Genomic DNA, 93,603 nt, shown 5'->3' on the forward strand with positions numbered 1-93,603 from the left:
TTCCCCGCAACCACGTCCCACCCAACCGGCACCCCAGCACCCAACGGGACACCACCACACCAGCACTCACACTTCCCCGCAGCAATGTCCCACCAGACAACCAGCCCAATATCCAACCGGACACCACCAAGCCAGCACTCACTTCCCCGCAACCACGTCCCACCCAACCGGCACCCCAGCACCCAACGGGACACCACCACACCAGCACTCACACTTCCCCGCAGCAATGTCCCACCAGGCGACCAGGCCAGCACCCAACGGGACACCACCACGCCAGCTTTCACACTTCGCCGCAGCGATGTCCCACCAGACAACCAGCCCAATATCCAACCGGACACCACCAAGCCAGCACTCACTTCGCCGCAACCACGTCCCACCCGACGGGCAGCGCAGCACCCAACGGGACACCACCACGCCAGCACTCACACTTCCCCGCAACCAAGTCCCACCCGACAGACAGCACAGCGCTGAACGGGGCACCACCGAGCCGGTACTCGCGCTTTGACGCAGCAGTGTCCCGCCCGTGCTGAACGCGATGCACCCCGAATCGCTGAGCGGTTCGGGGTGCGTCGCGTGGAAGGGGGTGGGGTGGTGGGTTATTCGACGGTGACGGACTTTGCCAGGTTGCGGGGCTTGTCCACGTCGTAGCCGCGGGCCTGCGCTACCTCGGCGGCGAAGATCTGCAACGGGACGGTCGACAGCAGCGGCTGGAGCAGCGTCGGCGCCGACGGGATCTCGATGAGATCGTCGGCGAACGGACGCACCGTGTCGTCGCCCTCCTCGGCGATCACGATGGTGCGCGCGCCACGCGCCTGGATCTCGCGAATGTTGCTGAGCAGCTTGGAGTGCAGCACCGCGCGGCCCTTCGGGGACGGCATCACCACGATCACCGGCAGGCCCTGTTCGATCAGCGCGATCGGGCCGTGCTTGAGCTCGCCCGCCGCGAAACCCTCGGCGTGCATGTACGCCAGCTCCTTGAGCTTGAGCGCGCCCTCCAGCGCCACCGGGTAGCCGACGTGGCGCCCGAGGAACAGCACCGTCGACACGTGCGCCAGCTCGCGCGCGATCGCCCGCACCTGCGGTGCCGTCTCCAGCACCCGCTCCACCAGCTTCGGCATCGCCTCCAGCTCGGCGAACTCGCGGGCCACCTCGTCCGGGTACTTGGTGCCGCGCGCCTGCGCCAAGGCCAGCCCGACCAGGTAATTCGCGGTCACCTGGGCCAGGAACGCCTTGGTCGAGGCGACGCCGATCTCCGGCCCGGCCCTGGTGTAGAGCACCGCGTCGGACTCGCGCGGAATCTGCGCGCCGTTGGTATTGCAGATCGCCAGCACGCGAGCCTTCTGCTCCTTGGCGTGCCGCACCGCCTCGAGCGTGTCGGCCGTCTCGCCGGACTGCGAGATCGCCACGACCAGCGTCGACCGATCCAGAACCGGGTCGCGGTAACGGAATTCGCTGGCCAGCTCCACCTCGACGGGCAGCCGGGTCCAGTGCTCGATCGCGTACTTGGCCAGCAGGCCGGAGTGGTAGGCGCTGCCGCAGGCGACGACGAAGACCTTGTCGAAGTCGCGCAGCTCCTGATCGGCGAGGCGCTGCTCGTCCAGCACGATCCGGCCGGCACCGTCCTGGTCCACGCTGAAGTGCCCGATGAGGGTGTCCGCCACCGCGGCGGGCTGCTCCTCGATCTCCTTGAGCATGAAGTAGTCGTGGCCGCCCTTCTCGGCGGCGGCCAGATCCCAGTCGATGGTGAACGGGCGGGTGCGCGCGGTCGCGTCGTCGCCCGCGAAATCGGTGACGGTGTAGCTGTCCGCCGTGATCACCACGGCCTGGTCCTGACCGAGCTCGACCGCCTCGCGGGTGTGCTCGATGAACGCCGTGACATCCGAGGCGATGAACATCTCGCCCTTGCCGACCCCGATCACCAGCGGCGTCGACCGGCGCGCCGCGAAGATCAGGTCCGGGTGATCGGCGTGGGTGAAGACCAGCGTGAACGCGCCTTCGAGCCGGCGAACCACCGCGAGCGCGCTGGCCGCGAAGTCGCCCGCCGTCGGTCCCTCGGCGTAGGCCCTGGCCACCAGGTGCACCGCGACCTCGGTGTCGGTGTCGCTGCGTAGCTCGACGCCCGCGTCCTCCAGCTCCCGGCGCAGCGGGGCGAAGTTCTCGATGATCCCGTTGTGCACCACCGCGACCTTGCCGCTGTCGTCGCGATGCGGGTGCGCGTTGCGGTCGGTCGGCGCGCCGTGCGTCGCCCACCGGGTGTGTCCCATGCCGGTGCTGCCCGCGAAGCGCGCGACCCCGATTTCGGCGAGCTCGGCCTCCAGATTCGCCAGCTTGCCTGCCTTGCGTTCCACTGCCAGCGCACCGGCGCCGTCGACGATCGCCACACCCGCGGAGTCGTAGCCGCGATATTCCATGCGGCGCAACGCGTCAACGACAACGCCGAGCGCGTCCCGGTATCCGACGTACCCCACGATTCCGCACATGGCTCACCAGAGTACTTATCGGATAACGTTCTCGTCGTGTCGGCGTCTGTGAAATCACTCCTGAGCACCCTGACCAGCCGCGGCCCCCATCGGGTGCTCCGCGGCAATCTGGCCATCGCCGGGCAGCCGGGGGTGGTATTCACGCCCGAATCGGGGCTCAACCTGCCCGCCGTCGCGTTCGGGCACGGCTGGTTGACCGGCGCCGCCAACTATCGGCAGCTACTCGAGCACCTCGCGTCCTGGGGTTTCGTGGTCGCCGCCCCCGATACCGAGCGCGGGCCGATCCCCTCACACCTCGGCCTCGGCACCGACCTGCTCACCACCCTGGACATCTGCACAGGTGTGCGGCTCGGCGACGGCACCATCAGCGTGCACCCCGACCGGCTCGCCCTGGTCGGCCACGGCATGGGCGCGGGCGCCGCCGTCATCGCCGCGACCCAGCGCCAGGTCGCCGCGGTCGCCGCCCTGTTCCCGGCCCCCACCGCACCGTCCGCGGAAAACCTCGCCCCCGACCTCGACACGCCCGCGCTGATCCTGGCCGGCGCCACCGATCTCGCCTCGGTCAGCTCCAACGCCATCCCCCTCGCCACCGCGTGGGGCGGCCGGTCGGTCTTCCGGGCGATCGACGGCGCCTCGCACAACGGCATCATCGAGGGCCGCCGCGTGCTGGCCGCCGTCGGCGCGGGCAAACACGAATCCAAGACCGCCCGCACCACCCGCGCCCTGCTGGCCGGCTACCTGCTCGCCACCGTCGTCGGCGACAAGACCTACAAACTGTTCGCCGACCCGGACGCGGAAATCCCGCACACCGCGGTCATCGACCCGGAAGCCAAGGAAGAGCCGAAGGCGCCCAAACTCAAGGTCGGCCAACTCGCCAGCCTGCTCCGCCGCTGACCCCCGCGCCCAGACAGCAGAATCCGCACCCGCTCTCGGGACCTGCGCTGGCTTAGGGCCCTATTTTCGGTGCGGATCCCAACAAGAGTGCTGATCTTCGGGGCATTGGCGGGCTGGCGCCGATGGGGATGGCGACACCGGATGGTGGGCTCAGATCAGCCAGGTTTCGCGTTGGTAGAAGGCGGCTTCCTCGTCCTCCTGGTCGACCGGCAGGACGTCGCGGTTGGCTTTGCGGGCGGCGATCGAGCGGGCGATGGCTTCCCGTTGTTCGCGGGCCTCTGTTTCGAGGCGTTCTCGCTCTTCGAGCTCGGCACGCGCTTGGGCCAGCTGGTCGGCGTGTGCGGCGAGGAATTCCCGCATGTCGGTGGCGGCGGCCTCGGCGAGTTCGCGGCTGGTGTCCGCGGTCCGCCGGTTGATCTGCTCGAGTTCGTCCAGCAGCAGGGCCGAGCGACGGCGGCATTCCTCGGCGGCGCGCTCGATCTCCTCGGCGTAACTCACGATCTCGGTTCTCCCCGATCCGCAGGTGGACATCAGCTCGCTGCTCCGCGCAGGCCCTCGACTTCGCGCCGCGAGCGCAGCACCCCGACGGCGCGCTCCCACGCTCCCCGCCGCGTCCGCATCAGGCTACCGGGTTCCCGGTCCGCTGTGGCGTGCTCACAGTGGACCGGCCTCGGCCAGATCGCCCATCGGACCGGCCTCGGCCAGTTCCGCGCCGGTGTCGAACGGGGCCTCCGGATTCTGTTCGCCCGGCATGCGTTTGGGCCTGTGCTCGCCGTCTTCTTCGCGCCGCATGGGTGGTGGGGTGCCCGTGCGGGCACTCGGCTGACCAGCGTTCTCGTCCTCCGCGGTGTGCGGCTTCTCGACCGGTTTCTGCTGCTCCGGAGCGGGTTCCGCAGGCGACTTCACACCCGGCTTCTCATTGTCCGGCGCGGACGGAGCCTGATCCGCGGGCGACTTCGCTTTCTCCGGCGCGCCCGGGGCGTGGTCGGCGGGCGGCTTGTCACCGGGTGCCGCAGGCGTCGCCTCATCCTTCGGCTCGTTCATCGAGATGACCGGCATCCCGTGCTCGTCCAGCTTCACGCTGAATTCCTGCGGCTTCCCGTCCCCGTCGGACATCATCAGTTTCAGCTGACCATCCGCCATCTCGAACTTCAGATGCTTTCCGGCAACATCGAATTCGGCGGCCGGCTTGCTGTCCGGCTTGCCGTCACCGTCCTTGTCGACCGGTGTCGGCTCGATGAGCCCCTCGACCATCTTCACCGCGTCCTCGGCGCCGTCCTTGATGATCCCGGTCAGCGAACTGACCCCGGCATCGACGAGGCTGCTGATCCCAGATGCCAAGGGCGACAACTGAGTCGCCACCTGACTGAGCGCGGGCAAGCCTTCCAGCGATGAGGTATTCGGGACCGTCTGCGTCGACGGCGTGGCAGGCGTTGACGGTGTGTTCGGTGTCGCGGGCGTTGACGGTGTGCTCGGTGACGACGGCGTGTTCGGCGTCGCGGGCACCTGCGTTGTGCTCGCCGGAACAGTGGGCGACGAGGGCGTCACGGGCGTCGACGGAGAGCTGGGCGTCGACGGCGCGGGCGTAGTACTCGCCGGAACTGTCGGCGCGACAGGACTATCCGCCTTCGGCACCCCCGACTCTTTCGGCGTCCCCTCGCTCTTCGGCTGCTCCTGCACCGGCTGCTGCACCGGCACCCCCACCGGACGTGGATACGAAGCAACCGAAACCTGGCCCAGCGCACTGACTATCGGCGCGTAGACCTGTTTGACCGCCGCATCGGTCACATCGCAGGCCGCGGTGAACTTCTGCACCTTGGCCAGATAGTCCGGCTTGAACACGTTGTCCAGCCAGTGCCGGCAACGCGCCTGAATATGCTGCTGATAGTCCGATCCCGGCAGAATGCCGAGGATATTGCGGGCGGCCCAGGCATCGGAGCCACCGGTCAGGTCCGGAAAGATGCGGCCGAGCTTGCTGAGCAAACTGTCGTCTTGCCAGCCATTGCTGACCGCGATGCTGGTGCCGGAAATGATGTCGTCGATGTCTTCCGGCGACTTCTCCGCGATTCTGACGCTCTCGCCGTTCTCCAGGATGTAGCGCACCACGTCCGCTTTGAGCTTCACCGCGGAGCGCAGCCCATCCCCGGCCGCCGCGATCGCCTTCCAAGCCTCCCCCGCGGCCTTCCAGTCGGTCCCCGCCTGCTCCACCTGCTGGTTCAGCATGGCCCCTGCCGCTTCGGCGGCCGCGCCCTCCCAGCAAGCCCAGAGGGCCTTGGCCTGGCCGCGCTGCACGTCCAGCTGGGCGCCCGCGTCTTGCAGCACGACCTGGAGCTTCGCCGCGACGTTGCGCAGCTTGTCCTCGTTCAACCCGTTCTGTTCGTAGAACCGCTTGTGCAGCTGCTGATAGGCGGGCACATCCGCGGTTTCGCCGAATGCGCGCTTGAACCGTGGTTCGAACTTCTCGAAGTACAACAGGCTCCGCGACCCGATATTCAGATACTCGGCAACGGGCGCGTAGGCCGGAACGTCGAATGCCATGGCCGCCCGCTACGCCTTGCCGCCATGGTCGAGCTTCGCGATGTCGAACGAAGCCTCTCGATCGGTATTCGAGTACTTCACCACCGCGGCGCCCACCACATCGCCGGTGGCGAGCGTCGCCTCCGACCAGTTACCGAGCCACTGGTAGATCGCGTCGAGCCCGGCCTGGATCTGGCTTCCCTGGTCGGCGTAGTTAGCGCCCGCGTCGGCCGGGCCGAACGTGGCGTCGGCCACGTCCTTCGCCCGATTACGCACGGTCTGCCCGGACGTACTCAGGTCGTTGCCGAGGCGGCCCAACTCCCCGGTCTTGACGCCGACCAACTCGGATCCGGCCACGCGATCCCCTCCGTCCCTGCGTCGTACACGATCTCCCCGGACTTACGTCGGCGCCGGGCGTCCCCATTACTTCCTTCGACGCGCCTCGCCGACGTTCGGTTCCATCGAATTCGCAGAGCCGTGCCGAACCGGCCGGACGGAGCTAGCCGCCGATCTTCCCGTGATCGGTACGCACCCACTCCGACGAACCGTCCGGATGCCGATGGAACTCCCACGCGGCGTAATCGCCGTCGTTTTCCACCACGGTGACGTGGTCGGCCAGACCGTCGTGGTCGTAATCGGTCCAGACCTGCACGGCGTCGCCACCGTTGGTGGTGATGGTGTCGAGCGTGCCGTCCCCATCGATGTCCTGCGTGGGATGGTGCAATTCGATCGCGCCGAGGCCGTCGAGCGACGAGGACGCGTCGATGCCGGGCAGTTCCAGGCCCGGCAATTCACCCGAGGTGATCATTACTCCTCCTCAGCAGGACTCGTGATGCTGTCATCCAATGACCCGACAACAACGCTATCGCTCCATCCTGACATCCATGGGTGCCCGACGCAGCCCCCTGGCCTCACTTCTTCGGCATCAGCAGCCACAGCACCAGGTAGACGATGAACTGCGGGCCGGGCAGCAGGCAGGACAGCACGAACAGCAGGCGCACGACATTGGCATTCCAGCCCAGGTACTCGGCGATGCCGCCGCAGACTCCGGCGATCCATTTGTCGTGGGTGGAGCGGGTGAAACGGCGGGTGGGTGCGGTCATGGTCTTCGTTCCCTCTCTGGTGGTGATCTCTTCGAACTCCACTCTGCCGAGCCGCGCATCGTGCCGCATCGCTCCGTGGACCGATCCCGACCCTGATTTCCAGTACCCAGGGGTCAGGGTGCGACCCCGAGTGCCGACCGGGTGCGGGGCGACCGCGTGAACACGGCAGACTTGGGAAAGTGAGCACCACTCTGCACGCGCGCGGACTGTCCGCGGGCCACGGCGAACGCGTCCTGTTCGACGACCTCGATCTCACCCTGGCCCCGGGCGACGTGATCGGCCTGGTCGGCGCGAACGGCGCGGGCAAGTCGACGCTGCTGCGCATGCTCGCGGACCGGCGCACACCGACCGGCAACATCACGTTGAGCCCGCCCGACGCCACCGTCGGCTACCTCGCGCAGGAACCCGAGCGGGTGGCCGGCGAGACGGTCCTCGAATTCCTGGGTCGCCGAACGGGAGTCACGGCGGCCCAGCGGGCGATGGACGCCGCGGCGGAAGGCATCGCCGACGGCGGCGAAGACACCTATTCCCCCGCACTCGAACGCTGGCTCGCCCTCGGCGGCGCGGACCTCGACCAGCGCGCCGCCGAGGTCGCCGCCGATCTCGGCCTGATCGCCAGCCTGCCCAACGGCCTGGGCACCCCGATGACCGGACTGTCCGGCGGCCAAGCCGCGCGCGCAGGCCTGGCCTCGGTGCTGTTGTCCCGCTTCGACATTCTGCTGCTCGACGAGCCGACCAACGACCTCGATCTGGACGGCCTGGCCCGCCTGGAGCAGTTCGTCACCGGCGTCCGGGTGCCGCTCGTGGTGATCAGCCACGACCGAGAGTTCCTGGCTCGGACCGTGAATCGCATCGTCGAACTGGATCTGGCCCAGCAGCAGGTGGGCCTCTACGACGGTGGTTACGAGGCGTATCTCACCGAGCGCGAGACCGCCCGCCGGCACGCCCGCGAGGCCTACGAGGAGTTCGCCGACACCAAGGCGGGCCTGGAGGCCCGTGCGCAGATGCAGCGCAACTGGCTCGAACACGGTGTGCGCAATGCCCGTCGCAAGGCCCGCGACCCGAAGAAGGTCGACTCGGACAAGGCCGGGCGCAAGATGCGCGCCGAGTCCACCGAGAAGCAGGCCGCCAAAGCCCGCCAGACGCAACGCCGCATCGAACGCCTGGACGTGGTCGAGGAGCCGCGCAAGGAGTGGGAGCTGCGGATGACCATCGGCAGCGCGCCGCGCAGCGGATCGGTGGTGGCCACGCTGTCCGACGCGACGGTCACCCAGGGCGATTTCACCCTCGGCCCGATCACCCTCCAGGTCGACTGGGCGGACCGGATCGTGCTGACCGGGGCCAATGGCTCCGGCAAGTCCACGCTGCTCGCGTTGCTGCTGGGAAAGATCAAGCCGCACACCGGATCCGCCACGCTCGGCTCCGGTGTGGAGATCGGTGAGGTGGACCAGACGCGCGGGCTGTTCCGCGGAACTACCTCGCTGGCCGACACTTTCGGCGCGCAGATGCCGGACTGGCCGGACGCCGAGGTCCGAACGCTGCTGGCCAAGTTCGGCCTGCGCGGCGCACAGGCGTTGCGCCCCTGCGAAACCCTGTCCCCCGGCGAACGCACCCGCGCCGCGCTGGCGCTGCTGCAGGCGCGCGGGGTGAACCTGCTCGTCCTCGACGAACCGACCAACCACCTGGACCTGCCCGCCATCGAACAGCTAGAGCAGGCGGTCGAATCCTTCACCGGCACACTGCTGCTGGTCACGCACGACCGCCGGATGCTGGACACCGTCCAGGCGACCCGCCGCTGGCACATGGACTTCGGCAGGCTCACCGAAGCCACCTGACCGGCGCTGCCGATCAGACGGAAGCGACCCGCTTGGCCAGGTCGTCGGCGAGCTGCCTGGCCTGGGCCGGATCGGTCGCCTCGACCATGACCCGGACCAGCTGCTCGGTGCCGCTGGGGCGCAACAGAACCCGGCCGGTGTCGCCGAGCATGCGTTCGGCCTCCAGCACCGCGTCGCGGACCTCGGGCGCCGCCGCGACCAGCGACTTGTCGCTGACCGGCACGTTCACCAAAACCTGTGGCACCGTTTGCAATACGCCGGACAGGTCGGCCAGGCTACGCCGGGTCCGCGCCATCCTGGCCATCAGTTTCAGGCCGGTGAGGATGCCGTCGCCGGTGGTGCCGAACTTCGGGAAGATGACGTGCCCGGACTGTTCACCGCCGAGCGTGTACCCGCCGCGGCGCAGCTCCTCGAGCACGTAGCGGTCACCAACGGCGGTGGTGAGCAGGGTGATTCCGGCTTCCCGCATGGCGATGTGCAGGCCGAGATTGCTCATCACGGTGCCGACCAGCGTGTCCTCGGCCAGCTCACCGGCCTCGTGCAGGTCGAGCGCGAGGATCGCCAGGATCACGTCACCGTCGACCACCTTGCCGTCGGCATCGACCGCGAGGCAGCGGTCCGCGTCACCGTCGAGGGCCAGCCCCAGGTCGGCGCCGTGCTCGCGCACCGCCCGCTGCACCATGTCCAAATGCGTTGAGCCGCAACCGTCGTTGATATTGAGGCCGTCCGGCTCGGCGTTGATCGCGATCACCGTCGCGCCCGCCGCGCGGAACGCCGCGGGCCCGACCTCGGCGGCCGCGCCGTGCGCGCAGTCGACCACCACGGTCAGCCCGGAAAGATCCTGCGCGGTCGCCTCCACGAGGTGCTCGACGTAGCGCTCGTGCGTGCCCGCGATGCTGTACTGATCGGGAATGGTCTGCCCGTGGTCGCGCGCGCCGGAGGCGTTGACCACCCGGCCGATGCCGCGCCCGGTCGGTCGCACCGTGACCTCCTCGGCGAGCAGCGCCTCGATCCGGTCCTCGATGGCGTCGTCGAGCTTGTGCCCGCCGGCCGCGAAGATCTTGATGCCGTTGTCCGGCATGGGATTGTGCGAGGCGGAGATCATCACGCCGAAGCACGCGTCGTAGAGCCCGGTGAGGTAGGCGACGGCCGGCGTCGGCAGCACGCCGACCTGAAGTACGTTCACCCCGGTGGCGGTCAGGCCCGCGGTCACCGCGGCCTCCAGCATCTCACCGCTGGCGCGCGAGTCGCGGCCGACCACCGCGAGCGGGCGGTCCTTGCCACTGCTCAAAATCTGGGCGGCCGCACCCGAAACGCGCAGCGCCAGTTCCGGACTCAACGACTCGTTGGCCAGCCCACGGATTCCGTCGGTGCCGAACAAACGTCCCATACCTCAGCCCCTCATCGGTGGATCCGCGGCGCGCCCGAAGGCGACAGGCGGTGTTGCCTCGTAGGGCAGACGAAACGCCGCGGCTGATACAGCACGAGAGCAGGCGACCAGTCGATGCTGGACGCCTGCTCTCGTACAGGTTGCCCGCCGACCGTACCGCCCCCGGTACCTCCAGGGTGCCGGATGACGGTGGTCGGCGAAGCCAAAATCAGCGCTTCGAGTACTGCGGCGCCTTACGGGCCTTCTTCAGACCGTACTTCTTCCGCTCGACGGCACGCGGGTCACGCGTCAGGAAGCCGGCCCGCTTCAGGGCGGGGCGGTCGTCCGGGGTGACCTCGATGAGCGCGCGGGCGATGGCCAGACGCAGGGCGCCGGCCTGTCCCGACGGGCCGCCACCGTGCAGCAGGGCGATGATGTCGAAGTTCTCGGCCCGCTCGACGGTCACCAGCGGCGACTTGACCAGCTGCTGGTGCACCTTGTTCGGGAAGTAATCCTCGATGGTGCGGCCGTTGAGCACGAAGTTGCCGGAGCCCGGCACCATGCGCACGCGAACGACGGCTTCCTTGCGGCGGCCGACGGTCTGCACCGGGCGGTCGATCACGATCGGGGCGAAGGTCTCCGCGGCGACCTCGGCCTCTTCGTAGCCTTCGCCGTCCTCGACGACCTCGACGGCGTCGAATTCCTCGACGACGGCCTCTTCGTTGAATTCCTCAGGAGCGGTCACTGGGCCACCTGCTTGATCTCGAACGGAATGGGCTGCTGAGCGGCGTGCGGGTGGTTCGGGCCTGCGTAGACCTTCAGCTTGCCCGCGATCGCGTTGCCGAGCTTGTTCTTCGGGATCATGCCCTTGACGGCCTTCTCCACGAGCCGGTCCGGACGGGTCTCCAACACCTGACCGACAGTGCGCGACTTGAGGCCGCCCGGGTGCCCGCTGTGGTGGTGGATCAGCTTGTCCGCCTTCTTGTTGCCGGAGATGGCAACCTTGTCGGCGTTGATGATGACGACGAAATCGCCACCGTCGAAGTTCGGCGCGTAGGTCGGCTTCGTCTTGCCACGCAGCAGATTCGCTGCTTGAACGGCGAGACGGCCGAGCACTACGTCAGTGGCATCGATGACGTACCACTGCCGGGTGACGTCACCAGCCTTGGGGCTGTACGTAGGCACAGTGCTTCCCTGTCTGTAGTCGGTGTTGCCGGCCAGGCATGTGGTCGAAGCTCCCGGCGGCCGGTGGAGACCCGGGGTTCGATTGCACGACCGGTTTCCCGGCCGCCCATACGCCAACGAGCCACAATACCAGCCCGGATCTACCAGCCGAAATCGCGTCAGATCTGGATCGGTGGCCCTGGATCTATGGCCCGGCGCGGGCCGGGTAGCAGGAAGCGCAGGGTGTCGACGCCCGGCTGCCCACAGTCGGGGTCCGCGGCCTCCCGGTCGTGCGGGGCGTCCGCCGGACCGCGGGTGGACGAGATGCCGGGCCGGACCTCGTTGGTCACGTACGGCATCAGCGGGCACACCGTCGGACCGGTGGGCGCCGGCGCCGCCAGGCTCACCTCGGCCGCGGTCAGCTCGACCCGGTCGGCGCCGGTCGGCAGCGCGACCACGGCCAGCGCCAGCGCGCCGACCACCGTGTGCGCCCCGAACAGGTTGTCCTTCATCTTGTTCCACAGCTTCCCCTTGCGGGGGCGGCCTTCGTCATCGTCGTCGTCCGGCTCGGGTTCGCGCCATTGCCCCTGCCGTCCGGGGTCGGCGGGATCGGACTGCGGCGCCTGATACGACCGAGCGCCGGACGGCCCGCTCTGCGGCGCACCGCTGCCGGGCGGGCGGCTCTGGTCCTCGGGGTACTGCCCCGGCGGCCGGGTGAAACGGCTGCCCAACTCGGCCAGATTCGGCGGCAGCCCACGCTGGACCTCGTCGCGGGTGATCCTGGTCGTCGGTTCCTCACCCTGCGTCGGATAGCCGGGCCCGTACTGCACGGGCGGCACCGTTCGCGGCGGCGACGGATCCATGTGGGGCTGTGGCACGTCCGTTCGGCGCTGTGAGGACTCCGCTTGGCGCTGCGCCGATTCGGCCTGCCGATGCGCGGCACCGGCCTGACGCTGACCGGGCGCGGCCTGCTGCGGCGCGGACTCGGCCCGGTAGTGCCCGGCCGGATCGCGAAACTGCGGGCCCGGGTCCTGGAATTGGGTGGGATCGACGCGCGGTTGCGCGGGCTCGGCATGCCGCCCCGGCGGTCCCGCCGGTTCCGGCTCCGCCGCCTCGGTGTCGGTGACCAGCAGGTGGGCCGCGCCGAGCACGAGCGCGTGCATCGGATGATCGGCGACCTGGAGCCGGTGGCCGAGATGGTTCTGGAAGGCCAGCCGCAACGCGTCGTTGAAGCACACGTTGCCCGAGAGCAGCACCGTCGAGGTGTCCGCGCCGATCGAGCGGGCCGCGGCCATCACCTCGATCACCACATTGTCCGCTGACCTGGCGTCGCGCATGGACTCCATGGTCACCGGCACGTCGACCGATTCGGTCGGCTGTTCGTCGTCGCCATGCACCGCCACCACCAGCACGGTCCGGCCGTCGGAGTACACGCCGGTCGCGCCGATGCCGTGCGGGCGCGCCTGGTCCGGCGGATGCACCAGCCCGAGCGCGCGCACGTAACCGGACAGCGCGACGCTCTCCGGCAGCGGCTCGACGGTCACGTCGAGCTGTTCCACCAGCCCGGCGTACACCTCGACCTTCTCGTCCGGCCAGCCGTCCGGGAACGGCAGCGCCACCAGATCCGGCTTGCCGCGCAGATGCTTGCCGATCGAGGCGAGCGGGTTGTACATCCTGGCCCGGAACACCAATTCGGCAGGCCAGGTCGCCCCGGCCACCACGATCTGCGGGTGGCCGAGGATGTCGCGCACGTCGGCGATCGCCATGCCCAGGTCCGGGCGCTGCCGGTCCACGCCGGCGGTGTGCAACCGCCCCGACGAATCAGCCAGCAAATACGCCGGCGGTGTCCACATACCCTCCACCTGGACCGGGCGGATCGGTGTGCCACCACCACCCGCGGCCACGGACACCACATCCCAGCCGAGATGTACTGCCCCTACTCGCACCGTCACAGGCATAAGTGTGCCTGGTGTGCGGCCGAGATGCTTGCTCTTGTCCGGAGCCCCCGGTAGCGGCCGCAAAATCGCTCGCGCATCACGTGGCCGAGGACTTCAGTCGCAACCGCCGCCAGGTGATCACGGCGAGCACCAGGGTGATCAGTAGCAGCACGCCGACGTCCAGTGCCCAGATGCCCGGTGTGTGCTGCCACAACGTGTCGGGTTGCGCGTTGAGGAACACCTCACGAATGTTCACCGTCGAGGCGCCGGCCGCGTAACCCCAGCGCGCCGGGAACAACCAGGACACCTGCTCGAGCACCACCCGGCCGGTGACCGGGATCAGCCCGCCCGCCATCACCAGCTGCACCATGATGGCGACCACCAGCAGCGGCATCACCTGCTCGTTCGACTTGGCCAGCGACGAAAGCAGCAGTCCGACAACGACACAGCACACCGCGGTCAACGCGATATCGATGTACAACTCCGCGCTGCCCGAGGACAGCACCGCGCCCTCGCCGGGCCGCTTCTTCCCGGCGAGCACGATGCCCACCAGCACCGCCGATTGCAACAGCGCGGTGATACTGAACACCGCGATCTTCGCCGACAGATACGCCGACGGCAGCAACCCGACCGCGCGTTCGCGCTGGAAGATGGTGCGCTCGCCGACCAGATCACGCACGGTGAGCGTGGATCCCATGAAGCAGGCGCCGAGGATCAGCACCACGAGCAGCTGCTGGGTCTCGCCGCCGCCGGTGGGCACGAAGGTGCCGTCCGGCAACGCCTTCAGCGCGCCCCGCTGGAAACCGTCCTTGCCCGGCACCACCAGGGACAGCGCGCCGAGGATGAACGGCAGGATCACCAGGAACGACAGGTAGCCGCGGTCGGCCAGGATCAGCCGCAGCTGCCTGCGCGACAGCGTCGAGAACTGTTTGCCGCCACTGGATTGCGGTGGCGAGCCCGCCGGTCCGTATTGCTGAGGCGGCGGTGGCGGCGGTGGCGCGAACGCCTGCCGGGAGCGATAGGCGGCGAACGCCTGATCCGGGTTGGCCGCCACGTTGGCGAAGATCTCCGCCCAGTCGCTGGTGCCGAGCGCGTTGCCGACGCCGGCCGGGTTGCCGCAGTAGGCGGTCTTGCCGCCCGGCGCGAGCAGCAGCACCTGATCGCACATGTCCAGGTGGGCGATGGAGTGGGTCACCACGATCACCACGCGGCCCGCGTCGGCCAGCTCGCGCAGCATCACCATCACCTGCCGGTCCAGCGCCGGGTCCAGGCCCGAGGTCGGCTCGTCCAGGATCAGCAGCGAGGGGCCGGTGAGCAGCTCCAGCGCGACCGAGGCGCGCTTGCGCTGGCCGCCGGAGAGCCGGTCCACCCTGGTGTCCGCGTGCTCGGTCAGGGAAAGCTCTTTCAGCACACCGTCGATCACCTGCTGCCGGTCGGCCCGGCTGTTGTCCGGCGGCAGCCGCAGTTCGGCCGCGTAGCCGAGCGCCTGCCGCACGGTGAGCTGGCGGTGCAGTACATCGTCCTGCGGCACCATGCCGATCCGGGAGCGCAGCGCCTCGTACTCGGCGTGCAGATTGCGGCCCTCGAAGGTGACCACACCGCCGGACGGGCGGGTGGTGCCCGCGATCAACCGCGACAGCGTCGACTTGCCCGCGCCGGACGGACCGATCAGCGCGGTCAGCGTGCCCCGGCTGGCCTGCATGTTCACGTCGACCAGCAGTTGTTTGTTGCCCTCGACGGTGAAGCCGACCCCGTGCACCGCGAGGCCCTGCTCGGCGACCGGCTTCTGCCGGAGCACCAGGGTGCCCTGCTGGACCACGAAGTCGATGTTGCCGATGGTGATGATGTCGCGCTCGCGCAGCACCGAGCGCTGCTGGCGGTGGCCGTTGACGAAGGTGCCGTTGGCCGATCCCAGGTCCTCGATGGTCAGCCCGTCGGAGGCGGCGACCAGGCGCGCGTGCTTGCGTGAGGCCAGCGGATCGTTGACCACGATCTGGTTGTCGGAGGTGCGGCCGATGGTCAGGCCGCCGGCGGGCAGGCGGTCGCCCCGTGCGATCGCCGCGGTGGCGGCCCTGGCGCGCACCGGCGGCATGTTCGAGGTGTCCGCGCGCGTGGTCAGGTTGATGTTGACCTGCGGCGGCGCGTCCTGCGGCGGCTGGTACGCCGGGCGCTGGAACTGCTGGGCGGGCCGCTGCCCCGACATCGGCTGGTGCATCGGCTGACCGGACATGGGCTGCTGGCCCGACTGCGGCGGCCGTGCCGAAGGGCGCTGCGGGGGTTGCGGATTGGCGGGCAACAGATGGAGCAGCGGACCGCTGATCGCGTCACCGAGACGCACCTGCGTCGGCCGGTCGATCGACACCGGCTGGCTGAGCCTGCGCGCGTCCACGAACACACCGTTGGTGCTTCCGTTATCGCTCAGCACCCAGGCACTACCCTGCCAAGTGAGCGTCGCGTGCACCCGTGAGACCAGCGGGCTGTCGACGAAAAGCGTCACCTCCGGCGCACGGCCCATGGTGACCTGCTGGCTCGAATCGAATACTCGTTCGTTTCCATCATGGCGCACGGTGATGGTCTGCGCCCCCGGTGAAGACATGCAGCGGATACTATTCCATCACCCGGACATCGGCGGTGCCCCCGACGCGCCTTTTGCCCCGATCCGGCGACCGATGTGAACGTGATACCGGCCGAATAGGGGGAGCCTTGCCGAAAGTCCGTGCGACGGCGATCATTACCGCCGCGTTGCTCGTCGTGGTGCTGGTCGCGGGCTGCACCAGATTGATCGACGGCCGTGCCGTCTCCATCTACGATGACCCGTTCAAGGTGGCCGGGCTGCCGACCACCAGCGGCCCGAGCGGACCGCGACCTGGCGTCGAGAACAGCACGCTCACCGCGACCAACGGCGACGGCGGCCCCGAGGACACCTTGGCGCTCAACGCCGTCGAAGACATCCAGACCTACTGGCACGGAGAATTCGGCAAGGAATTCCAGAGCGGCGATTTCAAGCCGGTCGACACGCTGCTGTCCTGGAGCGCGAAGGCGCCCCGCAGCGACGCCCGCGAATTCTGCAAGGAAACCACTTTCCACCTGGTGAATGCCGCCTATTGCCGCCTGGACAACTCCATCGGCTGGGACCGCTCCGTGCTGCTGCCCGCCATGACCGAGACCTTCGGCAAGATGGCCGTGGTCATGGTGCTCGCGCACGAATACGGGCACGCGGTGCAGACCATGGCCCGGCTGGTCGGCGCCAAGGACCCGGTGATCGTCAAGGAACAGCAGGCCGACTGCTTCGCCGGTGCGTTCATGCGCTCGGTCGCCGAGGGCAAGTCCAAGCACTTCACCATCAACACCTCCGACGGCCTCAACTCCGTCCTGGCCGCCACCGTGGCCATCCGCGACTCCGACCCCGACGACCCGGAAAGCGTGCACGGCTCGGCCTTCGAGCGCGTCACCGCGGTGCAGGTCGGTTTCACCGACGGCCCCAAGGGCTGCAAGCGGATCGACATCGACGAGATCAACCAGCGGCGCGGCAATCTGCCGAAGGACTTCAGCGGCGACACCGGCCGTGGCGAATACGAGATCAACAAGGGCACCCTGGTCGAGCTCAGCAAGGCCCTCGCCGCGCTGCTGCCGACCAAGCCGGCGCCCACCTACGACTACTCCGGCGCCAAGATCGCCTGCCGCGACGGCGTCGCCACCGAGCCGGTCAGTTACTGCCCCGACACCAACACCATCGGCACCGACATTCCCGCCCTTGCCCAGCGCGGCGCGTCCAACTGGGACGTGGACGATCCGTTGCCGCTCAAGGTGACCGGCGACTACAACGGCTACATCGTCTTCATCTCCCGCTACACCCTCGCGGTCCAGCAGCACAACGGCCAGGAGCTGGTCGGCGCCAAGACCGGCCTGCGCGCGGCCTGCCTGTCCGGCGTCGTCACCGGCAAGCTCGCCGCACCGAACCGCCCGGCCGCGCAGGGCGACATCGGCCTCGCCGCAGGCGATCTCGACGAAGCGGTCTCCGGCCTGCTCACCGACGGCCTGGCCGCCAGCGACGTCCAGGGCAACACCGTGCGCAGCGGCTTCGCCCGCGTCGACGCCTTCCGCGCCGGCGTGATCAACGGCGAAAAGACCTGCACGTCAAGGTATTCGTAGTCGGCCTAGCCGCCGAACGGCGGAGGCGCGGAGTGTTCGAAGCGCAGGACGCGGTTGCCGAGCATGACCTCGGCGCCGGGGACCAGGACCATGGATTGGTTGGGGGCCAGTCGAATCCAGTCCCGGTAGCCGGGCAGGCGGGTCCGCGTTCCGTTGGTGGAGCCGCGATCCACCACGGTCACGTCCCAGTTCAACAGATGGACCTCGGCGTGGGCGCGGGACATGCCGCCGGAGGAATCCTCCACCCGTAGCGGGACCAGGCCGCGTTGCGCGGCGTCGGAATGCTCTGGGTCGCGGCCGATCACCGCGTCCGCGGCGAGCACGTAGGTCATGCCGTCGTCGAGGATCAGGATGCCGAGCGGCGGGCGGATCACCTCGATCAGCGCCTGGGTCTGGTCCACCGGCATGCCGCACACCGTGCAGAACGCCGCCCGCGGATCGCTGGGATGCGCTCTGGCGCACTTGAATCCCATCACCTTGACGGTGAGCGCGGTGGCCTTCGCCGTCGCCTCCAGCCGCCGCTGCAACTCCGGATCGGGCGGTGCGGCCGGGGTGGTGCCGCCCACCTCGGTATGCGCCTGATGCGGGTCCTCGTCGAGGTCGTGCGCGGCGGTCGAGCGCTGACTTCCGGTGGGCGGCTGCGGTTCCCGCTGCGGCGCGTCGTGGTCGAGGCGCGCGGTCGGCAGCGGTTCCTCGTCGTCGCGCCGATGCGCGCCCGCGCGCGGCGATCCGGTCAACGCCCTGGTGCGCACCTCCTCGGACCAGATGATCGCCCCGCCCGCCTGCGCGATGCCCTCGACCAGCCAGCCGATGCCGCGCTGCGCGGGCAGCTCGGGGATGCGGCCCTTGGCGTCGTCGACGAACAACGCGACCGCCCGCGCGGGCAGGCCGGCCACCCGGTCCACGGTGAACGCCGCGTCACTGCCCCGAAACCGCTCGACCGTGCCGTCCCCGGCCAGCACCGCGGTCACCGCGCCGTGCAGGAAGATCGCCACCCCACCGTTTTCCGCGGTGGACAGGATGCCGAAGTCGATCGGCTCCCCCGGGCTGATCTGCTCGGCCTGCTTCATCAGCCACCGGGTGGCCTGGCGCGCGATCACCGCGCCGGGTCCGTTCGGTACCTGTCCGGACGCCTCGCGCACCAGCTCGGCCAGCGATTCCACGGCGAGCGCGGCGGTCGAATCCTGGGTCAATCTGCCCGGACCGCGATGCCCGACCACGACGAGCGCCCCGGCGACCCGCACCACCGCGTGACCACCGACGACGACCTCGACCTGCCGATCCATCAGCGGGATCGGCCTCTACCGAGGGCGCTGTTCGGGGGCGTCGTCACACGAACCAGGGTATTGCAATCCGACAACTATCGATCCCCCTCCCAGGCGTCCGTCCGGTAACTTCAGTGGCAGCACGTGAAGAAACGAGGACCCGTCATGGTTCGCACATCGCGAATCGCGCTTGCCGCGTCGTGTATCACATTGGCTGGTCTTCTGACCGGGTGCGGCGGGGTACGCGGCACCGCCACGGCGGGCGAGGTCGACGTACGCCAGCTAGAGGTCGGCACCTACGCGGTGGACCGGCACCAGTACAACCAGGACCCCGGCGACAAGGCCGCGCTACTCGAGGGCATGCGGATGTCGGACGCGGTGGCGCCGACCGTGCTGATCGATCCGTCGCTGAAGGTCGGCCGGGGCAGCACCGTGGTGGCCGACGCCGAGCAGGCCCTCGATTTCGTGGCCAAATCGTCCAAGCCGGTGTTCGACGAGCGCAAGCTGCTCACCGGTTACGCGGCCAGCGGCGCCGATCGGCCCGACCCGGCGGGGCAGACCAACCCGGCCCCGGAAGCGACCGCGGTGACCACCGCGCTGTTCCGCTTCCCGGATCCGGCGATCGCCAAGCTCGCCGCCCGCGAGCTGGAAGACGTGGACATCACCATCTCGCCGGACAACCGCAAACTGCCCTCGACCAAGTACCCGGACGCCTACATCCATTGGCGCCCAGGCGTTCCCACCGTCGGCACCTTCATGGCCTACAAGGAATTCGTCATCTCCCTGTTCATCCAGCGTCCGCGCGCCGACGGCGCCGACCTGACCGGCTGGGTCGACAAGACGCTGGCCGCGCAGGTCAACCAGCTGGATAGATTCCAGGCGACGCCGCAGGAGAAGATCAAGGACCTGAAGGTCGATCCGGACGGGCTGCTCGCCAGGGTCGCGGTCAGCGATCGCAAGAACCGCGTCCCCGACGCCGCCGTCTTCGCCACCTTCGGCCCGCGCCACATGGTGCACCGCGCCGAGGACGAGTCCGCGCACCTGCGCCTGGTCGAGGAGGCGGGCGTCGACCGGCAGGCCGTCGCCGACGACAGCTACGTCGCCCGCACCAGGGACACCGCCGCCGCCCAGAAACTGGCCGACGGGCTGATGGAAAGCGAAGGCGCGCACTACGACACGCTCGGCGCACCGAGGGACGTGCCCGGCGCCAAATGCCTGCAGCTCAACAGCAAGGGCAACCCGGACCGCGAATACAAGTTCCGGTGCTATGTCCCGTACAAGCGATATGTGGGTGTCGTCACGAGCGACAAAGAACCGGATGTCCGGCAGAAAGTGGCCGCGGAGTACGCGCTGCTCGCGAACAGTTTGTGAGCCGAATCCCGAACGTTGTGGCCGGGTGTCGCGTCACGCGGTGACGTAGGATTTCGCCGGAACCACAGTCGGCAGGGGAGGGATGTTGCAGCTCCGCGCGAAAACGATGCCGCGCCGGACGGCGTATGCCCTGTGCATGGCGGCGATACTGGCGATGGCCGCCGGAGGTTGCGGATCGGATGAACCGCGTGCGGAAACTCCCGTCGTCGCCGTCGACCTGAGCAAGCTGGACGTCGGAAATTACGACGCGGCACCGCGTCAATTGGGCGCGGTGAAAAGCCTCGAGCAGGCCCGGATAATCGAAGCGGAACGGCTCGGCAATTTCGTGCCGGTGCCGCTCGACATCGACTCCCGTTTCACGTACAGCAATCCGTTCGCCGCCACGGTGTTCACCGACCCGAAGTTCGCCCTCGGCAAGATCATGGCCGTCGACCGGTTCGCCGAGGCCGCGCCGGATTTCGTCGCGGGCTTCCAGAGCTACGGTCGCACCGAGGAGGACAACCGGGGCATCGACCTGCTGAACGCGGTGCTGATCTTCCCGGACGAGCAGAAGGCCACGGACGCCGCCGCGGCGCTCGAGCGGGTCGACCACGAGGCGAACGACCGCAACACCGCCGTGGCGATACCGAAATACCCGGCCGCGCACGCACACTGGCAACCGAATCAGCAATCGATCGGATCCTGGTTTGCCACCGGCAAATTCGTCGTCTTCACCTGGATCTACGACTACCTGAAGGTTTACCTGGAGAAGGTCGATCTGCCCGCGATGCTGACGCTGGTGGAAAAGAGCCTCGACACGGTGGTCCCGGCCATCACCAAGTTCACTCCGACCCCGCCCGACAAACTGATGGACCTGCACATCGACCTGGACGGCATGCTCAACCGCACCATCGCACGGCCGAAGGAAGACTCCTGGCTCAACCCGCCCGGCGCCTTCCACGCCCGCACCGCGCTGCATTTCGTCAATGATCCGCCCAGTACGCTCCGCCATCTCGAGACGGCGGGCGCCGACCGGTACGCGTCGAATGGAGTCGAGCTCTACCGGGCACGCGACGCCGCAGCGGCCGCGACCCTGCAGAAAGACATGGGCGGCCTGAACAAACGATTCCGGAGCGCCGCCGCGCCGGCGAATCTGCCCGCCGCCACCTGCCACGAGTACATCGGACGAACGACCATGGCCATCCGCTTCTACTGCTCGGTGTCCTACGACCGCTACACGGCGTTCTCGGCCTCGCACCAATTGCTGGACGCCCAGCAGCGGATCTCGGCCGAGTACACGCTGCTGGTGAACACCAAATGAGGCGCGCGGTGTTGTTGTCGTTCGCCGCCCTGGCGACGGCGGGCCTTACCGCGTGCGGATCGACCGTAGCCGGGAGCTTCCAGCCCGCCGAGGTCGATATCCGCAACCTCGATACCGGGTCCTACCCCACCGAGCCGCCCAATGCGCACGACGACGACTACCGTCCCGATTTCACCTCCATGCCGCACATCGCCGCAATGCGATTGTCGGACTACGTATTACCGGCTTACGAAATAGATCCGCACCTGAAATACGGCCAACTGCCGTTCGAGATAACCCGCGGACTGCTGCCCGGCGAACTCGGCAGCGAAGGCGACCTGAAGCCCGTCGCCGAGCGGAACAAATTGCTGTTCGGTTTCAAGACCACCGGTTTCGATCAGAAGACCACGATCGTCCCGTCCGCCTGGCCGATCAAGACGACGCAGCACGCGACGGCGATCTCGACGATGGTCATGCAGTTTCCCGATCCGGAGCGGGCGACGGCGGCCGCGGCGCAGTTCTATGACGCGGATCTGAATGCCAACCGGGAGCAGAACCAGCCTGTGACGCTGCCGAATTACCCTTCCGCCCACGCGCATTGGCGGCCGGGCACGCCGTTTCTGCGCGCGTTCCTTGCACACGGGTCCTATGTCGTCGCCTATCTGGTGTCCACCAATGAACCGGACCTGAACGCATTACTCGGACTCGCCGAAAAGTCCTATGCCGCACAGCTTCCCGCGCTGGATCAACTGAAGCCGCTCACCGAGGAAGAACTGTACCAATTGCCCTGGGACACCGATCATCTGCTGAGCCGCACCTTGAATCCGAACAAGTCCGAACGACCGGCAATCGGCAGTCAGGCAATCTACGGACTGCGCGGCATCGTGCAATACGCCGACGATCTGAGTGTCGCGAAACAACGGTTCAGCGCGATGAACGCGGACCGATTCGCCGTGTCCAACGGCACCATTGTGGCCCGCACGCCGGATTCGGCGACGGCGAAGCGGATCGTCGCCGAACGGCGCACCCCCGCCCCGGCGGCGCACGATGCCGACGCCCCGCCGAATGTGCCGGATTCCGCGTGCGTCGAGAACAAACATTCGGCCATGGATTTCGAGATAAAGCGATTCACCTGCATTGTCGCCTATCGCCAATACGCGGGCTTCGTCACCGGCGATCAGTTGCTGGACGTGCAGCAACGGGCCGCCGCACAGTACGCGATTTTCGCGAACAGCCGCTGATGCGACGCACCCGGCTCATTCCGCGCGTTCCAGTATGCTGCCGCGTGGGGACCGACTCAGGAGATTGTGGATCATGGCGATAAGCCCCGGCACCATCGTGGGCGGGTACCGCGTCCAGGGCGTGCTCGGCGCGGGCGGCATGGGCACCGTCTACCTGGCCAAACATCCCAGCCTGCCGCGCATGGACGCGCTGAAGGTGCTCAGCGGCGAACTCAGCAGCGACCACGAGTTCCGCACCCGCTTCGAACGCGAGGCCAACCTCGCCGCCGGCCTCGACCATCCGAACATCGTCTCGGTCTACAACCGCGGCGAAGAAGACGGTCAGCTGTGGATCGCGATGCAGTACGTCGACGGCACCGACGCCTCGGCCGAGCTGGCCAGGGACCGGCGGGCTATGAATCCGCTTCGCGCACTGCGCATCACCACCGAGGTCGGCAAGGGCCTCGACTACGCGCACCGAAAAGGCCTGCTGCACCGCGACGTCAAGCCGGCCAACTTCCTGCTCTCCTCCACCGAGGGCGACGAAGAACGCGTGCTGCTCACCGATTTCGGCGTCGCCAAGTCCAACGACGACACCACCGAACTCACCCAGACCGGCAGCTTCGTCGCGACCATCGCCTACGCCCCGCCGGAGCAACTGGTCGGCGGCCACCTCGACCACCGGGCCGACATCTACAGCCTGGCCTGCGCCTTCTTCAAGCTGCTCACCGGCCGAAACCCGTACCCCGCAACCCAACCCGCGCTGGTCATGATGGGCCACCTGCACGAGCCGCCACCACTGGCCACCGCCGTCGACCCCAGCCTGCCCGCCGCCATCGATCACGTCTTCGCCAAGGCGATGGCGAAGGACCCCACCGACCGGTACAACACCTGCCGCGAATTCACCGACGCGGCCGCCGCCGCCTTCTCCCCCGGGTTTGTCCCGGCCCCGGCGAGCACCTCGGGCTCCTATCCGATCCAGTCCTACGATCCCCGGCCGAATACCGATCCACGCGTTGCGTTTTCGGGCCCGCAGACGGTGGCGCCGCCGGTCTCTTCGCGCAGGCGGTGGATTCTCGGAGTGGGTGCCGGTGCCGTTGTTGTGGCGCTGGCCGCAGGTGTGGGCATCTGGGGACTCGGTGATAACGACAAGTCCGGCTCCACCATCGCGGCCACGACCACGGCGGCCAGCTCCACGGTCGCCGTCAGCGCGTTACCGTCGAAGGCACAGGCCCGTGCCGCCAATCCCGCCTTCCGCGGCAAGACCATCACGCTGGTGGATGTGCAGCGCATGGTCGGTTCGAGTAAACCGGTTTCGATCTTCCTCGGCGGCACCGCCCAGGCGAAGTTCCTGGAGGACCTCGGCTTCGTCTACAACCTGAGCTACGCGGCGCAGGGCGACGAGCCGTCACCTCGCCCGATGAAACCGGGAGACTCGCTCGAGGTGGCCTCCGACAGCTACGTCCTCGCGGTTCGCACCGACGAAGACGCCGGCGGTGGCGGGCTGCGCGGGCTCCCCTACCAGGTCGCGGGCACCCGGGCCACCGTCATCCCGCTCGACGATCCCGAAGCGGTAGCCGCATTTCGTAATTGGAATCCGGATTCGGAGCAGATACTGCTGGACAAGCTGGTCCCGCTGCTCCAGAAGCGGGTGAAGTAGCCCGAACAGTGTCGCGGGTCGGCAGTCCCAGGTGTTATGTTGCCGACTGCGTGGCGTCGCTGGTGCACGTGCGTGCACCCGGGGGGATCATCGTTCGTTGGCTTGTCCTCCTGCTTGCCGGTCGATGGAGGGAACGATGCGGACAGCACTGGGAACACTCGCGGCCGGGTTGGTCGTCTTGACGGTGGGCACCGCAGGATGCGGGTCGGACTCGCCACCACCACCGCCTGCCGTCGATGTCAGCCAGCTCGATGTCGGCAGTTACGCAACGGCGCCGCGCGAGATCGGTAAACCTGGATTCGACCGGGCGCGCCTCAGCGAAGGCCAGCGAATGGGCAACTTCGTCCCGTTGCCGACGGATGTCGACCCACGCTTCACCGTTCAGATCATCTCTGACATCTCGACGACCCGGGGATTCATCGAGACCTTATCTTCACTCGGGCTGTCCGACGATAGTTTCCGTGCGACCACACCGGGCTTCATCGCTGGTTTCTCCAGTACCGCGTACACCGAGAGGGATCTACTGATCGCCACCTCCCTGGAGAACACCGTGCTGTTGTTCGCCGACCAACAAGCCGCCACGCGGGCGGCCGACGCTCTCACACAGGCCTTCGCCACTGAGAAGGGTTTCAGCGAACCGGTGAATATCGGCAAATATCCAGACGCACACGCGATATGGAAGCCCGGGACACAGGAGCTCTACTCATTCCAAGCGAGCGGGCAGTACGTCATCCACACCGCGATCCGGGATGAAGCCAAGAAAGTGCTCGACACCGTCGACCTACCGGCCATGGTCGCGCTCGTGGAGAAGAGCATCGATACGGTCGGCGCTCGGCTGCGGGAGTTCCGTCCGACGCCACCGGACAAGCTGACGGATACCCCATTGGACCATGACGGCATGCTCGGTCGGGCTCTCCCACGACCGAACGAAGACGGTTGGCGCAACCCTCCTGGCCTCTACGACCGGGCCGGCGCACCCCACCTGAGCCGCGATCCCGCGCAGGATAAGAAGTTGTTCGACGAGGCCGGGGTCGACTGGATGGCGTACAACGCCGGATATCTCTATCGCGCCCGGGATCGCAAAGGCGCGCAGCTCATTCGAGACAGTCACGGCGCGCTGAGCAAGCTCTATCGGCCGATCGATCCGCCGAGGAATCTCCCCGATGCCCGCTGCCGTGAGTTCCGCCCGAAAGATGCGCTGGTCCCCAGATTTCACTGCGCTGTGTCCTTCGACCGCTACACGGCTGAGGTGACATCGGATCAGCTGATCGATGTATACCAACGGATCTCGGCGCAGTACGCAATTCTCACGAGGGCGAAGTGAGCCTCATGATCAACCGGAGCGTTCGACTCGTCGCAGCCGCCGTCGTGCTGCTCACCACCGCCGGATGCGGTTCATCGATAACCGGCGCACCGATGCAGGGCGAGATAGACGTGCGCCCGCTCGACGTCGGCAAGTACCCCACGGAGCCACTCGACACCTACTCGCAGTACTCGCACTCGCTCCGCAAAGGAACCGCACTGGCGGTGTCGCGGCTGGCGAACCATGTGGTTACCGGCATCGACATCGACCCCAAACTGCGATACGGCACCGGTGTCCAGGAAATCACCAAACCCGACGACGTCAAGAACGCCTTGGCGGAACAGAGCGTATCGATCGCGGCGCGGAACAAGGTATTGTTCGGGTTCGCTTCCGGCAGTAGCGATTTCCGACCGGAGACCGCGGTTGCCGTACCACTGGAATCGACGCTCACGACGGTGACCGTCATGCAGTTTCCCGATCCTGCGGCTGCTGAGCAAGCAGCCCGCGAATTCGAAGATGCCGATTTCGCCGTGGCACCCGACCAGAACGAACGCGTCTCGCTCGCAAAATATCCACTGGCGCACTCTCATTGGCGCCCGGGGACGCCCACGATCGGATCGGTCATCGCACACGGCAACTATGTGATCAATACTTTCGTCTCCACATCCCAGTCCGATCTCACCGCCCTGACCGGAATAGTCGAGAAGATATATTCCGCACAGCTACCGATGCTGGATACCCTCACGCCGCTATCAGCCGAGCAGGTCCTGCGTTTGGATATCGACCCCGAGGGCATGATCCGCCGGGTGCTCAACCCGATGAAGCTGCCCGTTCCCGATGTCGGCGGACTCGCGACATACGAACTGCAAGGATTCCTGCACTGGCAGACCGACCGGATGGCGGCGCGGATCCTGTACGCCAAGAGTGAGCATTTCGCATTCTCGGATGCCTACTCCGCGACGACGAACAGCTACACCAGGGGGATCGCCCAAAGTTTCGGCAAAGGGATCGGCAGGTTCCTCGAGGGTGCCATCCTGATCCGAGCGCGAGACACCGACTCGGCCAGAGAGTTATGGTCGGCGATTCTCGACGCGCCAGATGCTGGGCAAGCGCCACCGAACGTACCGGACAGTAAATGCGCCGAACTTCCGACGGACAGATATGTCAAGGACTGGATTTGCGTCGTTCGGTACCGCGTCTACGTCGGCTACGTCTGGAGCACCCAGCTCCAGGACACGCAACAGCGTGCGGCGGCACAATACGCGCTGCTCGCCAACAGTCAATAGCATCGTCGACCCGGCCCAACACTGACGGCTTCCTGCCGATATACCCACGATCTGCTGTAGCGAGAGCCATAGTGGTTGGGTAAGGTATACGCAGCCAGCCCACTCGCCAATCAAGACATCAGCGAGCAGGGGGAAGGAGGGGAGCCGAGCGCTGGCGTTGCAAGCATGCCAAGATCATTACGTCCGTGACCTGACGAGCGGCCCGTCCGCGGCCCCGACAGCACGGATGCGCAAGGGCAAAGGACGCTGGGGTCTGATCTCCGTAGGGGGAGATCCAAATTTTCTCGAGTCGGATGGAACCGATCAGACCTATCGAGCGTCCAATCAGATGTACAGGCCAACTGGGGGCTTCTGCCGTTGGCCGAGACGGGAAACCGAGGAGGAGCCGAAATGGCAGGACAGCTCGAAGCGAACAACGACACGATCAAGGCGTTCGCAAACAACTGCAGGGATCGTCACGCCGCCCTGCAGAACGCGATCACCGCGTTGAACACGAAGTCGGATGACACCACCGCGACCTGGTCGGGCCAAGCGCGGGCGGCGTTCGATTCGCTCATGGACAACTACTTCGCCCAGGCGAAGAAGCTGAACGACACGCTCGACCAGACCGCCGACAAGCTCACCAAGGCCGGTCACGCCTTCGCCGCGCAGGACGAGCAGTTCGCCCAGCAGGTGGCGCAGCAGGCTTCCAGCCTCACGCTTCCCTGACCGATCAGCTGAACCACCAGATACCAAAGGAGAAGCTCCAGATGGCAGCCAACAACCCAGACACCATTTCCTCTAACTTCGGAGCGGTCGAGGCTGGTGCCCAGTCCATCGTGGCCGAAGCGAAGAACATCTCGAGCATGCTCGAGGACTTCCACAAGCAGGTCACCGACTTCGTGACCAACTACTGGAAGGGTGACGCGAACGATGCGTTCGCCCAGCTCCAGTCGCAGTGGAACACCAGCGTCACCCAGCTGAACGCCACGCTGGAGACCGCCGGTCGCGCCGTCAGCTCCGGCAACACGGATCTGCAGAGCACCGACACCAGCCTCGCTGGTCTTTTCTGAGATCCTGTCTCGGCCAATTCGGGCCCCCGGCAAGCTACTTGCCGGGGGCCCGAATTATGTCCGCTCGATGATTTCCTGCACGTAACCACCGAGGGGTTCTCGAGGGCGCAACTCTTTCCGCTGGATGCCACCTGATTCTCCCGCGAGAGTTGCACGTTGAACCGGCTAAGGCCATTCGCGCTCAAACGAATCGCAGGCTGAATCGAGCGCACTGGCGTTACTGAATCACGCGGACCGAACTACCGAAGTTCTCGCAGGTGGTCGACAAGGACTGCCAGTCGTTGTCGGCATATTGGCAGCCGATGCTGACCTGAATTCCGTACTCCAGCAGCACATGCCAGCGGACGGTGGAACCGTCGCCGGGGCGTTCGGTGTAGGCGAGGGTGGACCGGCCGCCGTAGACGACGTCGCGCTGCAAGTCGGACATCACGCCCGCCGGGCGCTGCTTCATCTGGGTCTCTAGTTTCGTCGCGACCTGGTCGTAGGTGGCACCCGGTGCGACCGGGGTTTGCGTCACTGTGACGCGGAGGCGGGCACCGTCGTCCGGGGACAGATCCACCCGAGACCTGCCGGAGGCGTCCGGCGTCGAGGCGATATGCCAGCCGTCGGGGACCTGGAAGCGGATGCGGCCGTAGGTTTCCGGACCTGCCGCAGGGGTGGTCGTCGGTGCGGCGGCGGTACTGCTCGGTGCCGATTCACCGCTGGGTACGGCGGTGGCAGGCGCGGCCACCGGTGCATCGTCGGATCGGTTCAGGAACACAACCCCGCCGACGACCGCCGCAGCGACCACGACTACCGCGGCGACGGCCGCGCCCACATATCCGAGACCGCCACGACGCGGCTGTTGAGCAGCGGCGCGTTCGCGCAACGGCTGCATCCATTCGTCCTGCGGCAGGACGGACGGCAGCTCCGACTGATGGATCGGTTCGGTCTGCCGGCCTCGGATCAGATCGGATCCGATGAGCGCCCGCAACCCGATGCCCTGTCCACAGCGCTGCTGAACGGCCGCACGGAGAACGTCCAGCTTTCCGGCCTCGGTGACGCCCACGGATTGCGCGAGGTCGGCCGGCTGACCGTCGAGCACCCGGTCGATCAACGCGCACAAGGCCGTGAAGCCACGCGATTCCGGTAGCACCTCGGCGAGCGCGAGAGTCGGCTGGTGCTCGCAGGATTCGATGTGCACGCCCTGATGGCTCCGGATGACCGCGGTGGCCGTGGTGGTGAGCGCGCCGAACTCCAGCACCAGCGTGCGACGACTGTGGCTGGTGCCCTCGTCCGCCGCCACCGCCCGCACCGCAAGCTCCTCGAACACGACGTCCGCTGTGAAGCGACGAGCCGCCTGGTCGAGGACGGACCGCCGCGACGCACCCCATTCGGTCGGGCAGATCAGCGTGATCCGCTCGCACGGCGCGGCGACCCGCAGGTTTTCCAGCACCGCGGCGAACACGGCGGTCAGACCGTCCACGACGCTGGGAACGCGCGGCAGCAACGCGATCGCCTCGGCGGGCACGTACTGCACCGCGGAACTCACCTGCGTCGGCGGGGCCAGCGGCTCCCCGACCACCAGATCGAACCCGTTGCTACCCAACACGATCGAGGGCGGCACGTCCCAGTGCGTCGTCGCGCCACGCGCCCAGACACGCGTGTCGGTGACCACGAGCTCGACGGTGGACATCAGGCCGGCGGCGGCATCCAGGCCGTCTGGATCAGGCCTTCGCCGCTTCGGGAGACATAGGTGCCACGCCCCGGAGGCATCGGACCCGGCCGCGTCGTACCCATCAGCACGCCCTCGTCACGGCTGCAACTCATGGTCAGACCGGCCGCACTGAGGTCCTTCATCCTGGCCAGCGTCGCCTCGAACATGGCGCGGCCGGCACCGCCGGAACGCCGGGCGATGATCAGGTGGAAACCCAGGTCTCGGGCATGCGGCAGATGTTCCAGCAACGCCTGCACCGGATTACCGCTCGACGTGGACACCAGGTCGTAGTCGTCGATGATCACGTACAGCTCGGGTCCGCTCCACCAGGAGCGTTCCTTCAGCTGCTGCGGAGTGACGTCCGTGCCCGGCGACCGATTGCTGACGTATGCGGCCAGGTCGATCATGTTCTGCGTGAACTGCGGTGCGGTCGAGCCGTATCCGGCGAGGTAACCCTCCGGCACCAGGCCGAGCATCGAACGCCGGTAGTCGCCCATGATGATGCGCGCCTGGTCCGGCGTGTTCGACGCGCAGATGCCCTCGACGATCGAGCGCAGCAGCGTGGTCTTTCCCGACTCGGTGTCGCCGATGATGATGAAGTGCGGGCTCACGGCGAAGTCGATATAGACCGGCGCCAGCTCGGCTTCGTTGATACCGATCGGGATTCGCATGCACTTGGCCGACCGGTCGACCTGCGACGGCCAGTTTCCGGCCAGCTGGAGCATCTGCTCGCGCGGCAGTTCCTCGGGCAGCATGCGCACCGACGGCGCCGGGCGACCGGGGGTCAGGCGGGCGATGGTCGCGACGGCGTCGGCGACGGCCTGGCCGATATCGGTCGGGTCCGAGCTGCCGTCGATGCGCGGCAGACCGGTCAGCATGTGCAGGCAGTCCGGCGTCATGCCGCGACCGGGGCGGGCCTGCGGAACCATCGATGCGAACTTGCGCCCGAGGTCGGAGTCCATCGGATCACCGAGCCGCAGTTCGATTCTGGTGGCGATCTGGTCCTTCAGCGCGGGCCGCGCCTCGCGCCAGCCGGCCAGCGCGATGACGATGTGCACGCCGTACGACAGACCCTGCACGGCCAGGTTCATGATCGTCTGTTCGAGCAGCTCGAAGTCCTGGCGGATGGAGCCGAAGCCGTCGATCACCAGGAACACATCGCCGAACGGATCCTCGTGCGCACCGGTCGCGGCCGGGCTGCTGGACGGATCCATGGCGCGCAGGCGGCGGAACTCGGTCATCGACTCGATGCCGAGCTGCCGGAACCGCGCCTCGCGCGTGCGCACGATGGTGGTCATCTCGGCGACGGTGCGCCGGACCTGGTCTCCGTCCAATCGGCTTGCGACCGAACCGACGTGGGGCAGGCCCTGCAGGCTCATCAGCGTGCCGCCACCGAAGTCGAGGCAGTAGAACTGCACCTGCTCGGCGGTGTGGGTGAGCGACATGGCCATGATCAGGGTGCGCAGCGCGGTCGACTTGCCGGACTGCGGGCCGCCGACGACGGCGACGTTGCCGCGCGCGCCGGACAGGTCGACGACCATCGGGTCACGCCGCTGGTCGTACGGCCGGTCGACGATGCCGATCGGCGCGCGCAGCGTGGCCACCGCGGAGTACTCGCCGGTGAGGATCGAGCGCGGGATGAGCTGGTCGAGCGTGGGCGCCTCGTCCAGCGGCGGCAACCAGATCTCGTGTGCGGGACGGCCGTGGCCGTTGATCCGCGAGACCAGCATGTGCACGTTGGACACCTGCTCGCCGTCCTCGCCCTGATGCTCGGTCTCGCTGGGCTCGGCGGGCAGCGGAACCCGGTCCACCGCACGGAAATCCACGTGGGTGGCGGTGAACGGGCGGGCCTTGATATCGATGTCGCCGGATTGGGTGGCGACGGTGATGTCGCGCTGCGAACCGCCGCCGACATACGGGCCGGAGACGTAGGAGGCCTGGAACCGGACGATCTCGCCGGAGTCCGACTTCAGGTAGCCGCCACCGGGATTGTTCGGCAGGTTGTAGGCGTCGGGCACGCCGAGCACCTGGCGAGATTCGTTGGCGGAGAAGGTCTTCAGGCCGATGCGGTAGGAGAGGTGGCTCTCCAGGCCCTTCAGCTTGCCCTCTTCCAGGCGCTGCGAGGCGAGCAGCAGGTGCACGTGCAGCGAGCGGCCGAGCCGGCCGATCATGACGAACAGTTCGGCGAAATCCGGGTGCTGGGTGAGCAATTCGGAGAACTCGTCGAGCACCACGAACAGCGCGGGCAGCGGATCGAGGTCGGCGCCGGCGGCGCGGGCCTTCTCGTATTCGGAGACGTTGGCGAAGTTGCCCGCGGCACGCAGCACCTCCTGGCGGCGGTTCATCTCACCGGCCAGCGCGTCCTTCATCCGGTCGACGAGGTCGGCCTCTTCTTCCAGGTTGGTGATGACGGCCGCGACGTGCGGCACACTGTCCAAGCCGAGGAAGGTCGCACCGCCCTTGAAGTCGACGAGCACCAGGTTGAGCTGGTCCGGGGAGTGCGTGGCGAGCAGGCTGAGCACCAGGGTGCGCAGGAACTCCGACTTACCCGAACCGGTCGCGCCGATGCACAGGCCGTGCGGGCCCATGCCGTTCTCGGCGGCTTCCTTGATGTCGAGTTCGACGGGCAGGCCGTCGGCGCCGACGCCGAAGGGGACGCGCAGCCGCTCCCGGCCGTAGCGCGGACGCCACGCGTGCTCGGGGTTGAACGTGCCGATGTCGCCGAGGCCCATCAGCTGACTCCAGGTCGAGATCACCTCGGAGTCGTCGGTTTCCACGTCGCTGCTGCGCTGGGTCGCCGCGCGATACGGGGCGAGCCTGCGGGCCACCTGCTGCGCCTGCTGCGGGCTGATCCGGTCGATCAGCGCGAAGCGCTCCTGGTTGCCGGTCGCGCCGCGGCCGACGCATTCGCCGTTCTCCACGATCATCTTGATGCCGCGCGAGACCGCCAGCCGCGGGGCGTAACCGCACAGGTCGATGATGGTGACGCCCTCGTAGCCGGATTCGCGCAGCTGATCGTCCTCGGCCTCGAGCAGGCCGCCGTCGACCACGATCACGATGTGCACCATGTTCGCGTTGGCCGGCTGGTTACGCGAGTAGCGGACCCGGTTGCCGAGCAGCGGCTGCAATCCGGCCATGGCCTCGCGGATCGAGCCGTAGAACATGCGCTGGGTGCCGATGCCGTCCTGGGCGTCGGGGTGCTGGGTGTGCGGGAGCCACTTGGTCCACTCCCACTCGCGCGCGGTGTCCGGACCGCAGACGAAGGCGAACAGCACCTGGTCCGGCGCCTGGAACATGCTGAGCTGCAACAGCATCGCGCGGGTCATGTCCCTGGCCTCGACCCGGTCGCCGTCCAGCGCGATGGTCGCGAAGCCCTTGACCGCGATGGCGGTCGGCAGATCGGGCACGGTGGAGTGCGCGCGCACGAAGCGGCGCAGCGAGACCGCCGCGATCGGCTCCAGCTCCTCGACCGGTCCGGTCTCCGGCGCGACCAGGCGGGTCGCCAGGCGCTGGCCGCCGACGCCGATGCGGGCGTGGCAGAAGTCCTTGTCGCCGGCCCGGCGCTCCCACATGCGGCTGGTGCCCGCGAGCATCCAGATCAGGGTGGGCTCGGGATGACTCCACTCGACCGAGGCGCGCTGCTGGGTCGCCGTGGTGTCGACGTCGCGGCGCACCTGGTCCAGATAACGCAGATAGTCCTTGCGGTCCTCATTCGCCTCGGCGGCCTTGGCCCCCTTGCCGCCGCCCTGGCCCGCGAACATGCCGACCATGGAGAACATCATCATGAGCGGGAACATCATGCTCATCGGATTCGACCCGATGCCACCACCCTGGGTGAACATCAGCGCCATCATGCCGACCATGCCGATGATCATCACGACCGGCATCAGCTTCATCAGCAGGTTGCCCGGCGTCACCCTGGGGATCTCGGGCGGCGGCTGCAAGGTGACCTCGCCGCCGGGCGAGCGCGGCATCTCCCGGCGCGCGCGTCGCTGAAACCGGACGGTACTCATCTGCGAGAATCCCCCTCCTCGACTGCTGTGATTCCGGCTCAGTGTAGAGGCCCCAGCCGACATGTCGTACAGTTCGACCAGCATTCTGCTGCCCGAACCGTGGGTTCGCAAACTCGACGTAGGGTCTCGGGTTTGCGAAAATACGAGGTAGAAGACGAGTTGGGGGAAGCTTGACGCACGCGCGACTTGACCACATCGATGAAAACTCCTCGCACGGCATCGTCCGCGCACCGGACCTCGCCCGGGTGACGATCCTCGCCAAGCACACCCAGGTGGACATGGCGATCCCGGTGGACGTGCCGGTCGCGCTGGTGATTCCGAGCGTCGTCGACATGGTCGCACAGCACAGCCGCTCCAACGACTTCGACAACGAGGGCGAGCGCTTCGAGCCCGCCGAGTGGGTGCTGGCCCGGATCGGTCACCCCCCGTTCTCCAACTCGCTCAGCCTCGGCGAACACGGTGTGCGCGACGGCGAGCTGCTCATGCTGGAGAGCGCCTCGCACACCGCGCCCACGCCGCTGTTCGACGACATCATGTACAACGTCGCGATCGCCGATACCGATCATTACCGCAGCTGGACCCCCAAGGTCGCGCGGATCACCGGCTCGGTGCTCGCCGCCCTCACCATGCTCGTCGGCTGTCTCGGGCTGCTGCTCGCGCCCGGCTCGCTGCCCTACTGGGTCAGCGGTTCGGTCGCGCTGGCGGTGACGATCCTGCTGGTGGTCGCGGCCATGGTGCTCAGCCGGATGTACGGGGACACCTCGACCGCGCTGGTGCTCGGTGGCTGCGCACTACCGACCGCCTTCACCGCAGGCATGCTCTATGTGCCCGATCATTACGGCTGGCCGCATATTCTGCTCGGCTCTGTATTACTAGGCGCCACCGCGGTTTTGGCGTGGCGGGTCAGCGGTGTCGGTCTCGCGCTGTTCATCGGTGCCACCACGCTTGCCGTGTATGCCGTGCCCGCCGCCCTGGTCGGGCTGCTCACCGCACAGCCGGAGCGCGCGATCGGCGCCGGCGCCGCGGCCCTCGGCCTCGCCGGTCTGGCCCTCGCGCCGCGAATCTCCATGCTGCTGGCCAAATTGCCGCTGCCGCCGGTCCCCTCCCCCGGCACCCCGATCGACCCGACCGAGGACGACCCCGACGATCACCGCGCCCTGCCGACCATGGAGGCGCTGCGGGTGAAGTCGGAGCGGGCCCGCATGTACCTGGCCGGCCTGGTCGCCGCCACCACGCTGGTCACCGTCGTAGGCGCGCTCGCCGCCACCGACCCGATGGCCGACGACCCGTACTGGCAGGGCATCGCCCTGGCCATCGTGTGCGCCGTCGTCCTGATGTTCCGCAGCCGCACCTACGCGGGCGCCGAACAAGCCGTCGTCCTCATCGCGGGCGGCGCGGGCATCGTGCTGATCATGTTGATCGGCGCCAGTTTCGAGATGGACCAGCCGCTCGCCGTCTTCGGCGCCGCCATGGTCATCCTCATCGCCGCCCTCATCCTCGGCATCATCATCCCCAACCAATCGGCCACCCCACCCATGCGCCGCGGCGTAGAACTGCTCGAATACGCCTTCGTAGCCGCCGTCCTCCCCCTGGTCTTCTGGGTGGCCGGCCTCTACTCCCTCGTCCGCGGGCTGTGAACCGCTACCTGCGCACCGGCGCGGCAGCCGCGGTCATCGGGCTGAGCATGTCGTTCGGGTTGGGCGCGAGTCAGGGTGTGGCATACGCGGATCGGCCACCGCCGGTCGACCCGGGAAGGCTCTTACCCGGAGACCCGGCGCGACCACCAGACAAGACTGAGCATCCCGCCAACACGCCCTGCGCGTCTACTCAACAGGGCGGAGAGGGTCCCGCCGCTCCGCTACCACAGCTTGCGCTCAACATCAACCGTGCTTGGGACTTTTCTCGCGGCGAAGGCCAACTCATAGCGGTCATCGATACGGGTGTCACCCGTAACCCTCGTCTGCCGAATTTGGAAGCGGGCGGCGATTATGTGGCGGATCCAGGCGACGGCATCAGCGAGGACTGCGACGGACACGGGACGGTTGTCGCCGGCATAATCGGCGCGAAACCAGTTGATGGGCAAGGCTTTCATGGTGTGGCACCCGACGCGCGGATCGTGTCGATTCGTCAAACCAGCAAGTTTTACGAAGCCCAGGGCCGACCGGACAAGAAACCGGAAGATCCCCCGAAGGGCTACGGCAACATCAATGCACTCGCCTCTGCGATCCGTCGAGCCGCCGATATGAACGCGTCGGTCATCAACATCTCATTGGTCTTGTGTGTGCCAGGCAGCCAACAACCCGCAGACGAGGCGGTCGGCGCTGCGGTGCGCTACGCCACGCTGGAGCGGAATTCTGTGGTGGTGACGGCAGCCGGCAACACCGACAACTACTGCAAGCCGAGTAACCCGAACGTCATCAACCCACTCCATCCGAATAGCGACCCGTGGAAGAACGTGACTACCAACGTCACACCCGCGCGTTTCGACGACTATGTCCTTTCGGTCGGATCCATCGATCAGAACGGCGCACCGTCGACGTTCACCGTGCCGGGTCCGTGGATGGGCGTAGCAGCGCCGGGCGAAAACATTGTTTCCCTCGATGCGCGCAGCAACGGCACCATTACCGGGATTTACGACAATGACCAAATGATCCCTCTGGCAGGCACCAGCTTTGCCGCTCCGTATGTGTCCGGCGTTGTCGCACTGGTTCGTGCCCGGTTCCCCGAACTGAGTCCACTCGAAGTGATCAAACGCATCGAGGCCACCGCACACGCACCAGCCGAGGGGTGGAACCCCTATGTCGGCTACGGCGCAGTCGATCCGATCGCAGCGCTCACTGCCGAAACCACGAAACCTCTGCCCCCGAAAAAGCCCTCCGCGCCCAAGCAGGTTCAGTTGGCGGTCCCCGCACCAACCCCGCCACCGGACAACCGAGCCCGCAACATCGCCCTGATCGGCAGCAGCACCGTCGCCATCCTGCTGATCCTCGGCATGCTCGCATCGTTCCCGATTCGCCGCAGATTCGGCGTTTCCGGCGACGATATGTAAGTCGCCCGAACTCACCAAAACCAACGAAGGGCCTCAGCCGAAGCGGCTGACGCAGCAAGATCACGGCCGGTTCCATCGGTTCGGGAACTTCTTCGATCCGCTCGGCTCGACAGCTCGTGCGGGCTGCCGGAAAATCCTTTGAGCTGCAGGTAGCGTCTGCACGGCAAACTGCGGTACACAGGGTGCCGGATCCGAATCGACGCAGGTAGTTCCCCATGAAGCAGCAAGAACAAGCAGGTGGCGGCCCGGCCGCGACACCGGGACTCAGCCGCCGCGCGGCGTGGGAGAAGGCGACCGGAGTGCCGATGGTGGTGCTCGCCGTCCTTTTTCTCGGCGTCTATGCGTGGTTCGTGCTCGACACCGGCGCCTCGCCGCAGTTGGATGCCTGGCTCGAACGGGTCGACGTGGTGATCTGGGCTCTGTTCGCAGGCGACTTTCTGATGCGGTTCGGCTTGTCCACGCGCCGCTGGCAATTTCTGCGCACGCATCCGGTGGAACTGCTGATCGTGCTCGTTCCGCCGTTCCGGCCGCTGCGGCTGGTGCGGGCGGCGGTGCTGGTGCTCGGCACGCTGAACCGGCACACGCTGACCCACCGCACCCGCCTCTCGGTGTTCGTCGGCAGCAGTTCGGTGTTGATCCTTTTCCTGTGCAGCCTGGCCTTTTTCGACGCCGAGTACGGCGTGGAAGGCAGCAAAGTGCTGAACTTCGGTGACGCGCTGTGGTGGTCGGCGGTCTCGGTCACCACGGTCGGCTACGGCGACGTCTATCCGGTCACCGTCGAGGGCAGGCTGATCTCCCTGGTGCTGATGACCTTCGGCATCGGCATCATCTCGTTCGCCATCGGCACCACGACCAGTTGGGTGATCGATCAGCTGAAGACGGTCGAGGAATCGGCCGACCGCACCGACCGGGAGATCACCGTGCTGGTCGAGGAGATCCGGGCGTTGCGCGCCGAGGTGGCGGCGCTACACCGGACCGACAATGCCGAAAGCTCGAATTCCGTTGGCGCGGAAGGCCGGTAGCCGACTACTTGGCGGCGATCGGCTGCTTCGCCGGGCTCGGATCAGGGGCGATGCCGTCGTGCGCGACCATCGCTTCCTCGCGGCCCATGGTCGGCCCGCCGGCCAGCAGACCAACGATTGGCCACGGCGCGGGTTCCGGTGTTACGCCGCCTTCGAGGTCCATACCGAGCGCCTTCGCCGCATCCTTGTTCTTGATGCCGTACCGAACGCCGGTGTCGGAGACGTAGAACAGGCTGTCCTTGCGCCGGCTGTCGACCTCGATGCCGGTGGTCTGGACGAAGGCGCCCGAACCCGGCTTGAAGTACACCGAGTCGACGTTGTCCCCGTTGCCGTCGGCCTGCGCGAGCGGAACCAGCTTGGCGCTCTTCGGCATCGGCAGGTCGGTGGCGTCGATGACGGCCAATTCGGCACGCACGGCGACGTCGGCGTTGCCCGCGGCTCCGGCGATCGGCTTCCAGGACAGGCAACTCACCGGACGAGAGCTGGTTTGGATGATCGCCGGCGCGACGTCCGGATAGGTATCCACCTTCAACGCCCGCGAGGGCTGCGCCCGGGCCGCCTCGAAGTCACCGATCGCGGTGCCGTGATCCGAACTCGGCTGCGAGCTGCGGATGATGGCGGCGGTCAGCGGGCTGATCGGCTGCAAACCGTCGCGCAGGATCACGGCGTTCTGATCGGCTTTACCGGCGATCTGAACTACGGTGCCGATCTTCAAGTTATTGATGGGGTAGCTCGGCGTCCCGCCCGGATCATCGATCTTCGGCGGCACGATCTGATTCACCTCGGGAATCGAGTTCAGCAGGCCCTCGCTGATCGGCCGGGGGATCGCGCCGCGAATCTTCAGCGGAACGGTGACCGACGGGTCGTTCATGTCGACCCGAGCGCGCGTGTTGTTCCACACCAGATAGGTCGCGTTCTTGCCCTTCACCAGCAGGCCTTGGTCCCGGCCCATGGCCGACGCCTTGTCGCCGAGGTCGAGATCACCGATCAGCACCGAGGTGGTGCGGTCGTCACTGCCATCCGTCTTCAACGAATCGCAAACGGCCCAGCTTCGCCCCTTGCCCGACTTGTCGAAGTTCAGCGCGCCCGGAGCACCAGGAATACCGATCAGGGGACCGCGCGCCTTCTTGCCGAGTTCTGATTCCTTGACTATCGCAGGCTTGGACGCATCATCCACAGCAAGGCGGGCCGAGGCGAGATTCAGAGTGGGGTACACGACGTCGTCGATCACCACGTAGACCGCGCCGGATTCCTTACCGATCAGGATCTTGCTGTTGTCGATTTTCGCCTGTGGGCGCAGCAGCGCCAGGACACCACAACCGGCCAACACGACGATCGCCAAAACCAGCCCGGCCACGTACGCCCGCGACTGCGAGCGCATCGGGTCGTGCAGCATTCGCACGTCCCGGCGGACCAGGGCGTGCTCCATTCGGCGGACCAGAAAGCGGTAACCGCTGACCTGCCACCGAGTGGTGGGTTTTGAAGGCATTATTCCTCCCCCGAACAGTGCTCACGTTCGCGCAACACAGTACAGTTCCCGAGGACTCTTGTTCAGCTCGGCCACTCCTAATCGGCCGACACCGGGTACTTGGGGGACGACGATGGCGGAACCTGCCGGGGCGGGACCACGGCCGCTCTTTGGCCGAATCTCGCTGCAGAATCTGTTGATTGCGCAGGTCATCGGCTTTATCGCGGGCATGGTGGCGTTGCTCGCCGGATTGCAGCCGCTGATCGCGCTCGGGGTGGGCATCGTCGTCGCGCTGATTCCGCTGATCCCGATCGCCAAGCGCACGGTGCTGGACTGGATCGCGACCTGGTGGCGCTACCTCACCAAACGCGAGTACACGATCGGTCAGACGGTCGATTTCCGCGGCACCGACGGGCGCTCGCTCGGGCTGTACTGGGAGGGCAGCCGCGTGGTCACGGTCGTCGAGGTGCTCGCGCCCCCCGGCGGCCTGACCCGGATCGCCCGCAATACCGTGCACGCCTCGCATCTGCTTCCGCTGCCGGAACTGGCGAAATGCCTCAACCAGCACGACATCCTGCTCAGCGGCATCGACATCGTCAGCCACGGGCACCGCAGCCGCTCGGGCACGCCTGCGGGCAAGATCTACGAATCGCTGCTCGGCCCGCTGCCCGCCACCGCGCATCGCACGGTCTGGTTGGCGATCAGCTTCGACGCGGTCGCCTGCCCGGAAGCGGCGGCCCGGCGCGGCGGCGGCGCGGAAGGCGCGTCGCGCGCGGTCACCATCGCCACCCAGCGCATCATGCGCGCGCTGGAAGACGCCGACTGCAACGCCCGCATCCTCACCGCGCCGGAAATCCGCAAGGCGGTCCTGCAGATCACCAGCGGTTTCGACCCGCGCACGCTCGAACATCGTTGGCGCTACGCCGAAATCGGCAACAGCGTGAACATCGGCATGGCCGTCGACCCGAAACGGCTCGGCTCCGACCTGCTCGCGCAGCTGTGGGTCGCGCCGTCGCGCGGCACCACGGTGGCGGTGCGGCTGCGGCCGGGTAGCTCGGCGGAGTCGGTGAGCATCGGCGCCGCGTGGCGGCTGACCGCGCGTGAACTGCCGGAGCGCAGCAAACTGACCGGCATGGTGTCGATGAACGGACGGCACCGCAGCGGGCTGCTCGCGCACCTGCCGCTCGCCGTGCCCGGCGTGGACGACACCGTTCCGATGAGCGAATACCCGATCGACGTGATCGACGCCCTGCACCTGCCGTCCTCGGGCTGCGGTCAGCTGATCGGCTCCGACGACGAGGGCAACGGCGTCGCGGTCCGCATCGTCGGCGCGGGCATCTCGACCGTCTATGTGGCCGGAGAGCTTTATCTCGCACAGCAATTGGTGTTCCGCGCGCTCGCGGTCGGCGAACGCATCCTGATCCGCACGGACCGCGCGCACGCCTGGGAAAACCTCGTCACCACCATCGGCAACCCGGAACGACTCACCCTCGCGGTCGAAACCCACCAGTCCGACGCGGGTTTCACCGCCACCGTCGTCGACGGTGTCCTCGCCCCCGCCCCGCACGCCGGTGTCACCACGATCTACGTCACCGGCGACCCGATGGGCTGGCCTGCCACCCGCCCCGACCTGTCCATCCACCAGCCCGGAGCGATCGGCAACCACGTCATCCTGCGCACCGGCACCGCCCAGGTCGACCTCACCCTGGTCTCCATCCCCCGCGAGGCCACCTACATCGGCCACCCCCGCGGCCGCCGCGGGGCCCCGGTCAGTGCCAACGGATGACGCCGCGCACCTCTCGACCCGCCGCGCACCGATTCACCGGCAATCCGGCGCGCGGCCGCACAATCGGTGTGACACAAGCGCATTGATGTGCACTACGCGGTAGCATCGGGCTCGGTTGCACCTGTGGGAGGCTGAGTGGGTGCACCGCCGGGGGAGTTCGGCGGCGAGTTGGTCAGTTCGTCGATCAGTGTGTTGTTACGGCCCCTCGGGCACAACGTGTCAGCTGATGAAGGGGACTATCTGATGAAACGTGCGCTTTTCGGGCTTGCGGTAGCCGCACTGACCGTGGGTGGAATGATCTCGGTGGGCATGCCAGCGGCATCGGCGGCGGTCTGGGGAGATGACTGCAGCGTCGCGGGTGAACAGGTGGAGGGCACCGACAAGGAGGGAAGGCCGGCCCTCCTGTTATGCGAGACCACGTTCTATCAAGGGCAGCCGACCGGCAATCTGCTGTGGAAACTCGTTCGCTATATCTGACCCGACCACGCAGGGCATGAATGCTACTGCTGACGCCTGACGTCGACGCAGGTGCGGGCGGGCAATGCCCGCCCGCATCGCATTTCGTGCATGGGGCTAACCCGGGTATGGGTCGGTAGTCCGAGCGGCACGCAGAGTTCTTGCCCACCAAGCCAATTGGCGGAGCATGCGGGCGGAGGCGTCGATGGCGGCGCCGTCGTGGGTTTCACCCGCGTCGTCGAATTGTTTCTTCGCCTGGTGGAAGCTGACGGTTTCGCGGATCGAGACCATGTGGATCTCCGCGACCACTTGACGCAATTGTTCGACCGCGCGTAACCCGCCGGAGAGTCCGCCGTAGGAGACGAAGCCGATGGGCTTGGCCCGCCATTCCTGTTTGGCGGTGTCGAAGGCGGTTTTCAGGGAGGCCGGGTAGCCGTGGTTGTACTCGGAGGTGATGGCGACGAAGGCGTCGGCGGCGGCCAGGCGGGTGCGGTAGGCGGCGGCCTCGGGGGTGTCGGTGAGGTCGGCAGGCAATCGGGTTTCTGCCAGATCTATGACGCCCGTATCGAACTCGGCGTGCGTGCCCACCGTGCGCAGGAACCAGTCGGCGACCACCGGAGCGAACCGCTCCGGACGTACGCTGGCCACGATTACCTCGAGTCGCAACGGAGTGTCCACCGCGTGAGCCTAACCGGCGCGGCCGGACGGAGCCGGTCAATAGACTGCCCGTGGCCGGAGCGAACGCGATCGCCCCGCGTGGCCGAAAGGAAACGAAATGATCTTGGTAACCGGCGCGACCGGGAACATCGGCGGCGAACTGGTGACGACGCTGAGCGAGTCCGGCACTGCGGTCCGGGCCCTGGTGCGCGATCCGGCAACGGCCACGCTGCCCGCCGGCGTCGAGACGGTGACCGGCGACCTGAACCGCCCGGAAACCATGGCCGAGGCCCTCGACGGCGTGCACGCGCTGTTCCTGCTGCCGGGCTACGACAACCAGGCCGACCTGCTCGACCGCGCGAAAAAGGCCGGGGTGCAACGAATCGCGCTGCTCTCCAGCGCCTCGGCGGCGTTGCAGGACCTGGACAACGCGGTATCGCGCTACATGACCCTGTCCGAGCGGGCGGTCCGCGAATCCGAACTGGCGTGGACCTTCCTGCGCCCGCGCTCGTTCATGTCGAACGCGCTGCGCTGGTTGCCGCAACTCGCGGCAGGCGATGTGGTGCGGGTGCAGTTCCCCGACGTCCGGGTCGGCGCGATCGATCCCGCCGACATCGCCGCGGTCGCCGCCCTGGCACTCACCGGCGACCACCTCGACGGCCGGATCCTGGAATTGACCGGCCCGCAGGCGCTGCTGCCCGCCGACCAGATCGCCATCCTCGCAGCGGTTCTGGACCGGCAACTGGTCGCGCACGGGCTCACCACCGAGGAGACCAGGGCCGAGCTGGAAGCCGGCCTGCCGCAGCCTTACGCCGACGCCTTCCTGAGCTTCTTCGCCGACGGAACACTGGACGAGGAGACGCTGTACCCGACCGTGCACGAGGTCACCGGACGCGCGCCGCGCACCTTCGAGCAGTGGGCGCGCGCGCACGCCGCCGACTTCGCCCGCTGACCGCGCACGCGGACCCCTCGCGCGGTCCGCGCGGCCGAATCAGGCACGATATGGCCTGACTATCAGCCTGACCGTGGCATAGTGTTCGACTCGGGAGGGGGATTCGTGATACTCGGGCGCTGGCTGCTCATCGAGACGCTCGGCCACGTCGACACGTGGTCGCTGCTGGCCGTCGGCACGGCGCCGCGCGAGTGGAAGTCGTTCCAGCGCGCGGTATCCACGCGACTGCAGCCCCTCGTCGCCACCGCCTACACCACCGGTTCGAGCATCGACCAGCAGCTGCCGCAGTCCCGGCACAACTGGTCGGGACTGCGCATCCTGGTGGTCCCGCTGCACGGGCCGGACAACCGCGTCCACGCCGTGCGCCTGTGGGTCGGCACCGGCGAGCCACCGCCGCCGGTCGGCGTGGCCGCGTTCGGTGTGGACGCGCGCACCCGGCGGATCGAGGCCCGCCCGCACGATCTCGGACCGCATTTCGAGCCGGACCACGTCGTGTGGATCGGCGCGGAATCCTTCGAGCTGATCGAGCGATTCGACGGCGCACTGGATCTCGTCGCCACGCTGGCCAGGTCGGAGCCCGGCGACCGGTGGTTCGACACGGCGACGGTGCGCGCCAGGACCGGACCGCGCACGCTGTTGCTCGCCGCCCGCAACCCCGACGAGAACCGGTACCGCTGGCTCGGCGTGGCCGTCGACGTCACCGACAGCGTTGCACCGCAACGGAAATCATTCGAAGCGGCCACCCTGGACCTGCTGCGCGGCGCACAACCGAACCTCTACCTGGCCATCGTCGACCTCGCCCAGGTGCGGCTGGTCCGCTGGGTCACCGAACCCGTGCCCGGATTGCGCTGGGGTCGCGGCACCGACGAGCGCACGGTGCCGCACCCGGCCGATCGGCATCGAATAGTCCGCGCCCGCAACGACATCCGCTCCGGCGCCGAACGGGTGACGATCCCCGGAGTACGCATGGCCACCGACACCGGCGAGTGGCTGGTCGCCGATCTGGCCGCGTCCCCGCTCCCCGGCGGCACCACGGGCACACCCACACCCGAATTCGCCCTGGTTCAGCTGGATGTCGTCGACTGGCCGCACCGCTGACCGGGCGCGCCGGTCAACCGGCGGTCGCCGCCCGCACCGGCGCCGCCGCGAACTCGGCGAGCCCGATCCTCGGCGCCACCATCGCGGTGAAACCCAGTGTCCGCCTGGCCCGTTCGGGATCGGCGACGAAATGCCGCACGTCGCCGAGCCGGTACTGCCCGGTGACGATCGGCGCCGGACCACCACGCGCCGTGGCCATGATCGAGGCGAGCTCCCACAGCGTGATCGGCCGCCCCGACGCGATATTCAGCGGCACGAACCCGGGCAGCGCCTGCTCGACCGCCGCGCGCACCGCCACGGCGGCATCGCGCACATGCACGAAGTCCCGTACCTGCCCGCCGTCTTCGAACACGTGCGGCGCCCGGCCCTCGTCCAGCGCGGCCCGCACCCGGCCCACCATTCCGGCCCGCGCGCCCTCGCCGTAGACCTGATGCAGGCGCAGTGCCGTCACCGCGCCGCCGACGTTCAATCCCCAAGCGAAGGCGTAGTTTTCCTGCGCCACCTTGCTCGCGCCGTAGCTGTCGCGCGGACGCAGCGGCGCGTCCTCGCTCACCGGCTCCCAGGTCAGCAGGTCGCCGGTGCGAGGCGCGCGATGATCGAACCTGCCCCGATCCAGATCCGCGCGCCTGCGCAGTCCGGGGAAGAACGGCCCGCCGCGTGCGCTGCGGTAGCGGCCCTCGCCGTACACGGCGATCGAGGACGCGAGCACCAGGCGGCGCACCTTCGCCCGCTCCATGGCGTCGAGCAGCGCCGCGGTGCCGAGATCGTTGTGCGCCGCGAAGTCGGCCGGGCCGCCGGCGGTGACCGCGGCCAGATGGCAGACCACGTCGATGCCCGCGAGCAGCGGCACCAGCGCGTCGGCGTCGCGCACGTCCACCCGCGCGACGCCGTCCGGTGGTTCCGCGTCCGGCCCGTGCACCGCGGGCAGCATCAGGTCGATTCCGACCACCTCATGCCCGGCGGACGACACGGCTTTGCCCACGTGTGTTCCGAGGAAACCGGCCGCGCCGGTGATCAGCACTCTCATTCACCGCACCCTTGTTCGGCACCCCCGCATGGGTCAGGGTAGCTCGAACGGCAGCGACACCCCGGTATGAACGCGGCACCGATCGCAGGTGTCGGTCTCGGTGACCGCGGCCACCGAGCGCCGGATCAGGTCCTTGAACGGCACCAGATTGCGCTTGAACTCGGCGAACACGTCGACCGCGTGCACGCCGCTGCCCTCCTCCAGTCCGGCGTCCAGGTCGGTTACCAAAGCGACTGCGGCATAGCACATCTCGAGTTCGCGGGCGAGCACCGCCTCCGGGTAGCCGGTCATGTTCACCAGATCCCAGCCCTGCCCGGCGAACCAGCGGCTCTCGGCCCTGGTGGAGAACCGAGGGCCCTGTACGACGACCATCGTGCCCGCGCCCTTCATCGGCAGCACGTCGTCGGCGGACTTGATCGTCGCGGTGCGCAGGTCGTCGCAGTACGGATCGGCGAACGAGACGTGCACGCCGCCCCCGTCGAAGTAGGTCTGCGGGCGACCGGACGTGCGGTCCACCAGCTGATCCGGCACGGCGACCGTGCCGGGACCCCAGTCCGCGCGCAGGCTGCCCACCGCGCACGGCGCGAAGATCCGGCGCACGCCGAGCGACCGCAGCGCCCACATGTTGGCCTGGTAGGGCAGGGTGTGCGGGGCGAATTCGTGATTCTTGCCGTGCCGCGGCAGGAACGCGACCGGGCGCCCCTGCACCTCGCCGACCGCGATCGGCGCGCTCGGCGCGCCGTAGGGGGTTTCTACTTCGACATGGGTCGCCTCGTTGTCGAAGAAATCGTAGAAGCCGCTGCCGCCGATGACGGCGAGCGCGGGCTTGGCATGCGAACTCATGCACCGATTCTCTCGTCTCTACGCGACGGCCGCTCGAGGGGGACCGAACTCCGCGCGACGGGCAGCTCGGGCCCGGTGGGCGCCCGCCTGACAAGCGGGACGGAAAACTGTACCCTAGGGGGGTATTAATCCGGTTCGCCCGCAGACCGGCAGCCAGCGAGGAGACACGGTGACCACGACCCCCCAGGACCACACCGCGCACGATCATGCCGCGCACGGCTACATCACCGCGAAGGACGACTACCTCAAGCGGCTGCGTCGCATCGAGGGGCAGGCGCGCGGGCTGCAGCGGATGGTCGAGGAGGAGAAGTACTGCATCGACATCCTCACCCAGGTCTCCGCGATGACCAAGGCGCTGCAGGCGGTGGCGATGGGGCTGCTCGAAGACCACATCAGTCACTGCGTGGTCGACGCCGCGGTGGCGGGTGGACCCGAGGCCGAGGCGAAGATCAAAGAGGCCACCGACGCGATCGCCCGGCTGGTTCGCTCCTGACCCCCGGCGGTCAGCCGTGCCAGCGGCGGTAGACCTCGGCGGCGCCGGGGTGCAGCGGGACGGGCGCGGTGCCGATGAGCGAGCGGCCGTCCAGGAACTGCGTGCCCGCGGCCTCGGTGGGCACCAGCGAATCGGCCTGATAGACCAGTAGCTCGACGATCGACGCGGCGACGTCGTCGGGCAGGGACGCGGCGGCGAGCAGGAAGTTCGCCACCCCGATGGTGTGCACGGCGGCACTGCCGGGATAGGCGTCGGCGGGAATCTCCACCCGGTCGTACACCGGACCGAACCGCTCGCGCATCGGCACGGCCAGGTCGCCCATGTCCACCAGCCGCATGCGCTTCGGGATCTCCAGCACGCTCGTCGGGACGCCGCCGGCCCACAGCAGCGCGTCCGCCTCCCCGGCGGCCAACTCCGCCACCGCCTCCCGCAGCGGACGATGCGAAACCCGCACGTCCACTTCGGGATCCAGCCCGGCGACGCGCAGGATCCGGTCACCGGTCGAGGCGGCTCCCGATCCTTCCGCGCCCAGACTCACCCGCGCGCCACGCAACTCCGCGACGCTCCCGATCGAGCTGTCCGACCGCACCACCAACTGCAGGTAGTTCTCGTACACCCGGCCGAGCGCCACCTGATCCGTCGTGTCCCGCACCGAATCCGACAGGGCCAGAGCCGCATCCACCTGCCCGTGCCCCAGCAGCGTCAGGTTCTCCTGCGAACCCGAGGTGATCACCCGTTCGATCCGCACGTCACCGGAACGGGCCGCGGCGGCGGCCAGCAATCCGGCGAACGCGTAGTAGAACCCGCCGATCTCGCCCGAAGCCAGCCGCACGACCGGTCCGCCGCCGCTCGGCCCGCACCCGACAACGCTCGCCGCGGCGGTTACACCGCTCAGCACGAGAAAACCTCGCCGCCCCATCCTCACGCCGACGCCTCGCATTCGACCGAGACACCGAATATCGCTCGCGACAACAGATTCCGTTCCAGCGACCAGGACCGGGTCCGCGCTCCTACCGGCTGCCGCACGGATCGATCGACACCGCACCGAGAATTCCGGACCGACCGGCACGCTGTCCTGCTGGCTCCGCAGTTGGTCTCCGTCATGCGTGCTCCGCCGCCGGTAATCGGACGTGCACGGCAAGACCATGAGGGGAAAGCGCTGCCACGGTGAGGGTACCGCCGCGGGCCTGGGTGAGGGCCGCGGCGATGGGCAGGCCGAGGCCGGAGCCGCCGCTGGTCGCCGTGGAGCCACGGAAGAAGCGGGTGGTGAGCCGGCCGATTTCGCCGGGCGGAACGCCGGTTCCGTTGTCCTGGACGGTGAGCGTGACCCAGCCGGGCGCAGCTTCGACGGTCAGCACCGTGCGGGCGCCCTGACCTGCGTAGCGGGACGAATTGCTCAGCGGCACATCGAGAATCTGCGCCAGCACGTCGGCGGAGACGGCGGCGTCGGCGTGGTCGACGGAGGGGCTGACCTGCAATTCCTGCCCGGCCGCCTCGAACGCCGAGTGCCACGCGTCGAATCGGTCGGCCACCACTTGAATCGCGTCGCAATGGTCGTCGGTCTCCCCCAGCTCCGCGGCATCGAAGGCGGCGGGGGTTTCGGCGGAGGCGAGTGCGAGCAGGCCGTCGAGCAGCGCGGTCAGTCGTTCGACCTCCGCGCTGGCGCTGCGAAACGTAGCGGCCGCGGTGCCGGGTATCGCGTGCTCCAGCGAATCGAGCCGAATCATCAGCGCCGCCAATGGGTTCCGCATGGCATGCGCGGTGTCGGCGACGAGCTGGCGTTGCGCGTCCACCGAGTCGGCCACGGCCACCGCCATGGCGTCGAAAGATTCGGCGACGGCACGCATTTCGGGCGGACCGCCGTGATGCCTGGCGATCGATACCGGATGTTCCGCGGCAACCGTCTCCGCCCGCGGCTTGGGCAGGGTCGCGGTGAGCTCGGCGACCGAGTGCGACAGCGCCGCCAACGGACGCAGCACCCAGCGACTCAAAGTCAGTGCCAGCAGGGTGAACAGCGCCATCGCGACCGCGCCGCCGAGCACGATCAACGCCCAGGTCCGCGCGATGTCGGCGCGCGCACGCGCGGTCGACGCCTCGATCACCACCGCGCCGCCGACCTGCACTCCGGTACCGACCGGGCGTGCGACGAGCATGGTCCGCGCGCCCCACGGCGTCAGCTGATCCACCGCGTGCGGGCGTTGATTGCGCCGGGCCGCCGCCACCGCGGCACCGATGCCGGGGTCATCGAGGTTCGCGCCGCCGTTGGCGGTCGTCGCGCCCTTGGCATCGACCACCAGCACGTTTTCGCCATATAGCTCGTGATAGCGCCCCACCTCGTCCGACAACGCCCGGCTGTCGCCCCCGGTCGACGCGGCCGCGGCCAGGGTGGCGAATCGGTCGGCGTCGCCGGAACGGGCGAGCACCAGCTGCTGGGTCCGGCTCGTCGCCACCGTCAGCGAGAGCGGGACGGCGAACGCCAGCACCGCGATCGCGGCGAACACGGTCAGCGCGATGAGTAGCCGGCGCCGCATGCCCTGCCCCTGATCACTGCCCCCACCGATACCCGTATCCGCGAATCGTGGTGATCAGCCCCGGCCGATTCAGCTTGGCGCGCAGGCCGGTCATGTGCACGTCCAGCGACCGGGAGACCGCGACGAACGCGTCGCCCCAGATCCGGTCCATCAGCTGCTGCCTGCTCACCGCGGCGCCCGGCCGTTCGACCAGCGCCTGCACCAGTTCGAATTCCTTCTGCGTCAACGTGATCGGCGCGCCGCCCACCTCGACCGCACGCGCCTGGAGATCCACCCGCACGTCCCCGGTGACCACCACCTCGTGCGCCGGTTGCGCCGCGGCGGCCGCGCGCCGGGTGACGGTCTCCAGCCTGGCCACCAACTCCGCGATCCGCGGCGGCTTCACGATGTAGTCGTCCGCGCCGCCGCGCAGCCCGCGCACGATCGACCGTTCGTCGCTGCGCGCGGTCAGGATGAGCACCGGCACCTGACTCACTTCGCGCAGTTGCCGCAGGATCTGCAGGCCGTCCGCGTCGGGCAGGCCGAGATCGAGAATGACCGCGTCATAGCCGCGATGCGCCGTCAGCAGATCCGCGCCCCGGCGCTTGCGCTCGGCCCGGTAGCCCCGGGCGTTCAGCGCTTCGACCAGCGCGTCCCCGACGCCGTCGTCATCTTCGACCACCGCAAGCCGCACGCGCCGATCGTCCCACAGCGGGGCGATCGGCGCGGGCGCCGGGCGGTCAGTCACGCACAGTGGCCAACGGACGATCCGGTTCGGCGACCCCGGCACCGCCCACGACGTCGGATCCCTCGGCATCGATGGTCGACGAAACCGAGGTCTCCCGCATGAAGAAATAGGTGACCAGCGAGACCAGGATGCACCCAGCCACGTACCAGAAGTACACCGACTCGTGGTTCGCCTTCTTCAGCGCCAAGGCAATGGTCTCCGCGGTACCACCGAAGATGGCGACGGTCAGCGCATACGGCAGGCCGACGCCGAGCGCGCGGATCTTGGTCGGGAACAGTTCCGCCTTCACGATGGCGTTGATCGAGGTGTAGCCGGTGATGATCACCAGGGCCAGCATCATCAGCGCGAACGCGGCCAGCACGTTCGTCGTGTGCGCGAGCACGGTCATGATCGGCACGGTCAGCAGCGTGCCCGCGACACCGAAGAAGATGAGCAACTTGCGCCGCCCGATCCGGTCCGACAGCGCACCCGCCAGCGGCTGCAGCACGACGAACACGAGCAGGGCGATGAAGTTGATCCACGCGACCGTGCCCTTGGAGATGCCCGAGGTATTGATCATGAACTTCTGCATGTACGTCGTGTACGTGTAGAACGCGACCGTTCCGCCGAGCGTCAGGCCCATCACCAGCAGGCATTCGCGCGGGTACTGCAGCAGCATCCGCAGCGAACCGCGCGCGGGCGGCGGCTTCGGCGCACCCCGCTGCGCGGCGGCCGCTTCGGCGGCCTTGTCCCTGCCGTACTGGTAGGCGTGCTCCGCGATGCCGTCGGTGATGAAGACCCGGTTCTCCGGGTCCGACGCGGCGGCCTGGAACTGCTCGGACTCGTCCATGCTGCGCCGCAGCCACATGACGATGAGCGCGCCCGCCGCACCGATGAAGAACGGAATCCGCCAGCCCCAGTTGTTCATTTCCGCGCTGGTCAGGAACTGCTGCAGGATGATCTGCACGCCGAGGGCGACCAGCTGGCCCGCCACCAGGGTGACGTACTGGAAGCTCGAGTAGAACCCGCGCTTACCCGACGAGGCAACCTCGGACAGGTACGTCGCGCTGGTCGCGTATTCGCCACCGACCGAAAGGCCTTGCAGCAGCCGCGCGATCAGCAGAATGGCCGGCGCGGCGAGGCCGATGGTCTGATAGCCCGGCGTCACCGCGATCAGCAGCGATCCCGCCGCCATCACCGTGACCGACAGCGTCAGCGCGGAGCGGCGGCCGAACTTGTCGGCATAGCGGCCGAGCAGCCAACCGCCGATCGGACGCATCAGGAAGCCGACGGCGAAAACGGCGGCTGTGGAGAGCAACTGCGCGGTCGGATCGTCCTTGGGGAAGAACGTTTTCGCGAAGTAGACGCTGAACGCCGCGTAGACATACCAGTCGTACCATTCGACCAGGTTGCCGATCGATCCGCGAAGCACATTCGCGACGACCCGCCGCTCGCTCACGGGCTGTGTCGTAGTCACAAGATCTCCTTCTTCGACGCATCAGCGCGTCAGCCGAGATCGAGTGTGTCTGCTGTCACAGCCGGTAGGAACAGTCCGAGCCGCTTCCTTACAGTCCCTTAGGACGATCGTGCGGGCGAACTTCCGCTGGTCGCGACCGGTCGGGGGACGACCGATCACACCAGACGCAGCGCGGGGACGACCGAACGTAGCGCTGGGATGACCGAACGCCCCAGTTCCGTCAGTGCCCGAAGGGGATCGGGGCCGAGCGGTGGGCCGAAGGAGATGTGCCTGGCGCCGAGCCGGTACAGCTCTAGGCAACCCTCGATCACCTCGTCGGGTGACCCGACGATGGCCAGGTTCAGCATGCGGTCATCGATGAATTCCACGGGTGACGGTGACCCCGTCGGGTCCCGTCGTCGGCGCCGCGAGCGCCGCCAACGTCATCGACGGCGCGCCGGTGACCAGTGGCCACCGTCCCCGCAGCCGGACCCGCTCACCGTGCCGGACAGTGGTGCCGACGGGCACCGAGGAACCGCCGACCACCAGGCGACGGCCGGCGAAGTCCCGGGTCACGGACGGGTCAAGGCGGGATAGGAACGCTCCGGCCGGGCCGTGGATCGCCGCCACCCACCCGGCGGCCGGATCGGCGGCGGATACCTCGCGTACCGCTTCCAGCAGTTGCGGAGCCGACCACCCCAGACCACCGAATTCACTCGGCAGCGCGGCGCGCGGCAAAGGGGACTCCGCCAGCTCCTGCCACACCTGCGGATGCAGCGTCCCGTGCCGCTCCCCGTACTCCCGGTGGGCCCGCGCGGCTGCGCACAGCTCCGCTACGGCAACGACTCCGGCATCGGCAATTGGCGTGCTAAATGTTGTCATCACGTTCTCCATCGCGAAAATCCGGTGCCACCGCGGCGGACAGCACCCAGCCTGGTTTTCGGTAATATCGAGCCGTTATTCAACGAGACATTGACTGACGGTACATAGCACTGGTTATCGCGCCATAGCTTGGCGGTAAGCCGCACGTGAGTCCGTAATTCGCCGCGCCAGAAGACACTTCGACAAAAAGGCGCCCCGCACAAGGTCGAACCTTGTGCGGGGCGCGATTGGAAGTCTGCGGACCTGCTCAGCTGTTCAGCAGCGGGGCCAGCGTGCGCAGGACGGAGACGTAGTCGTCGTTCAAGACCTGGATCGCGACGTGGTCGCCACCCGCGTCCAGATGCGCATTGAGTTGCGCGACAACCTGTTCGGCATTGCCGTGGGCGATGACGGCGTCGAAGACGCGGCCGCCGGGGGTGGCGAGCTCTTCGTCGGTGAAGCCGAGGCGGGACAGGTTCGAGGCGTAGTTGGTGAGGCCGAGGTAGAAGCCGACGATGCCGTCGGCCAGCGAATGTGCTTGTTGCGCATCGTCGGTCAGTACGACCTTGTGCTCGGTGGCGATGAACGCGTCCGGTCCGAGCGTCGCGCGGGCCTGCGCGGTGTGCGTGGACGGGACGAAGTAGGGCAGCGGGCCCGCGGAGCGTTCCGCGGCCAGCTTCAGCACCCGCGGGCCGAGGGCGGCGACGGCACGGCGCTCGACCGGGACGCCCAATTCGTCCAGCTCGTCGAGGTATTCGACCAGCGCGTCGTAGGGCTTGCGGTATTCACCGGTGTGTTCGGGGTGTCCGGCGCCGACGCCGAGCAGGAAGCGGCCGGGGAACCGCGCCTCGATCCGGTGGAACGACTCGGCGGCCTGCTTGGCCGGCGAGGACCAGATGTTCACGATGCTGGTGCCCACGTTGATGGTCTCGGTCGCCTCGAGCAACGGCTCGACGGTGGACAGATCAGCGGGCGGCGAGGACCCGAGCCAGAGTGCTCCATAGCCGGATTTCTCCAGCTCCTGTGCGTCTTCCGGGGTGAAGAGGTTGTACGCCCGCCACACACCGAACCGTCCGAGGCCGTCAATTGTCATGCACTGCGGAACCACCCCGCCGCCGTTCCTATTCCGCCCCGGCGACTTCTCGGAGGTGCGCGGTTCAGCTCCCGCAGCACCCTTCACCGGCGGGCACCGTGCGCATCTCCCTGGTCTGTGCGTTCCGGGCGGCCAGATCGGCGTCGGCGGGATAGTCGACGGCGACCAGGCTCAGTCCGTGCGCGGGGGCGACGGTGACCGAACTGGAGCGCGCGGTCTCGGTCAGCAGCGATCCGGCCCAGTCCGGGGTGCGCCGCCCCTCCCCCACCGCGAGCACGGCGCCGACCAGGCTGCGGACCATCGACCAGCAGAACGCGTCCGCGCTGACGTAGGCGGTGAGTAGATCACCATGCCGGGCCCAGTCGAAGCGCTGGAGTTCGCGGACCGTGGTCGCGCCCTCGCGCCGGCGGCAGAACGCGGCGAAATCGTGCAGGCCCAACAGCTTTCCCGACGCCGCGCGCATGGCGTCGATATCGACATCGGGCCGGCAGGCGACGACGCCGCGCGCCTGCAACGGCTCGGCACCGTACCGTGCGGTGGTCAGCCGGTACACATAGTGCCGGCGAATCGCCGAGAAACGAGCGTCGAATTCGGCGGGAGCTGGCCGCACGTCCTTGATCCGCACGTCCTTCGGCAGGAACCGCGCCATCCGGTGCACCAGCCTGTCCGGATCCACCTCGGCGGTCGTATCGAAGTGTGCGACTTGTCCTTCCGCATGCACGCCGGCGTCGGTGCGCCCCGCGACGGTCAGCTGCACCGGTTCCCGGAACACCTTGCTCAGCGATTCCTCCAGCACACCCTGCACGGTGCGCAGCCCGGGCTGACGCGCCCAGCCGGTGAAATCGGTTCCGTCGTAACTGATGTCGAGCCGGAAGCGGGCAGCCGGACGCGCGGGGGCGTCGACCGGCACCGAATCCCGCTCCGGTCCAGCCGAATCCGACGACGGGGTGGCCGGCAACATCGAATCCTGCGCGCTCACTTCGATCTCCTGGTCAACGAACGAACCCGCCGACCCGCGATGCGGGCGGCGGGCTCGTTCACGAACTCCGACGTAGACGCGACCTCAGGCCTTGTCTTCGTCCTTCTTGTCCTCGGCAGCCTCGTCGGCGGCCGGAGCCTCGACCTCGGCGGTCTCGGCCACGGCCTCGTCGGCGGTCTCCTCGACGACCTCGGCGGCCGGAGCCGCTTCGGCCTTCTTGGACGACGCGACCCGGCGGGCGCGGTCGGCCTCGTTGGTCACGGTCTTCTCGCGGACCAGCTCGATGATGGCCATCGGCGCGTTGTCACCCTTACGCGGCAGCGTCTTGGTGATGCGCGTGTAGCCGCCCTCGCGACCCTCGAACGAGGGGCCGATCGTGGCGAACAGCTCGTGCACGACGTCCTTGTTGCGGATCACCTTGAGCACCTCGCGACGGTCGGCAAGGGTGCCGGCCTTCGCCTTGGTGACAAGCTTCTCGGCGTAGGGGCGCAGCGCCTTGGCCTTGGACTCGGTGGTCGAAATTCGACCGTGCTCGAAGAGCGCCGTCGCCAGATTGGCGAAGATCGCCTTCTGGTGCGACGCCGACCCGCCGAAGCGAGCACCCTTCTTGGGCTTGGGCATTGGTTTGTTCTCCTTGTGTGAGGCCTGGGCCGAGGTGCCTACCCCGGACGCGGCCTAGAGCTGTTCGGTCTCGGCGTAGTCCTGCTCGCCACCGTCGGTGTCACTGAACGTGCCGCTGTCGCTCCACGTTCCGGTGCTCGCGTCGTAACCCACCACAGACGAAGGATCGAACGACGCCGGGCTGTCCTTCAGCGAGAGGCCGAGCGCGTGCAGCTTGACCTTGACCTCGTCGATGGACTTCTGGCCGAAGTTGCGGATGTCCAGCAGGTCCGACTCGGTGCGGGCAACGAGCTCGCCCACGGTGTGCACACCCTCGCGCTTGAGGCAGTTGTAGGACCGGACGGTGAGGTCCAGGTCCTCGATCGGCAGACCGAACGAGGCGATGTGGTCCGCCTCGGCCGGCGACGGGCCGATCTCGATGCCTTCGGCTTCGACGTTGAGCTCACGGGCGAGGCCGAAGAGCTCGACCAGGGTCTTGCCCGCCGAGGCGAGCGCGTCCCGCGCGCTGATGGAGTTCTTGGTCTCCACGTCCAGGATCAGACGGTCGAAGTCGGTGCGCTGTTCGACACGGGTGGCCTCGACCTTGTAGGTCACCTTGAGCACCGGCGAGTAGATCGAATCCACCGGGATCCGGCCGATTTCCGCACCGGACGCCTTGTTCTGCACGGCGGGGACGTAGCCGCGACCGCGCTCGACCACGAGCTCGATCTCCAGCTTGCCCTTGTCGTTCAGGGTGGCGATGTGCATGTCCGGGTTGTGGACGACGACACCGGTCGGCGGCACGATGTCACCGGCGGTGACGGTGCCGGGGCCCTGCTTGCGCACGTACATCGTGACCGGCTCGTCCTCCTCCGAGGACACGACCAGACCCTTGAGGTTCAGGATGATGTCGGTGACATCCTCCTTCACGCCGGGGACGGTGGTGAACTCGTGCAGCACGCCGTCGATACGAATGCTCGTGACCGCGGCCCCCGGGATGGAGGACAGCAGGGTACGCCGAAGCGAATTGCCCAGGGTGTAACCGAAACCGGGCTCGAGCGGTTCGATGGTGAACTTCGAGCGGTTCTCGGCGACGACCTCTTCGGTCAGTGTCGGACGCTGTGAAATCAGCATTTAGGATCATCCTCCTGTTTGGGCGCCCGCTATTTGACGCCTCGTTCAAGGGTTGTGTGTGATCCACCGATTCGATGGATCACACACCGTGTAGCAGCGTGTTACTTCGAGTAGTACTCGACGATCAGCTGTTCCGAGAGCGGCACATCGATCTGGGCGCGCTCGGGCTGCTGGTGCACCAGGATCCGCAGGCGGCCCGGGATGACCTGGAGCCAGCCGGGAACCGGACGGTCGCCGACGGTCTCGCGCGCGACCTGGAACGGCAGCGTGCTCAGCGACTTCTCCTTGACATCGATGATGTCGTACTGGGTCACCTGGAAGCTCGGAACGTTGACGCTCCGGTTGTTCACGGTGAAGTGACCGTGGGAGACCAGCTGGCGAGCCTGACGACGGGTACGGGCCAGACCGGCGCGGTACACGACGTTGTCCAGACGGCACTCGAGCAGACGCAGCAGGTTGTCACCGGTCTTGCCCTTGAGACGGTTGGCCTCTTCGTAGTACCGGCGGAACTGCTTCTCCATGACGCCGTAGGAGAAGCGAGCCTTCTGCTTCTCCTGCAGCTGGAGCAGGTACTCGCTCTCCTTGATCCGCGCGCGGCCGTGCTGGCCGGGCGGGTAGGGGCGACGCTCGAACGCCTGGTCGCCGCCGACGAGGTCGACGCGCAGACGACGCGACTTGCGGGTGATGGGGCCTGTATAACGAGCCATTTGTTATCTGTTCCTTTCCCGCTAGACGCGACGACGCTTGGGCGGACGGCAGCCGTTGTGCGGCTGGGGGGTCACATCGGAGATCGTGCCGACCTCGAGGCCCGCGGCCTGCAGCGAACGGATCGCGGTCTCGCGGCCCGAACCCGGGCCCTTCACGAAGACGTCGACCTTCTTGACGCCGTTCTCCTGCGCCTTGCGGGCAGCGTTCTCGGCGGCGAGCTGCGCGGCGAACGGGGTCGACTTGCGCGAACCCTTGAAGCCGACGTGGCCCGAGGACGCCCAGGAGATGACGTTTCCGGCCGGGTCGGTGATCGACACGATGGTGTTGTTGAACGTGCTCTTGATGTGCGCGTGGCCGTGCGGGACGTTCTTCTTTTCCCGGCGACGCGACTTCTGGGTCTTCTTGGGGCCGGAGGCCCTGGACTTCGGAGGCATCGGTTATCCCCTACTTCTTCTTGCCGGCGACGGTGCGCTTCGGGCCCTTGCGGGTGCGCGCGTTGGTCTTGGTGCGCTGACCACGCACAGGCAGGCCACGACGGTGGCGCAGGCCCTGGTAGCAGCCGATCTCGATCTTGCGACGGATATCGGCCTGCACCTCGCGGCGCAGGTCACCTTCGACCTTGAGCTCGGGCGAGCTCTCGATGTAGTCACGCAGCTGCGTCACCTGGTCGTCGCTGAGGTCCTTGCTGCGCAGGTCCGGGCTGACGCCGGTGGCCGCGAGGATCTCCTTGGAGCGGGTACGGCCGATGCCGTAGATGTAGGTCAGCGCGATCTCCATGCGCTTTTCGCGCGGGAGATCGACGCCCATGAGACGTGCCATGTGGCAGGTTCCTTCGGTTGCGGAGGTCTGCTCCCTGTCCGTTCCCCTCGTCTTGTGTGGGGCACCGGCCTCCGTGCCGGTGGTTGGCGCACACGCCTTCCTGGCGAACCAGGAATACCGCAGCGTGCGGCTGGAGCTGGGAGTTCTTCTGTAGTTGGCCAAGCCGATCAGTGATCGGTGCCCGGCTGGTGATCGACGGGGCGCTAGCCCCGCTTGATCAGCCCTGGCGCTGCTTGTGGCGCAGGTTGTCGCAGATCACCATGACCCGACCGTGACGGCGGATCACCTTGCACTTCTCGCAGATCTTCTTGACGCTCGGCTGAACCTTCACGTCCGTCCAATCTTGTTGTGGTTCACACGGGTGTGAACACAGTTTTTCCCCGGCCCACTGGCCGGGGAAGTCTGTTGCGCCGCTCTTTCGAGCGACAGTCCACCCTACCGGGTGCACCTTTCACCCAGTCGGGCGAGGCCCAGGTCATGCTTCCGACGACGAATTCCCTACCGGTCAGGCACGGTATCCAGTCGGGGTCCGGGGGCGAAGCCCTCCGGGCGGGGTGTGGGGGTTGCACCCCCACAAAGCACGATAAGAAATCGACGCCGGCGAGCGCTCTCCGCGAGCAGACCTCCCCCGGCGATTACTTATACCGGTAGACGATCCGGCCGCGTGAGAGGTCGTAGGGCGACAACTCGACGACCACGCGGTCCTCGGGGAGGATACGAATGTAGTGCTGCCGCATCTTCCCGCTGATGTGCGCGAGAACCTTGTGACCGTTCTCGAGCTCGATCCGGAACATCGCATTGGGCAGCGGCTCGACAACTCGACCCTCGACCTCGATGGCCCCGTCTTTCTTCGCCATGTCCTCCGCGATCCCGGTTACGCTCAACCTGGTTTGTTTGGCTTGTTTCTGCTTACATGGACCTGTCGGTCGAACTGACCGCCGGACACACAAACAGTCGGCGCATAGGTGCACCGCCGCTCCAGCTTACCGGTACCGGATGGTTCCGGCAAAAATGCCCGTGCCAGCACCCGCCGTCAGCACTCTTTTCGCCCCGTTCAGAGCACGAAATCCGGTGCCGCAGGGCCGTGGCCTCCTGCCCAGCTACGGTAGCGGGACGTCGCGTAAACTGGCCGCTGTCCAGGTAACAGGGTCGAGCAGATCGAGGGGGATGCCGTGAGGGAGCGCAGCGAGCGAACCCCGAACGCAGCACCCGCGGGCATGGCGGAGCCGAGCGCCGGCGAGGTGGAGGCATGAGCCGCACGAACGACGGCCTCCCCATGCTGCCGCCGTGGCTGTCCGAGAGCGATGTCACACAGGTCGGCTACGAGGCGCCGGTACAGAATCTTCCCCCCGACGATGTGATCGACGAGGGTCCGAGTCAGAGACGTCAAGACAAACGCGGCAAGCGGTGGCGTCGCGACAAGAGCGACCGGCGCGGCGCCGACGAGCAGCCGAACGAGCCGAGTCAGCGCGCGCCCGAATCCACCTCCCGCACCCCGGCCTCGCCCGAGGGTCCGCGCGACGACCCGTGGCGCCAGTCCGGTCTGGACGCCTACACACCGCCACGGCCGGACGACGCATGGCAGGCCGGACCGCCGCAACGCGGCGAAGCACCGGCCCAGCGACCCGAGGCGCCGGCCCAGCGACCCGAAGCGCCCCAGCAGCGCGCCGAGGCGCCGGCCCAGGCGCTGCCCACCCGCAACCCCGGCCCACCGCCGCCCGCCTTCCAACCGCTGGGCAGCCGCCCGGCCGCCGGGCCGTCCGTGCCCAACGACCCGGCCACACGCCAACCGGCGAACCGGCCCGAGCTACCGCCGCCGCCCGCCCTGCCGGACCCGCCACCGCAGTCCTCGGCGGCCGCGCCCGACGCACCGGCCCGGGCACCGCAGGCCCCCGTCGAGCGCGCGCCCGAATCCACTCCCGCGCCGCAGGCTCCCCCGCTGCGCGCCCCCGAGTCCACGCCGCCGACGCACGCCCCGATCCAGCGGGCGCCCGAGTCCAGCGGTCCGCCACCGTGGCTGGCCGGACCGCGCCCGGAACAGCCGACGCCGCAGGCACAGCCGCCGCGGCGGCCACCGCTGCCCGATCCCCCGCCGCTGCCCGATCCCCCCTCGGCGCAGGGCGACCGGTCCGCAGCACCCACCGCAGAACGGACCCCGCCGGCCCGGCCCGACACACCGCCTGCGCCGCCGCGCGGTGTCGAAGGCCCACCGCAGCCTGAGCATGCGCCTGCCCCGAACCCGCAGAGCGCCACCCAACGACCGCGCCCCGCGACGCCCTCGGTGCCGCCGGACCGCACACCGGGCGACGCGCCCAGCGCGGCAACAACTCCGGATCAAGTCGCCGGACCGCCGAACCGCGCACCGTATGCACCGCCCGGACCCGAGCAAGGCGCGACACCTGCTGCCCCGCCGGCCCAGGCCCCGAACCGTGCACCGACCGGAAGCTCGCTGCCGCCGAGCCCCGCCGAACCGGGACCGCAGGCAACCGACCCACTGCGTGCACCGCAGTCCGATCGACCGTACGGTCCGGAGCAGGACCCGAACGGCACCGCCGGACCGCAGCTTCCCGGCTGGCAGAACGGGCCATCGACCTCGGGCATCACCGAGCGCCCGGAATCCGGACAGCCGCAACGCGATTCCGGCCGACAGCCCGACTGGGTGCCGTCGTCCAACGCCGGCGCGGGCCGTCCGTCGAGTAGCGGGCGACACCGCCTGCCCACCGAGATCGAGATGCAGCAGGGCACCGTCGACGAATCCGGTCGGCAAGCTCCGCCGCAGCACGGCCCCGTGCAGCAGCCAGGACCGTACGCACCCACGGGCACCGTCGGACCGACCGGTTACACCCCGCCGAACGTCGGGCAGGCGCCGAGCAGCGAACAGCCCGGCCCGCAGGCACCGGCCGAGCCGTGGCGCAACGCCGCGGCACCGGTGTGGGCCGACGAAACCCCCACCCGGACAGCACCTCCCGCCGGCGGACCGGTCCCCGGCGGCGAACAGCCGGGGCCGCAGGCACCCGGCGAGCCGTGGCGCAACCAAGCGCCGCCGGACGAAACCCCTTCTCGGACACCACCCTTCACGGGCGGACCGGTTCCGGGCGGCGAACAACCAGGACCGCAACCCGAAGCCCCGCACCGCGCACCCGGCGGTTTCGCCGGACCGCAGGTGGGCGGGCAGGCGCCGGGCGGCGTCGCACCGGCACCGCCCATACACCCGGGGCAGTGGGGCCGTCCGCCGGTTCCGCCGGGTGGCCAGTACCAGCCGGGCGTGCAGTACCAGGCGGGTCCGCCGCCGTCGCTGGACGACGTACCGATGCGGCGCGCCAAGAAGTCGCCGGGCACCGGGTGGCGCAAGGCCGTGCATCACGTGTCGGGCGGCGCGATCAATCCCGGGCTGTCCGCGGAGGAACTGCGACTACAGGAGCTGGTCGCGCGGATCAGGCAACCCGTGCGCGGCGACTACCGGATCGCGACGCTGTCGCTGAAGGGCGGCGTCGGAAAGACCACCACGACAATGGGTATCGGGTCGATCTTCGCGTCCATCCGGGGCGATCGGGTGATCGCGGTGGACGCCAACCCCGACTTCGGCACGCTGTCCCAGCGCGTACCGCTACAGACCCGTTCGACCGTGCGTGACCTGCTGCTCGATCCGTCGATCCAGCGCTACTCGGACGTGCGCAGGCACACCTCGCAGGCCACCAGCCGACTGGAAGTGCTTGCCAGCGAACGCGATCCGGCGGCGTCGGAGGCGTTCAGCGAGGAGGAGTACCGGGCGGTCGCGCGAATTCTGCAGCGCTTCTACAACATCATCCTGACCGACTGCGGCACCGGGCTGATGCACTCGGCCATGTCGGGCGTGCTGGATCTGGCCCATTCGCTGGTGCTCATCTCCTCCCCCGCCATCGACGGGGCCCGCAGTGCGGCAGCGACTTTGGACTGGTTGTCGCTGCACGGACACGATCACCTGGTCCGCAACGCGGTGGTGGTGATCAACTCGCCGCGGGCCGGGTCGCCGAATGTCGGCATCCAGCAACTGCGGGAGTACTTCCTGTCCCGCTGCCGCGCCGTGCACATCATCCCGTTCGATCCGCACATGTCCGAGGGCGCCGAGATCGATCTGCACCGCCTGCACAAGCACACCAAGCGGGCCTACGTCGAACTCGCGGCGACCATCGCCGACGATTTCGCCACCGACCACCGGCGTTACCAGCCCTGAGAAACACCCCCGTGTCACACCGTCACGTGACGCGGGGGTGCACGGGTGTGGAGCCCTGGAAATCGGTTGCGGGAGTTACCACTCCGGGAGGCGACGCCTGCCCGCGCTGATGTCGCGGACGAGATCGTCGTAGGCATCGGCGAGTTCGGCCAGGTGATGCCAAGCGCCGTGCAATCTTTCGTCGTGGGCGTCGAGGGTCATCAACGCGTGATGCGCTCGCACCGAGGATTCGGCGAGCCGGTCGATGACCGCACCCACCGTCTCGGTGTGCAGGGTCGCGCCGAGCCGGTGCTGCGGCACGCTGCGCGCGACCCAGTCATCGATGGCCATGACCAATTCGACTCTGCGGCGCTCGATTTCGAGGACCACCAGCGGATCGGTGTCCACCGAACCGCCACGGCCGACCAGGCGCCGCTCGTGCAGCACCGCGAGATCGCGAGCGAACCAGAGCAGCGGGCCACCGACCACGCGGTGTCCACGACACGCGCGAACCAGTAGATCGGAGGTGGGAAGCAGCCCAGGAGCGTGGGACTGCACCACCGAATCGGTACACCGCAGTGTGCCGGGAAGAGCCATTACGACTGTTGTATCCGAACCTGCCACGTTGCCTCGCCGTCATCGCCGCACAACACCGGATCAGGACGTTCATTACAATAAACCTCTGAAGGCACCTGTCAAGCGTTACCGGGCCGTAGGAAGTCACGAAGAGTACACTTCGTTACCTGCACGACCAACCGAGGAGCAAGATGGCGGACGGTCCGACGTATCACCGGATCGCAGACCTCCTCCGCGAGGAGATCCGCGCAGGCAAGTGGAAACCGGGTGATCGGTTGCCCAGCCACACCGAGCTGGCCGAGCACATGCAGGTCTCGCTGACGACCGCTCGCAACGCGATTCAGGTTCTGGTCACCGAAAATCTGGTCTATACAGCTACTTCCCGCGGCACCATCGTGCGAAACCAGGAAGTTCTGGAATCGGTTGTCACCGACCATATTCGCCAGGACCGGCCGAAGTCGCCGCACGACATCTTCGAGGAGATCGCGCGCGCCGCCCACCGGGTGCCGTCGAAGGAATTCGCCGCGAAGATGGAGCCGGCCGGGCCCGCGGTCGCGTTATGGCTCGGCGTGCCGGAGGACTCCTGGGTGCTGGCCCGGACGGTCGTCCAGTATCTCGACAACGAGCCGTGGTCCTGGGAGGTCACCTTCTATCCCCGAGACCTGGCCGAGGCCACCGGAATCGACTCACCGCACGACATCCCGGAGGGCACCACCCGGCGGCTGGCCGATCGCGGTCACGCGGAGACCGCGCACCGGGACACGGTGACCGCCCGCCCCGCCTCCGCCGAAGAGGCCATCGTGCTCGGCGTGGCGGCGGGCACCATTCTGCTGGACCATCTGCGGATCGGCGCCAACCACGAGCGGGTCACCAGGGCGACCCGCCATCGCTCCATCGCCGCGAGCAACCGGCTCGCCTATCAGCTCGGCGACGCCGAGGGGCTGAGCGTGATCGGACGAACGCTCGGAGTGCCCTACGGGCCGGGTATCCCGTCGGCATGAGTGTAATCGTGCTCCGCCAGGCGACAATTGGCGATCTGGGCGTTATCTGCCGGCTGCGGCTGCAACGCACCGCGTGGCTGACCGCGCGCGGCTCCGATCAGTGGACGGTCGCGGGCCGTGGACTACCCATCGAGATCTTCGCGCGCGGCGTCGGACGCTCGCTGGACGCGGGCGAGACCTGGATCGCGGAGGTCTCGGGCGAACCCGCGGGCACCATCACCGTCAACCGGCACGCCGACCCGGGGCTCTGGTCGCCGTGGGAACTATCCGACGCGGTCGTCGTCCATTACATGATCGTCGACCTGCGTTTCGCCGGACAACGGATCGGCCACCATCTGCTCGCGCACGCGGGACTGCTTGCGCGCCAACAGGAACGCGAGTGGGTCCGGCTCGATGCGTGGACCACCAACACCGAGCTGCACGACTACTACCGCAGGGAGGGCTTCCAATTGGCGCGCATCGCGGGCCCGATCGCGACCGGCCCGTCCCGCGCGTTGTTCGAACGCCGGGCCGACAGTTGGGATCTCGGCGCCCCGGTGACTGTGCCGGCCGCGCGCAGCCTGGGGACCGCACCGAATCTCGGTGCGGTCCAACCGAACAACTGACCTACGTCGTCGGCGGCATGAACGCGATCTGCACCATTTCCTGGCCGCGGCTGCGCGAAGCCAAGGTGCCCCGGCCAGGGGGCAGCTTGCTCGGGCGAATCTCACCGATGATCTTGCCCTCGTCCCGCGAGCCGCTCATGATCAGCGTGTCCACCGACAGGTTCTTCAGGCCACCGATGATCGGGTCGTAGAGCGCGCGCGAGACACCGCCCATGCGCCGGGTGACCACGAAGTGCATACCGATGTCGCGGGCCTGCGGCAGGTATTCGATCAGCGGCGCAAAGGGATTGATGCCGCCAGTCGCCACCATGTCGTAGTCGTCGACCACGATGTAGATCTCCGGACCCTCCCACCAGCTGCGGTCGCGCAGCTCCTGCGGGGTGATGTCGGAGCCGGGGATCCGCTTCGACAGGAACTCGGCGACCTCCTGGATCATCGGTCCGCAGGTCTGTGACGAGGTGGAGTACCCGGCCAAATGTTCGCCCTCGACCACGCCGAGCATGGTCCGGCGGTAGTCGATCATGATGATCTTCGCCTGGTCCGGCGTCGAGTTCTCCACCACGCCGGTCACGATGTTGCGCAGCAGCGTGGTCTTGCCGCACTCGACGTCGGCGAAGGCCATGAAGTGCGGATCGGTGCCGAAATCCAGGACCAGCGGCTGCAATTCGGATTCGCCGATGCCGACGACCACTCTGGTCGGGCTGAGCTCGATGCCCTGTTCCCTGGTGGCCTCGAGCAGCCCCTCGCGGCCGAATTGCAGGGGCAGCATCCGCACCTCGGGCGCCTGCCTGCCCGCGTGCAGCTCGGCCAATTCCTGCTTGGCCCTGGTGACGCCGTCGGCCAGCGTGTCCGGGTTCGAATCGGAATCCAACCGCGGCAAGGCGACCAGCATGTGCAGCTGATCGGGGGTGAGACCACGGCCGGGCCGGCCGACCGGTACCTGGAAGGCGGTGCGCCGGCCCATCTCCGAGTCCGTCGGGTCGCCGAGGCGCAACTCCAGCCGGGTGCCGATCTGGTCCTTGACCACCGGCCGGATCTCCGGCCAGCGGGACGCGCCGATGATCACGTGGATGCCGTACGACAGGCCCTGCGCCGCAATGGCATTGATCTGCGGCTCGAGCACGTCGAACTCTTCGCGGATCACGGCCCAGCCGTCGATCACCAGAAACACGTCGCCGAATCGGTCGTCGGCCAACGGATTTCCGGCCGAGGCCGCGCCGTCGGGCACGTGTGCCGCCGCGGCGAACTTGCGCCGCCGGAACTCGGCCATCGACTCGATGCCGAGCTCGGCGAAGCGTTCCTCGCGCTGACGCATCAGCGAGGTGAGTTCGGCGATGGTGCGCCGCACCCGGTCTCCGTCCAGACGACCGGCCACCGAACCGACATGCGGCAGGCCGACCAGGCCCGCCATGCTGCCGCCACCGAAGTCCAGGCAGTAGAACTGCACGTGCTGCGGGGTGTGCGTCGCGGCGGCGGCCATGATGATGGTGCGCAGCGTGGTCGACTTGCCCGACTGCGGGCCGCCGACGACGGCCACATTGCCTTGCGCGCCGGCCAGGCTGATGGTCAGCACGTCACGCCGCTGCTCGTACGGCTTGTCGATCACGCCGATCGGCATCCACAGCTGGCCGTGCCGGTTGACCGGCGACCGCCAGTCCGGGTCGGGCAGCAGCATGTCCACCGTCGGCGATTCGTCCAGCGGCGGCAGCCACACCTCGTGCGCCGGGCGGCCGTGGCCGGTCAGGCGCTTGACCACGGTGTCGAGCAGCGAGTCCGGGATGCCCTCCTCCGTGCCGGGCGCGCCGAGCGCCGACGGTGGCGGCGGGAGTTCGAGCAGCGGGTTCATCGGTGACGGCGGCAGATCCAGCGCGGAGTCGGACTCGACCGGCTCCGGCACCTCCACCGGCCCCGCGGTGAACAGCGCGAGCCGCTGGCCGCCGACCGGGGCGCCGTCCTCGCCGGTCACCGTGCCGACCGGCGCGACATACGGGCCGGAGACGTAACTCGCGTTGAACCGCAACGGATCCGAGGCGTCGCTCTTCAGGTAGCCGGCGCCGGGCACGCTCGGCAGGTGGTAGGCGTCGGTGATACCGAGGACCGCGCGAGATTCGTTGGCGGAGAAGGTGCGCAGGCCGATCCGGTAGGACAGGTGCGACTCCAGGCCGCGCAGCTTGTTCTCCTCCAGTCGCTGCGAGGCGAGCAGCAGGTGCACGTGCAGCGAGCGGCCGAGCCGGCCGATCATGACGAACAGCTCGGCGAAATCCGGCTTCTGCGAGAGCAGTTCGGAGAACTCGTCGACCACGACGAACAGCGCGGGTAGCGGGTCCAGCGGAACGCCGGCGGCCCTGGCCTTCTCGTAGTCGGTGACGTTGGCGTAGTTGCCCGCCGAGCGCAGCAGTTCCTGGCGGCGGTTCATCTCGCCGGCGAGCGCGTCTTTCATGCGGTCGACCAGGGACAGTTCCTCTTCGAGGTTGGTGATCACCGCGGCGACGTGCGGCAGTGAGTCCAGGCCGAGGAAGGTCGCGCCACCCTTGAAGTCGACGAGCACCAGGTTCAGCGCGTCCGGCGAGTGCGTGGTGACCAGCGAAAGCACCAGGGTACGAAGGAATTCCGACTTGCCCGAGCCGGTCGCTCCGATGCACAGGCCGTGCGGGCCCATGCCGTTCTCGGCCGACTCCTTGATATCGATCTCGACCGGAGTGCCATCGGGGGTGATGCCGATCGGCACGCGCAGCCGTTCCCGCGCGGTGCGCGGCCGCCAGACCCTGGCCGGGTCGATCTGCGCCGCGTCCGGGATCTTCAGCAGCGCCATCAGTCCCGGGTCGGCCGTCGATCCCTCGCCGAGGCTGACGATCTGGGCGGCGGTGGCCAGCCGGTAGCGCGACAGCGCCCGCGAAAAGGCCTCGGCCTCTGCGGTAGTCACCTGGTCGGCGGTGGCGAACTTCTCCACGCCCACCGCGCTGCGGGCGGACACGTCGCCGTCGGCCGCGACCAGTTGCAGGCCGCGCCGGGCCGCGAGGCCGCCCTCCGGCGCGGTGAGGTCGAGCACGGTCATCGAGTCCAGGCCGGACTCGCTGATCAGCCGTTCGTTGCCGTTGACGTAGCCGTCGTCGATGATGACCACCAGGTGCAGCCGCCCCTGCGTGGGTTGTGGATTGCGCATGAAGCGGCCGCGCTCCATCAGCTCGGCCGACAGCGCGGTCTCCAGCTCGCCGAGCGAGGTGTACATCATCCTGGCCGAGCCCATGCCGTCGCGCGCCGTCGGATGTTGCAGGTGCGGAAGCCATTTCGCCCACGCCCACGGCCCGTCCGGGTCCGCGCAGACGATGGCGACCGCGAGATGGTCGGGACCGTGGAAGGTGACCAGCTCCATCAGCATCGAACTGGCCAGCATGCGCGCGTCCTGGGGCGGACCGCTGATGTTGATCGCCGGGAACGCGCGCAGCGACACGGCGGTCGGCAGGCTGTGCACCACCGAATGGGTGCGCACGAACCGGCGCAGCGCGACCGTGGAGACCGGCTCCAGATCCTCCAGCGGACCGGTTTCCGGCCTGGCCAGCTTGGTGGCCAGCCGATGGCTGCCCATGCCGACCCGGACATGGCCGAAGTCAGGATCGTTGGGCCTGCGCTCCCACATCCGGCGGGTGCCGATCAGCGACGGCAGATCCGCCGGGTCCGGGTGACTCCAGACCAGCGTCTCCAGCTGCTTGGTGCCGGTGCGGCGCACGTCCTTGCGGACCTGATCCAGGTAGCGGAAGTAGTCCTTGCGTTCCTCGTTGAGCTCGACCGCGCGCTTGCCCGTGCCGCCGCGGAAGCCGGCCATCATGCCGACCATCGACATGAGCATCATCATCGGGAACATCATGGACAGCGGGTTGGCCAGCAGGTTGCGCCCCATCATGGCCATCATCGCGATCATGCCGACCACCGCGACCACCATGACGACGGGCATCAGCTTCATCATCAGCGGGGCGGGCAACGGGCGGGGAATCTCCGGCGGCGGGGTCAGCGCCACCTCACCACCGGGTGCCCGTGGCGGCGCTATCCGCGGGCGTCGTACGAAACCTTCGGTAGCCATGGATTCCTTCGATCGATCGAGCTCTCTGCGTTCGGCGCGGAGCCGGGGTTACGGGTCGTATTCGGCGTCGATCTCCCGACGTCTGCGGCGGTACGGAATCGCTACCGCCACACCGATTGCCAGTGCGGTCAAACAGGTCAGCGAGCCGATCACCGCGATCCGGCGCGGCCGTGGATCCGGTCCGGGCGGGATCACCGGCGCGGCGATCGGCCGATCGACATCGGCGCCCTCGCTCACGGACTTCTCCGGCAGCTGCGCGGTCAGCGCGGCGAGCGGGTCGATCAGGCCCGCGCCGATCGCGTCGTCGTGACCGGTGCCCGGCGCCTGCGCGGTCCGGATGATGCGGTCCATCACCTGGCGCGCATCGAGATTCGGGAAGCGCGACCGCACCAGGGCCGCCAAGCCCGCGACGTAGGGGGCCGCGAAACTGGTGCCGTCCACCGGGCGGATGCCCTCGTCGGTCTGCACGCCGTTCACCAGCCCGACGCCGTCGCGCTTGCTGTCCAGCGACACGATATTGCGGCCGATCGCGGCCACCGCGACCCACGGACCGTGCAACGACAGGTCCGACGGCTTGCCGTCCGCGTCCACCGAGCCGACGGCGAGCACGTACGGCGAGAACCACGCGGGGCTGGCCACGGTGTTGACCGAGCCCCAGCCGGAGCGGTCGTTCTGTTTCTGGCAGGGACCGTTGTTCTCGACGTTGCCCGCGGCGGCCACCACGACGACATTGCGGTCGTAGGCGTACTTCACCGCGGCGCCGAGCGAGGAGTCGGCGGTGTCGGATCCGGCCGGGCTGCAGGCGACTTCGGAGATGTTGATGACGGTCGCGCCGAGATCGACCGCGCGCACCACGGCCGCGGCCAGGGTGAGCACGCTGCCGTAGCCGTCGGCGCGGATGCTGCCGGGCGGGCGCTCGCCGCCGCGGTCCTTCTTCTCGTAGGCCAGGCTCAGCTGGCGGATGCTGAGGATCTCCGCGTCCGGCGCGACCCCGGTGAACGCGTCGGCCGGACTCGGCTGCGCCGCGATGATTCCGGCGACCAGGGTGCCGTGGCCGTCGCAGTCCACGGTGCCGTCGGTGTCGGAGACGTAGTCGCCGCCCGGTTGCAGCGCGGCCAGCCGCGGATGCCGCTGCACCCCGGTGTCGATCACCGCGACCTTCTGGCCTGCGCCGCGGCTGAACTGCCAGGCCGCGGGCAGCTCGAGCACCCGCTGCGAGATCGGCGGCTCGTTCGGCGGCGACCCGGTGAGCTGGGGTTCGGCGCACTGGTCGGCCTGCTGGGTCGGTTCCAGCGGCGCGGGGCGCCCGCTCAACGCCTGGGCGATGCCGAGCGCACCCGGATCGATGGCGGGCGGCGAGATCGCCGAGGCGGGCGGGGCGGGCACGCCCACCAGGCCCACCACCGCGACGGCGCCGGCCATCCGCAGCAGACTGCGACGGAAGGCGCTAGGTCCCATCTCTGCCCGCGCTCATATGTTCCGGGCCAGCGAGTAGACGTTCATGATCCACAGCACCAGCGGGATCAGCGAGATGATCAACAGGTATTCGAAGATCTCGATCATGCGCCGCGTCACCGGGGTGACCTCGATGTGCGGTCCGATCACGCCGAAGCCGATCGTGCCCGCGGCGAAGGCGATCAGCAGGCCGACCGACAGCATTTCCAGATCCGCGTCCCCGATCGCCGCGCCGACGACCAGCGAGACGAAGACCAGGCAGCCGCCGGCGATCAGCGTCGCGGCCTGGGTGAGGTCGGCGAAGGACCGGCCGCGCAGGCACAGGATGATCCCGGTGACCACGGCCAGCACGATGCCCTGCCAGCGGTCCGAGCCCAACGGGTCGGCCGCGCCGAACGCCCCGATCACCGCGCTCAGCGTGCACGCGATGATCAGGCCGGACTGGTACTGGTTGGCCGCGCGGGCCCGTTCGCCGAGGCCGGACGCGGACGGCAGGGCGGTGGCGCCGATCGCACCGATGCCCTCGATGGTCGGGCGCTGTTCGTGGTCGGCCGGGTCGATCGCGGCGCCCGCGGTCGGCACCGGCGGGATCGGCAGCCGGGCCAGCCCGGCCGCCAGGCGCGGCACCAGCGACAGCATCGCGATGCCGACCACCACCAGCCCGCCGCCCACCTTCGGCAGGCCGGGATGCCAGACCAGATACACCGCGGCGGTGATGCCCCCGACGACGCTGAGCGCGCCCGCGGCGGAGAACAGCGTGGCCCCGGTGCCGATCACCCGATAGCCGAGCACGGCGGCCACCAGCGTCACCGAACAACCGAGCAGCAGGTGCGCGCTGCCGAGGGCGCCGGGCACGAACAGCGCGGCGCCGCCGAACAACAGCAACAGGCCGTCCAGCGACAACCAGGTGGCGGTGACCTGGTCGAGGTATTTGCGGGCCGCGAAGCCTGCGGCGACGAACGCGCCGATGCCGACGGCCGACAACACGAACGCGGGCGCGAGCGGATCGCCGTGCCCACGCGAGATGACCAGCAGCGCGAGCGCGCTGAGCACGGTCAGCACGCCGGCGACCAGGCCCATCCAGCGCGCGGAGGCACCGGTCCAGCTGCGGAATTCCTCGGCGGTGAGCCGGGAGACCGCGTCGATCACGTCGTCGAAGAGCGCGGGCGATTCCTTCGCCGTGACCGAACGCAGCACCAGCAGTTCGCCGTCGTGCACGTCGGCGTCGTTGAGCGTGCGGCTCGGCGCGAACGCCTCCTGGCCGACCCGGGCCAACGTCCAATGCTGGGCCTGCAGCGGCACCGAGTCGTCCTCGGCGTCGAGCTGGTCGGGATTGCGGGATTCGATCAACGCCACCAGGTCGCCGATGAAGCCGGCGATCGGCACGGTGGCAGGCAGCCCGACATCGAGCTGAGTGTTCCCGCCGATGACGGAAACCCGACTCAACTCCGGTTCAGCGGCGCGTGTGCCACTAGTAGGTGACTCGATCAACGACCCCGGACCCCCGGCCTCTCCACTGACGATTGTTCACGCTTCGACCGCACTGGGTGGAACGTCTTCTGAGTGAACGACTTCGACACCCGTATGACTCTCACCTAGACAACACTTGCGTTGCAACCTCTGGGCAGCTGAACCTAATGTAACGGACAGACCAGGCACTGCGCGATCGGTAGTCTGGGGGGCATAAAGAACTCATCCGCTACTACGAACGAAGACTTCGGGGTCCGACAGCCATGACCGGCAATCGCCAAGCACAACGAGCCTTCGACGCCGGAATTCTGTCGCTGGGATTGTCCATCGAGGGCCAGGAATCCGCGCGCGACCTCGAGTACGCGAAGCTCGCCTTCCAGCGCGCCACCGAGTGGGATCCGACGATGTGCGACGCCTGGCTCGGCCGCGCCGCCGCCGGCGAGCTCACCAAGGACGTCTTGTTCAACATGCACAAGACCAGCGCGAGCACGCTCTACCGGGAACAGCGCAGGCTCGGCCTGCAACCACGCGATCTGGCCGGCCGCTTTCTGCCCGGCCTCTACATCGATTACCCGCTCGCCAGCTACACCGAGATCTGGCTCGCCTGGGCCGCACAGCTCATCGCGGACAAGGAGTACGACGAGGCCGAGCGGGTGCTCGACGAACTCGACGCGCACCGCAGGTCCCAGCTGAGCGACCCGGATCGCGAGATCGACAACCGCATCTGCGCCTACGTCCGCGGCGTCCTGCACTACAACACCCAGCGCTGGCCCGACGTCATGACGGTGCTGGCCGGTTCGGCGGAATGGGACGACCCGTTCCTCGCGGCCGGCGCGAACGTCATGGTCGGCACCGCGTGCGCGCAGCTCGGGCTGTTCGGTGAGGCGATCCGCCGGATGGAACAGGCCGAGGCGGGCCCGATCCCGGCCGCCCGGTCGACCGCCATGTTCTGCCGCGGCCTGTGCTTGCGCGAATCCGGCAACGAAGAGGTGGCGCAGGGGCTGTTCGAGAAGGTCTACTCGCAGGCGCCGGATTTCGAGGCGAACACCGCCGCGATGCGCGACCGCACCTATCGGATCAGCATCACCTCGCGGGAAACGATCGACGCCCGCAAGGACAAGTGGGATCCGGCCTCCGCGCCCTCGATGAAGGCGATGGAGCAGGCCGAAACCGAGGACCGGGCCAAGAAGATCCTGGCCGACGCCCGCGCCGAACTGGACTCGCAGATCGGTCTGGCCTCGGTGAAGACCCAGGTGGCCAAGCTGCAGTCGAGCGCGCAGATGGCGAAGATCCGCGCGGAGAAGGGCCTGGCCGCCGGGGCGCGCGGTCAGCACCTCGCGTTCACCGGTCCGCCCGGCACGGGTAAAACCACCATCGCCCGGGTGGTCGCCAAGATCTACTGCGGCGTCGGCATCCTCAAGACCGACAAGGTGGTCGAGGCCAAGCGCGTCGACTTCGTCGCCCAGCATCTCGGCGGCACCGCGGTGAAGTCGGAGGCGCTGATCGACAGCGCGATGGACGGCGTGCTGTTCATCGACGAGGCGTACACGCTGATCCAGACCGGTTTGCAGGGCGGCGACTCGTTCGGCCGGGAGGCCATCGACACGCTGCTGGCGCGAATGGAGAACGACCGCGATCGGCTCGTGGTGATCATCGCCGGGTACGACGGCGAGATCGACCGCCTGCTTGCGGCCAACGACGGTCTGGCGTCCCGCTTTTCCAAGCGGGTGCAGTTTCCGTCCTACACACCCTCCGAGCTCGGCGAGATCGGCAAGGTCATCGCGCACAAGCGGGACTCGGAGCTGTCCGACGAAGCGCTCGAGCTGCTCGTCCAGGCCTGCACCCAGCTCTACGAACTGCAGAGCACCGACCAGAGCGGGCAGCCGCGCCGCGGCGTCGACCTGGCTGGCAACGGCCGATTCATCCGCAACGTCATCGAGGCCGCGGAGGAGGAGCGCGAGTTCCGGCTGGCCAACGACGAGAGCCTGGATCTGGCCAATATCGACGAGTCGATGCTGATGCGGATCGAGGCGCCCGACATGCACACCGCGCTGTCCGGCATCCTCGCGTCGCTGAACGTCCCCTTCAGCCTCTGACCGACGCGGCCTGCACCGGCTGCCGGTGCAGGCCCGCCCGGGTCAGTGCTGCGGTTCCAGCGGCAACTGATCGCGCGCGGTGAGCGCTTCCTTCGCCGACAGCGTCGCACCCGGAACCATCTGGCCGATGATCGCCCACGGCGCCAGCCTCGGGGTGTCCCCCAGACCGAGCACGCCCGCCGTCGCCATGTCCGGAATGCCATAGCGCACACCGTTATCCGCGACGTAGAACAGGCTGCCCCGGCGCGGGCTACCCGGCCCCATGCCGGTCACCTGAACGAACTCGCCGGTGCCCGGCGGGACGTACACGGCGTCCACCCGGTCACCGGTGCCGTCGGCGGTGGCCAGCGCGACCGTCTTCGCCGATTCCGCGATCGGCACGCGCACGCCGGCCAGCAGGGTCACCGAGGCGCGCTCGGCGGGGCCGTCGCCGGCGTCGACCTTGCGATTGGCCGGTGCCGTACCCGGCGTCTTGGACCAGGCCACACAGGTGACCGGGGCGTCCTCGGCATTCAGGATCTTCGGGGTCTCGACCGGAAAGTCGTTGACCGGCAACGCATCATGCACCACCCGCACCCGATCCAGCACGTCCGGCGGCATGGTCGGGATCTCGCTCATTCCGTGCGAATCGGCGAACCGGATCACCTGCGCGGTGAACGGGCTCACCGGCTGCAGCGCGTCGGCGAGCACCGCGTACAGCTCGGGCTTGCCGTCGCCGACGTCGCGGATGGAGATGACACCGCCGACCGGGATCTTCGTCAGCGGGCCCGGACCGGGCTGGCCGGCCTGCGGGATCTGCGGCGCGACGAGCGGCGGGACTTCCGTTGTCGCGCCGAGCATTCCGGTACCGATCGGCCGCGGCCGGTGCGTGGTCAGTTGGAGCGCGCGCTGCAGTACCGAGTTACCCGGATCGACCTCGGCCCGCTTGCCGTCGTAGACCAGGTAGGTCTTGTCGCTGCGCTTCACCAGCAGCGCCTCGTCCTTGCCGACCGTGCGGGTGCGTTCGCCGAGGACCGGGCGTCCCGCGACGATTGTCGTGGTGCCGCCGGTGGCCGAGGCCGCGCTGCCGCCCTGCGACAGCGCGATCGTCTCGCACAGCGCCCACTCCGAGCGGGACCCCTGCCCCGACCCCGGCAGCGCGCTCGGCGCACCGGGAATGCCGACCATCGGCCCGCGCGGCATGCTGTTGAGCTTGCTGTCCTTCACCGCGTTCGGTTCGGCGTTGCTGCCGGTGATCAACCGCGCGGAGGCCAGGTTCAACACCGGGTGCAGCGTCTTGTTGCCGTCCTCGGACTGCACGACGACGTAGAGCGCACCGCTCTGCTTGCCCGAGACGATCAGCGAGTCGCCGATCGCGCCCTGCGGGCGCAGGAAGCTCAGGATGGCCGCGCCGGCGATGATCAGGATGCCGAGCACCAGGCCGACCATCAGCGAACGCACCTGGGACCGCATGGGATCGTGCAGCATCCGCACGTCACGTCGCACCAGTGCGTGATCGAGTCGGCGCAACAGGAATCGGTACCCGTTGACCTGGGCTCGGGTGGTCAGCTGTGCCGGCACAAGGTCTCCATCGAACTGTCGAGAACCATCTTCATCGACACGGTACCGTAATTCCAGGACGGCCCTGAACCGATGAATTCATGGTCTTTCGGCGGTGGCCGTACGGGTGGCAGACAGGGACAACGCGGTGACGACAACGATGAACGAGACCAGGCCCGACGGGGAGACCGAACCGGAGAGCGGCGACGCGCAGGCGCAGGCCGCCGACCGGGCCTCGGCCTACGACACCCTGCGGGACCCCGAGTTCTGGCTGTTCCGGATCTATCCGCTGCGGGTGATCGTGCCGGTGGCGGTGCTGGCCGCCACGCTGGCCTGGATCGTGCTCGCGACAACGCATTCCCTGTGGGGCGCGATCGGCGGCGGCGTCGGTTTCGCGGTGATCTTCCTGCTGCCGATTCGCGGCCGCACCCCGGCCGCCCGGATCGGCGGCGCGCTGGCCCGGCGGCGCAGCGGACTGCGGCCCGCCGACCAGCTGGCCCAGGCGCCCGCCTTCGACGTGCCGTTCAGCGAGGGCGGCGGTTACGGGGTGCGCTGGGACGGCGAACTGCTGCTCACCATGCTGCGCATCGATCCGCCGCCGGACACGCTGACGCTGCTGCGCCGCGGTTCGCTGAGCACCGACCAGTTGCTTCCGCTCACCGAAATCGCCCGCTGCCTCGACCAATTCGACCTGACGCTGGCCAGCGTCGACCTGGTGAGCACCGGCGCGCGTACCGCGGGCACCGGCATGATCTCGCACCTCTACGACAGCATCCTCGGCCCGCTGCCCGCCATCGCGCACCGCACCCTCTGGCTGGTGCTGCGGCTGGACCCGCTGGCCAACGCCGAGGCGGTGGACAAGCGCGGTGGCGGCGGCACCGGCGCCCTGCGCACCGCGATGATCGCCACCCGGCGGGTGGCGAACCGGCTCGCCGCGCACGACATCGCCACCTCGGTGCTGACCGCCGCCGAAATGAACACCGCGGTCCGCGAACTCACCCATGGCTTCGAGGTCGATCAGCTCGCCGAATCGCCGCGGTCGCTGGAGTATCAGGGCCGATACCTCACGCACTATCAGATCGGCGCGGAGCTGATCGGCCCGCGCGGGCTGGCCGACATCTGGACGGTGCAGAGCCTGTCCACCACGGTGACGCTGCGGCTGCGCCCGGGCGCGCACCGGCACGACACGCGGGCCGACCACGCGGGCACCGTCGTGCTCAACGCCGTGGTCCGGTTCGACACCACCTTCGAGCCGGAGGAACCGCCGCTGCCCGGGCTGCGCGAGCTACCGGGCAATCAGCTGCGAATCCTGTTGGATACCTTGCCGATCGGCGCCGCCGGGCGCTGGGGCGCGGACACCGGATACCGCGGCACCCTCACCGCGCTCACCGATATCGCGGTGCCGACGGCGGGCTGCGGCCAGTTGATCGGCGCCGACGAGATCGGCCAGGGCATCGCGGTGCCGCTGGTCGGCGAGGGCACCAGGCACCTGGAGGTGATCGGCAACCTGGACCTGGCCCAGCAGGTGATCCTGCGCGCCACCGCGCTCGGCGCGCATGCCATCGTGCACACCGCCCGGCCCGACGCGTGGCACACCATGGTGACCAATCTCGATGCCCCGCATGTGCTTTCGATCGCGCCGCGATCCGCGGGAGCGAGTTACCACGCGCCTGCGGCACCACCATTGCCCGCCGCTCCGTACCCGAGCACCACGGTCGTCGTGTTCGACGGGATCGCCCCGACCACGCATGCGGGCGGCGCCACCATCGTGCATGTGCGCACGCCGGATCAGCCGCCGAGCGCGATCGACGCCGACGTTACGCTGACCCAGGACCCGGACGCGCCGAACCGGATCACCGTGCGCACCGCGACGGCCAGCGCGACCGTGTTCATGGTGACCACGCCGGACGAGATGCACTACATCGGCGAATCGCTCGCCGCGCGCTGATCTGCGGCATCCGCTGGTCGCGCGTTATCCGGCCCCGAAAACCGAAACGGCCGAACGGAACTGGATGTTCCGGTCGGCCGTCAGGTGGCGGACATGTCAGAAAGCGGCGAAACCGTCGCCGACCTTGCCATCGGCCTCGAGCGCGCGGTTCAGCGCGTTCTCCACCTGGGCACCCAGGGCGTCCAGCTTCTGCAGCGTGTCCTCGAGGCCCTGGGTGAGGTTCTTGTGCGCGCCGTCGAAGCCCTGCGACGCGTTCTCACCGGTCAGGTTGTCGTGGAACGCCTTGGCGGCGTCATTGAGCGAGTCGATCTCGCCCTTCATCTTGCCGCCGTGCGTCTGCAGGTCGCTGTAGAGCTCGTTCATGGCAGCGGGATCGTAAAGAATGGTCATTCGTCAATTCCTTCGAACGATGGGTTCCGGATACAGAGCGGAGCAGGCGCCGATCAGGCCTGGTCCATGGCCTGCAGGGTCGACTTGCCGTTGTTGACGGCTTCGGTGAACTGGTCGAGGCGCTTGTTCAGGTCTTCGGCCTCGTCGTGCCAGTCGCCTGCCACCTGAACGAACTTGTCGGACGCGTCGCCCTTCCAGCCCTTCAGCACATCCTGCGCGGCCTGGTCGATTTCCTTGACCGAGGTGCGCAGGTTGTTGATGGCGGTCTCGAGATCGCCGACGACCTTCTGGACGCCGCCGGCCTCGACACCAACAGCCTTGCTCGAACCACCGAGTGAGGTGAGGGACATTTGTTTGACCTTTCGTCATTTGTGAAGATCGTTCTCAGACAAACGATCTCGTCGAACTACAAGACAACCGAAGTTGCCACCCAGGAACTACTGCGGCAGCCACCTCCCCCCGGGCAGTCCCTCGATCAACGTGGCGACTGCTTGCGCAACCCGGTGGTCGGTACCCGGCGTGACCGTGGACCAGATCTGCTGATCCGGGGAGACCGTCGGCGCGGCGACGATCCGCCCGCGGGCGGTGTCGTACACGGCGACGGCACCCGGCGCCCGTGTGGTCACGCCATCCTCATGGGCGCACGCCACGATCTCGGCGTATGCGTGCGTCGCACCGAAAGCGAGCCCCAATTTCGTGGCGTCGCGTTCGGTGGCACCCAGGGCATAGAGAGCGTCGGTGAGCTCGCTCGGCGTGGCGGCGGCGTTCAACCGCTCGGCCAGCTCCGCGGCGGGGACGCTGAAATGGGGGATCTCGGCGGGCGGGCACGGATCCATCGCGGCGAGCAGCGGGCGCACCAGGTCGGTCGCCGATCCGTCGGTCGACAGCTGCCGCACCTCGAAGGTGTCGCCGGTGCGGACCGCCAGCGCGTGCGCGTGTCCGCGCCGCACCACGCAGACCCGCCGGGTGCCGTGCTCGGTGAAGATGCGGGCGGCCAGTTCCTGTTCCGGCAGCGCCAGCGTGAACAACGTCTCGGCCAGGTCGGGAGCCACCTCGCCGTCGGCATCGATCAGGCCGTCACCGATCAGTCCGGCCACGGCGTCTTCCTGTGCCCGCTGCCATTCCTCGAACGAATCCTGTTGCGGCCCTACCGAAAGCGCGAGCGGCAGGGTCTGCACCCCGGCCCGGTCGGCGACGGCGAGCAGCGCGTCGTTGGTCAGTGTGGTCACGGCGCACCGCCGGTTTCGGTCCGAGTCTCGATGGGCGCCTTGGTCACCGACTCGGTGCCGCCGAGAACGGCCGGGGCGGCTTGGATTTCGCCTTCAAGCCCGATCTGGTCGGCCTCGCCGGCCAGGCTGGCGCGCGGGAACCGGGCCGAATCCTGGCCGCCGCTGCCCGCGCCGCCCATCGCCCCCGGGGCCACCGGCGCGGACTGACCGGTCGCGCTCGTCGCGCTGACCTGAGTCGACTTTGTCGCGGGCTCGGTGGTGGTCGTGGATTGCGAGTACACCGGCGCGCGGTAGGCGGACAGCGCGCGCGGCGGCAACGTCGGCATCGCGATGGGACCCATCGGCATCCTGCCGAAGCCCGGCATGGCCTTGGGCGCCGCGGCCGCGGCGGCGGTGGCCGCCTGTTCCGCGGCCAGCGCCTGTTCCGGCGCGATTTTCGGCGGCTCCTGATGCTGCCACGGCGTGGCCAGCGGTTCGGCGGCCGTCTCGTAGCTCCGCATCACCCGCGACGCAACGGCTTTCGCCACATCGGCGTCCGCGTCGTTGTCCGCCGCGATGGCCCGGATGGGGGCGCCGAGCATCGCGCCCATGCTTTCCAGGGCGGCCTGCACCTGCTGGATCTGCTGGATGTCCGCGGTGTTCGGCATGGTCAACTTGGCCACCTCGTACGCGGCCACCTGCGCCTGCAGGCGGGTCGCGTTCGCGGTGGCGGTGGCGGCCGCGTCGACCAGCCAATCCCGCAGCGTGGTCACCTTTTCCATGACCTCGCCGCTGCGACCGGACTGCCACGCGGTGCGCAGCGAAGCAAGGACCCGCTCGTATTCGAGCACCGCCGCACCGAAAACCGTGGCGAGTCGCGCCCATTCGGCGGCCGCCTCGGCCATCGGCACAGAGCCCGGCCCCGTGGTGAGGTCTCGCGCGAGCCGCTCCGGCGGCCGAGCTTCCCACACCACGCCGGTGAACCCTGGCTTCGGTGGTTCGATCATTGCTGCGCTGTGCCTTTCCAAGACAGGCCTTTCCACGGACCGTGCCTCAGGCGGACCGGCCGCCTGCCGCGTCGAAGTCCGCGACGCTGTCGCTTTCCATCTGGCTGAACTCGTTGGTGTGCAACCGCAACGTGGCCGCCAGCTTGCGCATCTCGGTCACGCTGGCCTGTGCGCTGGCCAGGTACGAGGACGCGACCTCGTTCCCGGTCTGCGCGGCCCGGGCGGAGACCTCGTCCGCGCCCGCCGGCTGAATCGTCAATGCCTGCTCCGCGGCCTGGAGATCGGCCGCCAGCCGGTCGGCGAGCACATCGAGTCCGCTCGATGCCTCTCCGGCCGCGGCGGCGTCGAACTGGAAGCTCGCGAACGCGCCATCACTACTCATGAGACCCTCCTCAAAGTCAGAGCGTGAGTTCTTTATCCGGCGGGGGTTCCGACGTGGTATCGGTCGCGCCGACCACCGGCAACGAGACCCCCTCGATCCGGCCGACCACTTCGTCGCCGTGCTGGCCGGTCACCATCTGGCCGCGCAGCGAGTCGGTGCTGGACGCGCCGTCCCTGGCCAGCCCGGCCGCACCCGCGGCGCCGGACATCGGCATGCCCATGCCGCCCGCGCCGGTACCGGCGGTCGACATCGCCGCTGTCGTAGCGGGACTGGACCCGGCACCGCTCAGCCCGGTGAGCGAGCCCATCGAGCCGCTGGCGACGCGGGTGCCCTGCCACGGGTTCAGCGGAGCGTTGGTCGCGGCCACGCCGGGGCCGGGGCCGAAGGCGCCCGGTCCGGAGCCGATACCACCCGCCGCGGCGGCGTCCGCCGCAGCCTTGGCCTTCTCCTCGTCGGAAAGGCCTTCGCCCGTATGAGTTTTCGGGTCGACGACCGGCTTCGGCGCGCTGAGCGCCGAACTCGCCTGGGCGAGCTGGCCGAGCGACTGCGCCGCCGTGGTCGCGGTGCTGATCAGCGGCGTCACCATACTCATCAGCTGACTGAGCTGATCGGCGCCGCCCGCACCCGCGACGCCCTTGGGCGCGTTGGTGATCGGCACCTTGGTCCCGGTCGTGGTCATGGAGGCGCTGTGGCCGAGCAGTTCGCCCTTGGTCTTGACCGTGATGCCGAGCGCCTCGGCCATCGCCTCGACCGCCGAGGCGGCCAGAAACACCTGTCCCGCAGGGGTTGCCGCGTACAGCGGCGCCAAGGCGAGGGTGGTGGAGAACTTCGCCACCACCGCGGACATCAGACCGGCGCCGGTGAAGACGCTGCCCGCCGCGTTGGTGAGCACCAACTTCTCCTGAGTGCTCTGCGCCTCCAGCTTGCCCGCGTCCGACGCGGCCTCGCCGGCCTTCTTCGACGCTTCCATCGCCGCCATGCCCTGCCAGACCGACATCGCCGTCTGGATCGCCGAGGTACCGATCTGCATCACCGTCTGCATGACGGTCGAGATACCGGTGAGCAGTTGAGTCGGATCGGGCGGCGGTGCGGGAGCCGCCGCGTTCTGGGTGCCGTCGGCATTGGCCGGGGCGGGCGCGGGAGCGGGTGGCGCGCCCAGCTTTCCGCTGCCGAACGCGGACGCCAGGTCGGTCAGCGGCCGCATCAGCGCGGTGAGATCCAGCGGCGGCAGCGGCGGCATCTCCGGCATCTGGATGAACGAGGGCATCTCGGGCATGTTCGGCAGACCCATGCTGTGCAGGATGTCGTTCACCGGTTGATCGAGCATCGGAGCCAACGCACTGCCCCGCAACAGATCCAGCACAGTTGGATCCAACGGCTCCGCCCCCGGCGGTGGGATTGCCCCGGGGATGGTCATGACTTCGAGTTGACCGATCCGATGGCCGCGCTGGACGCGCCGTCGGTGACCTCATAGGTGCTTGCGGCCTCGTGCGCGGTCAGGGCGGTGCCCGCGTGCACCGCGGCCAGCTCGGCCACCGAGCTCAGATGATTCGCCTGCGCGAACGCGAACGAGGCGAGGAACTCCTGGCCGATCAGACCGAACACCGGAACGACCGTGCCGATGGTCGCCGCCTGGTCGACCGCCCCCGCGGCCGCGACGCCCGCGGCCATCGCGGCCGACGCGGAACCGTATGCCCGAACCGCATCCGGAACGACTTCAATGTGATTCATGACTGACATCCAATCCCGAAACACCATGGTGTCTCGTCAAACCTTACCTACCGGACCATGTGCGGCGCTGATCGCGACATAATTTCTAGATCACCGACCCGCGTTTTCCTCGTTGTATGCGGTGACCAGATCCGCGCGTTCGGCGAAGGCCCGATAGGCCGCCGTGCGTGCGGTATCGATCAGTGTCTTCTCGAAGTCGGCCGGCGAGAGCTTGGCTATCGCGCCGCTGAGACTGAGTCCGACCAGCGCGCCGTTGCCGTCCACCGAAGCCGTGACCGCCCCGTCCTCGGAGGTCTCGGTCACCAGGATCCCGGTGGTCGCGTCGTTGAGATCGCGCAGCCGGTACATCTGTTGCTGCACCCGCGCGATCAATTCGTCCATCGTGTCGACCATGACTACCTCCCGAATTCTCGTCCTGGTCAGACTGATCGAAGCCAGCTCTGCGGCTCGGTCTCGTACTCCTGCTCCTCGATGATCTCTTGTCTGGCGACTTCCTGCTCGGTGGGCAGTCCCGTCATCGCCAACATCTCCGAGGTGAAACCGGCCTCGCGCAGCTGCGTCCGGCGGGCCAGTCCGGCCCGGTTCGCCGACTGCTTGCACAGCCGCAGGATCTCGGCGGCCAGTGCCGCCGGATCACGCCGCAATTGATCCTGCTCGAGCTTGATGCCCAACGGCAGGCCCTGCTCGGTGGTGCGCACGGCGATCGACCCGGTCAGCGAGGTCGCGACGAATTCCGTCGGAAACTCCTGTCCCGCATCGTCGTTGGATTCCGTCATAGCCGCCCGCTCTCCGAACATAGGATCAATAACAGCGTCTCACGCATGTCAACTCCTTAACAACTCCTTATGCGCGATCATCTTTGATTGCCCGGACCACTTCGGCGATCTGCGTGTTGATCAACGCACCCAGTCGTTTGGTGTCCGCGGCAACCACCGTTGTCGGATGTCCGGGCAAGACCACATATCGACCGTCGTCGACCAGATCACGCCATCCGATATCGACGCTAGTGATTCCGCGCGGCCCGAAACGGGAATAACCCTGCTGCACAACAATGGTGCCGTCCAAGTCCGACGTCGCCCGATTGAATGCCTGGGTGCGAGTGTCGACACCGTCGTCGAAATCCTGAATCTTCGAACGCCCATAGGAGTAGTCGAGTTCGTCGTCGGCGCGCGGTTCGACCAAAACGAAATCGGACTGCTTGCCCGCGTCGACTTTCGGCAACGCGGCGGCCACGGTGTCGCCGAGCGAGAGCACCTCGTGTTCGGTGAGCGTGAAACCCCCGGCGTGCCAATATGTTCGCCCAGGTTTCTGGACGATCAGATAGGCGTAGTCACCCTTGCGCGCGGCGAGCATTCGGACGATCTTCTTCGGGTTTCGCACATCCTGACCGTCCAGACCGCGGACAGTCAGCCGGATGTCCGGAACCGCGATGGCGGCCAGCACGTCGTCCACCTCGCGCCCCCAACGCGAGCGCACCTCACCCCACGCCGTCCGCATCGCTTCGCGAGCGTCGTCGTAGTACTTGGTCGAACTGGTGTAGACGAACGGTTCAGGGACGAGGTCCGACTGCGTCGCGTCCCACGCCGCGGCGAATTCGAGGTCGGTGAAATCCCAGGTACGGTTCATTGCTCCACAACAGGTTTGACCACGACCGGTGCGTCACCGATCGCATCTTCCAGATGCTCGACGGAATCGAGATAATCGGCGCGCTTGTGCTCCTTCTGCTGGCCGGCGGCCCCAGGCCCGGGGCCGGGGCCCATGCCCATTCCAGCGCTCGAGGCGAGACCCGCGCGGGCGCCGGTCGCGGCGGCGTTCGTGGTGGCCTCGGCGCGCGGGAACAACTTGGACGCCTTGTCCAGGTTCTGGCCCACACCAGGGGTTTTCGGTGCACCACCAGGCCCGGGGCCGCCCGCGCCCTTGCTCGCGGCCGTGCCCATCGCCTTCTTCGCCTGCTCTTCCAGGTCCTTCAGGCTCGGGATGCCAGGCAGACCGGCCAGGCCTGCCTGCTGCGCGGCCTGCTGGGCCGCAGAGGCGAGTTGCTGGCCCATCTGCTGAGCAGCTTGGGAGAGCTGCTGCCCGATCTGCGATGCCATCTGCGCGGCCTGCTGGCTTGCCTGCTGGGCGGCCTGCTGAGCGGCTTGTTGCTGAGCCTGCTTCTGCTGCTGCAGGGCGCGCTGCTCCTGGTCCGCGCGCGCCTTCGCCATCTGGTCTTCCATGGCTTTGCGCTGCTTTTCGGCCTGCTCCTGCAGCTGCCTCTGCTGCTCCTGCTGCTGTTGCAGCTGCTTCTGGGATCCGGGTCCGGGCGGTCCGGGCGGACCGGGAGGTCCAGGAGGCCCGGGCGGACCCGGCGTCTGCTGCTGCACCGGCGGAATGGGGTCGGGCAGCAACGCGATTTTCTGGTCGGAGTGTTCGACGCCGGGTACATACGCACCGTTCATCGCCCGGATGTAGCCCTGACGACGGACTTCTTCGGCGCGGGTCTTATATGCCTCCGGCTTCTCCGAAGGTTGCGCCGGAACCTCGGTCGCGCTGGCCTGGGACAGACCGACGTAGGTGGTGTACAGCCACTCCGAAACGTATTCCAGGTTGTCGCCGATCAGACCCATATTCGTCATCAGCGAATCGGCGCTGTCGCCATAGGCGCTCATCGCCTTGCGCGCTTTGTCCGCGGCGCCTTCGCCGCTGCCGGTGTTCGGACTGGTCCATTTCGACGACGACGAGGTCATCTTGTTCGACAGGATGGTGAATGTGGATTTCAGTTCGCCGGCCAGATAACGCCAATCGGAGGCCGCCTGCGCGGCTTCGATGGGCTTACCCGCCATGGACGTGATGATCTTCTGGTACTGGTCGTAGGTGAAGCTGCCCGGATCGTCGGCGCGCGTTCCGCGCCCGGCGAACTGCCCGTCTTTCCCATTCGCCAGGCTCGGCGGCAGACCGAAATTCTCCTCCGGCTTGCGATGTCCGGCTTCATTCCAATCGGGTTGCGGCGTCTTCTTCTGGCCGCTCGGCGTGAGCCGGTCGTTCTGCTCGTTCAAGCCTGCCGGGCCTGGGCGTGGTCCGAGCGTGTCGTGCAATTTCGGATCCTTGTGCTGCTTGATCCATTGCTCGAGCTTGTTGAAATCGGCTTTGCCGCCGTCGTCGGCGCCCTTGTACGCCTTGGCCGCCGCGAGGAAAGTGTCGTTGAGGTCGTCCAAAATCTGGATATGGTCGTCCAGAATCTTGCCGAGCGTGGTGCCGCGTTCGGAAAAGCGATTGGCCAGCGTTTCCGCCGAGGTCAATATCGGGTCGGCGAACGGCTTGATCTTGTCGATGCGGTAAATCTCGGCACGCACCGTGGACACCCGGACCCGGGCGCCGTTCGCGGCGTTGACCAAATCTTCGAGGGCACCCGGCTGCAACTCCAGCACGCCGTTCTTCGCCATCGTGGCGAAACCGGCCCAAGGGGAAGGTGGTTTGTCACCGGCCACAGGTCACGCTCCTGACTGACTCGATATGTCGAAGCGGGCCGTACCGCAGCGCGGAACTCCTCGGTGTGCTCGATTCAGCGAGGTCGCCGATCGGTAGACCCGATCGTTCCCCCCGCGCCTGACCACTCATCCGCTACTGGCCCTCCTCGTAGCTGCGACGGTGCTGACGCTGTGTGCGCACGTCAGCATCGCAGCCAGTTCTAACAGCGTGCCAATTCTATGGGTACTAGCGTCGGCCTTGCATGTACAGACCCGAATCCTGGTGGCACGCTTGCGCGTGAACATATCGTGACCAGCGGGTGTGCGAAATCCGGTTGGCCGGGCTAGAAGTAGCGGAGGTAGGCGGCGCGGAAGGATTCATCGCGCAGGTCGTAGTCCGGTGGCAGGTAGTCGTTGGCGCGGACGTGCTGGACGAATTCGTCCGGGATGGCGAGCGGGCGAACGGTCAGATACTCGATGGAGTCGGTGCGCCAGATCCATTCGCCGTCGGAGTGCAGCGAGGAGCCGCCCGGGATCCAGCCGGCGCCGGTGACCAGGTTCGGGACGGCCTCCATGACGTCGAAGACCTCGGGGGCTTTGCGCAGGTAGTCGAGGATGCGGTCGCGGTCGGCGAGCTGCTGATCGGTGCTCGCGTCGTGGATCGAGGGGAGGTCGTCGTGCCCACGTTTGTACATCTCCCGATAGATGCCTACGGGTTTCAAATCCGGCATGTCACCTCTTTTCTCCGCGCATTGCGTTCATTATGTTCACCGCCGACGGTCAATTGAAGACACTCGCGCAGCGGTGCGGATCGGCCATTACATCGCGAACGATTAAACCGAGGTCGGTCCCGCCGCCGCCGAGCGGATACGGGAAGTCGACGACCGGCTGACCGTCGACGTGCACCCGGAACCGCGCATGCCGCTGATCGACATGCTCCCAGCCGACGCCGACGGTGGGCGCGTCGAGGTCGAACTCGTTGGGTCCGAGACGCAGCGTCAGGCGGCCGTCCCTGCGGTAGAACACGGCGAGCACATCACCGAAGTAGCCGAGCACGCCGCCGACCGGGCCGGTCGCCGCGGGGATCGCCCGCAGGGACCCGCTGTCCGGATCGAATGACGCCCAGCGGCCGCCGTCGAGCGGCTGGATCACGATTTCGCTGCTGCGCGAATCGTGTTCGCCGTTCCCGCGGCGCCGGTCGCCGTTGCGCGCGCCCGAGCCCGAGCCACCTGCGGCGGCTCCGGCCATCGGCGGGAGCACCGGAGGTGGCGGCAGCATCGGCGGCGGCTGCTGCTGGTCGCCGATCGGTGCGCCGTTGAACTGCGATTGGCTCGGCAGCTGCCCGTTATGGCCGTTATAGCCGTTCTGGCCGGGATAGCCGGGCTGTCCTGGATGCGCAGGCCGGCCAGGAACTGCCGGCGCCCCGGGTTCGCCCGGGTACGGGGGCAGCGCCTGCGGCGGGTACGACGGCTGGCCCGACGGGCCGGGTGTCTGCGTGGGCGACGGATCCGGCGATGTGGGTGGGGTCGTCGGCGGGGTCGTCGGCGGCGTAGTAGGAGGCGTCGTCGGCGGGGTCGTCGGCGGCGTAGTAGGTGGCGTCGTCGGCGGCGTAGTTGGAGGCGTCGGCGGAGTCGTCGGCGGCGTAGTTGGAGGCGTCGTCGTCGGCGGCGTCGTCGGCGGCGGCGTAGTAGGAGGCGTCGTCGGCGGAGTCGGCCGGGTCGTCGGCGTGGTGGGTGGCCTCGGCGTGTGCGGCCTGGTCGGCGGCACCGAATGCTGCGGCGGTGCAGGCGGAACTGGCGGATGCGGGGGCACCGGGGGGTGCGGCGGCTGCGGCGGCTCCACCGGCTGATCCGGCATCGGCACATGGATCTGCAGCGGCGGCCCTACCTCCGGCGGGAACTCGAACTCGTACTCGTGCGGCGGATGCGGTATGCGCGAACGGAACATCGGCGCCTTCGGCTCACCGCCGCGGAACCGATCGCCCCCACCGTCGTCGTTTCCATTGCCCGAGCCACGATCGCGGTTCGAGCCACCGCCGGTGGTGCCGCGATCCGACCCGGAATCGTCATCGCCCGCGGAATCGTCGTCGTCGGATTCCCGGGCCCGATCGGGCGCATTCGGGTTCTCCGTGGCCGGCCGGGTCCGGTCGCCGGCCCCGGCGTCGGGCTGCCGCAGCGCTTCGGCCTGGGATTCGGCGCGACCCAGCTCGGCTTCGATGCGTCCGACCTCGGCCTCGGCGACCAGGTAGTCCTTCGCCGCCCGCTCGAGTTCGGCGACCTTGTCCAGCCGGGCCTGCTGCTCAGTGACATCCAAGGTGCGCGCCCGCAGATCCTCGGCGCGCGCCTCGATCTCCCGGACCGAGCGCAGCTCGTTCGGTTCGATTGTCATGGACAGACTTTCGGCCGCCTCGGCACGCGCCGCCTCGGCACGATCGAGCCGATCCTGAGCCTGCACCAGATCCAACTCGAGGCGCTCGCGAAGTTCCTCGACCTCGCGCCGGGCGTCGGCGTCGACATCGCGTCGGGTCGCGTCGTCGGGTTGGGTCGCCGGATCACGGCGCGGCGCGCCATCGGGATCCGTGACCGGGCCGGGCAGTTCGGGCTGTTGTCCGTTGCGAACCAGCGCGCGGGCCTGCTCGAGCGTGGCGTCGTGGCGTTGAATGTTCTGCTCGCGCAACCGCACCTGCTCGGCGGCATCCTCGAACTCGCGGAAGGCCTGCGTCAGGTCGTCCACCCGCCGCTGCCCCGCCGGATCCGGCTGCTGCGCGCGCAGCTCGGCCAGCCGGGTCTCGACCGGGTCGTCGCCGCCGAACAGCCAGGCCGGATCGATCCCCATGGTCCGTTCCAGCGCGAGCAGTGCGTCCGTGCGCGCGTCCAAAGTGGCTCGCGCCTCGGACAATTCGAGCTGATAGCGATCGCGCGGCAGGAACGGCGTCGATTCCGGCAGCGGCGCGGCGGCGTAGGGGATGCCCGCCCGCCAATCGGTGAGCGGCGGCCGGTCCGCGTCCCAGTGGAAGCCGAGACCGACCGCGTGCGTGTTCGCGTCGTGCCAGGTCTTGTTCCGGTTCTCGGGGTCGCGCAGGAACTCCGATTCGGCCAGCGCGTCGTAGAGCATCACGATGTCCTGCTTCAGCGGCTCGCCGGCCACGAGACGGTTGATCGCCTCGGCGACATCGGCCAACTGATCCATCCGCTGCCGCACCAATCGTCCGGTGGGATCGGCGTAGTCGGTGACCAGGTGCTCGTCGGTCATGAGGTGATCGAGGACCTGCTGGATCTGCTCGCGGGTGAAGCGCGGCGGCGGCAGAGCGCTGTCGGCGGTGGTGTCGTGCCACATGTGCGGCGCCAGCTCCTCGGCCATCCGGGTGAGCTGATCCTCGGTGATGCGGCCGTTGTTCTGCTGTTCCAGCAGCAGCGTCCGGATGTCGGCGACGGTGTCGCGCACCGCGATTCGATCGTTGCTGTCGAACATGCCGAGCGCGCGGTCGGCCAGCTCGTCGATCTGCCGGTCGATCCGGCTCAGTTGCTCGGCGACGTCGGGCCGGGTCGGGTCGATGCCGCGGTGGGCGTCCACCAGTTCCTTGCGCACCAGGTCGACGAGCTTGCGCGCGGCGACCGCCTGCTGGTCCTCGCCGTAGTGCGCGAGCTGATCGGCGATCTTGTCGGCCAGCCGGTCGTCCGCGCGGAATCGGTCGTATTCGGCGTCGGCCCAGTCCTGGACCCGCTGCCATTGCTGGACTTCATGATCGAAGACCTGCTGCAACCAGTCGGGGATCTGCACGTGCTCGTCGAGGCGTGAGTGTTCGCTGGCCTCCCAGCCGCGGAACATCGGCTGGATATTGGTCTCCGGCGGCTTGTGCCAGTCGAATCCGTCCCACACCGTCGCGAACGGCGGCAGCTTCTGCAACCACGGCCGGGCCTTGACCCAGTCGCCGATCGCCGGGTGCCGATGGATCCAGTCCCGGACCGCGGGATGGTCGATCGCCTGGAGCAGGGTGCGGATATCCCGTTGGATGGCATAGAAATCGCCGCCGATATGGATGGTGACGATGTCGTCGGCCGGGACGCCGCCCTGGAAGTATTCGACCGGCGCGCTCATCGGGTTCATCGGCAGCATGTTCTTGGCGATGTGTCCCGGTGGGATATCGGCGAACGGTGTGGCCAGGTCGTTGATGTAGTCGGCCAGGCCGGCCCACCAGTCCGGGTTGCCCGGGTCGTACTCGCTCAGGTCGTCGCCGCGGCGCAGCTTGCCGTCGGCGTCCACGTTGACCGACCAATCGGGCCTGGACGGATTGACCGTGTGCCAGACGTCGGCGCCATCGCGCCAGCGGACCATGAGCATGCCCGGATCACCGTTGATCCAGCCGGTTTCCGTGCGCTGCACCGGCGGCCCCGGATGGATCACCGACTCCTGCCCGGGTGCGGTCTGCCGGTACTCGATCTGCGGGTGCCGCATCATCGCCTGCGCGACAGCGGAATTCGTGCGGATCGCGTGTTCGAGCGCGGCATCGTGCAGCGCGTGCGGGCGCGCCGCGTCGGGCTGCTGGCCGAAGACCACGATCCGGGGACGCTCGCCCTCGATGATGCCGACCCGGTCGGTCGCCATCCGCCCGCCCTCGGTGTCGATGGTGTCGCGCCACTCGGCCACCTCGTGCCACCGCTCGGTGAGCTGGGTCATCTTGTCCTGCAGGCGGGTCATCGCGGTGTCCGCCCGGATCACGTCGGCCGCGGCGGACTCGAGCTCGTCGAGCATGGCCGGCCGGTGCGGATCGGTGCCGTCGTCGAGCTGGCGCTGGTGGCGCATCGTCTCAGCCAGCCGCTGTGGTTGCGGGCCGAGGTCCGACAGCGGAATGTCCAGCCGCTCCGCCAGGTCTTCCAAGACCGCGCGGCGTCGCTTGCTGTCCTGGAAGATCGCCGCCTGCTGGTTGGCCAGCCGATCAAGCGCCGTGACCACGTCCGCGGACAGCGGGCGGTCCCGGTTCACGTTCTCGCCGTGCAGCACCTTCAGCCTGGCGTCGATCTGATCGACCGCGGCGTCGAGCTGGTTGAACGCCTCGACGGCATGGATCAGCTTGCGAATGGAGCGCTCGCGCAGCTGACGCTCGGGCCCGGCCAGCGGTTCGTGTACGACCCTGGCGGGGCTGTCCAGGTTGGCCGGCACCCGCACCGAACGGCTCTGGGCCTCCCGGTGCAGCTCCATCACCCGCTGGGTGAACGCGTCACCGGTCAGTTCGGGCACATCGAGTCGCGCGGCGATCTCGTCCCTGGCCAGACGGGCGGCTTCGCGCTCGCGCGCCAGTTCGGCCCGCTCCTCCAGCAGGCGGTCGTATTCGGCCTCCCTGGTTTCCGCCGGACCGGTCAGCTCGTCCATTCGGGCGATTTCGGCGGTCAGCCGGTGGATCGTCGCCTCGGTCTCGGGCACCCGATTGGACAGCCGCTCCAGCTCCCTGACCCGCAGCAGGTCGTGCGGCTGCCACTCCTGCCCGTCGGGACGGCGATGATTCAACTCGCGCACCGTCTCGGCGAGGTTGTCGCCGGGGCGCAGCGCGGCCCAATCGTCGGCGGGATCGACGCCGAGCAGTTCGGCCAGCTCGTTGCGCCTGCGCGTCGCCGCGTCGAGGTCACGCAGGGCGAGCTCGCGCGCCTCGACCAGTTCGGCGCGGCGTTCGGCGTTGTCCGCCAGATGCGCCTCGGCCGGGTCCGGTTGCGGCGTGTTCTCGGATTTGTTTGCGCCGCTTCCGTTTTCGGGAGTGCCCGGGCGTGGCTGACCGCCGTCGCCAGGAGTCTCGGATCGGGGCGGGTCGCCGTCCGGGCGCACGTTCTGCTCGAGCATCGTCAACCGGTCGAGCACCGACTGATGCCAATCGGGATGATCGGCGAATTCCGGTGCCAGCGCCTCGATCCGGCCGCGGATCTCGGCCAGATCTGCCGCGCTGAGGTCGTGCTGACGCCAGGTCAGCACGCCGTCGGGGCCCTCCTCGAGGAAGTGATGGGCGAAACCACTGGTGGTTTCGGCGTGCGGGCGCTGCCCGCCGCCGAACGCGAGGCTGTGGTCGATACCGCTGATCACGCCGTCCCGGGTGACCAGCCAGTTCGTCATGCCGCGGTCCGGCATCCGGATCAGCGTGTCCAGCAGGCCGAGGCGGACGCCGGCCGGGGTGTTGGTCAGCCCGGTCTCCTGTGGGCTCCACGCGCCGGGATGCCGCCCGCCCGCCCAGTCGCCCGGCATGAGCTGCATGTAGACCACATGATCGCCGGCCCGCACCACATGCGGCACATTGGCGTCGACGGCGTGACCGACCAGTGCCGCAAGCACTTCCGCGTCGGCATGCTGGACATTGCCGAGCGTCTTGCGGATCAGCTGGGTGCCGTCCTCGAGCGTGATCCGCGTGGCCTCGTCGCTGATCCGCTCGAAACGGATGGTCTCGCCCGAGGTCTGCGCCGCCTCCACCCGAGCCACCGCCTCGGCGAGCGCCACGGCGTCCGGATGGACTTCGCCCGGCTCCTCGACCGGGCCGCCCTCCGACGGAGGATTGCCTGCGCCGGAACCTTCGTCGCCGGGGTCGCCCGGCTGCGGGGGCGCCGGTGGCCGCGGCGGCTTGTGCCCACCGTCGTCGCCGCCGGTCGCGGGCTTCGGCGTGGACCCGGCGTCGTCGGTTCCGGCGCCCGGCTGTTCGGGACGCCGCGGTGCGCCCGGTTGCCCGGGGTCTCCCGGCTTGTCGGGCGCGCCGCCGGACGGCTCCTCCGGCGCGGGCGGATCGTCGTCCGGGCGCACGTTCTGCTCGAGCTTGGTCAGCCGGTCGAGCACGGACTGATGCCAGTCGGGATGATCGGCGAACTCCGGTGCCAGCGCCTCGATCCGGCCGCGGATCTCGGCCAGCTCCCCAGCGGTCAAATCGTGCTGACGCCACTGCAATTGGCCGTCGGGACCGGGTTCCAGGAAGTGATGGGCGAAACCACTGCTGGTTTCGGCGTTCGGGCGCACCCCGCCGCCGAACGCGAGGCTGTGATCGATGCCGCTGATCCGCCCGTCGGGCGTGACGAGCCAGTTGGTCATGCCGCGGTCGGGCATGCGGATCAGCACGTCGAGCAGGCCGAGGCGAACACCGTCCGGCGTCTCGGTCAGCCCGGTGTCCCGCGGGCTCAATGCGCCGGTGTGCTGCGTGTCGACCCAGTCGCCCGGCATCACCTGCATGTAGATCACGTTGTCCCCGGCCCGCACGATGTGCGGCACGTTGGCGCCGACGGCGTGACCGACCAGTGACGCGAGCGCTTCCGCGTCACCGTGCCGAGGATTGGTGAGCACCTTGCGGATCACCTGCGTGCCGTCCTCGAAGGTGATCAGCTCCACCCGCTCGGCCCGGCGCATCGCGCCCTCGCTGAGCACCTCGACCTGGAAGGTCTCGCCAGCGACTTCCGCGCCCTCGACCCGAGCTGCCGCGCGGGCGAGTGCCGCTGCCTCCGAACCGGATTCGTTCGGGCCGCCGGCGGGTTCACCCTGCGGCGGACGAGGACCGCCGGAACCGGCGCCGTCCCCTGGATCGCCTGGCATCGGCGCGGCCGGCGGCTGCGGCGGCTTCTTTCCGCCGCCGAACCCGTCCGTGGTCGGGCGGACGTCCGAACCCTGCTGCGCCTCTTCGGTTTTCACCTCAGCGGGGCGCGATTCCGCGCGCGGCGGATTGTTCTCTCCCGCAACCTTGTTGGACTCGCCGGGCTGGGCCGGCGCGAATTCGCCAGGAGCAGGCGACGACTGCTGCCGGGGCGGGGTACCCGCCGGGTCCGGGGCGCTCGGCGGCGCGAGGTCGACGACGCTGACTCGGCCCTGCTCGTCGATCAGTACCTGCCGGTAGACGATTTCGACGCCTTGCCGGTCCAGGTTTGCGCGCAGTTCGGGGCCGACGATGTGCTCCGCGTCGCCGATCGTCGAGACGACGAGCAGTCGCCGTTCGGTGCCGGGGAGCAGGGCGACTCCGTCGCCCTGGCCCAGCGGCTGCCCCTCCGCAGCGAGCAGGTCACGCGCAGCCACTGCGGCCGCCTCGGCACGCATCCGGTTCTCGACCCTGACCGACTCGTGGTACTGGCCGAGCGTCTTGGACACCTCGCCGGTCGCCCGCACCACCTCGGCGTAATGCTGCTGTGCGGCGTGCAGATCCGCGAAGTACTGCTCCATCTGGTGCGGTAGCACCTGCTGCTGGTCACGGAGCCTCGCGACTCGGGCCTCGGCGTCGTCGTGCACCGCGCGAACTTCCCGCTCCAGGTCGCGGGCATTGAGACCATCCGCATTCACGCCCAGCGCACGCGCCATGGTGCGCGCATGATCGAGCAGGCGCGCACCGTTGTCGGCCGCGGCGGTCATCTGGTCGATGATGCCGTCGAAACCCACTGCGCGAGCGGACGGTTCGTAGGGACGCGGGTCGCCGACCGTAGACCACGCACCGGACGGCTCGACGGTGGGCGGACGCTTGCCCTCCTCCCCCGCGGGCTCGTTCGGCTTTGCCGTCGGCGGGTCCGTTTCGGTTGCGGGCTTGTTCACCTCGGCCGCAGGCTTGTTCACCTCGGCCGTCGGCTTGTCGGCCGCGCTAGCATCCTCGACCGGCTTGTTCTGTGCCGCAACATCATCTGTCGCCGGAGTGGTCTGCGGCTCGGCCGGTGCCTCACCGGTCGGCGGCTTCTTCGCGCCACCACCATCACTCGGGGCATCGGGTTCCGGCCGCGGCACGGCCAGCGGTGGCGCGTCCGGCGGATCGGTCCGACGCACCTCGGTACGACCGTCCTCACCGGGCACAAGACGGTAGACAACGACGTTGTCCCGGTTCGGGCCGACCAGGCCATCCAGCTCCGGATGCACCACGGCGGCTCGATCGAGGAGGGTGGTCGGGTCTGCCGACTCGCCGCGCAACACGGCAATGACCTGTGGCGGGTCGCCGGGAACGACGCCGATCTGCGGCACGCCATCCAACGGCTCCGCACCGGCCTCGAGCATCGTGTCCTTGCGCAGCTGATCGGCCAGCTGCTGATCCCGTTCGGCCGCGTCCCGCTCGGCATAGCGATGCCGGTCGAACGCTTCCTCGGCTGCGGCCGGATCCTGCGCCCGCCGCAGGTCTTCCGCGGCTTCGTCCCTGGCCCGGATGGCATCGGCCTTGGCC

At 68.3% G+C, this 93,603-nt stretch carries 76 protein-coding genes; 25 read left to right on the forward strand and 51 right to left on the reverse strand.

Annotated features, from left to right (window positions below; all coding sequences use genetic code 11):
- Positions 1 to 596 precede the first annotated feature (596 nt).
- The gene (gene glmS, locus ACFQ9K_RS34640) at positions 597 to 2,480 is read right to left on the reverse strand and encodes a glutamine--fructose-6-phosphate transaminase (isomerizing) (RefSeq protein WP_378718125.1); all 1,884 of its coding nucleotides are present in this window, start codon (positions 2,478 to 2,480) and stop codon (positions 597 to 599) included.
- Positions 2,481 to 2,516: 36 nt separating this feature from the next.
- Between glmS and ACFQ9K_RS34645 the strand changes: the two genes are divergently transcribed.
- A complete protein-coding gene (locus tag ACFQ9K_RS34645; RefSeq protein WP_378718127.1) occupies positions 2,517 to 3,374 on the forward strand; it encodes a dienelactone hydrolase family protein in 858 nt (285 codons plus the stop codon).
- A gap of 150 nt (positions 3,375 to 3,524) precedes the next feature.
- On the opposite strand, the gene ACFQ9K_RS34650 is transcribed toward ACFQ9K_RS34645, so the two are convergent.
- The 5 genes from ACFQ9K_RS34650 to ACFQ9K_RS34670 form a co-directional block, all read right to left on the reverse strand.
- Positions 3,525 to 3,872 (reverse strand): hypothetical protein, encoded by a 348-nt coding sequence (locus ACFQ9K_RS34650; RefSeq protein ID WP_378718129.1) that lies wholly within the window; start codon positions 3,870 to 3,872, stop codon positions 3,525 to 3,527.
- A 156-nt stretch (positions 3,873 to 4,028) separates the two neighbouring features.
- Positions 4,029 to 5,912 (reverse strand): hypothetical protein, encoded by a 1,884-nt coding sequence (locus ACFQ9K_RS34655; RefSeq protein WP_378718130.1) that lies wholly within the window; start codon positions 5,910 to 5,912, stop codon positions 4,029 to 4,031.
- A 9-nt stretch (positions 5,913 to 5,921) separates the two neighbouring features.
- Positions 5,922 to 6,248, reverse strand: a complete 327-nt coding sequence (locus ACFQ9K_RS34660) for a hypothetical protein (RefSeq protein ID WP_378718131.1) — start codon at positions 6,246 to 6,248, stop codon at positions 5,922 to 5,924.
- A 142-nt stretch (positions 6,249 to 6,390) separates the two neighbouring features.
- The gene (locus ACFQ9K_RS34665) at positions 6,391 to 6,699 is read right to left on the reverse strand and encodes a DUF6802 family protein (protein ID WP_378718132.1); all 309 of its coding nucleotides are present in this window, start codon (positions 6,697 to 6,699) and stop codon (positions 6,391 to 6,393) included.
- Between the two features lie 103 nt (positions 6,700 to 6,802).
- Positions 6,803 to 6,994, reverse strand: a complete 192-nt coding sequence (locus tag ACFQ9K_RS34670) for a PspC domain-containing protein (RefSeq protein ID WP_378718133.1) — start codon at positions 6,992 to 6,994, stop codon at positions 6,803 to 6,805.
- A 179-nt stretch (positions 6,995 to 7,173) separates the two neighbouring features.
- Here ACFQ9K_RS34670 and ACFQ9K_RS34675 point away from each other — a divergent pair, with 179 nt between their 5' ends.
- On the forward strand, positions 7,174 to 8,829 hold the full coding sequence (locus tag ACFQ9K_RS34675; protein ID WP_378718135.1) for an ABC-F family ATP-binding cassette domain-containing protein: 1,656 nt from the start codon (positions 7,174 to 7,176) through the stop codon (positions 8,827 to 8,829).
- 13 nt (positions 8,830 to 8,842) lie between these two features.
- On the opposite strand, the gene glmM is transcribed toward ACFQ9K_RS34675, so the two are convergent.
- The 5 genes from glmM to ACFQ9K_RS34700 all read right to left on the reverse strand — a co-directional run bounded on the left by glmM (position 8,843) and on the right by ACFQ9K_RS34700 (position 15,895).
- On the reverse strand, positions 8,843 to 10,219 hold the full coding sequence (gene glmM, locus ACFQ9K_RS34680; protein ID WP_378718136.1) for a phosphoglucosamine mutase: 1,377 nt from the start codon (positions 10,217 to 10,219) through the stop codon (positions 8,843 to 8,845).
- Between the two features lie 208 nt (positions 10,220 to 10,427).
- Positions 10,428 to 10,943, reverse strand: a complete 516-nt coding sequence (gene rpsI, locus ACFQ9K_RS34685) for a 30S ribosomal protein S9 (protein WP_150404196.1) — start codon at positions 10,941 to 10,943, stop codon at positions 10,428 to 10,430.
- A complete protein-coding gene (gene rplM, locus ACFQ9K_RS34690; RefSeq protein ID WP_378718137.1) occupies positions 10,940 to 11,383 on the reverse strand; it encodes a 50S ribosomal protein L13 in 444 nt (147 codons plus the stop codon). Before rplM ends, rpsI begins: the two co-directional genes overlap by 4 nt.
- Positions 11,384 to 11,541: 158 nt before the next feature.
- Positions 11,542 to 13,320, reverse strand: coding sequence for a hypothetical protein (locus ACFQ9K_RS34695; protein WP_378718138.1), 1,779 nt, complete (start codon positions 13,318 to 13,320; stop codon positions 11,542 to 11,544).
- Between the two features lie 76 nt (positions 13,321 to 13,396).
- Positions 13,397 to 15,895, reverse strand: coding sequence for an FHA domain-containing protein (locus ACFQ9K_RS34700; RefSeq protein WP_378718140.1), 2,499 nt, complete (start codon positions 15,893 to 15,895; stop codon positions 13,397 to 13,399).
- A gap of 107 nt (positions 15,896 to 16,002) precedes the next feature.
- Here ACFQ9K_RS34700 and ACFQ9K_RS34705 point away from each other — a divergent pair, with 107 nt between their 5' ends.
- Complete coding sequence (locus ACFQ9K_RS34705; protein ID WP_378718142.1) at positions 16,003 to 17,451, forward strand: metallopeptidase; 1,449 nt, start codon at positions 16,003 to 16,005, stop codon at positions 17,449 to 17,451.
- A gap of 5 nt (positions 17,452 to 17,456) precedes the next feature.
- On the opposite strand, the gene ACFQ9K_RS34710 is transcribed toward ACFQ9K_RS34705, so the two are convergent.
- Positions 17,457 to 18,737 carry an FHA domain-containing protein gene (locus ACFQ9K_RS34710; RefSeq protein ID WP_378718144.1) on the reverse strand — a complete coding sequence of 427 codons (1,281 nt, stop codon included), beginning with the start codon at positions 18,735 to 18,737 and terminating at the stop codon, positions 17,457 to 17,459.
- A 189-nt stretch (positions 18,738 to 18,926) separates the two neighbouring features.
- Between ACFQ9K_RS34710 and ACFQ9K_RS34715 the strand changes: the two genes are divergently transcribed.
- The 8 genes from ACFQ9K_RS34715 (at position 18,927) to ACFQ9K_RS34750 (ending at position 27,887) form a co-directional block, all read left to right on the forward strand.
- Positions 18,927 to 20,087 carry a hypothetical protein gene (locus ACFQ9K_RS34715; protein WP_378718146.1) on the forward strand — a complete coding sequence of 387 codons (1,161 nt, stop codon included), beginning with the start codon at positions 18,927 to 18,929 and terminating at the stop codon, positions 20,085 to 20,087.
- 136 nt (positions 20,088 to 20,223) lie between these two features.
- Positions 20,224 to 21,387, forward strand: a complete 1,164-nt coding sequence (locus tag ACFQ9K_RS34720) for a hypothetical protein (RefSeq protein ID WP_378718148.1) — start codon at positions 20,224 to 20,226, stop codon at positions 21,385 to 21,387.
- Positions 21,388 to 21,395: 8 nt separating this feature from the next.
- On the forward strand, positions 21,396 to 22,607 hold the full coding sequence (locus ACFQ9K_RS34725; RefSeq protein ID WP_378984094.1) for a hypothetical protein: 1,212 nt from the start codon (positions 21,396 to 21,398) through the stop codon (positions 22,605 to 22,607).
- A gap of 73 nt (positions 22,608 to 22,680) precedes the next feature.
- Positions 22,681 to 24,246: a serine/threonine-protein kinase gene (locus ACFQ9K_RS34730; RefSeq protein WP_378718152.1), complete on the forward strand. Its 1,566-nt coding sequence runs from the start codon at positions 22,681 to 22,683 to the stop codon at positions 24,244 to 24,246.
- Between the two features lie 136 nt (positions 24,247 to 24,382).
- The gene (locus ACFQ9K_RS34735; RefSeq protein ID WP_378718153.1) at positions 24,383 to 25,570 is read left to right on the forward strand and encodes a hypothetical protein; all 1,188 of its coding nucleotides are present in this window, start codon (positions 24,383 to 24,385) and stop codon (positions 25,568 to 25,570) included.
- Positions 25,567 to 26,835, forward strand: coding sequence for a hypothetical protein (locus ACFQ9K_RS34740; RefSeq protein ID WP_378718154.1), 1,269 nt, complete (start codon positions 25,567 to 25,569; stop codon positions 26,833 to 26,835). The genes ACFQ9K_RS34735 and ACFQ9K_RS34740 overlap by 4 nt, the downstream gene beginning before the upstream one ends.
- 390 nt (positions 26,836 to 27,225) lie before the next feature.
- Complete coding sequence (locus ACFQ9K_RS34745; protein WP_378718156.1) at positions 27,226 to 27,543, forward strand: WXG100 family type VII secretion target; 318 nt, start codon at positions 27,226 to 27,228, stop codon at positions 27,541 to 27,543.
- 41 nt (positions 27,544 to 27,584) lie between these two features.
- Positions 27,585 to 27,887 (forward strand): WXG100 family type VII secretion target, encoded by a 303-nt coding sequence (locus tag ACFQ9K_RS34750; RefSeq protein ID WP_378718158.1) that lies wholly within the window; start codon positions 27,585 to 27,587, stop codon positions 27,885 to 27,887.
- 217 nt (positions 27,888 to 28,104) lie between these two features.
- Here the strand turns inward: ACFQ9K_RS34750 and ACFQ9K_RS34755 are convergent, their stop codons facing one another.
- Both ACFQ9K_RS34755 and eccCa (ACFQ9K_RS34760) read right to left on the reverse strand, forming a co-directional pair.
- Positions 28,105 to 29,544, reverse strand: coding sequence for a type VII secretion-associated protein (locus ACFQ9K_RS34755; RefSeq protein ID WP_378725044.1), 1,440 nt, complete (start codon positions 29,542 to 29,544; stop codon positions 28,105 to 28,107).
- Positions 29,545 to 29,561: 17 nt separating this feature from the next.
- Positions 29,562 to 33,596 carry a type VII secretion protein EccCa gene (eccCa, locus tag ACFQ9K_RS34760; protein ID WP_378725046.1) on the reverse strand — a complete coding sequence of 1,345 codons (4,035 nt, stop codon included), beginning with the start codon at positions 33,594 to 33,596 and terminating at the stop codon, positions 29,562 to 29,564.
- 170 nt (positions 33,597 to 33,766) lie between these two features.
- On the opposite strand from eccCa (ACFQ9K_RS34760), the gene eccD (ACFQ9K_RS34765) reads away from it, so the two are divergent.
- From eccD (ACFQ9K_RS34765) to ACFQ9K_RS34775, 3 genes are all read left to right on the forward strand, one after another.
- Positions 33,767 to 35,233 (forward strand): type VII secretion integral membrane protein EccD, encoded by a 1,467-nt coding sequence (eccD, locus tag ACFQ9K_RS34765; protein WP_378725049.1) that lies wholly within the window; start codon positions 33,767 to 33,769, stop codon positions 35,231 to 35,233.
- The gene (gene mycP / locus ACFQ9K_RS34770; RefSeq protein ID WP_378725051.1) at positions 35,230 to 36,645 is read left to right on the forward strand and encodes a type VII secretion-associated serine protease mycosin; all 1,416 of its coding nucleotides are present in this window, start codon (positions 35,230 to 35,232) and stop codon (positions 36,643 to 36,645) included. The genes eccD (ACFQ9K_RS34765) and mycP (ACFQ9K_RS34770) overlap by 4 nt, the downstream gene beginning before the upstream one ends.
- A gap of 215 nt (positions 36,646 to 36,860) precedes the next feature.
- Positions 36,861 to 37,667: a potassium channel family protein gene (locus ACFQ9K_RS34775; RefSeq protein ID WP_378725053.1), complete on the forward strand. Its 807-nt coding sequence runs from the start codon at positions 36,861 to 36,863 to the stop codon at positions 37,665 to 37,667.
- 4 nt (positions 37,668 to 37,671) lie between these two features.
- Here ACFQ9K_RS34775 and eccB (ACFQ9K_RS34780) read toward each other — a convergent pair whose 3' ends face one another.
- Positions 37,672 to 39,156 carry a type VII secretion protein EccB gene (gene eccB / locus ACFQ9K_RS34780; protein WP_378725055.1) on the reverse strand — a complete coding sequence of 495 codons (1,485 nt, stop codon included), beginning with the start codon at positions 39,154 to 39,156 and terminating at the stop codon, positions 37,672 to 37,674.
- Positions 39,157 to 39,268: 112 nt separating this feature from the next.
- Between eccB (ACFQ9K_RS34780) and eccE (ACFQ9K_RS34785) the strand changes: the two genes are divergently transcribed.
- Both eccE (ACFQ9K_RS34785) and ACFQ9K_RS34790 read left to right on the forward strand, forming a co-directional pair.
- The gene (gene eccE / locus ACFQ9K_RS34785) at positions 39,269 to 40,921 is read left to right on the forward strand and encodes a type VII secretion protein EccE (RefSeq protein ID WP_378725057.1); all 1,653 of its coding nucleotides are present in this window, start codon (positions 39,269 to 39,271) and stop codon (positions 40,919 to 40,921) included.
- A gap of 135 nt (positions 40,922 to 41,056) precedes the next feature.
- On the forward strand, positions 41,057 to 41,398 hold the full coding sequence (locus tag ACFQ9K_RS34790; RefSeq protein ID WP_378725059.1) for a hypothetical protein: 342 nt from the start codon (positions 41,057 to 41,059) through the stop codon (positions 41,396 to 41,398).
- Between the two features lie 96 nt (positions 41,399 to 41,494).
- Here ACFQ9K_RS34790 and ACFQ9K_RS34795 read toward each other — a convergent pair whose 3' ends face one another.
- Positions 41,495 to 42,055 (reverse strand): NADPH-dependent FMN reductase, encoded by a 561-nt coding sequence (locus ACFQ9K_RS34795; RefSeq protein ID WP_378725561.1) that lies wholly within the window; start codon positions 42,053 to 42,055, stop codon positions 41,495 to 41,497.
- A 97-nt stretch (positions 42,056 to 42,152) separates the two neighbouring features.
- On the opposite strand from ACFQ9K_RS34795, the gene ACFQ9K_RS34800 reads away from it, so the two are divergent.
- Both ACFQ9K_RS34800 and ACFQ9K_RS34805 read left to right on the forward strand, forming a co-directional pair.
- Positions 42,153 to 42,986 (forward strand): NAD(P)H-binding protein, encoded by an 834-nt coding sequence (locus tag ACFQ9K_RS34800; RefSeq protein ID WP_378725563.1) that lies wholly within the window; start codon positions 42,153 to 42,155, stop codon positions 42,984 to 42,986.
- An 81-nt stretch (positions 42,987 to 43,067) separates the two neighbouring features.
- Positions 43,068 to 44,084: a GAF domain-containing protein gene (locus tag ACFQ9K_RS34805; RefSeq protein WP_378725565.1), complete on the forward strand. Its 1,017-nt coding sequence runs from the start codon at positions 43,068 to 43,070 to the stop codon at positions 44,082 to 44,084.
- 13 nt (positions 44,085 to 44,097) lie between these two features.
- Here the strand turns inward: ACFQ9K_RS34805 and ACFQ9K_RS34810 are convergent, their stop codons facing one another.
- Positions 44,098 to 45,111, reverse strand: coding sequence for an NAD-dependent epimerase/dehydratase family protein (locus ACFQ9K_RS34810; protein WP_378725567.1), 1,014 nt, complete (start codon positions 45,109 to 45,111; stop codon positions 44,098 to 44,100).
- A 33-nt stretch (positions 45,112 to 45,144) separates the two neighbouring features.
- Positions 45,145 to 45,954, reverse strand: coding sequence for an S-methyl-5'-thioadenosine phosphorylase (locus ACFQ9K_RS34815; protein WP_378725569.1), 810 nt, complete (start codon positions 45,952 to 45,954; stop codon positions 45,145 to 45,147).
- 169 nt (positions 45,955 to 46,123) lie between these two features.
- On the opposite strand from ACFQ9K_RS34815, the gene ACFQ9K_RS34820 reads away from it, so the two are divergent.
- The gene (locus ACFQ9K_RS34820; RefSeq protein WP_150404174.1) at positions 46,124 to 46,447 is read left to right on the forward strand and encodes a metal-sensitive transcriptional regulator; all 324 of its coding nucleotides are present in this window, start codon (positions 46,124 to 46,126) and stop codon (positions 46,445 to 46,447) included.
- Positions 46,448 to 46,457: 10 nt separating this feature from the next.
- On the opposite strand, the gene ACFQ9K_RS34825 is transcribed toward ACFQ9K_RS34820, so the two are convergent.
- The 15 genes from ACFQ9K_RS34825 to infA form a co-directional block, all read right to left on the reverse strand.
- On the reverse strand, positions 46,458 to 47,387 hold the full coding sequence (locus ACFQ9K_RS34825) for a TAXI family TRAP transporter solute-binding subunit (RefSeq protein ID WP_378725571.1): 930 nt from the start codon (positions 47,385 to 47,387) through the stop codon (positions 46,458 to 46,460).
- A gap of 160 nt (positions 47,388 to 47,547) precedes the next feature.
- Positions 47,548 to 48,978, reverse strand: a complete 1,431-nt coding sequence (locus tag ACFQ9K_RS34830) for a sensor histidine kinase (protein ID WP_378725573.1) — start codon at positions 48,976 to 48,978, stop codon at positions 47,548 to 47,550.
- A 13-nt stretch (positions 48,979 to 48,991) separates the two neighbouring features.
- Complete coding sequence (locus ACFQ9K_RS34835; protein WP_378725581.1) at positions 48,992 to 49,651, reverse strand: response regulator transcription factor; 660 nt, start codon at positions 49,649 to 49,651, stop codon at positions 48,992 to 48,994.
- A gap of 46 nt (positions 49,652 to 49,697) precedes the next feature.
- Positions 49,698 to 51,161, reverse strand: a complete 1,464-nt coding sequence (locus ACFQ9K_RS34840; RefSeq protein ID WP_378725575.1) for an MFS transporter — start codon at positions 51,159 to 51,161, stop codon at positions 49,698 to 49,700.
- Positions 51,162 to 51,316: 155 nt separating this feature from the next.
- Positions 51,317 to 51,529: a hypothetical protein gene (locus tag ACFQ9K_RS34845; protein WP_378725577.1), complete on the reverse strand. Its 213-nt coding sequence runs from the start codon at positions 51,527 to 51,529 to the stop codon at positions 51,317 to 51,319.
- Entirely contained in the window at positions 51,513 to 52,022 is a 510-nt protein-coding gene (locus ACFQ9K_RS34850; protein ID WP_378725579.1) for an acyl-CoA dehydrogenase family protein, read from the reverse strand. The genes ACFQ9K_RS34845 and ACFQ9K_RS34850 overlap by 17 nt, the downstream gene beginning before the upstream one ends.
- Positions 52,023 to 52,269: 247 nt before the next feature.
- Complete coding sequence (locus tag ACFQ9K_RS34855; RefSeq protein ID WP_378713268.1) at positions 52,270 to 53,094, reverse strand: LLM class F420-dependent oxidoreductase; 825 nt, start codon at positions 53,092 to 53,094, stop codon at positions 52,270 to 52,272.
- 64 nt (positions 53,095 to 53,158) lie between these two features.
- Entirely contained in the window at positions 53,159 to 54,055 is an 897-nt protein-coding gene (gene truA, locus ACFQ9K_RS34860; protein ID WP_378713420.1) for a tRNA pseudouridine(38-40) synthase TruA, read from the reverse strand.
- Positions 54,056 to 54,157: 102 nt separating this feature from the next.
- Entirely contained in the window at positions 54,158 to 54,694 is a 537-nt protein-coding gene (rplQ, locus tag ACFQ9K_RS34865; RefSeq protein WP_378713270.1) for a 50S ribosomal protein L17, read from the reverse strand.
- Between the two features lie 54 nt (positions 54,695 to 54,748).
- The gene (locus tag ACFQ9K_RS34870) at positions 54,749 to 55,807 is read right to left on the reverse strand and encodes a DNA-directed RNA polymerase subunit alpha (protein ID WP_014981770.1); all 1,059 of its coding nucleotides are present in this window, start codon (positions 55,805 to 55,807) and stop codon (positions 54,749 to 54,751) included.
- A gap of 101 nt (positions 55,808 to 55,908) precedes the next feature.
- The gene (rpsD, locus tag ACFQ9K_RS34875) at positions 55,909 to 56,514 is read right to left on the reverse strand and encodes a 30S ribosomal protein S4 (RefSeq protein WP_357386299.1); all 606 of its coding nucleotides are present in this window, start codon (positions 56,512 to 56,514) and stop codon (positions 55,909 to 55,911) included.
- Between the two features lie 21 nt (positions 56,515 to 56,535).
- The gene (rpsK, locus tag ACFQ9K_RS34880; RefSeq protein ID WP_040731638.1) at positions 56,536 to 56,949 is read right to left on the reverse strand and encodes a 30S ribosomal protein S11; all 414 of its coding nucleotides are present in this window, start codon (positions 56,947 to 56,949) and stop codon (positions 56,536 to 56,538) included.
- A 10-nt stretch (positions 56,950 to 56,959) separates the two neighbouring features.
- Positions 56,960 to 57,334, reverse strand: coding sequence for a 30S ribosomal protein S13 (gene rpsM, locus ACFQ9K_RS34885; protein ID WP_014981767.1), 375 nt, complete (start codon positions 57,332 to 57,334; stop codon positions 56,960 to 56,962).
- Positions 57,335 to 57,551: 217 nt separating this feature from the next.
- On the reverse strand, positions 57,552 to 57,665 hold the full coding sequence (rpmJ, locus tag ACFQ9K_RS34890; protein WP_011207363.1) for a 50S ribosomal protein L36: 114 nt from the start codon (positions 57,663 to 57,665) through the stop codon (positions 57,552 to 57,554).
- Between the two features lie 304 nt (positions 57,666 to 57,969).
- Entirely contained in the window at positions 57,970 to 58,191 is a 222-nt protein-coding gene (infA, locus tag ACFQ9K_RS34895; RefSeq protein ID WP_003418601.1) for a translation initiation factor IF-1, read from the reverse strand.
- 392 nt (positions 58,192 to 58,583) lie between these two features.
- Here infA and ACFQ9K_RS34900 point away from each other — a divergent pair, with 392 nt between their 5' ends.
- A complete protein-coding gene (locus tag ACFQ9K_RS34900; RefSeq protein ID WP_378713273.1) occupies positions 58,584 to 61,547 on the forward strand; it encodes an AAA family ATPase in 2,964 nt (987 codons plus the stop codon).
- Positions 61,548 to 61,622: 75 nt separating this feature from the next.
- On the opposite strand, the gene ACFQ9K_RS34905 is transcribed toward ACFQ9K_RS34900, so the two are convergent.
- Positions 61,623 to 62,015 (reverse strand): DUF4254 domain-containing protein, encoded by a 393-nt coding sequence (locus tag ACFQ9K_RS34905; RefSeq protein ID WP_378713274.1) that lies wholly within the window; start codon positions 62,013 to 62,015, stop codon positions 61,623 to 61,625.
- A 278-nt stretch (positions 62,016 to 62,293) separates the two neighbouring features.
- Between ACFQ9K_RS34905 and ACFQ9K_RS34910 the strand changes: the two genes are divergently transcribed.
- Both ACFQ9K_RS34910 and ACFQ9K_RS34915 read left to right on the forward strand, forming a co-directional pair.
- Complete coding sequence (locus ACFQ9K_RS34910) at positions 62,294 to 63,103, forward strand: GntR family transcriptional regulator (RefSeq protein ID WP_378713276.1); 810 nt, start codon at positions 62,294 to 62,296, stop codon at positions 63,101 to 63,103.
- The gene (locus ACFQ9K_RS34915; protein ID WP_378713278.1) at positions 63,100 to 63,708 is read left to right on the forward strand and encodes a GNAT family N-acetyltransferase; all 609 of its coding nucleotides are present in this window, start codon (positions 63,100 to 63,102) and stop codon (positions 63,706 to 63,708) included. The genes ACFQ9K_RS34910 and ACFQ9K_RS34915 overlap by 4 nt, the downstream gene beginning before the upstream one ends.
- A gap of 1 nt (position 63,709) precedes the next feature.
- Here ACFQ9K_RS34915 and eccCa (ACFQ9K_RS34920) read toward each other — a convergent pair whose 3' ends face one another.
- The 3 genes from eccCa (ACFQ9K_RS34920) to eccD (ACFQ9K_RS34930) are packed head-to-tail and all read right to left on the reverse strand — an operon-like array spanning position 63,710 to position 70,687.
- Entirely contained in the window at positions 63,710 to 67,786 is a 4,077-nt protein-coding gene (gene eccCa, locus ACFQ9K_RS34920; RefSeq protein WP_378713280.1) for a type VII secretion protein EccCa, read from the reverse strand.
- 48 nt (positions 67,787 to 67,834) lie between these two features.
- Positions 67,835 to 69,208 (reverse strand): type VII secretion-associated serine protease mycosin, encoded by a 1,374-nt coding sequence (gene mycP, locus ACFQ9K_RS34925; protein WP_378713281.1) that lies wholly within the window; start codon positions 69,206 to 69,208, stop codon positions 67,835 to 67,837.
- A 48-nt stretch (positions 69,209 to 69,256) separates the two neighbouring features.
- On the reverse strand, positions 69,257 to 70,687 hold the full coding sequence (gene eccD / locus ACFQ9K_RS34930; protein ID WP_378713283.1) for a type VII secretion integral membrane protein EccD: 1,431 nt from the start codon (positions 70,685 to 70,687) through the stop codon (positions 69,257 to 69,259).
- Between the two features lie 287 nt (positions 70,688 to 70,974).
- Between eccD (ACFQ9K_RS34930) and eccA the strand changes: the two genes are divergently transcribed.
- On the forward strand, positions 70,975 to 72,807 hold the full coding sequence (gene eccA / locus ACFQ9K_RS34935; RefSeq protein WP_378713285.1) for a type VII secretion AAA-ATPase EccA: 1,833 nt from the start codon (positions 70,975 to 70,977) through the stop codon (positions 72,805 to 72,807).
- Positions 72,808 to 72,849: 42 nt separating this feature from the next.
- Here the strand turns inward: eccA and eccB (ACFQ9K_RS34940) are convergent, their stop codons facing one another.
- Positions 72,850 to 74,367: a type VII secretion protein EccB gene (eccB, locus tag ACFQ9K_RS34940; RefSeq protein WP_378713287.1), complete on the reverse strand. Its 1,518-nt coding sequence runs from the start codon at positions 74,365 to 74,367 to the stop codon at positions 72,850 to 72,852.
- A 127-nt stretch (positions 74,368 to 74,494) separates the two neighbouring features.
- On the opposite strand from eccB (ACFQ9K_RS34940), the gene eccE (ACFQ9K_RS34945) reads away from it, so the two are divergent.
- Positions 74,495 to 76,294 carry a type VII secretion protein EccE gene (gene eccE, locus ACFQ9K_RS34945; RefSeq protein ID WP_378713289.1) on the forward strand — a complete coding sequence of 600 codons (1,800 nt, stop codon included), beginning with the start codon at positions 74,495 to 74,497 and terminating at the stop codon, positions 76,292 to 76,294.
- 96 nt (positions 76,295 to 76,390) lie between these two features.
- On the opposite strand, the gene ACFQ9K_RS34950 is transcribed toward eccE (ACFQ9K_RS34945), so the two are convergent.
- From ACFQ9K_RS34950 to ACFQ9K_RS35010, 13 genes are all read right to left on the reverse strand, one after another.
- Positions 76,391 to 76,684: a WXG100 family type VII secretion target gene (locus tag ACFQ9K_RS34950; protein WP_378713290.1), complete on the reverse strand. Its 294-nt coding sequence runs from the start codon at positions 76,682 to 76,684 to the stop codon at positions 76,391 to 76,393.
- Positions 76,685 to 76,737: 53 nt separating this feature from the next.
- The gene (locus ACFQ9K_RS34955; protein WP_150404153.1) at positions 76,738 to 77,034 is read right to left on the reverse strand and encodes a WXG100 family type VII secretion target; all 297 of its coding nucleotides are present in this window, start codon (positions 77,032 to 77,034) and stop codon (positions 76,738 to 76,740) included.
- A gap of 87 nt (positions 77,035 to 77,121) precedes the next feature.
- Positions 77,122 to 77,913: an ESX secretion-associated protein EspG gene (locus ACFQ9K_RS34960; RefSeq protein ID WP_378713291.1), complete on the reverse strand. Its 792-nt coding sequence runs from the start codon at positions 77,911 to 77,913 to the stop codon at positions 77,122 to 77,124.
- Entirely contained in the window at positions 77,910 to 78,899 is a 990-nt protein-coding gene (locus tag ACFQ9K_RS34965) for a PPE domain-containing protein (protein ID WP_378713293.1), read from the reverse strand. The genes ACFQ9K_RS34960 and ACFQ9K_RS34965 overlap by 4 nt, the downstream gene beginning before the upstream one ends.
- 46 nt (positions 78,900 to 78,945) lie before the next feature.
- Positions 78,946 to 79,281: a PE domain-containing protein gene (locus ACFQ9K_RS34970; RefSeq protein WP_378713295.1), complete on the reverse strand. Its 336-nt coding sequence runs from the start codon at positions 79,279 to 79,281 to the stop codon at positions 78,946 to 78,948.
- Between the two features lie 16 nt (positions 79,282 to 79,297).
- Positions 79,298 to 80,698, reverse strand: a complete 1,401-nt coding sequence (locus ACFQ9K_RS34975; protein ID WP_378713297.1) for a hypothetical protein — start codon at positions 80,696 to 80,698, stop codon at positions 79,298 to 79,300.
- Positions 80,695 to 81,012 carry a type VII secretion target gene (locus ACFQ9K_RS34980; RefSeq protein ID WP_378713299.1) on the reverse strand — a complete coding sequence of 106 codons (318 nt, stop codon included), beginning with the start codon at positions 81,010 to 81,012 and terminating at the stop codon, positions 80,695 to 80,697. Before ACFQ9K_RS34980 ends, ACFQ9K_RS34975 begins: the two co-directional genes overlap by 4 nt.
- Before the next feature lie 90 nt (positions 81,013 to 81,102).
- Complete coding sequence (locus tag ACFQ9K_RS34985; protein WP_378713301.1) at positions 81,103 to 81,405, reverse strand: YbaB/EbfC family nucleoid-associated protein; 303 nt, start codon at positions 81,403 to 81,405, stop codon at positions 81,103 to 81,105.
- A 26-nt stretch (positions 81,406 to 81,431) separates the two neighbouring features.
- On the reverse strand, positions 81,432 to 81,788 hold the full coding sequence (locus ACFQ9K_RS34990; RefSeq protein WP_378713303.1) for a hypothetical protein: 357 nt from the start codon (positions 81,786 to 81,788) through the stop codon (positions 81,432 to 81,434).
- A gap of 67 nt (positions 81,789 to 81,855) precedes the next feature.
- Positions 81,856 to 82,638: an ESX secretion-associated protein EspG gene (locus ACFQ9K_RS34995; protein WP_378713305.1), complete on the reverse strand. Its 783-nt coding sequence runs from the start codon at positions 82,636 to 82,638 to the stop codon at positions 81,856 to 81,858.
- Entirely contained in the window at positions 82,635 to 84,479 is a 1,845-nt protein-coding gene (locus tag ACFQ9K_RS35000; RefSeq protein WP_378713306.1) for a hypothetical protein, read from the reverse strand. Before ACFQ9K_RS35000 ends, ACFQ9K_RS34995 begins: the two co-directional genes overlap by 4 nt.
- Before the next feature lie 323 nt (positions 84,480 to 84,802).
- Positions 84,803 to 85,189: a hypothetical protein gene (locus ACFQ9K_RS35005; RefSeq protein WP_378713308.1), complete on the reverse strand. Its 387-nt coding sequence runs from the start codon at positions 85,187 to 85,189 to the stop codon at positions 84,803 to 84,805.
- Positions 85,190 to 85,238: 49 nt separating this feature from the next.
- Positions 85,239 to 93,308, reverse strand: coding sequence for a hypothetical protein (locus ACFQ9K_RS35010; protein WP_378984105.1), 8,070 nt, complete (start codon positions 93,306 to 93,308; stop codon positions 85,239 to 85,241).
- Between ACFQ9K_RS35010 and ACFQ9K_RS35015 the strand changes: the two genes are divergently transcribed.
- Positions 93,300 to 93,603, forward strand: a 304-nt coding sequence (locus ACFQ9K_RS35015; protein ID WP_378984108.1) for a hypothetical protein, incomplete at its 3' end; no start/stop codon positions are given. The genes ACFQ9K_RS35010 and ACFQ9K_RS35015 overlap by 9 nt on opposite strands.

Source organism: Nocardia sp. NPDC056564 (assembly GCF_042793755.1).
Taxonomy (GTDB): domain Bacteria; phylum Actinomycetota; class Actinomycetes; order Mycobacteriales; family Mycobacteriaceae; genus Nocardia.

Bases quoted from the DNA above. Each gene is read 5' to 3' on its own strand.
- ACFQ9K_RS34850 (WP_378725579.1), bottom strand. From the start codon at position 52,022: ATGACAACATTTAGCACGCCAATTGCCGATGCCGGAGTCGTTGCCGTA.
- ACFQ9K_RS34810 (WP_378725567.1), bottom strand. From the start codon at position 45,111: ATGAGAGTGCTGATCACCGGCGCGGCCGGTTTCCTCGGAACACACGTG.
- ACFQ9K_RS34955 (WP_150404153.1), bottom strand. From the start codon at position 77,034: ATGTCCCTCACCTCACTCGGTGGTTCGAGCAAGGCTGTTGGTGTCGAG.
- ACFQ9K_RS34720 (WP_378718148.1), top strand. From the start codon at position 20,224: ATGGCGGCGATACTGGCGATGGCCGCCGGAGGTTGCGGATCGGATGAA.
- ACFQ9K_RS34655 (WP_378718130.1), bottom strand. From the start codon at position 5,912: ATGGCATTCGACGTTCCGGCCTACGCGCCCGTTGCCGAGTATCTGAAT.
- ACFQ9K_RS34665 (WP_378718132.1), bottom strand. From the start codon at position 6,699: ATGATCACCTCGGGTGAATTGCCGGGCCTGGAACTGCCCGGCATCGAC.
- ACFQ9K_RS34670 (WP_378718133.1), bottom strand. From the start codon at position 6,994: ATGACCGCACCCACCCGCCGTTTCACCCGCTCCACCCACGACAAATGG.
- ACFQ9K_RS34700 (WP_378718140.1), bottom strand. From the start codon at position 15,895: ATGTCTTCACCGGGGGCGCAGACCATCACCGTGCGCCATGATGGAAAC.
- ACFQ9K_RS34950 (WP_378713290.1), bottom strand. From the start codon at position 76,684: ATGACCATTCTTTACGATCCCGCTGCCATGAACGAGCTCTACAGCGAC.
- ACFQ9K_RS34710 (WP_378718144.1), bottom strand. From the start codon at position 18,737: ATGGATCGGCAGGTCGAGGTCGTCGTCGGTGGTCACGCGGTGGTGCGG.
- ACFQ9K_RS34990 (WP_378713303.1), bottom strand. From the start codon at position 81,788: ATGACGGAATCCAACGACGATGCGGGACAGGAGTTTCCGACGGAATTC.
- infA (WP_003418601.1), bottom strand. From the start codon at position 58,191: ATGGCGAAGAAAGACGGGGCCATCGAGGTCGAGGGTCGAGTTGTCGAG.
- ACFQ9K_RS34745 (WP_378718156.1), top strand. From the start codon at position 27,226: ATGGCAGGACAGCTCGAAGCGAACAACGACACGATCAAGGCGTTCGCA.
- ACFQ9K_RS34910 (WP_378713276.1), top strand. From the start codon at position 62,294: ATGGCGGACGGTCCGACGTATCACCGGATCGCAGACCTCCTCCGCGAG.
- ACFQ9K_RS34830 (WP_378725573.1), bottom strand. From the start codon at position 48,978: ATGCGGCGCCGGCTACTCATCGCGCTGACCGTGTTCGCCGCGATCGCG.
- eccA (WP_378713285.1), top strand. From the start codon at position 70,975: ATGACCGGCAATCGCCAAGCACAACGAGCCTTCGACGCCGGAATTCTG.
- ACFQ9K_RS34800 (WP_378725563.1), top strand. From the start codon at position 42,153: ATGATCTTGGTAACCGGCGCGACCGGGAACATCGGCGGCGAACTGGTG.
- ACFQ9K_RS34730 (WP_378718152.1), top strand. From the start codon at position 22,681: ATGGCGATAAGCCCCGGCACCATCGTGGGCGGGTACCGCGTCCAGGGC.
- rplQ (WP_378713270.1), bottom strand. From the start codon at position 54,694: ATGCCCAAGCCCAAGAAGGGTGCTCGCTTCGGCGGGTCGGCGTCGCAC.
- ACFQ9K_RS34815 (WP_378725569.1), bottom strand. From the start codon at position 45,954: ATGAGTTCGCATGCCAAGCCCGCGCTCGCCGTCATCGGCGGCAGCGGC.
- ACFQ9K_RS34995 (WP_378713305.1), bottom strand. From the start codon at position 82,638: ATGAACCGTACCTGGGATTTCACCGACCTCGAATTCGCCGCGGCGTGG.
- ACFQ9K_RS34965 (WP_378713293.1), bottom strand. From the start codon at position 78,899: ATGATCGAACCACCGAAGCCAGGGTTCACCGGCGTGGTGTGGGAAGCT.
- ACFQ9K_RS34695 (WP_378718138.1), bottom strand. From the start codon at position 13,320: ATGCCTGTGACGGTGCGAGTAGGGGCAGTACATCTCGGCTGGGATGTG.
- rpsD (WP_357386299.1), bottom strand. From the start codon at position 56,514: ATGGCTCGTTATACAGGCCCCATCACCCGCAAGTCGCGTCGTCTGCGC.
- ACFQ9K_RS34915 (WP_378713278.1), top strand. From the start codon at position 63,100: ATGAGTGTAATCGTGCTCCGCCAGGCGACAATTGGCGATCTGGGCGTT.
- ACFQ9K_RS35005 (WP_378713308.1), bottom strand. From the start codon at position 85,189: ATGCCGGATTTGAAACCCGTAGGCATCTATCGGGAGATGTACAAACGT.
- eccB (WP_378725055.1), bottom strand. From the start codon at position 39,156: ATGCCTTCAAAACCCACCACTCGGTGGCAGGTCAGCGGTTACCGCTTT.
- rpsM (WP_014981767.1), bottom strand. From the start codon at position 57,334: ATGGCACGTCTCATGGGCGTCGATCTCCCGCGCGAAAAGCGCATGGAG.
- glmS (WP_378718125.1), bottom strand. From the start codon at position 2,480: ATGTGCGGAATCGTGGGGTACGTCGGATACCGGGACGCGCTCGGCGTT.
- ACFQ9K_RS34870 (WP_014981770.1), bottom strand. From the start codon at position 55,807: ATGCTGATTTCACAGCGTCCGACACTGACCGAAGAGGTCGTCGCCGAG.
- ACFQ9K_RS34975 (WP_378713297.1), bottom strand. From the start codon at position 80,698: ATGACCATCCCCGGGGCAATCCCACCGCCGGGGGCGGAGCCGTTGGAT.
- ACFQ9K_RS34985 (WP_378713301.1), bottom strand. From the start codon at position 81,405: ATGGTCGACACGATGGACGAATTGATCGCGCGGGTGCAGCAACAGATG.
- eccCa (WP_378725046.1), bottom strand. From the start codon at position 33,596: ATGAGTACCGTCCGGTTTCAGCGACGCGCGCGCCGGGAGATGCCGCGC.
- glmM (WP_378718136.1), bottom strand. From the start codon at position 10,219: ATGGGACGTTTGTTCGGCACCGACGGAATCCGTGGGCTGGCCAACGAG.
- truA (WP_378713420.1), bottom strand. From the start codon at position 54,055: ATGTTGCCGGCCACCCCGTCGTCGGATTCGGCTGGACCGGAGCGGGAT.
- eccE (WP_378725057.1), top strand. From the start codon at position 39,269: ATGGCGGAACCTGCCGGGGCGGGACCACGGCCGCTCTTTGGCCGAATC.
- ACFQ9K_RS34775 (WP_378725053.1), top strand. From the start codon at position 36,861: ATGAAGCAGCAAGAACAAGCAGGTGGCGGCCCGGCCGCGACACCGGGA.
- eccCa (WP_378713280.1), bottom strand. From the start codon at position 67,786: ATGGCTACCGAAGGTTTCGTACGACGCCCGCGGATAGCGCCGCCACGG.
- ACFQ9K_RS34825 (WP_378725571.1), bottom strand. From the start codon at position 47,387: ATGCGAGGCGTCGGCGTGAGGATGGGGCGGCGAGGTTTTCTCGTGCTG.
- ACFQ9K_RS34900 (WP_378713273.1), top strand. From the start codon at position 58,584: ATGAGCCGCACGAACGACGGCCTCCCCATGCTGCCGCCGTGGCTGTCC.
- mycP (WP_378713281.1), bottom strand. From the start codon at position 69,208: ATGGCCGGCGCCGTCGCGGTGGTGGGCCTGGTGGGCGTGCCCGCCCCG.
- ACFQ9K_RS34855 (WP_378713268.1), bottom strand. From the start codon at position 53,094: ATGACAATTGACGGCCTCGGACGGTTCGGTGTGTGGCGGGCGTACAAC.
- ACFQ9K_RS34970 (WP_378713295.1), bottom strand. From the start codon at position 79,281: ATGAGTAGTGATGGCGCGTTCGCGAGCTTCCAGTTCGACGCCGCCGCG.
- rpsK (WP_040731638.1), bottom strand. From the start codon at position 56,949: ATGCCTCCGAAGTCCAGGGCCTCCGGCCCCAAGAAGACCCAGAAGTCG.
- ACFQ9K_RS34750 (WP_378718158.1), top strand. From the start codon at position 27,585: ATGGCAGCCAACAACCCAGACACCATTTCCTCTAACTTCGGAGCGGTC.
- ACFQ9K_RS34735 (WP_378718153.1), top strand. From the start codon at position 24,383: ATGCGGACAGCACTGGGAACACTCGCGGCCGGGTTGGTCGTCTTGACG.
- ACFQ9K_RS34980 (WP_378713299.1), bottom strand. From the start codon at position 81,012: ATGAATCACATTGAAGTCGTTCCGGATGCGGTTCGGGCATACGGTTCC.